Raw genomic sequence first — 83,793 nt, 5'->3', positions numbered from 1 at the left:
TAAGCTCTTCAGCGCCGATGGTAGTCGGGGGTTTCCCCCTGTGAGAGTAGGACGCCGCCAAGCTTTTATCTTAAATTATATCATCGCGGGGTGGAGCAGTTCGGTAGCTCGTCGGGCTCATAACCCGAAGGTCGCAGGTTCAAATCCTGCCCCCGCAACCAAATTGTTTATGAAATAAGGAGTGCCCAAAGGGTGCAACTCAAAATAATTCATTATATAAATATGGTCCGGTAGTTCAGTTGGTTAGAATGCCTGCCTGTCACGCAGGAGGTCGCGGGTTCGAGTCCCGTCCGGACCGCCATTATTGTAAACGAAACGATCATGTTTTCGTTTTTTTTGTGTTTTCTTTTACCGTATTTTCTGCTTGGTGTTATAGCCAAGCTTTCTTTGTATCGGCAATATCTTGGATATTCCAGCAAAATTCGATACACTAAGAAGAGCATATAGACATAAGCAGGTTGAAAAGGGGGTTTTGGTTCATGGACGAATTTGATTTGATACATAGCATTACTCCGCGAACCATTCACCATTTTTCCGTTAATGTAGGAATAGGTGATGATGCAGCGCTCTACACTGCAAAACATGGCGCTCAGGAAATTGTTTGTGTTGATACTATGGTAGAAGATGTGCACTTTAAATTACACTATTCCTCACCTGAAGATATCGGGTATAAGGCGTTAGCCGTTAATATAAGCGATATTGCCGCGATGGGAGGCATTCCTAAATTTTATTTGGTATCACTTGCGATACCTTCAAAATGGACGAAGTCTGAAATCAAGGCAATGTATGAAGGAATGAATGAACTGGCGAAACTATATCATATGGATCTGATTGGCGGCGATACAGTTTCTACCGCTGACAAATTAGTCGTTACAGTCACTGTGATCGGTGAAGTTGAAAAGGGACAGGCTTGTTTGCGCAGCTTGGCAAAACCGGATGATATTGTGTTTGTAACCGGTGAAATCGGTTCTTCTGCAGCAGGACTTTCTTTATTGCTGGGAGAGACTCATCCTCAAAGCGCATTTGTGGAAACGGATTACTTTATCCACAGGCATAAACGGCCTGAGCCAAGAGTAAGCGTCGGAAGATTATGCTCCAGTTTTAAACGGGCAGCTTTAAATGATATTAGTGACGGATTAGCTAGTGAACTTAATGAGATTGCAGAAGCCAGCTGTGTCTCAATTGAAATTGATGAAGGCATGCTTCCAGTCCATTCTGACTTACATAAGCTTGATCCTGCTTGGAAAGAATGGGTTTTGTTTGGCGGTGAGGATTTTGAGCTGACGGGGACGGTTTCGAAGGCTGATTGGAAAGTGTTGAAGCAGGAGTGTGAAACGCGTCAACTGTCCATTACAAAGATTGGCCATGTCAGAGAAAAAACAGAATCAAACGTAATCCTCAAAACAGATAAAACATCAATGACCTTAGAGAAAAAAGGATATAATCATTTTAAATAAGACAGGTGACTCGTGTGAAGCAATTAAAGTGGAGAACTGAAAATCCTGAAGAAACAAAGGCAATTGCAAAGCTGACGGCATCGTTTGCTAAACCGGGAGATGTCCTGACATTAGAGGGCGATTTAGGAGCCGGAAAAACGACTTTTACGAAAGGTTTTGCGGAAGGACTTGGCATTACACGTGTTGTAAACAGTCCGACTTTTACAATTATAAAAGAATATAACGATGGCGCGCTCCCTCTTTATCATATGGATGTGTATAGAATGGAAGACGAAAGTGAAGATTTGGGGCTTGATGAATATTTTCACGGACAAGGTGTCTGTCTCGTTGAATGGGCCCATTTAATCGAAGAACAGCTGCCGCAGGAGCGACTGCAAATTGTCATCAAAAGAGCTGGTGGCGATGAGCGGGAAATGACCTTTACTGCTGTCGGTGATCGGTATGAAATGCTTTGTGAGGAGATAAGTAGACATGACAATATTAGCAATTGATACTTCAAATTATACGTTGGGCATTGCGCTGCTTCGAGAAGATACTGTCATCGCAGAACACATTACATATTTGAAAAAGAACCATTCTGTAAGAGCGATGCCTGCTGTTCATTCATTGCTGAATGATTGTGATATGACGCCGCAGGATCTTTCTAAAATAGTCGTTGCAAAAGGACCTGGTTCATACACAGGAGTAAGAATCGGTGTGACACTCGCCAAAACCCTTGCCTGGTCTTTAGACATTCCGATTGCTGCTGTATCAAGCCTTGAGGCGCTTGCGGCAAATGGACGGCATTTTGACGGTCTGATCAGCCCTATTTTTGATGCAAGACGGGGACAGGTGTATACAGGTCTGTATGAATACAAAAACGGGCTTTTGGAGCAAGTGGTTTCAGATCAAAATGTGATGCTGGCCGAATGGCTGGAGATGCTAAAAGAAAAGGATCGACCTGTTTTGTTTTTAGGTCATGATACGTCTATTCACAAGCAGATGATAGAGGATATGCTTGGGGCAAAAGGGGTTATTGGGACAGCTGCTCAGCATAACCCGCGTCCTTCAGAATTGGCTTTTCTAGGTGCGGAAAAGAACGCAGCTGATGTTCATGGGCTTATCCCGGATTACTTGCGGCTGGCAGAAGCTGAAGCGAAATGGATTGAAAGTCAAAAGTAGGGTGATAGGATGAAAACTAAAGCAGCAGTCAGAAACATGCAGCTTAATGATATTGATCACGTATACGAAATCGAAGCATCCTCCTTTACGTCTCCTTGGACAAAGGATTCGTTTTATCATGAGCTGCAGGAAAATCCGTATGCTCATTATCTTGTGATTGAAAAGGACGGCCATGTCGCGGGATATTGCGGGATTTGGATTGTGATGGATGACGCACAAATAACAAATATAGCAATAAAACCGGCGTATCGCGGCCAGTCTTTAGGAGAAACGCTTTTTCGCTCAGCGGTTGAACTGTGCAAGGAAAAAGACGCAAGACGGCTTTCACTTGAAGTGAGGGTTTCAAATCATCCTGCTCAAGGCTTATATAAGAAATTCGGGATGCAGCCCGGCGGAATTAGAAAGAACTATTATACTGATAACGGGGAAGATGCGTTAATTATGTGGGTGACGATAAATGAGTGAGCAAAAAGAGATTTACGTATTAGGAATAGAAACAAGCTGTGATGAAACAGCAGCGGCTATCGTGAAAAACGGGAAAGAAATCATTTCGAACGTAGTAGCTTCTCAAATTGAAAGCCATAAACGGTTTGGAGGCGTAGTTCCGGAAATTGCTTCAAGACATCATGTTGAGCAAATCACGTTGGTCATAGAAGAAGCTTTTCGGAAAGCCGGCATGACGTATAGTGATATTGATGCAATTGCAGTAACGGAAGGTCCGGGACTGGTAGGAGCGCTTCTTATCGGAGTGAATGCTGCTAAAGCATTAAGCTTTGCGCATCAGATTCCGTTAGTTGGCGTCCATCATATAGCCGGTCATATATACGCGAACCGTCTTGTAGAAGAGATCGTGTTTCCGGCACTGGCGTTGGTCGTTTCTGGAGGCCATACAGAATTGGTTTATATGAGGGAACACGGGTCATTTGAAGTCATTGGGGAAACTCTGGATGATGCTGCAGGAGAAGCTTACGACAAAGTGGCGCGGACGATGGGATTGCCATATCCGGGTGGACCGCAAATTGACAAGCTTGCTGAGAAAGGGAATGACAATATTCCGCTTCCTCGCGCATGGCTCGAAGAAGGCTCTTACAATTTCAGCTTCAGCGGGTTGAAGTCTGCGGTGATCAATACGCTTCATAATGCGTCTCAAAAAGGACAAGAGATTGCTCCGGAAGATTTGTCTGCCAGTTTCCAAAATAGCGTGATTGATGTTTTAGTGACAAAAACGGCACGTGCGGCAAAGGAATATGGTGTCAAACAGGTCCTTTTAGCCGGAGGAGTAGCGGCAAACAGAGGCCTCAGAGCTGCATTAGAAAAGGAATTTGCCCAGCATGAAGGAATTGCGCTTGTCATTCCTCCGTTAGCGTTATGCACGGATAATGCTGCAATGATCGCTGCTGCTGGTACTATTGCTTTTGAAAAGGGAATTCGCGGTGCATATGATATGAATGGCCAGCCCGGCCTTGAATTGACTTCTTATCAAAGTCTCACGACCTAATGGCGTGGGGCTTTTCATTTGTTATTAACAGATAATTCTCAATTTATCCACATGTCTGTGAGTAAGTATAGAAATATAGATGGATAAAGGGGTGGAGACATTCTTAATATAGTGGATAAATTCAGAATATTTTGTGGGGAATGTGTATAAAACGCTTACTTTTTTTATAAGATTATTTTCTGTGGATAAAAAGCACCTCTAAAAAGAGGTGCTTGACTTTTTCTAATCTTCTTCTGTGGATAGTTCTTCCCATTCAGACAAAAGAGATTCCAGCTCCTGATTGAGCTTCTCGTTGTCCGCATGGATGGTTTGTACCTTTTCATGATCTTGATAGACTTCCGGATCACATAGCAATTCATCGTTGTGACTGATGTTTTCTTCAATGGTTTGAACAGCGGCTTCAATTTCTTCAATCCGTCGGAGCCGTTGGCGTTCTTTCTTTTTCCATTCTTTTTCTTCTTCATATGAACGTTTTGAGTCAGACTTCACCGCAGCTGGTGTTTTTTCGACTTCCTCTTGCTGATTCATTTTCTCCAGCTCAAGCTGCTCTGATTTTTTCTCCGTATAATAATCGTAATCTCCCAAATACTCCTCTATATGGTTTGGGGAAAGCTCCAATACTCTTGTGGCGATTCTGTTAATAAAATATCTGTCATGTGAGACAAATAACAGTGTGCCTGGATAATCAATCAGCGCGTTTTCGAGAACTTCTTTGCTGTCCAAGTCCAGATGGTTGGTCGGTTCATCGAGGATGAGAAAATTGGCTTTTTGCAGCATCAGCTTAGCAAGGGCCAGTCTTGCTTTCTCACCTCCGCTGAGTGAATGGACTGGTTTCAGTACATCATCTCCGGAGAATAAGAAATTTCCGAGACACGTTCTGATGTCTTTCTCCGGAAGACCAGGGTACTCATCCCACAGCTCATCAAGAACACGTTTAGAGGAAGTCAGCTCGGCCTGTTCTTGATCATAATAACCGACACTGACATTTGAGCCCAATGAGATCGTTCCTTGATCTGGTTTTAGGGCGTCTATTAATGTTTTCAGCAATGTCGATTTTCCAATTCCGTTAGGCCCGACAAGCGCCGCGCTTTCTCCTCTTGTCAGCATGAACGACACTTCTGTTAAAAGCGGCGGCTGGTTTTCATAGCTGATTGTGAGATCCTGAACACGCAGGACTTCATTTCCGCTCTGTTTTGTAATATCAAAGTGAAAGTTTGCCGATTTTTCATCGCCAAGCGGTTTTGACATGACGTCCATTCGCTCCAGCTGTTTTCTGCGGCTTTGCGCCCTTTTGGTGGTAGAGGCTCTGGCCAGATTTCGGTCTACGAAGTCCTGAAGCTTGGCGATTTCATCTTGCTGCTTTTCATACATTTTAATATCTTTCTCATACTGCGCAGCTTTTTGGTCGAGATAAGCGCTGTAGTTGCCGTGATACTTTTTGCTTTCCGCTCTTGATACCTCGTATACTTGGTTTACCACTTTGTCCAAAAAGTAGCGGTCATGCGAAACGATGAGAATGGCGCCTGAATAGCCCTGCAAATAATGTTCAAGCCAGGTTAGCGTATCAATATCCAGATGGTTCGTTGGCTCATCGAGAATAAGCAAATCAGGCTGTGTTAAAAGCAACTTACCTAAGGCGAGCCTTGTTTTCTGACCTCCGCTGAGGCTTTGCACCTGTGTTGAATCGTCAAAATGGCTGAAGCCGAGGCCGTGCAGGACCGATCTGACATCTGCTTCATATTGATAGCCGCCTTGATCTCTGAATTCCTGCTGAAGCCGATCATAGGTTTTCATGATGCTTTCCAGTTCACTCGGGTCAGCTGCCGCCATTTTTTCTTCTATAGTCCGCATTTCCTTTTCCATTGCTTTTAAGTGGTCAAAAACAGTCAGCAGCTCTTCTTTTATGGTAAGCTTAGAATCCAAGCCCGTATGCTGGGCAAGATACCCCATTGTAATATCTTTCGGTTTAATAATTTCGCCCTTTTCATACGAAAGCTGGCCTGCGATAATTTTAAGCAGCGTGGACTTTCCCGCGCCGTTTCTACCTACAATGGCGACGCGATCGCGATTTCTGACTTCCAGCTTTATATTGTTTAAAATAGTATCAGCGCCAAATGATTTGGACAGCTGATTAATTTGTAAGATCATCATATTATTTCACCTCTGCTATAATAAGTTAAGTGTAGCTTATGAATCAGGAGTCAGCAAACAATACATTGGCCGAATAAGACATAGAGAAAGAAATAGTGTATGATTTGTTTAAGGAGAGTTTGAATATGAATGGATTTTCTCATTTTAATGAACAGGGCAGAGCCCAGATGGTGGATATCAGCGAAAAATCTTCGACTGTCCGTACTGCGGCAGCTGTTTCAAGCGTACACATGAAGAATGAAGTGTACGAGAAAATACAAAGTCACGATATCGGCAAAGGAGATGTACTGGCTGTTGCCCAGGTGGCAGGCATTATGGCCGCAAAGCAAACGTCTAACATCATTCCAATGTGTCATCCGCTTTCATTGAGCGGGGTAGATATATCGTTTGACTGGAAAATAAAAGAAACAGAAGTTATACTTCATATAAAAGCACAGGTCAAAACGAAAGGGAGTACAGGTGTGGAAATGGAAGCGCTCACTTCTGCATCGGTGTGCGCTCTTACCGTTTACGATATGTGCAAGGCCATTGATAAGGGGATGGTCATCGGCCCTACTTTCTTGCTGGAGAAGACGGGCGGGAAAAATGGTGACTTTAAAAGGGAACTATCCGAGTATAATTTGGAGGACCAAAAATGAATAAGGATCAATCAAAAATTCCGCAGGCGACGGCAAAAAGGCTGCCGCTTTACTATCGCTTTTTAAAGAATCTGCATGCGTCAGGAAAACAGCGTGTTTCATCCGCTGAGCTCAGTGATGCCGTAAAGGTTGATTCTGCCACGATTCGCAGGGATTTTTCCTATTTTGGAGCTCTTGGCAAAAAAGGATATGGTTATAATGTGGATTATTTGCTGTCATTTTTCCGGAAAACGCTTGATCAGGATGAGATGACAGATGTGATCTTGATTGGTGTCGGGAACTTGGGAACGGCATTTCTTCATTATAATTTCACAAAAAATAATAACACAAAAATTTCTATGGCTTTTGATGTAAATGAGAGTAAAATAGGAACTGAGATAGGCGGCGTGCCCGTCTATAACCTTGATGACCTTGAACAACACGTAAAAGATGAATCAGTCGCCATTCTTACAGTGCCAGCCTTTGCCGCTCAATCGATTACAGACAGATTGGTCGCGTTAGGAATCAAAGGAATTCTTAATTTTACGCCGGCCCGTTTGAATGTGCCGGAACACATTCGAATTCATCATATAGATTTAGCTGTTGAGCTTCAGTCACTGGTGTATTTCTTGAAGCATTATTCAGTTTTAGAGGAAATCGAATAGAGGGAAAGGAGGAGCCCAAATATGCCGATCGGTCCTGGAAGCCTTGCTGTTATCGCAATCGTCGCTCTGATTATCTTCGGTCCTAAAAAGCTGCCTGAATTGGGGAAAGCTGCGGGAGACACACTTCGTGAATTCAAAAACGCTACTAAAGGATTAACGAGTGACGAAGAGGAAAAAAAGAAAGAAGATCAGTAAGTTAGGATGACACGAATGAAAGTGAATCAAATGTCGCTGCTGGAGCACATTGCTGAGCTTAGAAAACGGCTGCTGATTGTGGCGCTGGCGTTTGTCGTTTTCTTCATCGCTGGATTCTTTTTAGCGAAGCCGATTATTGTGTATCTGCAAGAAACAGATGAAGCGAAGCAGCTTACGCTAAATGCGTTTAACCTGACAGACCCGCTTTATGTGTTTATGCAGTTTGCGTTTATCATCGGCATTGTCCTGACCTCGCCGGTTATTCTTTATCAGCTTTGGGCGTTTGTGAGCCCGGGCCTCTATGAGAAAGAGCGCAAAGTGACGCTCAGCTACATTCCGATCTCTATTTTGCTGTTTTTAGCGGGCTTATCTTTTTCATATTATATTTTATTTCCTTTTGTTGTTGATTTTATGAAGCGGATCTCTCAGGATTTGAATGTCAATCAGGTGATCGGAATTAATGAGTATTTTCATTTTCTTCTGCAGCTGACGATCCCGTTTGGACTGCTGTTCCAAATGCCGGTCATCCTCATGTTTTTGACCAGGCTTGGAATTGTGACACCGATGTTCTTAGCGAAAATCAGAAAGTATGCGTATTTTACGCTGCTTGTGATCGCTGCCCTGATTACTCCGCCTGAGCTTTTGTCTCATATGATGGTGACTGTACCGCTTTTGATTTTATATGAAATCAGTATTCTTATATCGAAGGCCGCATATCGTAAGGCACAGAAAAGCAGTGCTGCCGATCAGGACGTGTCTTCGGGACAATAACAAAAAATCCATTTCTCATGAGAGAAATGGATTTTCTTTATTTCTGGTTCTTTTTGATTTTAAAAGAAAAGGCGAACATCTTAAAAGAAATGCTGATGTTGTAAGCGGCGAACACCATCAGCAGGATGGAGTAAAATGACCACATGCTGCCTGGCGAGCTTGCGGCAAGATAAGTAAAGATGCACCCTACGGCAAAGTAGATCATTCCCCAAACTACCGGGTTTCTCATAAAAATAATCCTCCAATAATCAATTGCATTTGTGTACTCTGCTGTTCAAGGTATTTCTGAACAGGCTCAAGCTGCATGATGACGACAAATGTATTCATCATTAAATGGGCAAGAATCGGCACCCATATCCGTTTTGTTCTTGCATACAAGAAGGCGAAGGTAAACCCCATTGCTGTATAAAGAAGAAGATGCTTCAAATCAGCGTGCACAATCCCGAAAATAACCGAGCTGAGCAGTCCTGCAAAAAAGAAATTTGTTTTTTCGTATAGCGCACCGAAAATGATTTTTCTGAAGATGATTTCTTCCAATATAGGCCCGACGACAGAAGAAACGATAATCATAAACGGGACTGCCTGAATGACTTTCAGAATGGCTTGTGTATTTTCTGATTCTCTTCCGATGCCAAATACATAATATTCAATAGAGCCCGCAATTCCTTGAGAGAAGAGGGCAATGAAAAAACCGGCTATCGCCCACAGAATAGAAAGTCCGACTGAGTCCCTCTGTCCGTTTCGCAGTGTTTCTTTCGGAACAGTTCTCAGAATGAGCAGAACGACAACGAGACAGGCGATAAAGCTGATAACGGACCATAATCCTTGCGCGTGCAGCAAATTCTCTTTTGTCGGCTGTCCTTCGCCATACCCGAATTTAAATAACAAGGGAATGGCGATTATGGAGGAAAACTGCATAATGACATATGTCAAAATAATAAACCAATACTGTTTTCGCAAATGATATGTACTCCTTTGTTAAGTGGGTTTCGTTTATCTACAGCTATTGTAACATAATCGAATCATGGGTGAAAAAGCTAACGGATAAAGGAGCTGAAAAGAATCATGTAAGCGTGAAAATTTTTTTATCTTATCACTTGAAATTGGAAGTGAGATTCTTTATTATAATAATTGTGTTAGCACTCTTTAGTGCCGAGTGCTAAAATTACATATTCATACTATTGAGGAGGTTATTACATTGTTAAAGCCATTAGGTGATCGCGTTGTCATTGAACTCGTAGAATCTGAAGAAAAAACTGCCAGCGGAATTGTGTTGCCGGATTCTGCAAAAGAAAAACCGCAAGAAGGCAAAATCGTGGCAGCTGGTTCAGGTCGCGTGTTAGAAAGCGGAGAGCGCGTTGCTTTAGAAGTAAAAGAGGGCGACCGCATTATCTTCTCAAAATACGCAGGTACTGAAGTGAAATACGAAGGTACTGAATACTTAATCTTACGTGAAAGCGACATTTTAGCTGTTATCGGCTAATTTTCTTAAATAAACAATACTTAAAACTTTTGAGGAGGTCTTGTAAACATGGCAAAAGAAATTAAGTTTAGTGAAGAAGCTCGCCGCGCAATGCTTCGCGGTGTCGATGCACTTGCTGATGCTGTAAAAGTAACTTTAGGACCAAAAGGACGCAACGTGGTTCTAGAGAAAAAATTCGGTTCTCCGTTAATCACAAATGACGGTGTAACAATCGCAAAAGAAATCGAGCTTGAAGATGCGTTTGAAAACATGGGTGCGAAGCTTGTGGCTGAAGTAGCCAGCAAAACAAACGACGTTGCCGGTGACGGTACTACAACTGCGACAGTTCTTGCGCAAGCAATGATCCGTGAAGGCCTGAAAAACGTAACAGCAGGAGCTAACCCTGTAGGCGTGCGTAAAGGTATGGAACAAGCTGTAACCGTTGCGATCGAAAACTTAAAAGAAATTTCTAAGCCAATCGAAGGCAAAGAGTCTATCGCTCAGGTTGCTGCGATCTCTGCTGCTGATGAGGAAGTCGGAAGCCTTATCGCTGAAGCAATGGAGCGCGTAGGAAACGACGGCGTTATCACAATCGAAGAGTCTAAAGGCTTCACAACTGAGCTTGAAGTTGTAGAAGGTATGCAATTCGACCGCGGATATGCGTCTCCTTACATGGTAACTGACTCTGATAAGATGGAAGCGGTTCTTGACAATCCTTACATCTTAATCACAGACAAAAAAATCACAAACATTCAAGAAATCCTTCCTGTGCTTGAGCAGGTTGTTCAGCAAGGCAAACCATTGCTTCTGATCGCTGAGGATGTTGAAGGCGAAGCACTTGCAACACTTGTTGTGAACAAACTTCGCGGCACATTCAACGCAGTTGCCGTTAAAGCTCCTGGCTTCGGTGACCGCCGTAAAGCAATGCTTGAAGACATCGCTGTCCTTACTGGCGGAGAAGTCATCACAGAAGATCTTGGCCTTGACCTGAAATCTACTCAAATCACACAATTGGGACGCGCTTCTAAAGTTGTCGTTACAAAAGAAAACACAACAATCGTGGAAGGCGCTGGCGAAACAGACAAAATTTCTGCCCGAGTGACTCAAATCCGCGCTCAAGTGGAAGAAACAACTTCTGAATTCGACAAAGAAAAATTACAAGAGCGTCTTGCGAAACTTGCTGGCGGCGTAGCTGTCATCAAAGTCGGCGCTGCGACTGAAACTGAGCTGAAAGAGCGTAAACTTCGTATCGAAGACGCCCTGAACTCAACTCGTGCAGCTGTTGAAGAAGGTATCGTATCCGGCGGTGGTACAGCGCTTGTCAACGTATATAACAAAGTCGCTGCAGTTGAAGCTGAAGGCGATGCGCAAACAGGTATCAACATCGTGCTTCGCGCGCTTGAAGAGCCGATCCGTCAAATCGCACACAACGCTGGTCTTGAAGGATCTGTCATCGTTGAGCGCCTCAAAAACGAAGAAATCGGCGTAGGCTTCAACGCTGCAACTGGCGAATGGGTAAACATGATCGAAAAAGGTATCGTTGACCCAACAAAAGTTACACGCTCAGCTCTTCAAAACGCTGCGTCTGTAGCGGCTATGTTGTTAACAACTGAAGCTGTTGTCGCTGACAAGCCAGAAGAAAACGCTGGCGGCGCAGGAATGCCTGATATGGGCGGCATGGGCGGTATGGGCGGCATGATGTAATCAAACGGCAAGAACCCTTGATATACCAAGGGTTTGACCGTTTTTTATCACCCGTGCAGCTGGAAAAATAACAAAAAGATAACATTCATTGAGGATGCTTCCAAAAGTCTACTGGACTTTAGAAGAAGCATCCTTTTTTATTTATAAGGTGAGAAGTAGGTATATATTTTATTGTTGACTCCGCTTACCTTTTTCAAGAATTGCATGTATTAATTCAAAAGGTCTTAATTTTTCATTTATAAGTATTTTAATGCATAAAAAGCCTATTGATGAAGTTTGCCATATTATGATGAAACCCTTCTCAACTGAGAAGGGTTTTCTTGTCATACGCTTGCCACCTAGACATGAATACTATAAAAGAGGTGACTATAATGGATGAAATGATTCAGAAAGTACAACTCTGGGTAAATGCTGCTTACTCTGGAAAGCCTGGCTTCGTTCCAGCACCTGAAAATGGGAAAACTGGTTGGTCCACGATGTATGCTTTAACTAGGGCTTTGCAAATTGAACTTGGAATCTCTACACCCGCTGATAATTTTGGACCAGGAACTGAAGTAGCGTACAAATCATGGGGAGAAATGGAAATTGGGCGTATTCCTACTGATGACAAAGGAAAAAGAATTGTGCTAATTCTTCAAGGAGCAATGTATTGTAAAGGTTACAATCCAACTGGATTTACAGGAACTTTTGGAGAAGGGACTAAAGCTGCAGTAATTAAATTACAAACTGATGCGGGACTGCCTATTCGTGACGGGAAAGTTTATTCCTATATATTTAAAGCATTTTTAACTATGGATGCTTATGTGCTCACATCTGGTGGTAATTCTAGAATTAGAGAAATGCAAAGAGATCTTAATTCAAAATATTACAAAACATCTGGAGTCCAACCATGTGATGGTTACTACCAAAGAGGGACTAATAAAGCTTTAATATACGGTATTCAAACAGAAGAGGGAATTGCTCCCTCTCTACAAACGGGATCAATAGGGCCTTCTACGACCAACCTTTTACCAACTCTGAGCATAGGAAGTACTAATGCAAACTTTGTTAAGCTCCTTCAATATGCATTATATGTAAATGATTTCAATCCAGGAGAATTCAATGGACAGTACAGTACACTATTAAAAAATGTAGTTAGTGAATTCCAACAGTTTGTTAAGTTGCCATCCGATGGAGTTACAGGAAAACAAACTTGGCTTTCTTTGTTGCAGAGTAAAGGAGATCCTAATCGCAAGGGTACAGCTTGTGATTGTATAACAGAAGTTACGCCTGCTAGAGCTAAAGCTTTAAAAAATGCAGGCTATGAAACAATTGGTCGTTATCTTGTAGACATTCCAGGAGGATTGGAGAAAAAAATAAAACCTGGCGAATTAAAAACTATTTTTAATGCTGGTTTAACTGTTTTTCCGATATATCAAACTTATGGGAATAATTCAAGTCATTTCAGTGAAGCTCAAGGGAAAAGAGATGCTCAAGATGCTTTTACAGCTGCCAAAAATTATGGATTTGAAAATGGAACAACAATATATTTTGCCGTGGATTTTGACGCTTTAGGAGATGATATAACTAACAAAATTCTTCCACACTTTAAGGGCATTAATGAACAAATGAAATATCTGGGGAATCGTTATAAAGTTGGAATATATGGTGCCCGGAATGTTTGCAGTCAAGTATCGCAGAAAGGTTGGGCAACAACCAGTTTTGTAAGTGATATGTCCACGGGATTTAGTGCAAATTTAGGCTATCCATTGCCAAAAAATTGGGCATTCGATCAAATTTCAACTATTAGTGTTGGTTCAGGAGACAGTAAAATTGAAATAGACAATAATATTAAGTCGGGACTTGATAATGGGGCTTCAAGTCTTGATTTCTCAACTGATCTCAATCAAGAGCTATACAAGCAATTATATGAAATTCAACTTTTAGGCCTTCAATATACAAACAATGATATCAATCAAGCGAATAAGCTTACAACCAACTATTATCGTCGCAAAAGATATGAATCATTAATATGGACATTAACTTCTGGACAATTTGATAAAGGCTTTGAGGAATATGTTATTAGTGCTGTAGGAGAAAATAGTTTTGTCTATGCAACTGATCCCGTTTCAAAATCTGAAGTTATTGATTTTCCTCATCTTATGGCTACATTATCTGCTCTATTGTATGCGAATCTTCCGTTAGTTGGAACTACACAACAAGATTTAGCAGGGTGGGGTGGTGATTTATTTACTGTTGCTGCTGATGTATATAAAAATAGAGATAAGTATAGTGGCGACAATGAAACAAGAACATATAAAGCTGCTTACGACTTGATCGGTACAAAAACATCGGCTGGCAACTTTGATAATTCGGATTTCCTTGGAGATATCGATGCTATTAACATCGCGCAGATCTTATTAAATAATAACACTAAGCCAATTTTAAATGCAGTTCAAGAGTATTATAATAGTCTTGTTTCCTCAAGATATAAGCTATTTTATAAAAATAAATTTAATAGTAATGAAAATAATTTGAGACTGAATGCGAGTAATATTATGATTGGAGATAATCCTGATATTACAGCGGCAAGGGTAGCCCTAAGGGGTTCAATGCAAATGGAAGTCCCTTATTATACGGAAGAAGAGGGAGAAATTATGGCAAATGCATTTGCTGATAAAATACTAGACCTTGTAGCAAGTGAATAGAAAATTTAGAGTAGAGTACCATACATTTCAAAAAATATGGTACTCTATATTTTAAGATCTTAAGAATATACAACAAATTATAAGTTCAATTTTCTTTTTGATTTAATGGAAGGAAAGAAAGGGGAAAACATGAGGAAATATTTAGGGATAGTGTCACTTATCATGCTGTTATTCACATTGTGTTTTCTACCCTATATCCATTGGGCGCTTGGAATTCTAGGGATAGTTGTGGGGGGTATTATAGCATTCAAAGCACCTAAAGGGATTGCTAAGTATCTCTCTATTTTTATCCTGGCACTCTGTATTCTTTTACTCTTATTATTGATCGTAGCAGGCCTTTTGATGGCGGGTTTAGTCGGGAAGTAACGATTATGTATAACCATACTACATTTGGTCAAAACTAAAATTTTAGAAGTATGATAAAGCTATAAAAGATTACTAAAAGTAAGACTAAGCTTTCAAAAACTCAACAGCCCTTTTATTTCTCAATGGAATATCCATTTTGAAAATAGTAGACTTCAAAGACCGGTTTCTTTTTTACAAGAAATTCTTTTCGGCATAAGCTGAATTTGATTTGCCTAAACGGATCGTATACAAAGAGGTTCACTGTTTTAAAAAATTGATTAATACATAAATCTTTTTCATCATAAATAAGTTAAATCCTAATATGGTGAAATGAAGGAATCTGCTGATTTCATTAAATGATATTCACGGATATCTTCATGGTATCTGTTTAGATAGACAGTTCTAAAGATAAATTTATTATAATAGGGCGTAACAGATGGTTTCTTGGATTGAATATCAACGATATAATATTCTGCACCACTCATTATAAACTGGAAGAAATGTACTAGCTTTATGAAAATACAACCAACTTACAAATTCTCCTCACATCCGCCTACTAGAATATAAAGAAGATTACTCACGTTCCCTAAACAAGCAGAGCTAGGCATATGGGAGCTATTTTCTGTTTCTTAAAGCTGAATATAATAATTAAAGGTATCTTTATAAAACAAAAAGGCTTGTGGGGAAATTGTTTCTATACAGGTTGGGTTTACTAAAGATGGGATTTTATTGTTTTAAGTTCCATTTAATTGAATGACTCTAGATATATCGAAAGTATTGCTGTTGATTTCCTCCACATGCTAAGAGAACATTTATGCATGATTTTTTGATACTTATATGTTTCAGGAATTCTTCGCAACTATTTTTTTACAGGTATTTGCAATTTTATTTTGAAAGCAGGTATAAATATATTATTACAACTCAGAAAACACTCTATATTAGGTTCATGTAATATAAGAAACTTATAAATTTTAATTTTTTCAGTAGAGACTTGGGAGTAATGGGAGAAATTAAAATTGTATTTGTCTAGCACTTTGTAATCTTTTATTCGTGTATATGGTTTTATTAGACACCTTGGCAAAGGTTTTATAGATGATGCTTCAAATTTTAAGCTTATTTCAAATAGATTAAAACAAGATTTTTTTCAAAAGAATCTTAATTTACACTAATTTTAATAAATTTCTATCATACTTATTCATTTTTCAGAAGGAAGATATGGAAAAACCTATATTTTTTAGGGGGATATGTTATTATAATTGTAGATTTAAAATATTAAAAAGAAAAGAGGAATTCTAAAGATGAAAAAGTTAGTAATCACCCTGTTTACAGCAGTGCTTTTGGGAGTTGCCATTTTCGCAGGCGGGTCAGAAGCCTTAGCTATGGATTCGAAAGGTACAATCAAATTTAAAACAGATGCTAATACATATACGAAAAGTGCTACTTCCATTGTGGTTACGGGTACTTTGGCTAGGGATTTAGATAATGGCTTTACAGTAATTATATTAAATAATAAAGGTAAAGTATTTGCCAGAAAAGATATTTCGCATAGTATTGGTTCACGTAATTTTCGTGTGAGTTTTTCAACGAAAAATCTTCCTGCAGGTAAGTATGATGTGCAAGTTGGACAGGATTGGGGAGGAAGATATTGGTCAGGTGAACTAAAACATTATATTACAGTACAGCATTAATACGGCTGTATAAGTATTAACCTCTTGTTGTTAAAAAGTTTAACTTTAGAAATTTGTTTTCTGTGAAATATTAATTTTTCAATCAAGGTATCTTAATCAATTTACTGTACTGATAAAGATACCTTTTTATCTTTAAAAACAACAAGGTCATGAGTGTTTTTCAAAGCTCGTACCGCTAGCCGCAATGTATTTGTCTTTTAAATGAGAATATCCATTTGCTCCACCTCACCCCGAATCCCAATCCCCGGCTCCCACGAATCAATCATACGGATCGATTAGCTTCCATTGCATTCGTTTTCTCTCCTGTACGATACAACAGCTGTGCCATTACGTAGTGATAGTAGATCAGTTCAACCTGATTCGCGTTATGTTTGTCATAGAGCATCTGCTCAAAGGCTTGTTCTGCTTTCTCAAACTGACAACATTTCACGTAAGCGACACCCAGATTGAAGTAGGCTTCTATCGTTTTTTCGCCGTCAACGTGGAGTTGATTTCATTTGCCGCTTCGTATAATTGAATAGCTTCTTCATGATGACCTCTCGCAAAGCTTAGATCTCCGCGTACCAGCAGAATCCTGTGTTGAAATGTAGGGGAAATCGGTTGGTCTTCGATTTCATTTAAAATCACTTCTGCTTTTTCCTGTTGCCCGGCTTTTAAAAAACAGCCTTGCTTTGAGTGCATGTCCCCAAACCTTTAGATCATGGGCATCGTGAGCGTCAGATTGTTCAAGAACCTTTAGGGCGTGGCTAACGCATTGCGGACGACGAACCGTTTTTCATTGATTGATTTATCTATTTGTGCTGTGCTCCCGAGCTGGTAGGGATAGTATTTAAGAAATCGCTAAAGCTCAATTCTTTCCAATCAGCGCTGACCCAAATAATGCTGTTGGATGCTGCCAACCTGGAGAATTATTTACACAGGAATAGGCGGCTTCAAGAGCGATTGTGGTTTTCCCATGCCGGCCCAGCCAGTGATTAAACAGACTGGTGACGGAGAAAGCATCCATTGCCGTATCGCTTCCATATCAAAGCTGCGCCCGATAAAGTGTCCGGCCTAGCGTGTCAGTAAGTTATGCGTAATAGGCTGTTCTGTAAGCGCATTCGTTTTATAGCCGGGCATGTCATGAAACAGCCGTTTTACTGTGTTTTCAATTTCATTTTCACTTGGAGCTCCGAATGACCCTTCTTTTCGCAGCGTTTTCGCTTTTTTGAGGCAAGACGTCACCCATACTGGCAAGGCAGGTTTGATGACTGGGATGGTGGTCGTTTCCAGCAGATTGGTCAACCACTCGATAGCGAAGTCAGTCTTGTCGAGAATGATCCATATCACCCCGAACAGTTTTCCATCGTCGACGCCAGGTGCCAGCAGTTGTGCAAATTGTTTTCGGTTTTCAAGTTCAGCAATAAGCCTGCACCTCCAATTAGTACTATTTTATCAATCCAGCGTTTTGGGTATATGAGAAAATAATAAAGTACAGTGCGGCTGTCCTTTATACAGCAGGAAAGGCTTTTGCACGTCTTGAAAAGCAGATAAAATGGGGGCAGTAACAGAGAAAACAAAAATGTATGCACTTACATTTTATTTTCTAAAGAAAGGAATTTGCCAAATGACTCACACAGTACCTCAAAGCATGAAAGCGGCTGTTATGCACAGCACAAGAGAGATCAAAATTGAAACATTGCCTGTGCCTGACATCAATCATGATGAAGTGTTGATTAAGGTGATGGCTGTCGGGATTTGCGGATCGGATCTGCATTACTATACAAACGGCAGAATCGGCAACTATGTGGTGGAAGAACCGTTTATCCTGGGCCATGAATGTGCGGGTGAAATTGCCGCCGTCGGATCGTCTGTCGACCAGTTCAAGGTGGGAGACCGCGTTGCTGTTGAACCTGGTGTCACATGCGGACGCTGTGAGGCGTGCAAGGAAGGGCGCTATAACCTTTGTCCGGATGTGCAGTTTTTGGCTACACCGCCGGTAGATGGCGCATTTGTTCAATATATCAAAATGCGTCAGGACTTCGTTTTTTCGATCCCGGATTCACTATCCTATGAAGATGCGTCTTTGATTGAACCATTTTCTGTCGGCATTCACGCAGCGGCGAGAACAAAGCTTCAGCCCGGATCAACAATTGCAATTATGGGAATGGGACCGGTGGGGTTAATGGCTGTTGCGGCAGCTAAGGCATTTGGGGCAGGCACAATTATCGTGACTGACTTAGAGCCGCTGCGCTTAGAGGCTGCGAAAAAAATGGGCGCGACTCATTTCATCAATATTCGTGAACAGGATGCGCTTGAAGAGATTAAAACGATCACGAATGACAGAGGCGTTGATGTTGCTTGGGAAACAGCGGGGAATCCAGCGGCATTGCAATCCGCACTGGCTTCTGTGCGCCGGGGCGGAAAATTGGCGATTGTCGGTTTGCCTTCGCAAAGCGAGATTCCGCTCAATGTGCCGTTTATTGCGGATAACGAGATTGATATTTACGGGATCTTCCGTTATGCCAATACGTATCCGAAGGGAATCGAATTTCTCGCTTCTGGCATTGTGGACACGAAGCACCTTGTAACGGACCAATATCCGCTGGAGCAGACGCAGGAGGCGATGGAACGGGCGCTTCAATTTAAGAATGAATGTTTAAAAGTGATGGTGTATCCAAATCGCTGATTGAACGGGGAGGATCTTTGCATTCTCCCTCTTGCTTATCAAAAGTGAAAACGGATTCTTGGGGTGGGAAATGATGATGGAAACAGAAAAAGCAACGGCACTGAAGACGAAGCATCATGGCCTGTCCTGGTTTGAGCGAATCGGCTATGGGTTCGGTGATATGTCATATAATATTATCTTTCAGTTTGTAAACGCATACCTGCTATTCTATTATACAGATGTCGGCGGCATTCAGCCTGCGGTCATCGCCACTTTGTTTCTTGTTGTGCGGGTGCTGGATGCTATTTTTGACCCGATTATGGGATTGATTTTAGACAAAACGAACACAAGGTGGGGAAAGGCAAGGCCATATTTGCTGTGGGTGGCATTTCCTTTTGCGTTATTTACGTTTTTATGCTTCACGACGCCTCATTTCGGTGAGACGGGGAATATGGTCTATGCGTACATCACCTATATTCTGCTTGGGATGTCCTTTAGTATGCAAACGATTCCGGTGAACAGCTTAACGGGGCGGATGACGAATTCTGTGGAAGAACGGACGATTCTGACAACAACCAGAATGATTTTGGTTTATATCGGAATTCTGTTATCGATTTCCTGTGCGACACCGCTTGCGGACGCCATCGGCGGGAAAGACCAGGCATTTGGTTTCCAGATGACAGCGCTTATTTATGCGGCGGTGAGCATCGCGTTGAATCTGTTCAGTTTCTTTACTGTGCGGGAGCGGATTCAGCCTGAAAAAAGAAAAAAACAAGGAATGAAAAAAACGTTATCTGTTTTGTTCAGAAATAAGCCTTTGCTTATTTTGGTTTCTTCATTTTTAGCTTTTGCGATCGGGTTTAACATTAAGCTCAGCACGATGGTGTACTATTTTACGTATAATGTGAACCATAAAGAATTTGTGTTTATGGGCACCGTTTTATTTTTCGGAGCAGCGCTGATCAGCAATCTGTTTATTCCTTTCTTTTCTGAGAAGTGGGGCAGAAAACAAGTCATGATCATCACGGCTGCTCTATCGATTATTTCTTATGCAGGCCTGCATTTTACGCCGTATTCTTCGATTACACTCATTTTCGTTTGGCTTTTCGTTTCTGGATTTTTCACGACGCCTTTGAATACCCTTGCTTGGGGAATGGTTGCCGATTGTGTCGATTATGCCGAATGGAAAACCGGAATTCGCGCGGATGGTGTGGTCATTTCGAGCATGAGCTTTATTAATAAGCTGGGTGTGGCGTTAGCCGGGTCATTTTCGGCCATTTATTTAGGAATCGCCGGATATGTCGCGAATGCAGACCAGACAGTTGCGTCATTGAATGCGATTAAAAACATGAATGCTTTGATTCCGGGATTTTTCATTTTGCTTTCTATTATTCTCATCACCTTCTATCCATTAACTGAAAAAAGATATAAGCACATCATCTATGAGCTTGAGAAAAGGTCTGCAAGATAAATAGGTGTAAAATTTTCAATATTCAATATTGTATTTATGGCAGAAAGTAATATACTGAGACTGTAATCCAGAAAAGATAAATGAGTGTGATCATATGCGTAGTCATTCTGTTGTTTGTATTGGAGAACTGTTAATTGATTTCTTTTGTACCGATGTGGATGTCGATTTGACGGAAGGGCGCCATTTTTTGAAAAGTGCCGGCGGGGCTCCGGCGAATGTGGCGGCAGCGATTGCCAAACTGGGCGGAGACGCGGCTTTCAGCGGAAAAGTGGGCAAGGATCCGTTTGGGTATTTTCTGAAGCAAACGTTGGACGCTGTACACGTCGATACTTCTATGCTGGTCATGGATGAGAAAGCGCCTACAACGCTTGCTTTTGTTTCATTAAAACAAAATGGAGAGCGCGATTTTGTTTTTAATCGAGGCGCGGACGCTTTGTTTACGCTGGAGGATATTGACCAGGCAAAATTAAACGAAGCGAAAATCCTTCATTTCGGCTCTGCAACGGCGCTGCTGTCAGATCCGTTTTGTTCAGCCTATTTACGGCTGATGTCGATTGCAAAGGATAAGGGACAGTTTATTTCGTTTGACCCTAACTATCGTGAGGATTTATGGAAGGGAAGGGTTTCAGAGTTTGTAAGTGTCGCAAAAAAAGCGATTGCCTTAAGTGATTTTGTGAAAGTCAGTGACGAGGAGCTTGAGATTATCAGCGGTGTGAAGGATCATGAAAAGGGTGTAGCGATCCTTCATGAGATCGGAGCCAAAATGGTTGCTGTGACACTTGGGAAAAGCGGGACGCTTCTTTCGAATGGGAAGGAGCAAGAAATCATTCCGAGTATTCCAGTTACATCAATTGACTCAACGGGAGCGGGAGACGCTTTTGTCGGCGCCGCTTTATATCAATTGGCAAACACGGACCACATTCAATCTGTTGATGCTGATTTTGCGAAGCTGCGTGAGATTGTGGCGTTTGCCAATAAGGTGGGCGCTCTTGTGTGCACTAAAATTGGGGCGATTGATGCACTGCCCAGTATGGAAGAGATTGAAGTTTATTTGTGACCATCGAGGATGTTTTCTTGAAAGTCTTTGGACTTTGGGAAGCATCCTTTTTTATATTGTGCGTAAATGTTAAATTCGGGTAAAAAGTTATGTATTTTCTATTGGAATGTCACTTTTTATAAAAAAAGTGAAACTTTTAACGATAATAAATAGTATATGTGGTAAGAAGTTTAACGAAATAGCGGAGGTACTACATGATGAGTATAATGACGAGATTCAAAGATATTATGTCGGCGAATATCAATGCTTTGTTAGACAAGGCTGAAAATCCAGAGAAAATGGCAGATCAATATTTAAGAAACATGAACAGCGATTTGTCTAAGGTAAAGGCAGAAACAGCAGCTGTTATGGCTGAGGAGCAAAGGACAAATCGAGAATTACGTGAATGCCAGGCAGACATGGAGAAAATGGAAAGCTATGCGATGAAGGCGCTGCAAGCGGGGAATGAGGGCGATGCGAGAACATTCCTTGAAAGAAAAACATCTTTAGGATCAAAGCTTCCTGAGCTGCAGACGGCGAATCAAATGGCTGCTGCCAATGCCGCGCAAATGAGAAAGATGCATGACAAACTGGTGTCTGACATTGGAGAGCTGGAAGCACGCAAAAATATGATCAAGGCGAAGTGGGCAGTAGCGAAAACGCAAGATAGAATGAACAAGCTGGGCGCTTCTGTTTCGGGTGCCAGCCAATCAATGTCTGCATTCGGCAGAATGGAGGACAAAGTAAATCAGGCACTTGATCAGGCGAATGCAATGGCTGAACTGAACAGCGCTCCGCTGGATGATATTGATGATCTGACTGCTAAATATGATACTGCCGGTTCAAGTCAGGTGGATGATGAACTTGCGGCGTTAAAAGCGAAAATGATGCTCGATAAATAATACATAGGAGGCCGCAGCTTTTCGGCTGCGGCACATTTTATCATAAGATGTGAGAGGGAACGGGTAATGATAATATCTTATAAGTGTCCGAACTGCGGCAGTGATATGGCATTTGACAGTGAATCCGGGTCGTTATCCTGCGGTAGCTGCGGAAGACAGGACAATATTGAAAGCCTTCCGAAAGAAAACATTGCGGCGCGGTTTTCTGATGATGAAGCAAAGGAATATCAATGTGAAAACTGCGGTGCTGTTTTAATGACGGAAGCTGAAACGACAGCGACAACGTGCAGTTTTTGCGGAGGTGCTGCTATACTTGCCGATCGTTTATCAGGACATTTGGCGCCGGCGAAGGTCATTCCATTTACAATCAGTAAACAAGAAGCAGAGCAGGCATTTCGAAAGTGGTGCAAAAAAGGTCTTCTGACACCAAGAGGTTTCATGTCGGCTGATCGTATTAAAAGCATCACCGGCATGTATATTCCATTTTGGATGTTTGATTTAAATAGTGAAGTACAGGTGACAGCGAACTGTACCAGAGTCCATCAATATGAAGAAGGGGATTATATTTGCACGGAAACAGAGCACTTTGAAGCGTTTCGTGATATCAATCTCGATTATTTGAAAATCCCTGTCGATGCCTCTGAAAAAATGAAAGATGAATTAATGGATAAATTGGAGCCTTATTCATACGATGAGCTGAAAGACTTTCAAACGGCATATTTGGCCGGTTATATTGCGGAAAAATACAATTATACAGATGAGGAGCTTTTTCCGAGGGCAAAAGAGAAAGTCAGCAGTTATATAGATTCATACATACATTCTGCTTTTTCCGGATATACGTCAGTCAATGTGAGGGACAAACATATTCACACGAAAAACGTGAACAGCTTTTATGTTCTGCTTCCCGTTTGGATGGTCAGTTACGATTATGAAAGAGCAGAGCATACTTTTGCGATGAACGGGCAAACAGGCAAGGTTGTCGGAAAACCGCCGATCAGTTCAGGAAAAGTGGCGGCGTGGTTTAGCGGAATAGCAGGCGGGACATTTCTTGCGTTGAAGCTCGTCTCATTGATGATGGGAGGCGGATTTTGATGCGGGGATTTTTCGGGAAAGCGATTCTTGTTGTGCTGGCTGTTTTCATCATAATGCCAGTACTGGGAATTGAAGCGGCAAGAGCTTCTGAATCACAGCAGCATGTGTATGACCATGCTCATCTATTATCGAAAGCAGAAATCAAAAAACTCGAATCTCTCTCGGCAGAGCTGGGGGCAAAGAGAGACACTGATTTCATCATTATTACGACAAAAAGCACGAACGGTGAGGATATTGCTGATTATGCCAGCGACTTTTATGATCGTTACGGAAAAGGCAGTACAGCCATACTAACGCTCGATATGGCAAACAGAGAGGTATTCATCACCGGCTACAAAAAAGCTGAAAAGTATTTGGACAACAGCAGGCTAAACAGCATCAGAAATACGATTTCATCTGATTTATCAAATGAAGATTATTTCAAAGCTTTTCAGACATATATTCAGCTTTCTTATAAAGATATGGGCATAAAACCGGGAATCAATCCCGACAACATATTCTTTACATGGTGGTTTCAGCTCATTGTTGCCATCGCAGTCGGAGGCATCGCGGTTTCAATCATGCTTTATCATGCAGGCGGCAAAGTAACGGTTAATGGGAATACATATATGGATCATCGTACGTCCGATGTGATTGATCAATATGACACCTATATCAGAACGACTGTAACGAGAGAAAGAAAACCATCAAATGATAAAGACAGCGGCGGCGATGGCGGGGTTACGAAAGGCGGTACGTCATACAGCGGAAGCCGCGGCAGTTTCTAAAAGTAAGAAATAGAGAAAGGGAGAGGCAAAATGTCGTTTTTCAGAAATCAATTAGCGAATGTGGTTGAGTGGGAAGAATTTAGAGATGACATAATTTTTTATAAATGGAACAATCGTGAAATTAAAAAAGGGAGCCGTTTAATCATTCGTCCCGGACAGGATGCTGTGTTTTTGAGCAATGGCAGGGTTGAAGGGATGTTTCAAGATGACGGTGATTATGATATTGAATCTGAGATTATTCCATTCCTATCAACATTAAAGGGTTTTAAGTTTGGGTTTAATAGCGGCATGCGCGCCGAGGTGCTGTTTGTTAATACGAAGGAATTTACCGTAAGATGGGGAACAAAGCAGGCGATAAATATTCCAGCAGCGGGAATGCCTGGCGGGATGCCGATTCGCGCAAACGGCACATTTAATTTCAAGGTGCAGGACTATATCAGCTTGATTGATAAAATCGCCGGCGTGAAGGATCAATATTTTGTAGAGGATATTAAAACCCGGATCACTTCCATTCTGGATCAGCTTCTTATGAAGTGGATCACTAGAGAAGGGAAAGACATGTTTAATCTCCAAGCCAATGCTTTTGACATTGCGAAGGGGATTCAAGAAGACTTAGATATGCAATTAATCGGCGACGGAATGACGGTCACTGGTTTTCAAATCATGAGCTTTAATTATCCTCAAGAGGTTCAAGATATGATTACAAAGAACGCTTCCTATGGCATGGTTGGGGATGTAAACAGATACCAGCAAATTTCAATGACGGATGGAATGGCGTCCGGAAAGATGAGCGGAGGCGGTACGGCTTCTGATATGGCTGGAATGATGATGGGAATGAATATGGCCAACCAGATGATGAATCAAATGAATCAGAATCAGCAGGCGCAGTCATCAGGATCACAGTCATCTGGCAGCGGAAGCAAACCCAATTTCTGTCCGAACTGCGGCATAAAAACCGGTGAAGCTAATTTTTGCCCGAATTGCGGCCAAAAGCTTGTGTGAGAATGATACAGTGAAAAGTCCGGAGTGGTCAGACACTCGGGACTTTTTTTATGCGTTGTCTATTGTCTGCTCCTGAACAGGCCATTCCTTATTTTTCGGCATGATCAGAATGCCTGAAAGTCCTCGCTGGGCTCGTTTCTAAAGGGAGAAAAGAAGAGGCGTTGCGGGTATTAAAAAAATAAGGGATGAAAAGCGAACGGCAGCTGAGCTGCAAGGTTTCGAAAAAGAAGATCAGCTTGACAAAGCGACGTTTAAAAAGCTGTGGTTTCGTGGGTTTGCCGGATTGTGTTTATTGGAATTGGCTTCTTGGTAAAGCAGGCCGCCGGGCCGATGCTGATGACAGGCTTGATCGGTACGGCGGCGATATTATGGCTAATCGGGATGTTCTCGTTTTTACTCGAAGGATCGCTGGCGCTTCCATATGTGGTCCTGGGTGGTGAACCTTGCAGTCAGTTTCACTTTCCCGATATTGCTGGCCGCAGCGTTTTTTATCTTCGTTGTATTAAGTATTTGCTCAATCCTGTTTGTGAAGACATTTTTGCCGGAAACGAAAAGAATTTTGCTTGAACAGCTGGAGGAAAATTTCCGCATTTATAAACGCGGCGAGACAAAGAAAGAGTCCGGTGCTGAAGCGATTGGATAAGATAAAAAAAGAATCCGCATACGAGCGCGGATTCTTTTTAAGTTCATTAGTTAGGTCTGACAAGGATTTTCACTTGGTTTTTCTCTTTAATAAGAGCCCCGAAGCCTTCCTCAATCAAATCGTCTAACACGATTTTTTTCGTGACGAGTTTGTCAGCTGAGAAATAGCCTTCTTTCATTAATGACAATACAGCAGGGAAGATGTCGCGGTATCCGATAATCCCTTTGACTGAACGTTCTTTGATGACGATATCGTTCGGGTGGATTTCAGCGCCTTTTTCCCAAATGCTGACGATGATTGTTTCACCGGCGATTGCAGTTGATTGGATCGCTTGTCGTAATACCACTGGAACGCCTGTGACTTCGAATGCTACGTCAACACCGCCGCCTGTGCGTTCTTCAATCTCAGCGACGACATCGTCTGTTTTAGATGGATCAACAATGATCGCTCCAAGCTCTTCAGCTTTTTGCTGACGTTCAGGTGAAAGCTCAACAGCGTAAATATCAGTCGCACCAGCCGCCTTCAGCGCTTCAATCACAAGAAGTCCGATCGGGCCGCAGCCAAACACAGCCGCTTTGTCGCCGGCTTTAATTTTGCTTGAACGGACAGCGTATAAAGCAACCGCTGAAGGTTCAACGAGCGCACCTTGTTCGTATGATAATTCATCAGGAAGTTTGAACAACAGCTCTTCATCTACAGAGACGTACTCAGAGAAACCGCCGCCGCCGCCGGCTAAGCCGAGGAATCCCATTTGTTCATCAAGGTTGTATGCGCCTTGGTGGCCGTGTGTTGCAAAAATCGGTTCGACTACGACGCGGTCGCCTGCTTTATAGTTTTGAACGCCTTCGCCAACTTCAACCACTTCACCTGAGAATTCATGGCCCATTGTGACAGGCGCTGTTTCATTGGTTAACGGATGAGGTTTGTCAACCGGAATAAAGATCGGGCCGCCTAAGTACTCATGTAAATCACTGCCGCAGATGCCGCACCATTTGACTTTGATCTTTACTTTTCCCGGCTCCGTTTTTGGCTCTTCGATATTTTCAATACGGATATCCTTTTGGTTATGCCATCTTGCTGCCTTCATGGATTACCACTCCTATATCTTTTTATATGAGTAATTCCGCACTGATCAATATGAACTGTTCACAAAATCGCCATTTTTAAAACCAAAAAAGAAATGAAACTTTTATATAATATAATCTACGTTTTTTTTGAAAAAAGAAACTTTGAAGAAAAAAGAGTCTCGCACACTCTTTTTTCTTTATAAGAGAGTATGAATCGTTTACATAATTATGAATTTGGTTTGAACAATACGGTAATGGTTCGTTCATATTGAATGCGATAACTACTCTATTAACAATTATAACGCTAACACTGCAATTATAATAGGATAATCTTCCATGGTTTATTTTAGAAGAGATCTTTTTTCTGATTTTGTAACATTACTGTAAGGATAATGAAATAAAAAAATCCTGGTTCATCGTGTATAATTTTCCTAGATGTTAACAAACAGGGGGACGAAATGTTGAAGAAAGTCATTTTAGCCGCTTTTATCTTAGTAGGAAGTACTTTGGGCGCTTTGAGTTTTTCATCAGATGCCAGTGCGAAACATGTGAACGGAAATATTACTTGGTATAATGGAGTCGGGAAAAAAGGCTCTTCAGGTAAAAAACTTGGACATTGGGATTGTGCGACAAAACTCGGATTTGATGTTCCTAGAAACGGGACAAAAATCAGAGCTTATGCAAAAGCGAAACCTAAAAAGGTGATTACGGTTTATAAAAATGATGTTGGCAGAATGCCTCATGCAGTCCTGGATGTAAGCCCTAAAGCGTTTAAAGCGCTTGGATACCCATTAAGCAGAGGAAAGGTAGCGGGACATTACAGCTATTAATCTACATATATAATCTGTAAAGCAAGAAGTCATATTCTTGCTTTTTCTATTGGTGGAGATAAAAGATGAAAAATAGAATCGTATTATTGTTAATTGTCGTGATCGCAGCCGCTGCGGCGGGTTTTGCGTTTTATACTGCAAAGGATCAAGGCCATGAGAACGCTGCCGGTGTTTCAGTACATACGGAAAGCGGTGATAAGCTGCTTGTTTCGATTACAAATACTGATCTCCTGACGAAGTATTACGAAAATGACAAGGTGATCCATGAGGAAAAGCTGACCAGCTATCCGGCATTTGCCTTGGATCAGAAGCAGCAGGTGCTTTATTATACGGGCAATAATGATCAAAATGAAATGAGGCTTTTTAAGCTTGATCTAAAGTCTAATCAAAAGACGATGCTTTATAAAGGCGCGGAGAGTGCGGACAGTTTGTTTTTGTCAAAGGACCGTTCAACCATCTATTTCCGTCTAGGGAAAGCGGACGAAAGCAATTTCCGACTCGCAGCCTTTGATCTGAAAACGAAGAAGTATAAAAACCTTTATCCTGCCGTGAAAGATCAGGATGACAGCGTCAGCAGCTTCTTTTATAACAAAAAAACGGATTCATTTGCATTGCTTCATTATTCTGTAGAAGAAGACTACAAGAAAACAGATGAAGCGAACGAAAAGGGGATCGATCCTGAACCGACAACGATTCATTTTGCGGCAGGCCGCCAAACCCAATTTGATGAGCTTAAAAGCCTTGACCGGTTTATCAGCGATATTGCTGTTTCTGATGATGATAAACGTATTTTGTTTACGTCTTATACACAAAAGGGCACGGAGCAAACCGCTTCTATTCAGATGCTGAATGCGGATACGAAAAAGTATGAAACCATCATTTCAAATCAAAAATCCTTTAAGCTGTTAATTGACGCCCAGCCGCAGTTCTCTATGGATGGCAAGAACATTTATTTTCTTGCTGAAGCCAAGGGGGCTAAAAAGCTAAAGGATGAAACAGGGCGTGAAGCCAAGGTGAGGACGATTTATTCCTATAATCTTGAAAATAAGACATATAAAAAAGTGTGGGAAAATCCGAACGGCATCATCAACAGCTTTTCTGTCATCAACTAAAAAAACCACTCGGCATAGGCTGAGTGGTTTTTTAATGGACAAGGAATGATCCGAGCCATTTAAAGAGATGGATCAAAGGTATCGACAAAAACAGAAGTTCAACATAAGAGTTGATTGTAAGATTCAGCTTTTTGAACTGAGCTCTTTTTTTCAGGTCTTTTTGCTGCTGGTTTGTGATCACGTTATCACCTCTTCTTCATCCATATTATACCATAATGGCGAAATGAAAAGCCCGAAACATTTTCCGTTTTGGGCTTCTTTCAAATTTCGGCTTCTTGCGATGAGAAACCTTCATTCTGGATAATTTACGTCTCCGTTCGAGGATTGTTTGCTTGCGGGAGACTGTATTTATTATAGGGAAGAACTAGCTTGTTTTCGTTTGGCTGTTGTTTTGGAGATTCACTAATGAACGAATGCCGTCGACCATTTTGCTTCCGCACAAAGGGCACAATGGCGTATCACTGCTGGCGAAGTTTTTTCGGGTCCAGCCGTTGCAGTCTTCTTTTGTGCATTCCCATGTACTCACATCTTCTTTAGGCAGCGGTTCTTGATTACGTTTGTTATAGTAAGACATAAAGTCACTTCTTCCCTCATGTATTTTACTGCACATTTCTTATTGTCTCATACTTTTGTCTAATCTCCTAATTCCTTTTTCTTTATGACTTTCCAATCAGCTTATCTAAAAAGGAGAGGAGTGTGCTGTTAAAAGCGCACGGTTCTTCTAAAAACGGGCAATGGCTGCTCTTAGAAAAGGTGACAAGCGTCGAATTTGGAATGAGGCCATGCAAGTGTTCTCCAGCAGCAACAGAGAAAAACTTGCGGTCTTCTCCAAAGCACAGCAATGTCGGCACATTGATATTTTGAAGAGTGCCGCGGTAATCAGCAGCCGTTTGGTTAAATAAAATCGTGCTTGAAATCGCAGCCGGCTGTTTGAGGATTTCTGCCAGCATCCATTCTGTTTCTGTCTCAGCAGGCGGTTCTTGGAACATATTATGGATGAAGTTTTTGTAGAATGGCAGCGGATCGGTCTGAATGGCGTACATCGCCGTTTTTAAACCGTCAAAATCAAACGGACCGTGCTCCCAGCCTTCCCATTGATAGTCGGAAGCGGATTGATCAATGATCACTGCGGCTTGTATGTTATCATTCCCAAATTGATTGAAATAATCCCATACCACAAAAGCGCCCATTGACCAGCCGGCAAGCACGGCGCGGTCGAGCTCCAATGCTTTTAGACATTCTCTTACATCACGGGCGTATTGGGAAATGGTGTGTCCGTGCAGCACTTTGTCAGATTCGCCGTGTCCTCTAAGATCGAGACGAATACACTGATAATTGTCGGAAAGTGCTGAAAATTGCTTGTGAAAAAATTGTCCGCTCATCAGTACACCGTGTATAAACAGGATCGGTGTGCCGCTCCCATGCGTTTCATAGTACAGTCGTGTCTGATCTTCTAATGTGATGTATGGCATGTTTCTCCTCCTCTAGTTTCCGTCATGAGAATGATCGGCTGCTGTTGAGCCGATGATGACAGCTGTCGCGGATGCATGCTGTGCTTGGATGGCGGTTTCGATAGCTGTGTATAGTCCGGATTCGATCAGCAGATTTTTCTCCATACGCTCACTGAGATATAGGCTGACAGCAATTTTGAAATTCATTTCCTTTTGCCATTTGAATCGTTTTTCTTGGTTCAGCTCTTGTGTGATGGCCAGAACAGTTTTGATATCAGGCTCTTCCAGAAATGTGAGCAGAGCAAGCTCAGGGTAATGATCAACCTTTGGTTTTTTGTAAGACTCAGTGATGGCTTGAAACAGCTTTCTGCATTGCAAAACAAGCGTTTCCACGTCTTTTTCAGTGTGCAGGGCAAGGATGTGGCTGGTTTGATGTAAGTGCTGGCCTTTGCGAAATCCGCCTGCTGCCAGATGCTGATAGCACGTTTCCGCTTTATCCAGCGCCTGCAAACCTTTTCCGTTCTTGGCGAGCAATACAGCAAGCGGAATATTCTGAGTTGACGTGAGGAAATAATGATTTTTCTTCATTTGCTGATAAACAGCAAGCCCCATGTTCATCTGTTCTTTTTGATTGCTGGCTTCGGATTTGCCGGTGAGTATAATAAGGGCGGAAAGGTACGTGAAAATGTCCCGTTTGTAGCCAAGTCTAATCATCTCGTTGTATCCATCGATGAAAGTCAGAAACGTTTGCTTTGCCTCATGCTGAAAATGAATGTCCAGAATGGAAGCAACAGTAAAACGATGGTGTGAATTGAGTGTTGAGAAGCTGCCGATGTTTGATTTGATATAGCTGCTCAAATCGTAAAAGCGCTGAAAATCAAACTCTCTTTTATTCACAATATATGCAGAAGAAATGAGCATTAATATCTGATCGTGTGCAACTTTCCATTTTAATTTTGATTTTAATTCGGCATAAATGGAAATGTATTGCCTCGTTTTTTCATTCAGGTCGTTTGTCAGCATAAAAAGCAGCTCCTTTTTGCTGTTTTTATGTTATACGAGAAATAGGGCCAAAAGTTTCATATAGAAAAAACTTGCCCGCAAGAGGCAAGTTTGTCGATTATTTATGGGGATCTGTTATATCCATCGGTCTCATCATGTCATAGTCTTCATGCTCGAGAATATGGCAGTGCCATACGTATCGTCCGCTGTACGGCCCGAATGTCACCGCGATTCTCAGGACTTCACCTGCATGCGCTTGAATGGTGTCTTTCCAGCCCTTTTCATTTGGGGGCGGCGGAACAGCCGGCCCAGTAAATGATAATTCCCCGCTTTCTTGATAACGCGCGATATCAAAAGGACGCCGGTCTATCACACGGAAGGAGACCAGGTGCAGGTGAATAGGATGTGTTCCGCGCGTCGGATTGACAATGGACCATATTTCAGTTGTGCCGGCTTTTGGCGCTTCTGTGACAGGGTCGTGCCAGCGCTTGTTATTGAGAAGAAGGACGGGTCTGCCGTATTCATCCTGTGTGCCTGTCAGCTTCAATGTTCTGATGTTTTGTATTCTTTCATTCTGTACTGACGGGTATGAAGCGAGGTACTTTGGCTTTCTGCTTTCATCTTTTTGCGCCAATGGTTTTGTGACTCTGAATTGCATGATATTCGCATCTGTTTCAGGGTTGACGTCACCGCCGCAGCCGGCGCTGTTTGCCAAAATGATCGATTGTCCTTCATAGGCTGTGAAGTCAATGATGATATCGTAACGTTCAGCGGGCGCAAGGCTGAAGGAGTTCAATTTAACAGAGCGCGGGAGAAGCCCTCCGTCTGAACCAATCTGAATAAATGCTCCTCCATTATCGAGTGACAGGTTATAGGTTCTCATATTGGAGGCATTGATGACGCGGAAGCGGTATTTCCTCGGTTCAACCTCCAAATATGGCCATACCTTCCCGTTGACGAGTATGCTTTCTCCGCAAAAAGCCGGAACGATTGAAGGATTAGGCAGTGACGGGGAAGGGTTTTCCGGTCCGCTTGGATAAAACAAAGAGCCATCTTCGTTGATCGTGCGGTCTGTGATCAGAAGCGGCACGTCGTATTCGCCGGAAGGCAGCTTAAAGCGTTTTTCCTTTGGATCGTGGATGATATACGCGCCGGCAAGCCCGGCATACACATTCAGCCTGGTGAGCGCCATGGCGTGATCGTGATACCACAAAATAGCACCGCGCTGCTGATTCGGGTAATGATAAACCTCTCTTTTAAAATAAGGGCCTGTTTGTTCAAAGTCTTTTGAAAACCAAGCCTCCGGATACCCGTCACTATCAGCCGGCGTAACGCCTCCGTGTAAATGAACAACGGTTTTGACTTCCGGCTCTTCATGCTTGGTGTCACTATGATGAATCGTATGGTCGACCGGCAGCAAATGTGTGGAAGGGAGGTTGTTCATCCATTTCACATAGACGTTTTCATTTCTTTTAACCTCAATGGTAGGCCCCGGAAATAGGCCGTTGTAGCCCCACAGCCGGGTCGGGGGGAGGTCGCGGTGAAGCTTATGGGAGCATTCCTCCATGGTGACTTCGTAGTACGTTTTTTCATCAGATTGCTGTACAGGTTTTAGCGTATCTGGGATTGGGAGAGCATCCACAAATTTTTCAAGTGTCATTTTCATCTGTCCTTATCTAAATTTTCCAAATTGGTACTATAGTTAATGACAAGAAGGACGTGATGGTTACAAAAAAATCTGCATGCCCCTGCCTGACCGAAGAAAAAAATACAAAATCCTAAACGGCAGGCCGTTTAGGATTTGATCAGCATTAAGGCAGGATGTCCGGCTGCTGCTGTGTGGTGACTGGCTTAGCAGCTGCTTTCACGCTCTCCTTGCGTTTTCTGAACACAATGTAAGAGATGAGAACAATTCCCGTAATGATGCCTGTCAGCAGCAGTTCATCCCTCATGGAAGAAATAAACGCCATAGATACTAAAATTCCGCAGATGGCGATGATGGTCAAGTAGGTTAGGAACGGGAAGAGCCACATCTTGATCTTCAATGCTTCCGGATTTGTTTTTTCGAGTTTTTTTCGCATTCTCAGCTGAGAAACAGCGATGACAAGATAGACGAGTAAAGCGATTGCGCCTGATGAGTTGACTAAGAATAAAAAAACGGTTTCCGGTGAGAAGTAGTTCATGACGACCGCGATATAAGAGAAAAATGTTCCGGCAACAATAGCTTGAACGGGAACGCCTTTTTTGCTCAATTTCATAAAACGGCGCGGCGCTTCGTTTCTTTCTGCAAGTGAATACAGCATTCTGGATGTGGTGTACAAACCTGAATTCAGGCAAGAGAGTACGGCTGTGAGGACGATAAAGTTCATAATCTGCGCGGCTGCCGGCACCCCAACATGCTCAAGTACAGCGACGAAAGGGCTTTCTAAAATATTTGCTGAATTCCAAGGCAAAAGCGCGACAACAACGGCGATAGAGCCAACGTAAAAGACGATGATGCGCCATACAACGGATCGGGTCGCCTTTGTCACCGATTCGATCGGGTTGGCTGTTTCTCCTGCTGCAATGGCAACAATTTCTGTTCCCATAAAGGAGAAGATGACAACGACAATGCCGAGCAATACGGAGCTGACGCCTTCCGGGAAAAATCCGCCTTTGCCTGTCATATTGGATAAACCGACTGGCTCACTGCCCGGCGCAAAGCCAAAAATAAAAGCAAAACCAACGATGAGAAAAGCGATAATAGTAACAACTTTAATGAGGGAGAACCAATATTCAAACTCACCGAAAGACTTAACGGAGTAGACATTTGTCAAGGTGAGCACGATCGTCAAGATCAAACTTGTCAGCCACAGCGGAATATCATGAAACCAATATTGAATAATGCCGGCACCGGCAATGGCTTCGATGGCGATGACAATGACCCAGAAAAACCAATACAGCCAGCCGATTGTAAATCCTGCCCACGGTCCGATGGCATCGTGAGCGTATTGAGAAAACGACCCGCTCGTCGGGTTTACGGCAGACATTTCACCGAGCATTCTCATGATAAAAATGACCAATAATCCGGCTAACGCGTAAGAAACAATGGCACCGGGCCCGGTCGAGTGAATCACTGAGCCGCTGCCTACAAATAGGCCGGCTCCAATCACGCCCGCGATTGAAATCATGGTCATATGGCGTGTCTTTAATTCCTTTTTTAATCCTGATTGAGACTGGTTCATAAGTTACCTCCTTTAAAAAACATATGTTACTGAATATTATGATAATTTAAACTCTATCATAAATATACAATTTGTCGAAAATTCCTGTAAGAAAATATAACAGTTTATTTCAAATTTGTAGGGTTTGTTTGCGGTGTTTTTAGCAGACATGCTCGGATGAAAAAGAAAAAATGTTCCGGCAACGATTCATATTTATCCTTTGATATCATTTTTAAAATGTTTGATTGCGAGAAGCATTGATATTACTGGGCTTGAAGAGATTTCTGGGATGGGAAATAAATTGGCTTAGAGAAAAAGTGTTCCATCGTCACTAGTTTCCTGTGGCGGGTGAATCATGTTTCTGTAGACCCACTGCGGTTCAGCTTTGTATCATAAAAATAGGAATACGCGAGCGGAGAGGGGGTTTTATGTATGGAGAGATATGATGAACTGAAAAAAGGCGAATCCGGAGCGCTGGTCAGCATTGCCGCGTATCTTGTTTTGTCTGCGATGAAGCTGCTGATCGGCTATCTTTTTCATTCGGAAGCACTTACTGCGGACGGTTTGAATAACACGACTGACATTATTGTTTCGGTGGCTGTGCTGATCGGACTGCGCATCTCTCAAAAGCCTCCTGACGAAGATCATCCATACGGCCACTTTCGGGCGGAAACAATCGCATCGCTTATCGCCTCCTTTATTATGATGGTTGTTGGATTGCAAGTGCTGTTCAGCGCCGGGGAATCTATTTTTTCTGCAAAAGAAGAGACGCCGGATATGATTGCGGCATGGACGGCAGCGGGCGGAGCAGCCCTGATGCTCGCAGTCTACCAGTACAATAAAAGGCTGGCCAAAAAAGTGAATAGCAAAGCGCTCCTTGCTGCGGCGGCTGATAATAAATCAGATGCATTCGTCAGTATCGGCACATTTATCGGAATTACGGCTGCGCAATTCGATCTTGCCTGGATTGATACGGTTACGGCGTTTGTGATCGGTCTTCTCATTTGCAAAACGGCATGGGATATTTTTAAAGAATCATCTCACTCTTTGACAGATGGCTTCGACGTAAAGGACATTTCAGCTTATAAACAGACGATCGAAAGGATCTCAGGTGTGAGCCGATTAAAAGACATTAAAGCGAGATACTTGGGCAGTACTGTCTACGTTGATGTGGTGGTGGAAGTATCAGCCGATTTAAATATTACGGAAAGCCACGATATTGCCAATGAAATTGAGCGGAGAATGAAGGAGGAGCATGCGATTGATTATTCGCATGTTCATATGGAGCCTTTAGAGCACAAATAATTGAGCTTCCTGTCACAGGAAGCTTTTTTGTGTTTTTCCTGTTTTATTGGAAACAATTTGCTAGAATCGTTTTTTTATACAGATCGCTTTTTGTGGTAAAGTTAGGTTACAATATGAAGAATTTTGTAGATGACTAGGAGGAAAAGAATGGCATACCAAGAAGACCTGCATCCTTTGCTGGGGGAAGCAGTTGAACATATTAATAGAGTAATGGTTGGAAAACGAGACATCGCCATACTCAGCTTAGCAGCCATTCTTGCAAAAGGCCATGTGCTGCTTGAGGATGTACCCGGAGTCGGAAAAACAATGATGGTCCGCGCGCTGGCAAAGACAATCGGCGCTGATTTCAAAAGAATCCAATTCACTCCGGATTTGCTGCCATCTGATGTAACAGGCGTCTCCATCTATAATGCGAAAACGATGGAGTTTGAATACCGTCCCGGCCCGATTATGGGAAATATCGTGCTGGCCGATGAAATCAACCGCACCTCTCCGAAGACACAGTCGGCTTTGCTTGAAGCGATGGAAGAGGGAAGCGTAACGGTGGATGGCCATACGATGCCGCTTGCCGCTCCGTTTTTTGTGATGGCAACGCAAAACCCGGTGGAATATGAAGGGACCTATCCTTTGCCGGAAGCACAGCTTGACCGTTTTTTATTCAAACTGCGCATGGGTTATCCGTCCTTTCATGAAGAACTGGAAGTCCTATCTCTTCAGGAAAAAAGCCATCCGATTGAGACGCTTGAGGCCGTTATTGCAAAAGATGACTTCATCCGTTTACAGCGGGAAGTGCAAAATGTCCGCGCTGATGACAGCATAAAAGAATATATTGTTGAAATCGTGCAGAAAACGAGACAGCATGCTTCTGTTCAATTAGGCGTCAGTCCGCGCGGATCAATCGCTCTCATGAAAGCGGCCCAAGCATACGCGCTGCTGCATCACCGCGATTATGTAATTCCGGATGATATTCAATATTTGGCTCCTTTTACGCTTCCGCACCGGATGCTGCTGCGGCCAGAGGCGAAGTTTGAAGGAATCGAGGCAGAAACGATCATACGGGAGATTATGTCAGCTGTGAAGGTGCCGGTTCAAAGGTCGTCGGTTCGCTGATGAATAAGAAACTGCAATGGTTTGGATATGGATGGAAGCTGATTGTATTAACGTTATTAACGGCTGCTGTATTTTCTTACGCGATGTTTCAAGGCGGCTTTGTCAGCTGGTTTTTGTTTTACTCGTTTCTCCCTTTTGTCGTGTATGCCGGACTGCTTGCGTTATACCCGCTTCGCTCTTTTCAAGCATCACGGCAAATGGCTAAAACACAATTGCATGCCGGAGACAGGCTGCACGTTTCTCTTACGCTTACCAGAAAACTGTCGTTTCCCCTGATGTATATGGTGGTTGAAGATTGCCTTGCGGAAGGAATCGAGTCAGCCGCGGCCAAACGGCTCGTTTTTCCTTGGTTTAAACGGAGGATGACGATGTCATATGAACTAGCTCGGGTGCCGCGCGGAGAACATCATTTTCATGCTGTCAGGGTGCGGACCGGAGATATTCTTGGCTTAGTTGAAAAAACAGCTTTTTATGAGCTGGAGGATACCCTGTTTGTTTATCCATCCTTTCAGCGTATTCCTTACCAAGTGAATGAGAGGCATCAGGAAGACGGTGTAAGCGGTTCTTCTCCGATTCATCTGCGCCATTCCTCAGTTGCGGCGAGTGTGCGGAATTATCAGCCGGGAGACCGGTTTGCTGCATTAGACTGGAAAACTTCTGCGCGGCGGAGCCAGCTGATGACGAAGGAATTTGAACCGTCTCGAAGCAAAAATCTGTTTCTTCTCATGGACCGCTTTTCCTGTGAAGCATTCGAAGAGGTCGTTTCTGTGACAGCTTCGATTCTTTATTCTGTTTTAAAAAATGGCGCGGGGACAGGCTTGGCCTCAATCGGAAAGGAAAAAACGGTTTTTCCTATTCAGGAGGGAGAGCAGCATTTTAAGCGCATGCTTCGGCATTTAGCCGTCGCTCATTGTGATGCGCCTGACCCGGTAAGCCATTATGTACGGGAAGAGCTGGGGAAGCCGTCTGTTCGCCAGGCTGACAAAGTGATCGTCACGGGACAGATTACTGAAGATCTACTGAACATGGCAGCAGCCGAAGGAGGCCGGGTTACAGTGATACTGGCAAAAGAGAAAGATGCTGAGCTTTCTCAAGCGGAAAATGTCATGATCGAACGCATGCTTAAACATCAAATCAGAGTTCAGGTCATGAGGGACGGACGAGTTTCGCGTGTTGTTTAGAAAGAGAGGTGACGGTTGCGCATGCCGCACGATGATCAGAAGGGAAGCCGTTTGAGCTTGCTGTTATTTTATTTTCTGGCGTTTTTATTGCTGTGGGAGTGGCTCAGGCCGCTTGACAATTTTACTAATACGAAACATACAGGCTTTTTTATTGTCTTTATCGGCTTGACGTTTCTGCTGACTTTTTTCAGGATGAGGTGGTTTGTCACCGTTCCTTTTTGTGTGTTATTTACGTTGATCTCGATACACATTTTGTTTTATCAAGGTTCTATATTTGACTTGAGCTGGGTCAGTTCTTTTTTGCAGGATGTCTATTTAAATATCACGCTGATTCAATCAGGGCAATGGAATGATATGATTCCTTCGTTTCGGACATTGCTGTTTTTTGTGCTGCTGTGGCTTTTGGTCTATCTCCTTCATTATTGGGTGATTTACCAGAGAAGAATCTTGTTTTTCTTTATGATGACAGTAGCGTATATTACGATTCTTGATACCTTTACGCCATATGATGCCACTTTTGCCGTCATCCGTATTGTGGTGGTCGGCTTCTTTATGCTCGGCCTTTTATACTTAGAACGCATCAAGCTGATAGAAAGAATCATCCTTCCAAAAACATCTGTCCTGAAATGGTTTCTTCCTTTATCTGTATTGGTTTTGGCTGCGGTGGGCTTCGGACTTGCTGCTCCGAAATCAGAGCCGGCTTGGCCTGATCCAGTACCCTTTCTCAAAAAAATCACGAATCAAAATCAGGTGCCGGCTGGAGAAAGCAAAATCGGATACGGAAACCACGATGAATCACTCGGCGGTCCATTTCAGCAGGATCATACACTTGTTTTCACCTGGCAGGGAAAAGAGCGTACCTATTTCCGTGTGGAAACGAAGGATACGTATACAGGAAAAGGCTGGGTTGAAACAGATACAGGCATGTCATATCAGCTTAGCGGAGGAAACGTTGAAAATCTTTGGTTTGACCATAAGGTTGCGACAGAGCGTAAAGTCATTCGTGTGAAAGTTGATGAGCACTACGGGTATAACCATGTGATGTATCCGATCGGCGCAAAAGCCATTCAGCCAAAGCAGGCTGTCTCACTTGAAATGAACGGGAACACGGAACAAATTTCTCCGATCAGTGAACAAGCAGGTGAGGTCAGAAATATGGGAAGCTATACGGTAACGTACAATTCTCCTGTCTACAAACTGGATGAGCTGAGAAAGGTAAAAGTGAGAAACAACAGCGATGAATACACATTCAGCGATCGTTATATGCAGCTGCCAGATTCGCTGCCAGAGCGGGTGAAATCACTCGCAACCAAACTCACTCAGGATCACGATAATATGTTCGATAAGGTGAAAGCGATTGAGGATTATTTAGGATCCAATGCATTCACATATGAAACAGAAAAAGTGACTGTCCCTAAAGATGGTGAGGATTATGTCGATCAATTTCTGTTTGAAACGAAGAGGGGCTATTGTGATAACTTTTCTTCCGCCATGGTGGTGCTCCTGCGTTCAGCCGGCATTCCAGCCCGCTGGGTAAAGGGGTATACATCCGGCCAATATAAAGAAGCCGGAAACAAAAACGGCAGCATCTACAAAGTGACAAATAACAACGCCCATTCCTGGGTAGAGGTATATTTTCCGAAACAGGGCTGGGTCACATTTGAGCCGACGAAAGGGTTTACGAATCCAGCTCAGTTTACTTCTTCTGACACAAAGGATTCTGGCAGTGGCAGCAGCGGCTCACCGGAGAAAACGAAAGAAGAACAGAAAGAAGAGAAAAAACAGCCGGAAAAAAAGGAAAAACAAAAGGAAAAACGGGAGACAGCGGTTTCTAAAAAACCGTCCGCTTCACATACAAACGCCGGGACGGACTGGTATCTGGCGCTCGCAATCCTTGCGGTTCTCCTCGTGGCAGCGGTATTGCTGTATGTTTTCCGTTCGTTATGGATTCCTGTTTTCGCTGTGAGAAAATTGAAGCAGCGCAGTGATCAGCACGTATTTTTTGAAGCGTATGGCGCGCTGTTGAAACAGCTGAAGAGAAGGGGGCTGCCGAAACGAGACAGTGAAACGCTGCGTGATTATGCAAAACGAATCGATGGAAAATACGACTCAAAAGACATGTCAAAGCTGACATTACGCTATGAACGGGCGCTTTACAGAAATGAAGATTCGGCAGTGCTTTGGAATGATTCCAGAGAGTTATGGGAAAATTTAATTAAAAGAAGATGGTCTTGACCGCTTATCGACGTGTTGTTAGAATTAGTGAATATTATCGGAGTCTGGGAGCGAGTTGCCGGACTCCGGCAAACGGCCTTGCCAAAGAGGGCGGAGCGAGCTTCATATCTGTCCTCGTTTTTTCTGTGTCAAAAAACTTAGAGGAGATTAGGTGACAACCATGACAAAGTTAGTGAATGAAATGATTCTTGTCCTTGATTTCGGCAGTCAGTATAACCAGCTGATTACACGCCGTATCCGTGAATTCGGTGTATACAGCGAGCTGCATCCCCATACATTGACGGCTGAAGAAATTAAAGAAATGAATCCAAAAGGAATTATTTTATCCGGCGGTCCAAACAGTGTGTATGATGAAAACTCTTTCCGCTGTGATGAGAAAATCTTCGAACTTGATGTTCCTGTTTTGGGAATTTGCTACGGCATGCAGCTGATGACTCATTACCTTGGCGGTAAAGTGGAAGCGGCAAGCCAGCGCGAATACGGAAAAGCAAACATCCGCATCGAAGGCACACCTGATTTGTTCAAAGATCTTCCGAACGAACAAGTGGTTTGGATGAGCCACGGCGATTTGGTTGTAGAAGTTCCTGAAGGCTTCACTGTTGATGCGACAAGCCATCACTGCCCGAATTCAGCGATGAGCAAAGCGGACAAAAAATGGTACGGCGTTCAGTTCCACCCGGAAGTGCGCCACTCTGAGTACGGCAATGACCTTCTGAAAAACTTTGTATTCAGCGTTTGTGAATGTGAAGGCAAATGGTCAATGGAGAACTTTATTGAAATCGAAATGCAAAAAATCCGTGAAACAGTCGGAGACAAGCAGGTTCTTTGCGCGCTAAGCGGAGGCGTTGATTCCTCTGTTGTGGCTGCTTTGATTCATAAAGCGATCGGCGATCAGCTGACTTGTATCTTTGTAGACCATGGTCTTCTCCGTAAAGGCGAGGCTGAAGGTGTCATGAAAACATTCAGCGAAGGCTTTAACATGAACGTGATTAAAGTAGACGCAAAAGACAGATTCTTAAATAAACTTAAAGGCGTTTCTGATCCTGAGCAAAAACGCAAAATCATCGGCAATGAATTCATTTACGTGTTTGATGATGAAGCGGACAAGCTCAAAGGCATCGACTATCTTGCACAAGGAACGCTTTACACAGATATCATCGAGAGCGGTACAGCAACGGCGCAAACGATCAAATCTCACCACAATGTCGGCGGGCTTCCAGAAGACATGCAGTTTGAACTGATCGAGCCGTTAAACACGCTTTTCAAAGACGAAGTGCGCGCGCTTGGCACAGAGCTCGGCCTTCCGGATGATATCGTATGGCGTCAGCCTTTCCCAGGACCGGGACTCGGAATCCGCGTTCTTGGCGAAGTAACAGAAGAAAAACTGGAAATCGTTCGTGAATCTGATGCGATTCTCCGTGAAGAGGTTGCTAATCATGGATTAGAGCGTGATATCTGGCAATACTTCACTGTTCTCCCTGACATCCGCAGCGTTGGTGTTATGGGTGACGCAAGAACATATGATTACACAATCGGAATCCGCGCCGTCACATCAATCGACGGCATGACATCTGACTGGGCGCGTATCCCGTGGGATGTGCTTGAAGTCATTTCGACACGTATTGTAAACGAAGTGAAGCACATTAACCGCGTGGTGTACGATATTACAAGTAAGCCGCCTGCGACGATTGAGTGGGAGTAATAATAAGATTAAAACCATCTTTTAAGAGATGGTTTTTTTTGTTAATATAAAATTGAAAATAAAGAGAAATTTGGTGAGATATGCATTTAGCTCATTTTACAAAAGCGGATACTGCTCTAGAATATATATTTAAAAATAATTCAATAAAATTCAATAGTTTAAATGGTGTAAATGATCCTAGAGAATCTAAAATATGGCCTTTTAAGTTTTTTTGTTATCAGGATAAAAATAAGGCTCTTTTCGAAGAAGGGTTATTTGAAAGAGCTCATAACTATATTCTGAATAATTTTTTAGTTTGTTGTTTTAGTTATGATAATGCTTTTCCTAATTATCAAGAGTGTGACTTAGACATGAGAATGTGGGCACAGTATGCAGATAATCATAAAGGGCTTTCTATAATTTTTGATCAAAGTAAGATTTACCATTCAATAAAAACTTTTACGGATGGAGATATCTATCACGGGAGAATAGATTATCTATCTTATCCCTATATTAATCAAAAAAACAATTTAACGAAAAGTAATTTTAAAGGATTTATTTATCCTACTGTTGCTATATTGAGTCATCCTTTTTTGAATCCAACATGTACCGATCCTTATATGCTTTGCCTCGAAAAAATAAAAAGTATAGGATTTGAAAAATATATGAATGAGCATATCAAATACTTCTATAATGAATTATTTTTTACAAAAAAAGATTCTTGGAGCGGTGAAAGAGAGTATAGATTTGTTATCCACACTAAAAACAAAGAGAAAGAAATATTTGTTCCTTTAGAAGATTCTGTTAAGGCTGTAATACTAGGTAATGACTTTGAACACTTCGATAAGATATTATATTATGCTAGAAAGTATCATTTTGATCTTTATAAATTAAATTCAAGAGGATGGCATAGCCATTTAATTAAAATAGATATTACTGATCCTTTTAATTACAATGGTGTATCGCTAGATAATACTCTCCCAATTAATTTTAATTATTCAACAGTCTTTACTCAAGGGGTTGGAGAAAAAGGCGATATAAGAACCGTTATGTATGATAAAAATAGCGGTAATTTTTCTTTACTATAACTCTGTGAAAAGTTTTATGTGCTGCATTGTTATTTACAAAAAAACGTTCCTTTTACAAAAAGGGACGTTTTTTTGTTGCTTTTTTGAAACCGTTTCGGCAGTTTTTGTATCTAACAACATAGGAGGTGGATAAGGTGAAGGAAGAAAGATTGATTACAAAGGCGAGAAAAGGAAATACTCGCGCCTTTGAAAAGCTTATGCTGGCACATCAGGATACTTTATATAAAACAGCCTATCTTTATTTGAGAAATAAAGAAGATGCACTTGATGCTGTACAGGAAACGGCTTATAAAGCTTTTATTCATATAGAAAAACTAAAAGAGCCAAAGTATTTTTTAACATGGCTAACCCGAATATTGATCAATTCCATTTTTGCCATGAATAAAAAGAAAGGCGATTTGGTTCCGTTTGAGCAGCAGCATGATACTGGAACCGATCAAGCCAATATAGAGGAATACATGGATTTGCGAAATGCGATTGATTCACTTGATGAACATGTTCAGCTCACGATTCAGCTCTACTATTTTCAAGATTATTCGATTTCAATGATAGCTGAACAAACAGGAATGGCAGAAGGCACGATCAAAACCCATTTACATAGAGCGAGAAAAGCATTGAAACAAGAGCTGGAAAAGGAGGATCAAAACAAATGGACAAACACCAAGTGAAGCAGATATTTGATGACATAGAAGTGCCAAAGAAAGCGCTAAAAAAGGCAATACATCAAGCTGTCGTTCGTGCTGAAAATGACAGTAACAGCAGACGCCGTTTTAAATGGGGACGAAGGATTACTAATGGAATCACTGTTGCTGCTGTCGTATGTATATTGTATTTCACGTCCGGTCTTTTTCTGCCATCTGTAAACAAAGCGATGGGAAGCATACCCATTGTCGGCCAAATTTATAAAGATTTTCAAGATAAAGTTGGCCTATCATTGTTTGAAAGCAATTTGGTCACAGATTTGAATGAAAAGGCTGAATCCAGAGGAATCACCGTTTCTGTAAACAGCTCCTATTACGATGCCGGACAGCTTGTCTATAACTTTACTGTTGATAACCTCCAGTCTGATGAAAAAGAGCTCATGTATGATGTGGACGAAGTGAGTTATAACGACAATTTTTCAATTAACTACGATTCCTTAGTGCTTAAAAAAATAAACAACAAACAATATGCAGGACAATTAAGGATTTATACAAATGGCATTCAAATAAAAAATGGGGAAACCGTACCCTTTGTGATTACTCATATCAATGAAATACAGGGAAATTGGAGGTTCAAACTGCCAATTATCAAAAAGAAAGCGAGTTATTTAGAAAGCTCAAAATCGGTATCCGTTTATCATAATCGTTATCAATTTTCCAATATTCAAGTGGAGAATGGAAGGCTCGGATCTGTCCTTCAATTTACAATAGATTATCAAGGCATAGCAAAAAATGATTCGGTTGAAATTAACGAAGTCAAAGATGATTTAGGAAACACATATGAGATGACAGAGTCAAACATCGAACTTGGGGACCGAAGAAAAATAAACGAGAGAACAGTAAGAGTAAAAGGACAAACACAGTTAGAATCACCAATCAATCCAAAAGCGAAAAAGCTAACATTAATAGCAGATATTAAATCTGAGGCAGAGGGCAGTGAAATTGTTCCGCTAAATGCTGAGATGCCGTTCCATATTTCAAAAACAAACCATCAAAACATAGGAATTGAAATCAATAACATGAAACAAGAAGGAAGAAAAGTATTGGTACAATACCGCTTCACTGGAATTGATACCTCAAGCATGGATGAAAATGATTTAGTGAATATAGGTGAAACGATTGGCCTTGGTGATATGAAAAAAATGAAATCATGGGCTGATCCGTTGGCTTATTATGAAGAAGGTTATTATTTGAAAGCAAATACAGCTAAAGTGAAAAATATGAACACAGCCGAAATGCTATCCACTTTTGAACTGGATGATGCCTATCTTGATAAGTTGTCTTTAAAACATTTTGAGTTTGATAAGTATGGTCTGTATATCGATAAAGGTGTTATAAATGATCTTATTCAACTAAAGCCATTCTCGTTTACTGTACCAGTGCATCAGGTGAAGCAGCCTGGTGAAAAAAAATCATCATAAGTTGGAAAACCGTATGCAGTCATGCATACGGTTTTTACATTTGTTGCTCATTTAGTCAATAGACGAATAAACCAATTTTTTTAACAAGTAATGTTCGTTATTTATATTGTCATTTCAAATTGATGTTGGTACAATAGACACAGAAATCAAATAAGATGAATTCGTATAATCGCGGGGATATGGCCCGCAAGTTTCTACCAAGCTACCGTAAATGGCTTGACTACGTAAACATTTCTTTCGTTTGATATAAATAAAACACGTTTATTTATTCAAACTGAAATCGGTCTGTAGTCAAGCGTCCCAAAATGTATTGGGGCGTTTTTTATTTGGCGATTTCAGGGCAGGATAAATAGCAAAGAGTGAAGGGAGTCAAATAGCTTGAAAACGTATTTTCAGTTTGATGAGCTGGGCACCAGCTATCGCAATGAAATCATTGGCGGATTAACGACTTTTTTATCTATGGCATATATTCTGTTCGTCAATCCAATTACGCTTGCTTTGGAGAGCGTGAAAGATTTTCCGGAGGCGCTGAGAATTGACCAGGGCGCGGTCTTTACAGCGACAGCGCTGGCGTCGGCAGCAGGCTGTATCTTAATGGGATTGATCGCGAGGTATCCGATTGCCATCGCGCCCGGTATGGGGCTGAACGCGTTTTTTGCGTTTTCTGTCGTCCTCGGTATGGGCATTTCGTGGCAGGCAGCTTTGTCTGGTGTTTTCATTTCAGGTCTTATTTTCGTTGCTCTTTCGTTAACAGGTTTTCGTGAAAAAATCATCAATGCCATTCCGCCTGAGCTGAAATTGGCAGTCGGCGCGGGGATCGGCCTATTTATTACATTTGTTGGATTGCAGGGATCAGGAATTATCACTGCAAACCCTTCTACACTCGTCACCATCGGAAACATTCACAGCGGTTCTGTGCTGTTAACGATTTTCGGTGTGATTGTAACAGTTATTTTAATGGTGCTCCGCGTAAACGGCGGCGTATTTATCGGAATGCTGCTGACGGCGGTTGCCGGTATGGTCTGCGGGCTGATTCCGGTTCCGACACATATTGTCGGCAGCGTGCCGAGCCTTGCGCCGACGTTCGGACAAGCGTGGATTCACCTGCCGGATATTTTCTCCGTGCAGATGCTGATCGTCATTTTAACGTTCTTGTTTGTCGGATTTTTTGATACAGCGGGCACACTTGTTGCTGTGGCGACTCAGGCTGGTTTAATGAAGGAAAACAAATTGCCGCGTGCGGGCCGTGCGCTTTTAGCCGATTCATCTTCCATTGTGATCGGTGCCGTACTTGGTACGTCTACAACAACTTCTTACGTTGAATCAAGCTCAGGTGTCGCTGCGGGTGCCCGTTCAGGATTTGCGGCGATTGTAACAGGTATTCTCTTTTTACTGGCTACGTTTTTCTCACCGCTTCTATCAGTCGTTACTTCAAATGTAACAGCGCCGGCGCTTATTATTGTCGGTGCGCTGATGGTAGCGCCGCTTGGCAAAATCGCTTGGGATAAGTTCGAGGTGGCCGTTCCCGCTTTCCTTACCATGATCATGATGCCGTTAACGTACAGCATTGCGACTGGGATTGCCATCGGATTTATTTTCTATCCGATTACAATGGTGTGCAAAGGAAAAGCCAAAGAGGTTCATCCGATCATGTACGGATTGTTTGTCGTATTTATCCTGTACTTTATCTTCTTAAAATAAGGAATAAAAACCAGCTGCTGGCAGCTGGTTTTTTTGTTGCGAAAAGTAAAACCATTTCATACGATATACCGTCATGTAGATGTGCCGCCATGATTTACTTAAATGGAAATGACTTGACTGTTCAGGAAGGCTTCGGTACCTTATATAAGAGTTTCCGCCGTATTTTTTTGATAGGAGTTGCTGACATGACGGAAGAAAGAAAAGAAATGTTTGAAGAAGAAATGAACCAGAGTGAAAGAATAGATGCAGATGAAGAACCGCTATCGAGAATGTCCAGAAAGGCGAGCAGGCAAAGCAAGCAAAAGCAAAAGCAGAAACCGCACAAGGAACGCGGTGAATCAGCTGTTAAAGACAAGCTTGCGTCTGTATGGGCAGCCATCAACAGATATTGCGGTTTTGCGTTCTCAATTTTAAAATCACCGGCGAAAACCGTCGTGGCGGATGGTTTTTCTCATTATAAATATGGTCTGATTTCAATGCTTATATTCAGTATGATTTTTTCAATTGGGAACTGGTTCCAATTAAAGGCGAGCTGGAATCGGCCGCTCGGGTTTGGAGAACGCCATCATGCGTTTTATGACGGATTTTTAGTCGTTCTTGTGTATTTGCTGATCTTTTTTGCGGTATTGGTCTTTGCTGTATGGGCCGTCTCCCGTTATATGATAAAGCAGAAGGTGACGTTCAGAGAAGCGGCTGCCGGTTTGGGTTCATTGCTTGTGCCGGTCATTGCTGTTTCAATCCTTTGGCTGATCTTTGCGATCGTGAATGTCCCGATGCTGACAGTTCTGTTTACAGTGCTGATCTTGTTTTCGATCTTTTTCATGATGGCGCTGTATGTGCAGCGTCTGCATCAGGCGGCACACGATGCACCGATTGATTATATCTATTGTGTATTCGCTGTGGTTGCGGTAGCGCTGCTGTTTGCGGCGGTGACTTGGCCGTTTATTTCTGAATATTTCACGGCGTCGCTGATCCCGCTTTAATGAAAAAAACCGGCTGTCCACAGCCGGTTTTTTTCTGTCACATTTTTTACAAATATATCTAAAAAACCCAATTGATTTGTAGGATTAATCCATGTATGATGAGGAAAATGCTGTAAGCGTCCAGTGCACAAACCTTTAGATTTAAGGAGGATGATGGACATGGCTGATTTACTTCGCCAAGCGATTAATCAAAAGAAACAGTTTTTAAAAACCAAATTACTGCTCTCGGAATTTTATCAGGGAAGAGGGGAACAGCTGGCCGATTATACGCTGAGTGAGCTTGAGAAAGAATACAAGTCCCTTCTGAAAGTAAAAAAAGAGATCTGACAATAGATGAGAAGAGGTGAGTCTGCTGTGAAAAGCGGGCTTTTTTGTTTTGGTGTTGAAAAAGTGAGAAAGAGGGTAAACTACTACTGTTCCAACTCATAGAGCGTGCTGAATTATTTTCTTTAGGCTGACGGCTTCAGCTCATTGTAAACGGTCCGTTTCTCTAGTAGAATATGAATGCTTTATGCAAGCTGAAGAGTAGGGGGTAACATAAATGATGCAAACCGTCTTATCAAATGGAGCAGCCATGGTTCTCATCATTCTCATTATTAATATTGTTTATGTATCATTTTTCACAATAAGAATGATATTAACGCTGAAAGGCCAGCGCTATTATGCGGCCGGCATCAGTACGATTGAAATATTGGTGTATGTGATGGGGCTGAGTCTTGTGCTCGATAACTTAGACCAGATTCAAAACGTGATCGCGTATGCGCTCGGTTACGGTCTTGGCGTAATTGTCGGCATGAAAATAGAAGAAAAACTGGCACTTGGCTATATGATGGTCAACGTGATTACGAAGGAGCTTGATGTTGATCTTCCGAAGCAGCTTCGGGAAAAAGGCTACGGCGTGACAAACTGGGTGGCCGGCGGGCTTGAAGGCGACCGCACCGCCCTGCAGATTCTGACACCGAGAAGATATGAGCTCCAGCTGTATGATACGATTAAAACAATAGATCCAAAAGCCTTTATTATTGCGTATGAACCCAAAACAATCCATGGCGGCTTCTGGGTCAAAGCAGTGAAGAAGAGGAGAATTAAAGAATAATGGCAAAACCAAAGAAGAAAAAGTTTGAAGTGACAGAGCAGCAAACCATTGATGCGGTGCTTCAGCAAATGAAAGAAGAAGGATATTTGCCTGTGCGGCGAATGGAAGAGCCTATTTTTATGGAACAAAAGGAAAATGGGTCAATTCAGATTGTTCCGTGCGGGAAAAAAATCGTATTTGAAGGGAAGTTGATCTAAAACACGAACATTAGTAGGAAGAATTTTCGTATCGTTCGATAATATCGTTGACATTATCCATGTCCGTTGTTAAGATAAACATGAAATCAAAACACGACCTCATATAATCTTGGGAATATGGCCCATAAGTTTCTACCCGGCAACCGTAAATTGCCGGACTATGCAGGAAAGTGATCGATAAAACTGACATGGATATATCGCAGAAGCGAACGACTGACGATACATGTACCATGCCCGGTTTGTATTGCTTCCTCATAAGTGCAATGCAGAGCGGGTATTTTTTATTTTCTGAAAACAAAAGCATGAGAAGGTGGGGACAGAATGCAGCCGCTAGTAGGAATCATCATGGGAAGCACTTCCGATTGGGAGACAATGAAAAATGCATGCGACGTACTTGACGAACTTAATGTTCCGTACGAAAAAAAGGTCGTTTCCGCTCACCGGACGCCTGATTTGATGTTTGAATACGCTGAAACGGCCAGAGAAAGAGGCATCAAGGTGATCATCGCCGGTGCCGGAGGAGCGGCTCATCTTCCGGGGATGACGGCGGCGAAAACGACACTGCCGGTCATTGGAGTCCCGGTTCAGTCCAAAGCGCTGAACGGACTGGATTCACTTCTTTCCATCGTCCAAATGCCAGGAGGCGTGCCTGTTGCGACAACAGCCATCGGCAAAGCGGGCGCTGTGAACGCAGGCCTGTTAGCGGCGCAAATTTTGTCAGCTTTTGACGAAGAGCTTGCCCGGAAGCTGGATGAGAGAAGAGAAAATACAAAACAGACGGTGTTAGAAAGCAGTGATCAGCTTGTTTAATCAAATCATCTATCCGGGTGCTGTAATCGGCATTATCGGCGGCGGACAGCTTGGGAAAATGATGGCTGTGTCCGCCAAACAAATGGGGTATAAAGTCGCTGTTGTTGATCCGGTGAAAGATTCGCCGTGCGGGCAGGTTGCGGATATCGAAATTACCGCTCATTACAATGACCGTGAAGCGATTCGGAAATTGGCTGAAATCAGCGATATCATCACGTATGAGTTTGAAAACATCGACTATGACGCGCTGCATTGGCTAAAGGATCATGCGTATCTCCCGCAAGGAAGTGAGCTGCTGCTCATCACCCAAAACCGTGAAACAGAGAAAAAAGCAATTCAAGCAGCGGGCTGTGAAGTCGCACCGTACAGAATCGTCCATACAAAGGATGAACTGAAACAGGCGGTACAGGAGCTCGGGCTTCCAGCAGTGCTGAAAACATGCCGCGGCGGATATGACGGCAAAGGCCAATTTGTGATCAAGGAAGAGACGCAAATGGAGCAGGCTGCCGCTCTTTTAGAACACGGAACTTGCATTCTCGAAAGCTGGGTTTCTTTTAAAATGGAACTGTCGGTTATCGTTGTCAGATCGGTAAACGGTGAAATCTCAACATTTCCGGCAGCTGAAAACATTCACCACAACAATATTCTCTTCCAAAGCATCGTGCCTGCACGGGTGGAGGAAGGAATTCAGAAGAAGGCTGCTGAGCTGGCTGTTAGGCTTGCAGAAGAGCTCAATCTTGTCGGGCCGCTTGCTGTTGAGATGTTCCTGAGAGAAGACGGCGAGCTTTTGGTCAATGAACTGGCGCCAAGACCGCACAATTCAGGGCATTATACGCTCGACCTTTGCGAAACGAGCCAGTTTGAACAGCATATCAGGGCGGTATGCGGCCTCCCGCTCGGGAAAACAGATTTGCTGAAGCCGGGCATGATGGTCAATCTCCTCGGTGATGAAGTAAAGCTTGTGAAGGAAGAGCCGGAGCTTTTAAAAGAAGCGAAGCTATATATATATGGAAAACATGAAATCAAAAAAGGCCGCAAAATGGGGCATATTACATTTATGAAGCAGCCTGAAGACCGCTGGATTCAGGAGATCACAAATAAATGGATGAATAGAGACGGAGGACAAGCAGAATGATTGAACGTTATTCAAGACCTGAAATGTCCGCGATTTGGACGGATGAAAACAGATTTCAAGCGTGGTTAGAGGTGGAAATTCTCGCCTGTGAAGCATGGGCAGAGCTTGGCGTCATTCCAAAAGAAGACGTAAAGGTCATGCGTGAGAACGCGTCATTTGACATCAACCGTATTTTAGAAATCGAACAGGACACGCGCCATGACGTTGTCGCTTTTACACGCGCCGTTTCCGAATCGCTGGGCGAAGAAAGAAAATGGGTGCACTACGGCTTAACGTCAACTGACGTTGTAGACACTGCTCTTTCTTACTTATTAAAACAGGCAAACGATATTCTGCTCAAGGACCTTGAGAGATTTGTTGACATTATAAAAGAAAAAGCGAAAGAGCATAAATACACAGTCATGATGGGGCGCACACACGGTGTACACGCCGAGCCTACAACATTCGGCTTGAAACTTGCGCTTTGGCATGAGGAAATGAAACGGAATCTTGAGCGTTTCAAACAAGCCAAAGAAGGCATCGAGGTTGGGAAGATTTCCGGCGCTGTCGGCACATATGCGAACATTGACCCGTTTGTTGAGCAATATGTATGTGAGAAGCTCGGATTAAAAGCAGCACCGATTTCAACTCAAACCCTTCAGCGTGACCGCCATGCTGACTATATGGCAACACTTGCTTTAATTGCGACCAGCATTGAAAAATTCGCTGTGGAAATCCGCGGACTGCAAAAGAGTGAAACACGCGAAGTTGAGGAATTTTTCGCGAAAGGGCAAAAGGGTTCATCTGCAATGCCGCACAAACGCAACCCGATCGGCTCTGAAAACATGACAGGCATTGCGCGCGTCATCCGCGGCTACATGATGACGGCTTACGAAAATGTTCCATTATGGCATGAACGCGATATTTCTCATTCATCAGCAGAACGGATTATTCTTCCGGATGCGACAATCGCGCTCAACTACATGCTGAACCGCTTCTCCAACATCGTGAAGAACTTAACCGTCTTCCCGGAAAACATGAAGCGCAACATGGACCGCACTCTCGGCCTTATCTACTCTCAGCGCGTACTGCTTGCTTTAATTGACACAGGCCTGACTCGTGAAGAAGCCTATGATACAGTACAGCCAAAAGCAATGGAGGCATGGGAAAAACAAGTGCCGTTCCGTGAGCTTGTGGAAGCGGAAGAGAAAATCACGTCTCGTCTTTCTCCGGAAAAAATTGCTGACTGCTTTGATTACAACTACCATCTGAAAAATGTTGATCTGATCTTTGAACGTTTAGGTTTGGCATAGAAGAAGCTTTTAGGCGGCTTCTTCTTAGCCGCCGCAGTTTGAAAATTCCCAACATTCGGGTTAGGAGGCCTTCCGTGAATATTGTGAAGAATGAACTTTTATACGAAGGAAAAGCAAAAAAAATCTATAAAACCGATGACGAAAACACATTGTATGTCGTGTATAAAGACTCTGCCACTGCCTTCAACGGCGAGAAAAAAGCAGAAATCAGCGGAAAAGGGCGCTTAAATAACGAGATCTCCAGCTTGATTTTCAAACACCTTCACGCTAAAGGCGTTCACAACCACTTTATCGAGCGCATTTCTGAAACAGAGCAGCTTATTAAAAAAGTGACGATTGTGCCGCTTGAAGTCGTCGTCAGAAACGTTGTGGCAGGCAGCATGTCCAAACGTCTCGGCATTCCAGAAGGCACGGAGCTTGAACAGCCGATCATCGAGTTTTATTACAAGGACGACGCGCTGGGTGATCCGCTCATCACAGAAGATCATATTTGGCTTTTGAAAGCGGCCACTCCTGAGCAGGTAGAAACGATCAAGTCTATCACAAAAACAGTAAATGAAGAGCTTCAAAGCATTTTTGACGATTGTCACGTCAGATTAATAGATTTCAAGCTTGAATTCGGTTTAGATGCAGACGGGCAAGTGCTATTGGCAGATGAAATTTCTCCTGACACATGCCGCTTGTGGGATAAAGACACGAACGAAAAGCTGGACAAAGATTTATTCAGACGCAATCTGGGAAGCTTAACCGACGCATACGAAGAGATTTTCAAAAGACTGGGAGGCATTCATCATGTATAAAGTAAAAGTTTATGTCAGCTTAAAAGAAAGTGTGCTAGATCCACAAGGAAGCACTGTCCAGCATGCCTTGCACAGTATGACTTACAACGAAGTGCAGGATGTGCGCATCGGGAAATACATGGAGCTTACCATTGAAAAATCTGACCGCGATCTTGACGTGCTGGTGAAAGAAATGTGCGAAAAACTTCTTGCGAATACAGTGATTGAAGATTACAGATATGAAGTTGAGGAGGTAGTCGCACAGTGAAATTTGCGGTGATTGTGTTACCCGGCTCCAACTGTGATATCGATATGTACCATGCTGTAAAGGATGAGCTCGGCCATGAAGCGGAGTACGTCTGGCATGAGGAAACAAGCCTTGACGGCTTCGACGGCGTGTTAATTCCGGGGGGATTTTCTTACGGCGATTACTTGAGATGCGGTGCTATCGCCCGATTTGCGAATATTATGCCAGCTGTCAAACAGGCGGCGGCTGAAGGAAAACCGGTTCTTGGCGTCTGCAACGGATTCCAGATTTTACAGGAGCTCGGCCTTCTGCCAGGCGCAATGAGACGCAACAAAGATTTGAAGTTCATTTGCCGTCAGGTTGAACTGATTGTGCAGAACGACGAAACCTTATTCACAGCTTCCTACGAAAAGGGCCAATCGATTACAATTCCGGTTGCCCACGGTGAAGGGAATTTCTACTGTGATGATGAAACGCTTGCTTCATTGAAAGAAAACAATCAAATTGCTTTCACATACGGCTCCAATATTAACGGAAGCGTCAGCGGCATTGCCGGTGTCGTGAATGAGCAAGGCAACGTATTAGGCATGATGCCTCACCCTGAGCGCGCGGTCGATGAACTGCTTGGAAGCGCCGACGGTCTTACATTGTTTCAGTCTATCGTGAAAAATTGGAGGGAAACTCATGTCACTACTGCTTGAACCAAGTAAAGAACAAATAAAAGAAGAGAAACTGTATCAGCAAATGGGTGTCAGTGATGATGAGTTTGCATTGATTGAATCCATTCTTGGCAGATTGCCGAACTACACAGAAATCGGAATTTTTTCTGTCATGTGGTCAGAGCATTGCAGCTACAAAAACTCAAAGCCGATTCTGCGTAAATTCCCGACAAGCGGCGAGCGTGTGCTGCAAGGACCGGGGGAAGGCGCCGGAATTGTTGATATCGGTGACAACCAAGCGGTTGTGTTCAAAATTGAATCACATAATCACCCATCAGCTCTCGAACCTTACCAAGGCGCTGCGACTGGCGTAGGCGGCATTATCCGTGACGTTTTCTCAATGGGTGCCCGTCCAATCGCTGTATTGAACTCTCTTCGATTTGGTGAACTGACTTCACCGCGCGTGAAGTACTTGTTTGAAGAAGTAGTAGCGGGTATCGCCGGATACGGCAACTGTATCGGCATCCCGACAGTCGGCGGGGAAGTGCAGTTTGACAGCAGCTATGAAGGAAATCCGCTCGTCAACGCCATGTGCGTCGGTTTAATCAACCATGAAGACATCAAAAAAGGCCAGGCGAAGGGTGTCGGCAACACAGTCATGTACGTGGGAGCGAAAACAGGGCGTGACGGAATCCACGGCGCTACGTTTGCCTCTGAAGAAATGTCTGATTCGTCTGAAGAAAAACGCTCTGCTGTCCAAGTCGGCGATCCGTTTATGGAGAAGCTTTTGCTTGAAGCATGTCTGGAAGTCATCCAATGCGATGCGTTAGTCGGCATTCAGGATATGGGAGCTGCCGGTTTAACAAGCTCAAGTGCGGAAATGGCGAGTAAAGCCGGCTCCGGTATTGAAATGAACCTTGACCTGATTCCTCAGCGTGAAACAGGCATGACTGCATATGAAATGATGCTTTCTGAATCACAGGAACGGATGCTTTTGGTCATCGAGCGCGGACGTGAACAGGAAATCATCGATATTTTTGACAAGTACGATCTTGAAGCGGTTTCTGTCGGACGGGTGACAGATGATAAAATGCTTCGCCTGACACACAAAGGAGAGATTGTGTGCGAGCTGCCTGTTGATGCCTTGGCAGAAGATGCGCCAGTTTACCATAAGCCTTCTCAAGAGCCTGCGTACTACCGCGAGTTTTTAGAGACAGACGTTCCGGCTCCGAAAATTGAGGATGCGAATGAAACACTGAAGGCCCTCCTCCAGCAGCCGACGATCGCAAGCAAAGAGTGGGTTTACGATCAATATGACTACATGGTGCGGACGAATACAGTTGTCGCTCCCGGGTCTGATGCGGGTGTTCTCAGAATCCGCGGAACGAAAAAGGCGCTGGCGATGACGACTGATTGTAACGCGCGTTATCTCTATCTTGATCCTGAAGTCGGCGGGAAAATCGCTGTTGCTGAAGCGGCGCGCAACATCATTTGCTCAGGTGCAGAACCACTTGCAGTCACAGACAACCTTAACTTCGGAAATCCGGAGAAGCCGGAAATCTTCTGGCAGATCGAAAAAGCGGCTGACGGCATCAGCGAGGCGTGCAATGTTCTCAGCACACCGGTTATCGGCGGAAACGTATCGCTTTATAACGAATCAAACGGCACGGCGATCTACCCGACACCTGTTATCGGCATGGTCGGTTTAATTGAAGATACAGCGCACATTACAACACAGCATTTCAAACAAGCGGGAGATCTCGTATACGTGATCGGCGAAACAAAATCTGAGTTTGCCGGAAGCGAGCTGCAAAAAATGACAGAAGGCAGCATTTACGGCAAAGCGCCGCAAATCGATCTTGATGTAGAGCTGTCTCGTCAAAGAGCATTGCTTGATGCGATTAAAAAAGGCTTCGTTCAATCTGCGCATGACGTATCTGAAGGCGGCTTAGGCGTAGCGATTGCAGAAAGTGTCATGACGACGGAAAACCTTGGCGCCAACGTGACTGTTGAAGGGGAAGCGGCGTTATTATTCTCTGAATCTCAATCCCGTTTCGTCGTTTCGGTGAAAAAAGAACACCAAGCAGCGTTTGAAGCAGCGGTGGAAGATGCGGTTCATATCGGTGAGGTAACGGCTGACGGACTTCTGGCGATTCAAAACCAAGACGGACAACAATTGATTCATGCGCAAACGAAAGAGCTTGAGCGCGCATGGAAAGGAGCTATCCCATGCTTGCTGAAATCAAAGGCTTAAATGAAGAGTGCGGCGTATTTGGGATTTGGGGACATGAAGAAGCCCCGCAAATCACGTATTACGGCCTCCACAGCCTCCAGCACAGAGGCCAGGAAGGCGCGGGAATTGTCGCGACGGACGGTGAAAAATTGACGGCGCATAAAGGCCAAGGGCTGATCACTGAAGTGTTCCAAAATGGCGAGCTCAGCAAAGTAAAGGGAAAAGGCGCTATCGGGCACGTTCGTTACGCAACGGCTGGAGGAGGCGGATATGAAAATGTTCAGCCGCTCCTCTTCCGTTCCCAAAACAACGGCAGCTTGGCGCTTGCCCATAACGGTAACCTTGTCAACGCCACTCAGCTGAAGCAGCAGCTTGAAAATCAAGGGAGCATTTTCCAAACCTCTTCGGACACAGAGGTTTTGGCTCACTTGATCAAAAGAAGCGGCCACTTCACGCTGAAGGATCAAATAAAAAACGCGCTTTCCATGCTGAAAGGCGCCTACGCATTCCTGATTATGACCGAAACAGAAATGATCGTCGCGCTTGACCCGAACGGGCTAAGACCGCTGTCAATCGGCATGATGGGCGACGCTTATGTGGTCGCCTCAGAAACATGCGCATTTGACGTCGTCGGCGCAACGTACCTTCGTGAGGTAGAGCCGGGTGAAATGCTGATCATCAATGATGAAGGCATGAAATCAGAGCGTTTTTCCATGAATATCAACCGTTCCATTTGCAGCATGGAGTACATTTATTTCTCCAGACCTGACAGCAACATTGACGGTATTAACGTGCACAGTGCGCGCAAAAACCTTGGCAAAATGCTGGCTCAGGAATCCGCAGTTGAAGCAGACGTCGTAACAGGGGTTCCGGATTCCAGTATTTCTGCGGCGATCGGCTATGCAGAAGCAACAGGCATCCCGTATGAGCTTGGCTTAATCAAAAACCGCTATGTCGGGAGAACATTTATTCAGCCGTCCCAGGCTCTGCGCGAGCAAGGCGTGAGAATGAAGCTGTCTGCGGTGCGCGGGGTTGTGGAAGGCAAACGTGTCGTCATGGTAGATGACTCTATCGTGCGAGGAACAACAAGCCGCCGGATTGTCACGATGCTCAGAGAAGCGGGTGCGACAGAGGTGCATGTGAAAATCAGTTCACCGCCGATCGCTCATCCGTGCTTTTACGGGATTGATACGTCCACACATGAAGAATTAATCGCTTCATCACATTCAGTTGAAGAAATCCGTCAGGAAATCGGAGCAGACACCCTCTCATTTTTGAGTGTGGATGGGCTTCTGAAAGGCATCGGCAGAAAATACGAAGACTCTAATTGCGGACAGTGTCTCGCTTGCTTTACAGGAAAATATCCGACTGAAATTTACCAGGATACAGTGCTTCCTCATGTAAAAGAAGCAGTATTAACCAAATAAAACTTGAAAATGACATAAAGGCAGCGCAGTTCGGCTGCCTTTCTCTTTCTGCCCTCGTTCGGGGAGATATTTTGAAAAGCGCCTTAAAGGAGTGAATAGGATGTCTGAAGCATATAAAAACGCAGGAGTTGACATCGAAGCCGGATATGAAGCTGTAAAACGAATGAAAAAACATGTGGAGCGCACAAAACGGCTTGGCGTTATGGGCAGTCTTGGCGGCTTTGGCGGCATGTTTGACCTGTCTGAGTTACCTTATCAAAAACCCGTTTTAATTTCGGGAACGGACGGTGTCGGCACAAAATTAAAGCTTGCTTTTTCCATGGATAAGCATGACACGATTGGCGTGGACGCTGTTGCAATGTGTGTCAATGACGTGTTGGCACAAGGTGCAGAGCCGCTGTTTTTCCTTGATTATTTAGCGGTCGGCAAAGCTGAACCTGTGAAAATAGAGCAAATCGTACAAGGTGTGGCGGACGGCTGTGAGCAGTCAGGTTCAGCCTTAGTCGGCGGCGAGACGGCTGAAATGCCGGGACTATATACCGCTGATGAATACGATATTGCCGGTTTCTCAGTCGGAGTAGTGGAAAAGGACGAAATCGTGACGGGTGAAAACATCGAGGAGGGCCATCTTTTGATCGGCCTCAGCTCCAGCGGTCTTCACAGCAACGGATTTTCCCTTGTGAGAAAAGTGCTTCTGGACGATGCGGTGCTGGATCTTGATGCAACATACGAACCGTTTGACCGTCCGCTCGGCGAGGAGCTGCTTGAACCGACAAGAATTTACGTGAAGCCGGTGCTTGCTGCGGTGAAAAGCGGAAAAATTGACGGCATGGCGCACGTCACAGGCGGAGGATTTATCGAAAATATCCCGCGCATGCTTCCAGCAGGCTTAAGCGCGGAAATCGATCACGGCTCATGGCCGATCCCGCCGATTTTCTCTTTCCTGCAAGAGTATGGAAAGCTGAAGGAAGAAGACATGTTTAACGTCTTTAATATGGGGATTGGCTTTGTTTTGGCAGTCAAAGAGGAGCATTTGACAGATGTGATCGGCACACTTGAAAGCCATGGCGAAAAAGCCTATTTGATCGGGCGTGTGAAACAGGGCGAAGGCGTCACATTCGGCGGTGCGGCACTTTCATGAAAAAGTTCGCTGTATTTGCATCCGGGAACGGTTCAAACTTCGAAGCCATCGTCACGCGGATGAAAGAGGAGAACTGGGATGCGTCCGTATCGCTTCTCGTTTGCGACAAACCGCAGGCGAAAGTCATCGAACGAGCGGAAGAGCACCAAATTCCATCCTTTGCATTTGAGCCGAAGTCATACGAAAACAAGGCCGCATTTGAGCGGGCGATTATTGAACAGCTTCATCTGCATGACGCTGAAATGATTGTTCTTGCCGGCTATATGAGGCTGATCGGTGATACGCTGCTTCAGGCATACGGAGGAAAAATCATCAATATTCACCCGTCGCTTCTTCCCGCGTTTCCGGGGATCGACGCAGTCGGACAGGCGTATCGCGCGGGTGTGAAGGTTGCAGGGATTACCGTGCATTATGTCGATGAAGGAATGGATACAGGCCCGATCATCGCTCAAAAGGCAATCGAAATTGCTGAAAGCGATACGTTGGAAACAATTGAACAGCAGATTCACAGGCTTGAGCATAAATGGTATCCAAGTGTGATTAAACAGCTATTAGGATTAAATAACAGAGGTGAAAAGGCATGGCCATTAAACGTGCATTAATCAGTGTTTCAGATAAAACAAATCTCGTTCCTTTCGTAAAAGAATTAACAGAGCTTGGCGTTGAAGTCATCTCAACAGGCGGAACGAAAAAGCTTCTTCAAGAAAACGGTGTGAATGTCATCGGAATTTCTGAAGTGACAGGCTTTCCTGAAATTATGGACGGACGGCTGAAAACACTTCATCCGAATATTCATGGCGGCCTTCTGGCGGTACGCGGCAATGAAGAGCATATGGCGCAGATCAATAAACACGGGATTCAGCCGATTGACCTCGTAGTCGTCAACCTTTATCCATTTAAAGAAACGATTTCTAAAGAAGATGTCACATATGAAGAAGCGATTGAAAACATCGACATCGGCGGACCGGGCATGCTGCGTGCGGCATCCAAAAACCATCAAGATGTGACGGTTATCGTCGATCCGGCGGATTACAGCCCAGTGCTGAATCAAATCAAAGAAGAGGGCGGCGTATCACTTCAGAAAAAACGCGAGCTGGCGGCAAAAGTATTCCGTCATACTGCGGCGTATGATGCGCTGATCGCTGACTATCTGACAGATGTTGTCGGTGAAAAAGAACCAGAGCAGTTCACCGTGACATTCGAGAAAAAACAATCGCTTCGCTACGGAGAAAACCCGCATCAGGAAGCGACATTCTATCAAACGGCTCTTCCTGTCAAAGGCTCCATTGCGCAAGCGGAACAGCTCCACGGAAAAGAGCTTTCTTACAACAACATTAAAGACGCGGACGCGGCAGTTCAAATTGTTCGTGAATTCACTGAGCCGGCTGCGGTGGCCGTGAAGCATATGAATCCGTGCGGTGTAGGGACAGGAAAAACGATCGCAGAAGCGTTTGACAAAGCGTTTGAAGCGGATAAAACATCGATCTTCGGCGGCATTATCGCGCTGAACCGTGAAGTGGATAAGGCAACTGCCGAAGTGCTTCACAGCATTTTCTTAGAAATCATCATTGCGCCTTCATTCAGTCAAGAAGCGCTTAACATCCTGACTGCGAAGAAAAATCTTCGTCTGCTGACGCTTGATGTGACTGCTGCCGTTCAAAAGGAAAAACAGCTGACTTCCGTTCAAGGCGGACTGCTCATTCAAGATTTAGATATGCACGGCTTCGATGATGCGGAGATCAGCATCCCGACAAAAAGAGAGCCGAACGAGCAAGAATGGGAAGACTTGAAGCTTGCTTGGAAAGTCGTCAAGCATGTGAAATCAAATGCGATTGTTCTCGCGAAGGACAACATGACAGCCGGTGTGGGAGCGGGCCAAATGAACCGCGTCGGATCGGCAAAAATCGCAATTGAGCAAGCAGGAGAAAAAGCGAAGGGCAGCGCGCTAGGATCTGATGCATTTTTCCCGATGCCGGATACGGTTGAAGAAGCGGCAAAAGCTGGCGTTACGGCTATTATTCAGCCGGGGGGATCTGTGCGCGATGAGGATTCCATCAAAAAAGCGGATGAATACGGTATTGCCATGGTATTCACCGGCATCAGACACTTCAAACATTAAGGGGATGAAAACGACGTGAATGTATTCATTATCGGTAAAGGCGGAAGAGAACATACGCTGGCATGGAAGGCAGCGCAAAGCAGCCTCGTTGAGAATGTATTTGCCGCTCCTGGAAATGACGGCATGGCAGCTTCCGCACAGCTTGTAAACATTGAGGAAAACGACCACGCCGGGCTTGTCTCGTTTGCAAAAGAAAATCAAGTCGGCCTGACCATTGTCGGCCCTGAGGTGCCTTTAATTGAAGGTCTGGTGGATGAGTTCGAAAAAGCGGGTCTGCGTGTGTTTGGTCCGTCAAAAGCCGCTGCCATCATCGAAGGAAGCAAACAGTTTGCTAAGGATTTAATGAAAAAATACGACATTCCGACCGCAGAATACGATACGTTTACGTCCTTTGAAGAAGCAAAGGCATATGTGCAGGAAAAAGGCGCTCCGATTGTCATCAAAGCAGATGGGCTTGCAGCTGGAAAAGGCGTAACGGTTGCCATGACAGAAGAAGAAGCTATCGCATGCCTGCATGATTTTCTTGAGGATGAAAAGTTCGGTGATGCAAGCGCGTCTGTTGTTATTGAAGAATTTCTGTCTGGTGAAGAGTTTTCTCTGATGGCATTTGTCAAAGGGGAAAAAGTGTATCCAATGGTCATTGCCCAGGATCACAAGCGGGCGTTTGACGGAGACAAAGGCCCGAATACAGGCGGCATGGGCGCCTACTCGCCAGTTCCGCAAATTTCGGAAGAAACGGTCCGCCATGCAGTAGAAACCATCGTCAAGCCCGCCGCAAAAGCCATGGTAGAAGAAGGCCGTTCCTTCACTGGCGTTTTGTACGCGGGATTGATGCTCACTAAAAACGGCTCGAAGGTCATCGAGTTTAATGCCCGCTTTGGCGATCCGGAAACACAGGTCGTGGTTCCGCGCATGGAATCTGATCTGGTACAGGTGCTTCTTGATCTTTTAGATGATAAGGAAGTCGACTTGAAATGGAAGGATACCGCGGCAGTGAGTGTTGTTCTTGCTTCAGAGGGATATCCGGAAAGCTACGCGAAAGGCACGCCGATCGGAAGCCTTGCAGCAGAGACTGAGCAGGTTGTGGTCTTCCACGCCGGAACAAAAGCAGAAGGCGGGGAGTTCGTCACAGACGGCGGCCGCGTCGCCAATGTGACGGCTTTTGATGAAACGTTTGAAGCGGCGAGAGACCGAGTGTACAAAGCGGTTGATGAGATCATCAAGCCAGGACTCTTTTTCAGAAAAGACATTGGGGCACGCGCTTTAAAGGCTGCTCAAAAATAAGTGCAAAACCCGCAGATTAAGCTGCGGGTTTTTTGTTATACAAAAGCGGGGTGCTGAGCGGAGGAAGAAAGCACAACAAGTGTGGTCGGTTTGCCATGGGCCATCGAGGCGTCAATAAAATCCTCAAGCGTATGTACCGATTCTGTCACCACTTTTGTCACATAGCTGTACATCCCTGTAATGCGGTGATTTTCAGCAACATCCGGGTGCGCTGTGGCAAAAGCTGCGTAGTGTTTGCAGCTTTTCGGCTCCATCAGGATAAAAGCGGTGACATGCTTGTTTAGTTTTTCGTAACAGATTTTCGCGCTGTACCCGGTAATCACTCCTTTGTCTTCCAGCTTCCGGACCCGTTCCGCCGCGCTTGGCGAGCTGAGTCCGACAAGCTTTCCCAGCTCAACCATCGTTAATCTGCCATTTCGCTGCAAATGCGAGAGAATTTGAAGGTCTGTATCGTCCATTTGTCTGGCTCCTTTACATATTTAGGCGAATGAATGAAAATTCCTTTCATCATAAGGTGATGCTGTTGATTTACCTTCATTGTAGCATATGGGTGCCGTCTTATTTTTCCTATAATAAAGCCATCAATGGGAGAGGAGGCATCATGTTGCCAGAGTTACAGCGTTCGATTACTTGGATACAAGGGACGGCGTTAACGATTGGTGCCGTTTTAGGCTGCGGAATATTAATTCTGCCGTCGGTCACAGCTGACGCAGCCGGTCCCGCTTCTTTATTTGTTTGGGTGTTCATGTCTTTCTTATCTTTTCTTCTTGTCGGCACGCTGGCCCGGCTTGTGAAAATAGCGCCCAGTGCGGGAGGAATTACAGCTTATGTGCAGCTGGCTTTTCAGAAAAAAGCCGGAACGGTTTTGGGCTGGATCATGTTAGGGTCCGTTCCGATCGGCGTTCCCATCATCGCTTTGACTGGCGCGCATTACATCAGTTACATCACAAAGGCTTCCGATTGGCAGATTACTTTGATCGCGGGCTGCATGCTGATTGTCTCAATTTTGCTTCATATGAGAGGCATTCAACTATCCGCGAACATCAGTACACTCGTCATGTGTGTCATCGTATTTCTTCTTGTCGCTTCGGTTGCCGTGTCATTGCCTCATGTCAAAGCAGCAGAATTTCAGCCGTTTCTTCCGCATGGCTGGCCTGCCGCGGGATCTGTTTCTGTGATGATTTTTTTCTCATTTGTAGGCTGGGAAATGATTACCCCATTGGCTGAGGAATTTCATCGTCCTGAAAAAGATGTCCCAATCAGCTTGTTCTTGGGAGCGGCTTGTGTGGCAGGGCTGTACATCCTGCTGTCATTTGTGACGATAGGGACTCATTCTTATGGAGAAAATGGAGAAATCGCATCGCTTGCCATGCTCATATCAAAAGGAGCTGGGGAAAGCGGCGTATATGTAACAGTATGTTTAGCGCTGTTTATCACATTCGTGACTATTCACGCCAATATTGCGGGTTTTTCCAGAATGGTGTACGCATTGGCGAGAGAAGGGCACATTCCCGTCTATTTCGGAAAACTCGGCAAGACAAATCATACGCCTATCCGTGTATTGACAGCGCTGGCCGCAGTGTTTGGTTTAGTGCTGATATCGCATAGCCTGTTTCAAATCGATTTGACGACTCTGTTAAAAGGACCGAGTGCGGCTTTTATCGCATCTTACATATGGACAATGGCAGCAGCGCTGAAGCTGCTGAGCTGGAGAGATTCAGGCTGGTGGCTGGCGCTCGGGGCGTTTGCGGCGTGTGCAGTGATTTACTCATTCAGCGGCTGGGCACTCCTTTATCCGGCAGTACTGGGGGCCGCAGGGTATCTCTATATAAAGAAAAAGCTTGCTCACGAATCGTGAGCAAGCTTTTTTGTTTATCTGTTTTGGTGCTCCTGTTCGTTATGGCTGGAAGCGCTGTTTTGGAACATGTAGGTCACAGGACAGAAGCGCAGGATTCCCGAACCTGCTTTCATTGCCCCCATAAAGATGTAAAAGAGATGCATTCTGCACCAAGGTTTTTTCGTAAACTTTGCGCTGGCGGCTGACATAACCGTCAGTCCGCAGGCGATTCTGAAGACGGCATTGATGAGACTGATGTTTGGCTTCATGGAAATCTGCTCCTTTTCGCTTAAAAGTTTTTTAACTGGACCTTCAAAAATTTGTAACGTTTTTACCGTGCGAGATGAGGAAGGATGTGATACCATGAGTCTAATACATGTAAAGGAGAGTATGTGAATGTCCGAACGAACCTTTAACTGGAAAAACAAAGACATCAGGGCACAGGTTGATGTTGTAGACTCAAAGCTGCTTCCAACGCTCCTTTTACGGAATGCTCTCGTCTTAAATCCATATGTAAAACAATGGCTGAAAAAAAACATTTGGATTTATCAGGACCGCATTGTTTATGTGGGTCATGAACTTCCGAATAGAGCCGAAGAAATTCATACGATTGATTGTGAAGGAAAATACATTGTGCCAGGGTATATCGAACCGCACGCACATCCTTTTCAAATATATAATCCCCAAACGCTGGCGGAATATGTGTCTCAATATGGAACAACGACATTCGTGAATGATAACTTATTTTTGCTTTTACAAAGCGGAAAAAAGAAAGCGCTTACGATTTTGAATGAACTTAAAAAGCAGCCTGTTCAGTATTTTTGGTGGTCACGCTATGACCTCCAAACCGAAGTTCGGAACGAGGATCAGGTTCTTCCGTTTGATGTCAGAAAGCAGTGGATTGAACATCCGGATGTCATTCAAGGCGGTGAAATGACCGGATGGCCCCGTTTGGTGGATGGTGACGATTTAATGCTTCACTGCATGCAAGCTACAAAGAAGCTGCGGAAACGCATTGAAGGCCATTTTCCCGGCGCTTCGGATAAAACGCTTACAAAAATGAAACTGTTCGGAGCTGATTGTGATCATGAAGCAATGACAGGCGAGGATGTGATGAGAAGGCTGGAACTGGGCTACTATGTTTCCCTTCGGAATTCTTCTATTCGCCCTGATATGAGAAAGATCTTGCAGGAGCTGCATGAGAAGGGCTTCCGCTATTATGACCACTTCTTTTACACGACAGACGGCGCGACGCCGAATTTTTATAAAAACGGCATGACAAACGAGCTGATCCGCATCGCGTTAGAAGAAGGAGTTCCGGCAATCGATGCCTACAATATGGCATCGTTTAATATTGCAAAGTATTATCAAATGGATGATTATTTAGGTGTGGCCGGACCGGGAAGACTGGCGTCACTGAACATACTTGAAGATCCGTTAAATCCGAATCCCGTGACCGTGCTGTCAAAAGGGATCATTCTTCGTAAGGACGGCTGTAATATGAAGGCGTTTACAAAAACGGACTGGAACAAAGGCGGTCTTGTCCCGCTGGAGCTTTCATATGATATGACGATGGATGATTTGCAGTTTTCGATGCCGATGGGCGTGAAAATGCGGAATGAGGTGATCATGGAGCCGTATATGATTGAGATCGACAATTCGATGGAACAGCTCTCGTTTGACCATGATGAAAGTTATTTGGCAATGCTTGATAAACATGGGAAATGGCGCGTCAATACGATGATAAAAGGCTTTGCCTCAAGCGTGCAGGGATTTGTGAGCTCCTTTACGACGACAGGCGATATTGTCGCGATCGGAAAAAACAAAGCGGATATGCTGCTCGCTTTCGCTCGCATGAAAGAAATCGGGGGAGGAATCGTTCTAGCGGAAAACGGAAAAATTCTGTATGAACTTCCGCTTGCGCTGTGCGGCTGCGCCGCTTCGGAAGCGTATGAAGACGTGCTTGAGAAGGAACAAAAGCTGAGAGATCTTTTGGCAGATAGAGGCTATCAATTTTGCGATCCCGTCTATACGCTGCTCTTTTTGCAAAGTACACACCTTCCATATATACGCATTACGCCGAGAGGAATCTTCGACGTCATGAAAAAAACTGTACTCTTTCCGTCGATAATGCGTTAAAATATAAAAGAGCGGGGAGCCGACATATGAAAAAATGGTTGACAGTTTACGTGCTGTGTTTCGTGTTTTTTCTGCTTGTATCCTGCCAGCAGAAGGATGCTGTCCCGGAATCTGCAAAGAAGCCGAAAGCTCCTTTGACGGGACTGGAGACTGAACAGAAGGTGACTGAACGCCGGCCTGTTGCTGTTGTGGTGAACAATCACCCGAAGGCGAGGCCGCAATCAGGACTGTCTAAAGCCGACATTGTCATAGAGGCCCTTGCCGAAGGGCAAATTACAAGATTTCTGGCTATTTTCCAAAGCCAGATGCCTGAAACTGTCGGACCTGTGCGGAGCGCGCGGGAATATTTCGTCACTCTCAGCAATGGTTTTGACAGCATATTTGTCCATCACGGCTGGAGTCCCGGCGCCAAAGAGCAGCTTGAATCCGGAGCTGCCGATTATATGAACGGATTGGATTTTGACGGAAGCTTATTTTGGAGAGCTGATTTCAGCAAACCGCCCCACAATTCCTACACGTCTTATGAGTACATAAAAAAGGCGGCGGAGCAAAAGGGATATGAGCTGAAGCGGAAAACAGATCCGCTGCTGTTTCAAACATCAGAAGCAAAACCTGCAAATGAATCTTATAATGTTCGGGTAGATTATGGAACAAAGAACGTTACAAATCTTGTCGAATACAATTATGATAAAAAAGCTGAAGCGTATACAAGAAGCTCTGATGGTGTCATAACGACAGACCGGGAAACCGGAAAGCCGGTTGCAATGCAAAATATTTTCATTGTTGAAGCCAGCCATCGTACTATTGATCAAGATGGAAGGCGGGACATCGACCTGGAATCAGGGGGAAAAGGTCTGTTGTTTCAGCACGGAAACGTCATTGAAACAGACTGGAAACAAGTAAACGGAAGAATTGTGCCGGTGAAAGACGGCAAATGGCTGCCGTTTGTGCCAGGAAAGACTTGGATTAATATCGTGCCTGATCTCGATGCGGCTTCCATTAGTAAAGGAGAAGGTGTGTAACGATGCAAATCGATAAATTACGCGGCAAAGAATTGGACCAGTTATTCAACTCAATCTTATCGCTGAAAGACTTGGAGGAATGTTACCGGTTCTTCGATGATCTTTGCACAATTAACGAAATTCAATCGCTGGCTCAGCGCCTTGAAGTGGCGCGCATGCTTCGCGAAGGAAACACGTACCATAAGATTGAAACAGAAACAGGCGCTTCCACGGCTACGATTTCCCGTGTGAAACGCTGCTTAAATTACGGAAATGACGCTTATGAAATGGCGCTTGACCGTGTGAAGGAAACCGAAACTGAGTCTTCTTCTAAATAAAAAAACCGCCCTGCCGTTCGGCAAGGGCGGTTTTCTTATGAAACAAATTGATGAATGAGTTTGTCGATATCAACGATGCTGCCATCCTCTTTTCGATAGACAACATGCTCTTTGGAAAAGCAGACCGGCGAATGGATCCCGGCTGCGGCTGCGAGGTTAAACAGTCCCTCGCGCAGTGAAATGACGTAGTTGCAAACACGGTGCTGTTTTTCCTCAACGCTCAGTGCTTTTTGCAGTTTTGGATCTGTTGTCGCCACACCCGCCGGACAAGTGTTGGTGTGGCACACGAGCGCGCGGATGCAGCCGACCGAAAACATCATGCCGCGTGCAATGTTAACAAAATCAGCGCCGAGAGCTAATGCGACCGCGATTTTGTCAGGAGTCAGGAGCTTGCCGGAAGCAAAGATTTTCAGGTGGCTGCGCAAGCCGTATTGTCTAAGAAGCGTATCCACAATAGGGAGGGCTGTCATAATCGGAAGGCCGACAGTGTCAGCCAGCTCGTAAAAGGAAGCGCCGGTACCGCCTTCGCTTCCGTCAATCGTGATAAAATCCGGATGCTTTCCGCTTTTCTTCATATAAGAAAAAAGCTCGTGCAATTCGTCTGGATGGCCAGCGACAAGTTTGATTCCGACCGGCTTTTGTCCGACATCTCTAAGTTTCTCAATAAAGTCGAGCATGCTAGGAACGCTTGAAAATTCATGAAAGCGGTTCGGGCTGTCAATCGACTTTCCTGGTTCGACATTCCGAATGTCTGCCACTTCCTCTGATACCTTGGCGCCGTCCACATGGCCGCCGCGGGTTTTAGCTCCTTGCGCCAGCTTCAGCTCAAACGCTTTAATTTGGTCAAGCCTGCTTTTTCTTTTAAACTCCTCCCACGAAAATTCTCCGTTTCTTTTGCGTACGCCAAAAAGGCCCGGCCCGATTTGGCAAATGATATCGGCGCCGCCCTTTACATGATACTCAGATAAACCCCCTTCACCTGTATTCATCCATGTGCCGCCAGCTTGATGAAGCCCTTTTGAGAGTGCCGTAATTGCCCGTTCTCCAAGGGAACCGTAGCTCATGGCAGACTGGCCGACTAATCCTTTCACATAAAAAGGCTTCTCGCATGTATGCCCGCCGATCACCTGTACATCATCAGGGTGGAGGAAAAACGGATCGGCTTTGATGTGTTCGGCGTGTTCCTTGCGTCTGAACAGATTGTCAGCATCAAGGTGATAGATTTGGGTATCAATTTTAGGTGTTTGATTGACACGCAATTCCTCTTTTTGTTTCGGAAACAGGGCGTTACGGATAAAATAGCCCGGTTTGTCAAAATCTCTTACAGATCCAAAGCCCATCATTCTGCTTTTGTATTTGCCCGAGATGACAGTTTGCTCATATTCCTTTCGTGAAAAAGGCTGCTCCTCATTGTCATTGCTGTATAAATACTGTCTGAGCTCAGGTCCGATTTTTTCAAGGATATACCGGAACCTGCCGATGACGGGATAGTTGCGAAGGATTGAGTGCTCCTGCTGTTTTTCATCCTTTATGTAGAGCCAGACAAACAACATGATGGGGATGACAATGATCCCGATGATAAATGCGATGAGTGCAATGATAATCGTTTCCATCAGTCAGTCTCCTTTTTTATGTAACCATTTCCACAGTTGAATGCCTTCCAAACAATAACAGAAGAATCTTTTACCTAGACCTTGAAGCGTTTAAAAGCTTTCGGCAGCTCTCTTTTTTATGAAAAAAGAATCAAAACACCTTTTTCAGTGAATAACGAGATTAACGGCTTTTTCCGTTTTTCCGCGCTATGTGAATTTGTTATAATGTTTAAATGGTAACAAACGAATGGAGGAACGTATGACGTGTACGATGTAACGGAGTGGAAGCATGTCTTTAAGCTTGATCCAAATAAAGATTTGCCTGATGAACAGCTGGAGATTCTTTGTGAATCGGGAACGGATGCGGTCATTATCGGAGGAAGCGATGGTGTGACAGAGGACAATGTCCTGCGGATGATGTCTAAGGTGAGACGGTTTTTGGTGCCGTGTGTCCTTGAGGTGTCAGCGATTGAAGCGATCGTTCCCGGATTTGACTTATATTTTATTCCGAGTGTATTAAATAGTAAAAACGCGGACTGGATTGTCGGCATGCATCAGAAAGCCATGAAGGAATACGGTGAACTGATGTCAATGGAAGAAATCGCGGCGGAAGGGTACTGCATCGCAAATCCGGATTGCAAAGCCGCGGCATTGACTGAAGCAGATGCTGATCTGAGCATTGACGATATTGCCGCGTATGCGCGTGTATCTGAGCTGCTGCAGCTTCCCATTTTTTATTTGGAATACAGCGGCATGCTTGGCGACATAGAAGCCGTGAAGAAAACGAAGGCTGTATTGGAAACCTCCACCCTGTTTTACGGCGGCGGCATCAAGGATGCGGAAACGGCAAAGCAATATGCAGAGCATGCCGACGTGATCGTTGTGGGCAATGCGGTGTATGAAGATTTTGACCGGGCTTTGAAAACAGTAGCGGCTGTAAAAGGCGAGTAGTAAATTGTACGGATTTGGTTTATGATAGAACATATGTTTTGTATAGGCGGGTGAACGAATTTTGAATTATATTAGCAATCAATTACTAAGCGGATTAAACCCCGTTCAGCAGGAAGCTGTCAAAACAACGGACGGGCCTCTTTTGCTGATGGCGGGAGCGGGAAGCGGAAAGACGCGTGTCCTGACACACAGAATCGCTTACTTAATGGCGGAAAAGCATGTGGCGCCGTGGAACATTCTGGCGATCACATTTACAAATAAAGCGGCGCGCGAAATGAAAGAACGTGTGGAAAGCATCCTCGGACCCGGCGCGGACGATATCTGGATTTCCACATTCCACAGCATGTGCGTGCGGATCTTGCGCAGAGATATCGACCGGATCGGGATCAACCGCAATTTCTCCATTCTTGATACGGCTGACCAGCTTTCAGTAATTAAGGGGATTTTGAAGGAGCGCAATATTGATCCGAAGAAGTTTGACCCGAGAAGCATCCTCGGCACGATCAGCAGTGCGAAAAACGAATTGACCGAACCGGAGGAATTCTCTAAAGTTGCCGGCGGCTACTACGATCAGGTCGTCAGCGATGTATACACAGATTACCAGAAGAAGCTTTTGAAAAACCAATCGCTCGATTTCGACGATTTAATTATGACGACGATTAAACTGTTTGACCGTGTGCCGGAAGTGCTTGAATTTTATCAGCGCAAATTCCAGTATATTCACGTCGATGAGTATCAAGATACGAACAGAGCCCAATACATGCTCGTCAAACAGCTTGCGGAACGTTTCCAGAACCTTTGCGTTGTCGGGGACTCCGACCAGTCGATCTATAGATGGCGCGGCGCGGATATCGCCAACATCCTTTCTTTTGAAAAAGATTATCCGAATGCAAGCGTGATTTTGCTTGAACAAAACTACCGTTCAACAAAACGGATTTTGCGGGCGGCTAATGAGGTCATTAAAAACAACTCAAACCGAAAACCGAAAAATTTGTGGACGGAAAACGATGAAGGCATCAAAATTTCCTATTACCGCGGAGATAATGAGTTCGGCGAGGGGCAGTTTGTGGCCGGTAAAATTCATCAGCTTTACAGCACAGGCAAGCGAAAGCTGTCGGATATCGCCATTTTGTACCGGACAAACGCGCAATCCCGTGTGATTGAGGAAACGCTTCTCAAAGCGGGTTTGAACTATAACATTGTCGGCGGCACAAAGTTCTATGACAGAAAAGAAATTAAAGATATTCTCGCGTACCTGCGCCTCGTATCCAATCCGGATGACGATATCAGTTTTACGCGCATTGTTAATGTGCCCAAGCGCGGAGTCGGCGCGACATCACTTGAAAAAATCGCTTCATATGCGGCGATGAACGGCGTGTCCTTTTTCCAAGCGATTCAGCAGGTCGATTTTATCGGTGTCAGTGCCAAGGCGGCCAACGCGCTCGACAGCTTCAGGCAGATGATTGAGAACCTCACCAATATGCAGGATTATTTATCGATTACAGAGCTGACGGAAGAAATTCTTGATAAGACGGAATACAGAGAAATGCTCAAGGCTGAGAAATCAATCGAAGCCCAAAGCCGTTTAGAAAACATTGACGAGTTCCTGTCCGTAACGAAAAACTTTGAACAGAAAAGCGAAGACAAGACACTCGTTGCGTTCCTCACAGATTTGGCGCTGATCGCAGACATCGATCAGCTTGATCAGAAAGAAGAGGAGTCCGGCGGCAAGGATGCAATCACCCTGATGACACTGCACGCCGCAAAAGGACTGGAATTCCCGGTTGTTTTCTTGATGGGGCTTGAAGAAGGTGTCTTCCCGCACAGCCGTTCATTAATGGAGGAAGCGGAAATGGAAGAAGAACGCCGCCTTGCTTACGTTGGGATTACAAGAGCGGAACAGGAGCTTTATCTGACCAACGCCAAAATGCGCACTTTGTTTGGCCGAACAAATATGAACCCGGAATCTCGCTTTATTGCTGAAATACCGGATGATTTATTGGAAAACCTAAATGAGAAAAAAGAAACGAGAGCGCCATCCGCGAGAAAAATGCAGCCGAGACGCGGCCCTGTTTCACGTCCGGTATCGTACGCCAGCAAAACAGGCGGCGACACCTTAAACTGGGCAGTCGGTGATAAAGCGGGTCATAAAAAATGGGGGACAGGAACTGTCGTCAGTGTGAAAGGCGAAGGAGAAGGGACGGAGCTCGATATTGCCTTCCCGAGCCCTGTCGGTGTGAAACGCCTGTTAGCGGCATTTGCCCCTATTGAAAAGCAGTAATTGAAGAGGAAAGGAAGAAACAGATGGACAAAGAAACAGCGAAGCAGCGGGCAGATGAACTGCGCCGCACCATCAACAAGTATAGCTATGAATATTACACCTTAGATGAACCGAGCGTCCCTGATGCTGAATACGACAGATTGATGCAGGAGCTGATTGCGATCGAGGAGGAGCACCCAGACCTCAGAACGCCTGACTCTCCTACGCAGCGTGTCGGCGGTGCCGTGCTTGAAGCGTTTCAGAAAGTCACCCACGGCACGCCAATGCTTAGTCTCGGCAACGCCTTTAATGCTGATGATCTTCGTGATTTCGACCGCCGGGTGCGCCAAGCCGTCGGCGACGATGTGGCGTATAATGTGGAGCTGAAAATAGACGGTCTTGCTGTTTCTCTCCGTTATGAAGACGGCTATTTTGTCAGAGGGGCCACAAGAGGTGACGGCACGACGGGGGAGGATATTACGGAGAATCTGAAGACGATCCGCAGTATCCCCCTCAAAATGAACCGTAAGCTGTCGATCGAAGTGCGCGGAGAGGCGTATATGCCGAAGCGTTCGTTTGAAGCGCTCAATGAGGAACGGATCAGAAATGAAGAAGAACCGTTTGCCAATCCGCGAAATGCAGCCGCTGGCTCACTCAGACAGCTTGATCCGAAAATTGCGGCGAAACGAAACCTCGATATCTTCGTCTACAGTATAGCGGAGCTTGACGAGATGGGTGTGGAGACACAAAGCCAGGGGCTTGATTTTCTCGACGAAATCGGATTTAAAACGAATCAGGAACGAAAGAAATGCGGCAGCATAGAGGAAGTCATTGCGCTGATCGATGAGCTTCAGGCGAAGCGCGCTGACCTCCCGTACGAAATTGACGGCATTGTCATTAAAGTCGATTCTCTTGATCAGCAGGAGGAGCTTGGTTTCACCGCGAAAAGCCCGCGCTGGGCGATCGCGTATAAATTTCCTGCTGAAGAGGTTGTAACAAAGCTTCTCGATATCGAATTAAATGTCGGCAGAACGGGTGTGATTACGCCGACCGCGGTATTGGAGCCGGTAAAAGTTGCCGGCACAACGGTCTCAAGAGCATCCCTTCATAACGAAGATTTAATTAAAGAGAAGGATATTCGGATTTTGGATAAAGTCGTCGTCAAAAAAGCGGGCGATATCATTCCGGAAGTCGTGAATGTCCTTGTTGAACAGCGGACAGGAGAAGAAAAGGAATTCAGCATGCCAACGGAGTGTCCTGAATGCGGCAGTGAGCTCGTCCGCATCGAAGGAGAAGTGGCGCTTCGCTGTATTAATCCGGAATGCCCGGCGCAAATCCGGGAAGGGCTGATCCATTTCGTTTCCCGCAATGCCATGAACATTGACGGGCTCGGCGAGCGAGTCATCACACAGCTGTTTAAGGAAGACCTTGTCCACAATGTGGCGGACTTGTATAAGCTGACGAAGGAACAGGTCATCCAGCTCGAACGCATGGGCGAAAAGTCCACTGAAAACCTGATCAGCTCTATCCAAAAGTCAAAAGAAAATTCGTTAGAGCGTCTGCTGTTCGGTCTTGGCATCCGCTTTATCGGATCAAAGGCAGCCAAAACGCTCGCCATGCATTTTGAAAGCCTTGAAAACCTGAAAAAAGCCTCAAAAGAGGAACTTCTCGCAATCGATGAAATCGGTGAAAAAATGGCTGACGCGGTCATCACTTATTTTCATAAAGAAGAAATGCTTGAACTCCTCGATGAACTTCAAGAGCTGGGCGTAAACACACTCTACAAAGGCCCGAAAAAAGTAAAAACAGAGGACAGCGATTCTTACTTTGCGGGTAAAACCATTGTTCTGACAGGAAAGCTGGAACAACTGTCAAGAAACGATGCCAAAGCGCAAATCGAAGCGCTCGGCGGCAAACTGACCGGCAGCGTCAGCAAAAACACAGACTTGGTCATCGCCGGAGAAGCGGCGGGAAGCAAGCTGACAAAAGCGCAAGAGCTGAACATTGAAGTATGGAATGAAGAACAGTTAATGGGAGAGCTAAAGAAATAAGAGGAGTGTTTTCTATTGAAAAAGACGTTGGTAATGGCGGCAACGGCGGCAGTGTTAATGCTGTCTGCCTGCTCGTCAGGTTTTGGGGGGAATAAGGAGGAGGAGATCACACAAAAGACGGCGAAATCGTCAGAAAAAGCGATTGTCCCGAAATATAACATCTCTGACTCCTATTACAAAATGGTGCTGCCGTTTAAGGCAGGAAAGGCGCGCGGCTTAACAACGGAACAGCTGAATACAAGACTTGACATTGATGAGTTTGAAACAGGGCTGATGCGTCTTGCCCAAGATTCTTTCTCGACTGACGATTATCTGTTCCAAGAAGGGCAATATTTAGATGAAGATACTGTATTAAGCTGGCTGGCACGGAAAAAAACAGGCTCTGATCTGAAAAAAGCCGAAAAAGCAGATAAAAACTTTAAAAATGAAGGCTTGAACCCAGCGCTTCCGAGCTCTGGTTCAACAGAAGAAAAGAACCAAAGCAGCCCGGTTTATTTAGCTTCCATGCTGGAGCACGATTATTTAGTCAGAAAAGACAAGAATTCCATTCAGCTTGGCGGTGTGATGATCGGACTGGCGTTAAACTCCGTGTATTATTATCGCGAAAAAACAGGCGATCCTCAAAAAGAAGTGGAGATTAAAGAAAGCACGCTCCGCCAACAAGGAGAAAAAATTGCACAGGAGGTCATTAACCGCCTCCGTAAAAAAGACAACTTGAAGAATGTGCCGATCACAGTCGCGCTTTATAAACAGGCGTCAAAAACATCGATTGTGCCGGGGAACTTCATCGCCAAAACAGAGGTCAAGGCAGGCTCTGCTGATATCTCAAATTGGGATGACATCAATGAAAAATATGTATTCTATCCGGCGGATACAACCACAGCAGAAAAGTACCCGGATGATTCCGAGGTCTTTAAGCGCTTCAAAAACTCAATTGAAGAATATTTCCCGAACTACACAGGCGTTGTCGGTACAGCGCTGTATGAAAATGATGAAATGAAGAAAATAAAGATTGACATCCCAATGCAATTTTACGGAAAAAGTGAAGTTGTCGCGTTTACCCAGTTCTTAACGGGTGAAGTGATGGACTACTACTCCAAGGGTTCAGTTGATGTCGAAGTTAACATCACCTCCTCAGACGGGCAGGAAGCGGTCATTATCCGCAATGCGGGAGATAAAGAGCCGACTGTTCACATTTATGACTGATAAACAAAGCAACCCTTGTGCCAATATGGCACAAGGGTTTTTTATGTTACAATTAACAGGAAAAGGAAGGTGTTTCCGCTTCTGCTAAAACACAAATCAAGGGGAGGTATGTTGATGCTGGCACTCGTGTGAAAATAGTCGATATCAAAACTATAGTAAGGAAAGGAAGTTAAACGTGCATAAAGAAATCAAAAAAATATTTCATGAAGAACAGGTTTTGGCAGAGGCAGCGGTGAAATACGGTTTCTCAAAAGGGCAGGCGCGTTTTCTGGCTGATGCGGAAAACTATGTTTATGAATGGATGAAAGACAATCAATCTTATATTTTAAAGATTACCCATACCATTCGGAGAACTACTGATTACATTAAGGGAGAGATGGAATGGCTCCGTCACCTGGCGAAAGGCGGACTTTCAGTTGCCAAACCGCTCCCGTCATTGAGCGGAAAAGACGTTGAAGAAGTGCCGGACGGAAACGGCGGGGCCTTTTTAGTGAGAGTGTATGAGAAAGCGCCTGGGCAGAAAGTGGATGAATCGGACTGGAATGAAACGCTATTTTATGAGCTTGGCAAATACACAGGTAAGATGCACAGCCTGACAAAAAGCTACAAACTGACTAATCCCGCTTTTAAAAGACAGGAATGGGATGAAGAGGAGCAATTGAAGCTGAGAAAGTATGTGCCTGAAGATCAGACAAAGGTGTTTCAGCAAGCCGATTCTCTGATGAATGAACTGCGGCGGCTGCCGAAAAGCCGCGACAGCTACGGCTTGGTGCACGCGGACCTTCATCATGGGAATTTCCATTGGGATCATGGCAAAATCACAGCATTTGATTTTGACGATATCGGCTACAATTGGTTCATTAACGATATCAGCATTCTCCTTTACAATGTGCTGTGGTACCCGGTTGTGCCATATGAAGATAAAACTGCGTTTACAGAGGAATTTATGACGCATTTTATGAAAGGGTACTGGGAGGAAAATGATCTTGATCCTGCGTGGCTGAAAAGGATACCTGATTTCCTTCGCCTTCGCCATATGCTGATTTACGGATTGCTGCATCAGATGTTTGACCTTAACACAATTGGAGAAGAGGAAAAAGAAATGCTGGCCGGTTTCAGAAGAGATATAGAGAATCGCACACCGATCACAGCATTTGATTTTTCTGTACTGATGTAGATAAAAAGCCAATGAGATTCATGTCCCATTGGCTTCAGCGTGTCGACAAACCCTTGCATTCGTTGTCAGTCCTGTGCATCGGTGCTCGTCCTTCCTAGACTTCAAGGGTTTTCAATCACGCTGAAAAAAGATGACAAAATCCTAAAACGTAAACCGTTTTAGGATTTTGTCAACAATCTAAGCCAATGGGATTCATATCCCATTGGCTTTTATAATGTATCACATTTTACGCCGACCACGCCTTCGATGTCTTTAATGTCATAGTAGACATCGGTCGTGTACCTGTTTTTATGGACGCGGACCTTCACTTCCATGATTGGAAATTCCTTTTCGCCCAGGTCGTCGATCCGAACGGAGTGTGTTTTGATATCTCTTCTCTTCATTTCTTTTAAAATCTCTGTCATTTTGTCTTTATCAGAGAGCGACATTCTGATGCGGATGTCTTTTTCCTGCAGGCGGTCGGGACCGATTTTTCTGACCGCCCATGGCAGAAATTCCACACTGATCAGGATGAACAGAAGGCTGGCAAATGCTTCTTTATAAAAACCTGCTCCCGTTGCCAGCCCGAGCCCCGCTGCCCCCCAGATCATAGCTGATGTCGTCAGGCCGGAAATGACATCGTTGCTTTTTCGCAGAATGACACCGGCCCCGATAAATCCGACGCCGGAGATGATTTGTGCCGGCAGACGCAGCGGGTCCATCATGATGCGGTAGTATTTAGGGAAATGATATGCCGCATTAATACTGACGATCGTCAGCATGCATGAGCTGACGGCGATAACGATACAGGTTTTTAATCCGAGCGGCTTATTTTTTAATTCACGCTCAAGCCCGATGACCATGCCAATCAAAGTGGCAATGCCCAGTTTTAATAAAATATCAGGATCAATATACCAGCTCAACAGCAAATTCTCCCTTCTCTAAGATGTTTTTAAATAAATATGATTCTCTCACAGTATTTATAGCAAAACAAGAGCACAAAAGCCACCAAGCGGCGCTTGATGGCTTTTTGTTTACCTTTTGCGTTTTAACAGCTTTTCCATAACCCCGAATAACCGGTAAGAAGCTTTTGCGGGACGTTTTGTGATCATACTGACAATGATGCCGGCGATCATGCTGAGGATAAACCCAGGAATGATTTCGTACACGCCGGTTGATTTTGCCAGCCCGGTTGTAATCCAGATCAACACGGTCGCAGCCCCGACAATCATCGCAGCGAGCGCGCCCCATTCGTTCATCCGCTTCCAATACAGGCTGAGCAGAATCGCAGGCCCGAAAGCTGAACCAAAGCCGGCCCAGGCATATCCGACCAAATCAAGAATGGAGCTGCTCGGATTCAAGGATAAGAGAATCGCAATAATGGCGATCACTAGTACAGACAGACGCCCGATCATGACCAACTCCTTATCGGAAGCTTTTCGTCTGAAAAACGTCCGGTACACATCCTCTGTCACAGCACTTGCTGTGACTAAGAGCTGTGAGGAGATGGAACTCATAATCGCAGCTAAAATAGCTGACAATAAAAATCCTGTAATTAAAGGGTGGAACAAGATTTTAGAGAAGATAATGAATATCATCTCCGGATCTTTTACAGCAACTCCGAATTTATGGGCATAAGCAACACCGACCAAACCTGTCAAGACAGAACCGAGAACTGAAATGATCATCCAGCTCATGCCGATTCGGCGCGCAGGCTTTAAATCTTTAATGTTTTTAATGGCCATAAATCGGACGATAATATGAGGCTGCCCGTAGTAGCCCAAGCCCCAGGCTAAATAGGAAATAATGCTAATGACGCTCGCGCCTTTAAAGAGATCCAATAAATGTGGGTTAACAGCGCCAATTTCATGGAAAGTCGGAGCAACGCCGCCCACGTGGGTAAAAGCAACGATCGGCACAAGCACTAGTGCTGCAAACATGATCGCACCCTGCACAAAGTCAGTCAGACTGACAGCAAGGAAACCGCCAAACAATGTGTATAACACGACAACAGCCGTAGTCAAAAGCAAGCCTAATTTGTAATCCGCGCCAAAGGCAGATTCAAACAGCCGTCCGCCCGATACCATACCGGAAGAGGTATACAATGTGAAAAAGATCATGATAACCAAAGCGGATACGATTTTCAGCAGTGATGAAGAATGCTGGAAACGTTTATCAAAGAAATCAGGAATCGTAATCGCATCATCCGCCGCTTCCGTATAAGCACGCAGCCTTGGAGCCAGCAGCAAGTAGTTTGAATACGCTCCGATTGTAAGACCTAAAGCAAGCCATAAGGTAGAAAGCCCTGTCGCAAACATCGCGCCGGGAACACCCATCAGCATCCATCCGCTCATATCCGCCGCGCCGGCAGATAAAGCAGTGACAAACGGTCCGAGGCCTCTTCCTCCAAGCATGTAATCGTTGATGTCAGTCGTTTTCTTAAATGCATACCAACCGATTAACAGCATGGCAATAAAATAAATTCCTAACGATATAATAATTTCAATACTCACGTTTTACCCTCTCTTCATTTCTAATAATGTTGCATCACCTCTCAAATTGATGGTGCCAGTTAAGCAGTCTGGCTCAGTGCAAAACAAAAGAAATTCTTTTGCAGGTGCACTTGGTAACTTAACCTAACAAAGTATTCCCAGCCATTCAAGCGATGAAACCTGGGTGATCAGCAAGAAATACCGGCGTGAACCTAGAAGGGAATAAAGAATAAAACGCTTTCAAAAATAATTAAAGTAAAAATTTTCAGAAAAATATTTCGTTTCTCCTTTGTCTCTTTTTAGTATAAAATATATAGGGTATTGTTTCGAAAACACAGGCTCGCCCTAAGGCGTTTTGTTGCTTTAAAGGGCTTGTTTTTGATATGATCAGTATTATATGACTTAACGGAGAAATATGTGGAGGTGGATCATATGTCACGAATTTCAATAGAAGAAGTAAAGCACGTTGCGCACCTTGCGAGACTTGCAATTACTGACGAAGAAGCAAAAATGTTCACTGAACAGCTTGACAGCATCATTTCATTTGCCGAGGAGCTGAATGAGGTTAACACAGACAATGTGGAGCCTACAACTCACGTGCTGAAAATGAAAAATGTCATGAGAGAAGATGAAGCGGGTAAAGGCCTTCCGGTTGAGGATGTCATGAAAAATGCGCCTGACCATAAAGACGGCTATATTCGTGTGCCATCAATTCTGGACTAAAGGAGGGACACAAGGAATGTCATTATTTGATCACAAAATCACAGAATTAAAACAGCTCATACATAAAAAAGAGATTAAGATTTCTGATCTTGTTGACGAGTCTTATAAACGCATCCAAGCGGTGGATGATAAGGTACAAGCCTTTTTGGCATTAGATGAAGAAAAAGCGCGCGCGTACGCGAAGGAGCTTGACGAGGCGGTTGACAGCCGTACTGAGCACGGTCTTCTCTTCGGTATGCCGATCGGCGTAAAAGATAATATCGTAACAAAAGGGCTGCGTACAACGTGCTCCAGCAAAATTCTCGAAAACTTCGATCCGATCTACGATGCTACAGTCGTTCAGCGCCTCCAAGACGCTGAAGCGATCACAATCGGAAAATTGAACATGGACGAATTCGCCATGGGATCATCTACCGAGAACTCAGCTTACAAGCTGACGAAAAACCCTTGGAACCTCGATACAGTTCCCGGCGGTTCAAGCGGCGGTTCAGCTGCTGCGGTTGCTGCGGGAGAAGTTCCGTTTTCACTTGGATCTGACACAGGCGGCTCCATCCGTCAGCCTGCATCTTTCTGCGGGGTGGTCGGATTAAAGCCTACATACGGACGCGTGTCTCGTTACGGGCTGGTCGCATTTGCGTCTTCATTAGACCAAATCGGACCGATTACTCGTACGGTTGAGGACAACGCATTCTTGCTTCAAGCGATTTCCGGCGTAGATAAAATGGACTCCACGAGCGCAAATGTGGATGTGCCTGATTTTCTTTCTTCATTAACTGGCGATATCAAAGGATTGAAAATCGCTGTTCCGAAAGAATACCTTGGTGAAGGTGTCGGCAAAGAAGCGAGAGAATCTGTTCTTGCCGCGCTGAAAGTGCTTGAAGGCCTCGGCGCTACATGGGAAGAAGTGTCTCTTCCACATAGTAAATACGCGCTTGCGACGTATTACCTGCTGTCTTCATCTGAAGCGTCAGCGAACCTTGCGCGCTTTGACGGCATTCGCTACGGCTACCGCACAGACAACGCGGACAACCTGATCGACCTTTATAAGCAAACACGTTCAGAAGGCTTCGGCGATGAAGTCAAACGCCGCATCATGCTCGGAACGTTCGCTTTAAGCTCAGGCTACTACGATGCGTACTACAAAAAAGCGCAAAAAGTGCGTACGTTGATTAAGAAAGACTTCGAAGACGTATTTGAGAAATATGATGTTATTGTCGGACCGACTACACCGACACCTGCGTTTAAAATCGGTGAAAACACGAAAGATCCGCTCACAATGTACGCAAACGATATCTTAACGATTCCGGTCAACCTTGCGGGCGTACCTGGAATCAGCGTGCCATGCGGATTAGCAGACGGACTTCCGCTCGGACTGCAAATCATCGGAAAACACTTTGATGAAAGCACTGTATACCGCGTTGCTCATGCATTTGAACAAGCGACAGACCATCATAAAGCAAAACCTGAATTGTAAGGGGTGAAAAAAATTGAACTTTGAAACGGTAATCGGACTTGAAGTCCACGTCGAGTTAAAAACAAAATCAAAAATTTTCTCAAGCTCTCCAACGCCATTCGGCGCGGAGGCGAACACGCAGACAAGCGTCATTGACCTCGGATACCCGGGCGTTCTGCCTGTTCTGAACAAAGAAGCTGTTGAATTCGCAATGAAAGCCGCTATGGCGCTTAACTGTGAGATCGCAACGGATACGAAATTTGACCGCAAAAACTATTTCTATCCGGACAACCCGAAAGCGTATCAGATTTCTCAATTTGATAAGCCAATCGGCGAAAATGGCTGGATCGAAATTGAAGTCGGCGGAAAAACAAAACGCATCGGCATCACGCGTCTTCATCTTGAAGAAGATGCCGGAAAGCTGACGCACACAGGCGATGGCTATTCTCTTGTTGACTTCAACCGTCAGGGAACGCCGCTTGTTGAGATCGTATCTGAGCCGGATATCCGCACGCCGGAAGAAGCGTACGCGTATCTTGAAAAGCTGAAATCCATCATCCAATATACAGGCGTTTCTGACTGTAAGATGGAAGAAGGTTCACTTCGCTGTGACGCCAATATCTCTCTTCGCCCGATCGGCCAAGAGGAATTCGGCACAAAAACAGAATTGAAAAACTTGAACTCCTTTGCGTTTGTTCAAAAAGGCCTTGAGCACGAAGAAAAACGCCAGGAGCAGGTTCTTCTCTCCGGCGGCGTTATCCAGCAGGAAACGCGCCGTTACGACGAAGCAACGAAGAAAACCATTCTCATGCGTGTCAAAGAGGGGTCTGACGACTATCGTTACTTCCCTGAGCCAGACCTTGTCGAACTCTACATTGATGACGAATGGAAGGAACGCGTAAAAGCAAGCATTCCTGAGCTTCCGGACGAGCGCCGCAAGCGTTATATCGAAGAGCTTGGCTTGCCTGCATACGATGCGATGGTTCTGACGCTGACAAAAGAAATGGCTGATTTCTTCGAAGAAACCGTACAAAAAGGCGCTGAAGCGAAACAAGCGTCCAACTGGCTGATGGGTGAAGTGTCAGCTTACCTAAACGCTGAGCAAAAAGAGCTTGCCGACGTTGCCCTGACACCTGAAGGCCTTGCCGGCATGATCAAACTGATCGAAAAAGGAACTATTTCTTCCAAGATCGCGAAGAAAGTGTTTAAAGAACTGATTGAAAAAGGCGGCGACGCTGAGAAGATTGTGAAAGAGAAAGGCCTCGTGCAGATTTCTGACGAAGGCGTGCTTCTGAAGCTTGTCACAGAGGCGCTTGACAACAATCCTCAATCAATCGAAGACTTTAAAAACGGGAAAGACCGCGCGATCGGTTTCCTTGTCGGACAGATTATGAAAGCGTCCAAAGGACAAGCCAACCCGCCAATGGTCAACAAAATCCTGCTTGAAGAAATTAAAAAACGCTAATCAAAAAAGCAGCCCGCAGGGGCTGCTTTTTTTGGTCATATCGAGATAAATATAGAAATGGAAGCCCGAAGCTTTTCAACTTCTTCGTCATTGCTTCCGGTCAAATTGGAGAGCATGCCTTTAATAATCGGCTTGCGCGGTTTATCCTGAGCGAGTTCTTCCGCGATAACATCGAGTGACACGGTGATATCCTCGGGCAGCGCGCTGTGTTCTTTTATGTTCTGAATGCTCTCAAGCAATTGGTCTTTCCCCGCAGGCATCGGATTGAAAATGTCTTTTGGCACGATCGGATTGAGGGCTGTACGGCTCAGCCCCTGTACAAGATCATCCAGTCTCTCGACGATAAAGGATGAAATTTCTTCTGCATCAATAGTAAGCTCACTGTTAAATACCATCACATTCATATACGAATGCACAATGCCTCTTGTCATAATAGACAAATCTGCGACGTACCGCTCGATTTTTTCGCCATAAGATGCCAGCAAGGCATTGCGGTACAGCTTATCCGTCTCCGTGGTTACTTTGTAAAAGTATTGCTTGATTTCTTGATTTTCCGGAATGATATTTTCGGTAAGCAAAAGAACGATAAAATCTTTATGATCACGAAAATCTTCAAACTGAGCGCCAATTTGCTTTTTCAGCACTTCCTTAGGCGGCTTCCCGGCGAGATCTTCTTCT

At 44.3% G+C, this 83,793-nt stretch carries 74 protein-coding genes, 2 tRNA genes, 3 pseudogenes and 2 riboswitches (1 of these 81 cut by a window edge); of the genes and pseudogenes, 62 read left to right on the top strand and 17 right to left on the bottom strand.

The genetic code is table 11. From position 1 onward, the window contains the following. The first annotated feature begins 84 nt into the window (after positions 1-84). The 7 genes from V756_RS0118020 to tsaD all read left to right on the top strand — a co-directional run bounded on the left by V756_RS0118020 (position 85) and on the right by tsaD (position 4,116). Positions 85-161 (top strand) — tRNA-Met (locus V756_RS0118020). A 63-nt stretch (positions 162-224) separates the two neighbouring features. Beyond that, a tRNA-Asp gene (locus V756_RS0118015) sits at positions 225-301 on the top strand. Positions 302-479: 178 nt separating this feature from the next. Further along, positions 480-1,457 carry a thiamine-phosphate kinase gene (thiL, locus tag V756_RS0118010; protein WP_024715896.1) on the top strand — a complete coding sequence of 326 codons (978 nt, stop codon included), beginning with the start codon at positions 480-482 and terminating at the stop codon, positions 1,455-1,457. Between the two features lie 14 nt (positions 1,458-1,471). After that, positions 1,472-1,948 carry a tRNA (adenosine(37)-N6)-threonylcarbamoyltransferase complex ATPase subunit type 1 TsaE gene (gene tsaE, locus V756_RS0118005; protein WP_024715895.1) on the top strand — a complete coding sequence of 159 codons (477 nt, stop codon included), beginning with the start codon at positions 1,472-1,474 and terminating at the stop codon, positions 1,946-1,948. Continuing rightward, positions 1,929-2,618, top strand: a complete 690-nt coding sequence (gene tsaB / locus V756_RS0118000; RefSeq protein WP_024715894.1) for a tRNA (adenosine(37)-N6)-threonylcarbamoyltransferase complex dimerization subunit type 1 TsaB — start codon at positions 1,929-1,931, stop codon at positions 2,616-2,618. Before tsaE ends, tsaB begins: the two co-directional genes overlap by 20 nt. 9 nt (positions 2,619-2,627) lie before the next feature. Next, on the top strand, positions 2,628-3,083 hold the full coding sequence (gene rimI, locus V756_RS0117995; protein WP_024715893.1) for a ribosomal protein S18-alanine N-acetyltransferase: 456 nt from the start codon (positions 2,628-2,630) through the stop codon (positions 3,081-3,083). Further along, positions 3,076-4,116, top strand: coding sequence for a tRNA (adenosine(37)-N6)-threonylcarbamoyltransferase complex transferase subunit TsaD (gene tsaD, locus V756_RS0117990; RefSeq protein ID WP_024715892.1), 1,041 nt, complete (start codon positions 3,076-3,078; stop codon positions 4,114-4,116). The genes rimI and tsaD overlap by 8 nt, the downstream gene beginning before the upstream one ends. 222 nt (positions 4,117-4,338) lie before the next feature. On the opposite strand, the gene V756_RS0117985 is transcribed toward tsaD, so the two are convergent. Further along, positions 4,339-6,267, bottom strand: coding sequence for an ABC-F family ATP-binding cassette domain-containing protein (locus V756_RS0117985; RefSeq protein WP_024715891.1), 1,929 nt, complete (start codon positions 6,265-6,267; stop codon positions 4,339-4,341). Between the two features lie 125 nt (positions 6,268-6,392). Here V756_RS0117985 and moaC point away from each other — a divergent pair, with 125 nt between their 5' ends. The 4 genes from moaC to tatC are packed head-to-tail and all read left to right on the top strand — an operon-like array spanning position 6,393 to position 8,515. Beyond that, entirely contained in the window at positions 6,393-6,905 is a 513-nt protein-coding gene (moaC, locus tag V756_RS0117980) for a cyclic pyranopterin monophosphate synthase MoaC (protein WP_024715890.1), read from the top strand. After that, positions 6,902-7,549 (top strand): redox-sensing transcriptional repressor Rex, encoded by a 648-nt coding sequence (locus tag V756_RS0117975; RefSeq protein WP_024715889.1) that lies wholly within the window; start codon positions 6,902-6,904, stop codon positions 7,547-7,549. Before moaC ends, V756_RS0117975 begins: the two co-directional genes overlap by 4 nt. Positions 7,550-7,570: 21 nt before the next feature. Next, entirely contained in the window at positions 7,571-7,744 is a 174-nt protein-coding gene (gene tatAY / locus V756_RS0117970) for a sec-independent protein translocase protein TatAY (RefSeq protein WP_003234072.1), read from the top strand. Between the two features lie 6 nt (positions 7,745-7,750). Further along, on the top strand, positions 7,751-8,515 hold the full coding sequence (gene tatC / locus V756_RS0117965) for a twin-arginine translocase subunit TatC (protein ID WP_015252680.1): 765 nt from the start codon (positions 7,751-7,753) through the stop codon (positions 8,513-8,515). 37 nt (positions 8,516-8,552) lie between these two features. Here tatC and V756_RS0117960 read toward each other — a convergent pair whose 3' ends face one another. Together V756_RS0117960 and V756_RS0117955 are read right to left on the bottom strand one after the other, a co-directional pair. After that, positions 8,553-8,744: a YdiK family protein gene (locus V756_RS0117960; protein WP_003225680.1), complete on the bottom strand. Its 192-nt coding sequence runs from the start codon at positions 8,742-8,744 to the stop codon at positions 8,553-8,555. Further along, a complete protein-coding gene (locus tag V756_RS0117955) occupies positions 8,741-9,475 on the bottom strand; it encodes a CPBP family intramembrane glutamic endopeptidase (RefSeq protein ID WP_024715888.1) in 735 nt (244 codons plus the stop codon). Before V756_RS0117955 ends, V756_RS0117960 begins: the two co-directional genes overlap by 4 nt. A 238-nt stretch (positions 9,476-9,713) precedes the next feature. Here V756_RS0117955 and groES point away from each other — a divergent pair, with 238 nt between their 5' ends. The 4 genes from groES to V756_RS0117925 all read left to right on the top strand — a co-directional run bounded on the left by groES (position 9,714) and on the right by V756_RS0117925 (position 16,401). Beyond that, positions 9,714-9,998 carry a co-chaperone GroES gene (groES, locus tag V756_RS0117950; protein WP_003155970.1) on the top strand — a complete coding sequence of 95 codons (285 nt, stop codon included), beginning with the start codon at positions 9,714-9,716 and terminating at the stop codon, positions 9,996-9,998. Between the two features lie 48 nt (positions 9,999-10,046). Then, positions 10,047-11,681 carry a chaperonin GroEL gene (gene groL / locus V756_RS0117945; protein ID WP_024715887.1) on the top strand — a complete coding sequence of 545 codons (1,635 nt, stop codon included), beginning with the start codon at positions 10,047-10,049 and terminating at the stop codon, positions 11,679-11,681. Between the two features lie 371 nt (positions 11,682-12,052). Further along, on the top strand, positions 12,053-14,368 hold the full coding sequence (locus tag V756_RS0117935) for a glycoside hydrolase domain-containing protein (protein ID WP_024715886.1): 2,316 nt from the start codon (positions 12,053-12,055) through the stop codon (positions 14,366-14,368). A gap of 1,643 nt (positions 14,369-16,011) precedes the next feature. Further along, positions 16,012-16,401 carry a hypothetical protein gene (locus V756_RS0117925; RefSeq protein WP_024715884.1) on the top strand — a complete coding sequence of 130 codons (390 nt, stop codon included), beginning with the start codon at positions 16,012-16,014 and terminating at the stop codon, positions 16,399-16,401. Positions 16,402-16,598: 197 nt separating this feature from the next. Here the strand turns inward: V756_RS0117925 and V756_RS1000000123695 are convergent. Further along, a pseudogene (locus tag V756_RS1000000123695) lies at positions 16,599-17,805 on the bottom strand (tetratricopeptide repeat protein). 202 nt (positions 17,806-18,007) lie between these two features. On the opposite strand from V756_RS1000000123695, the gene gutB reads away from it, so the two are divergent. From gutB to V756_RS1000000123690, 8 genes and pseudogenes are all read left to right on the top strand, one after another. Further along, positions 18,008-19,069 (top strand): sorbitol dehydrogenase, encoded by a 1,062-nt coding sequence (gutB, locus tag V756_RS0117900; RefSeq protein ID WP_024715881.1) that lies wholly within the window; start codon positions 18,008-18,010, stop codon positions 19,067-19,069. Positions 19,070-19,142: 73 nt separating this feature from the next. Continuing rightward, entirely contained in the window at positions 19,143-20,519 is a 1,377-nt protein-coding gene (locus V756_RS0117895; RefSeq protein ID WP_032682154.1) for an MFS transporter, read from the top strand. Positions 20,520-20,613: 94 nt separating this feature from the next. Next, a complete protein-coding gene (locus V756_RS0117890; protein WP_024715879.1) occupies positions 20,614-21,576 on the top strand; it encodes a carbohydrate kinase family protein in 963 nt (320 codons plus the stop codon). Between the two features lie 197 nt (positions 21,577-21,773). Beyond that, complete coding sequence (locus V756_RS0117885) at positions 21,774-22,457, top strand: PspA/IM30 family protein (protein WP_024715878.1); 684 nt, start codon at positions 21,774-21,776, stop codon at positions 22,455-22,457. Positions 22,458-22,523: 66 nt separating this feature from the next. Next, positions 22,524-23,549, top strand: coding sequence for a TFIIB-type zinc ribbon-containing protein (locus tag V756_RS0117880; RefSeq protein ID WP_024715877.1), 1,026 nt, complete (start codon positions 22,524-22,526; stop codon positions 23,547-23,549). Further along, positions 23,549-24,316 (top strand): TPM domain-containing protein, encoded by a 768-nt coding sequence (locus V756_RS0117875; RefSeq protein WP_024715876.1) that lies wholly within the window; start codon positions 23,549-23,551, stop codon positions 24,314-24,316. The genes V756_RS0117880 and V756_RS0117875 overlap by 1 nt, the downstream gene beginning before the upstream one ends. A 30-nt stretch (positions 24,317-24,346) precedes the next feature. After that, positions 24,347-25,318 carry an SPFH domain-containing protein gene (locus V756_RS0117870; protein WP_024715875.1) on the top strand — a complete coding sequence of 324 codons (972 nt, stop codon included), beginning with the start codon at positions 24,347-24,349 and terminating at the stop codon, positions 25,316-25,318. Between the two features lie 88 nt (positions 25,319-25,406). Beyond that, positions 25,407-25,961, top strand: a pseudogene (locus tag V756_RS1000000123690) (MFS transporter); the annotation flags it as partial. 46 nt (positions 25,962-26,007) lie between these two features. On the opposite strand, the gene bdhA reads toward V756_RS1000000123690, so the two are convergent. After that, positions 26,008-27,048, bottom strand: coding sequence for a (R,R)-butanediol dehydrogenase (bdhA, locus tag V756_RS0117855; protein ID WP_024715872.1), 1,041 nt, complete (start codon positions 27,046-27,048; stop codon positions 26,008-26,010). 438 nt (positions 27,049-27,486) lie between these two features. Between bdhA and walM the strand changes: the two genes are divergently transcribed. Next, positions 27,487-27,858 (top strand): cell wall metabolism protein WalM, encoded by a 372-nt coding sequence (gene walM, locus V756_RS0117850; protein ID WP_081719912.1) that lies wholly within the window; start codon positions 27,487-27,489, stop codon positions 27,856-27,858. A gap of 65 nt (positions 27,859-27,923) precedes the next feature. Beyond that, on the top strand, positions 27,924-28,970 hold the full coding sequence (locus V756_RS0117845; RefSeq protein ID WP_024715870.1) for a TolB-like translocation protein: 1,047 nt from the start codon (positions 27,924-27,926) through the stop codon (positions 28,968-28,970). A gap of 31 nt (positions 28,971-29,001) precedes the next feature. On the opposite strand, the gene V756_RS0117840 is transcribed toward V756_RS0117845, so the two are convergent. From V756_RS0117840 to gabP, 6 genes are all read right to left on the bottom strand, one after another. Further along, positions 29,002-29,151, bottom strand: a complete 150-nt coding sequence (locus V756_RS0117840) for a hypothetical protein (protein ID WP_024715869.1) — start codon at positions 29,149-29,151, stop codon at positions 29,002-29,004. A 183-nt stretch (positions 29,152-29,334) separates the two neighbouring features. Further along, complete coding sequence (locus tag V756_RS0117830) at positions 29,335-29,544, bottom strand: cold-shock protein (RefSeq protein ID WP_003234008.1); 210 nt, start codon at positions 29,542-29,544, stop codon at positions 29,335-29,337. 82 nt (positions 29,545-29,626) lie between these two features. Next, positions 29,627-30,442 (bottom strand): alpha/beta fold hydrolase, encoded by an 816-nt coding sequence (locus V756_RS0117825; RefSeq protein WP_024715868.1) that lies wholly within the window; start codon positions 30,440-30,442, stop codon positions 29,627-29,629. A gap of 12 nt (positions 30,443-30,454) precedes the next feature. After that, positions 30,455-31,444, bottom strand: coding sequence for a DUF4003 family protein (locus tag V756_RS0117820; RefSeq protein WP_024715867.1), 990 nt, complete (start codon positions 31,442-31,444; stop codon positions 30,455-30,457). Between the two features lie 97 nt (positions 31,445-31,541). Beyond that, positions 31,542-33,083 (bottom strand): outer spore coat copper-dependent laccase CotA, encoded by a 1,542-nt coding sequence (gene cotA, locus V756_RS0117815; protein ID WP_024715866.1) that lies wholly within the window; start codon positions 33,081-33,083, stop codon positions 31,542-31,544. A 151-nt stretch (positions 33,084-33,234) separates the two neighbouring features. After that, positions 33,235-34,647 carry a GABA permease gene (gabP, locus tag V756_RS0117810; protein WP_024715865.1) on the bottom strand — a complete coding sequence of 471 codons (1,413 nt, stop codon included), beginning with the start codon at positions 34,645-34,647 and terminating at the stop codon, positions 33,235-33,237. A 411-nt stretch (positions 34,648-35,058) separates the two neighbouring features. Here gabP and mneS point away from each other — a divergent pair, with 411 nt between their 5' ends. The 25 genes from mneS (at position 35,059) to purD (ending at position 62,451) form a co-directional block, all read left to right on the top strand. Then, positions 35,059-35,931, top strand: coding sequence for a manganese transporter MneS (mneS, locus tag V756_RS0117800; protein ID WP_024715864.1), 873 nt, complete (start codon positions 35,059-35,061; stop codon positions 35,929-35,931). A gap of 147 nt (positions 35,932-36,078) precedes the next feature. Then, entirely contained in the window at positions 36,079-37,041 is a 963-nt protein-coding gene (locus V756_RS0117795) for an AAA family ATPase (RefSeq protein WP_024715863.1), read from the top strand. After that, positions 37,041-38,222 (top strand): DUF58 domain-containing protein, encoded by a 1,182-nt coding sequence (locus V756_RS0117790; protein ID WP_024715862.1) that lies wholly within the window; start codon positions 37,041-37,043, stop codon positions 38,220-38,222. The genes V756_RS0117795 and V756_RS0117790 overlap by 1 nt, the downstream gene beginning before the upstream one ends. Before the next feature lie 21 nt (positions 38,223-38,243). Continuing rightward, positions 38,244-40,457: a DUF4129 domain-containing transglutaminase family protein gene (locus tag V756_RS0117785; protein WP_024715861.1), complete on the top strand. Its 2,214-nt coding sequence runs from the start codon at positions 38,244-38,246 to the stop codon at positions 40,455-40,457. 160 nt (positions 40,458-40,617) lie between these two features. Next, on the top strand, positions 40,618-42,159 hold the full coding sequence (guaA, locus tag V756_RS0117780; RefSeq protein WP_024715860.1) for a glutamine-hydrolyzing GMP synthase: 1,542 nt from the start codon (positions 40,618-40,620) through the stop codon (positions 42,157-42,159). 80 nt (positions 42,160-42,239) lie between these two features. Next, complete coding sequence (locus V756_RS0117775) at positions 42,240-43,226, top strand: DUF2971 domain-containing protein (RefSeq protein ID WP_024715859.1); 987 nt, start codon at positions 42,240-42,242, stop codon at positions 43,224-43,226. 134 nt (positions 43,227-43,360) lie between these two features. Next, on the top strand, positions 43,361-43,894 hold the full coding sequence (locus V756_RS0117770; protein ID WP_024715858.1) for a sigma-70 family RNA polymerase sigma factor: 534 nt from the start codon (positions 43,361-43,363) through the stop codon (positions 43,892-43,894). Next, on the top strand, positions 43,876-45,348 hold the full coding sequence (locus V756_RS0117765) for a DUF4179 domain-containing protein (RefSeq protein ID WP_024715857.1): 1,473 nt from the start codon (positions 43,876-43,878) through the stop codon (positions 45,346-45,348). Before V756_RS0117770 ends, V756_RS0117765 begins: the two co-directional genes overlap by 19 nt. 141 nt (positions 45,349-45,489) lie before the next feature. Continuing rightward, a riboswitch (purine riboswitch) is annotated at positions 45,490-45,591 on the top strand. A gap of 135 nt (positions 45,592-45,726) precedes the next feature. Further along, positions 45,727-47,049: a hypoxanthine/guanine permease PbuG gene (gene pbuG / locus V756_RS0117760; protein ID WP_024715856.1), complete on the top strand. Its 1,323-nt coding sequence runs from the start codon at positions 45,727-45,729 to the stop codon at positions 47,047-47,049. Between the two features lie 185 nt (positions 47,050-47,234). Then, positions 47,235-48,032: a DUF6574 domain-containing protein gene (locus V756_RS0117755; RefSeq protein ID WP_024715855.1), complete on the top strand. Its 798-nt coding sequence runs from the start codon at positions 47,235-47,237 to the stop codon at positions 48,030-48,032. A 159-nt stretch (positions 48,033-48,191) separates the two neighbouring features. Beyond that, positions 48,192-48,359 (top strand): Fur-regulated basic protein FbpA, encoded by a 168-nt coding sequence (locus V756_RS01000000122715; protein WP_032682149.1) that lies wholly within the window; start codon positions 48,192-48,194, stop codon positions 48,357-48,359. Positions 48,360-48,573: 214 nt separating this feature from the next. Continuing rightward, on the top strand, positions 48,574-49,128 hold the full coding sequence (locus V756_RS0117740) for a DUF2179 domain-containing protein (RefSeq protein WP_024715854.1): 555 nt from the start codon (positions 48,574-48,576) through the stop codon (positions 49,126-49,128). Then, entirely contained in the window at positions 49,128-49,325 is a 198-nt protein-coding gene (locus V756_RS0117735) for an NETI motif-containing protein (RefSeq protein ID WP_024715853.1), read from the top strand. The genes V756_RS0117740 and V756_RS0117735 overlap by 1 nt, the downstream gene beginning before the upstream one ends. A gap of 79 nt (positions 49,326-49,404) precedes the next feature. Next, a riboswitch (purine riboswitch) is annotated at positions 49,405-49,506 on the top strand. Positions 49,507-49,646: 140 nt separating this feature from the next. Then, a complete protein-coding gene (gene purE, locus V756_RS0117730; protein ID WP_024715852.1) occupies positions 49,647-50,135 on the top strand; it encodes a 5-(carboxyamino)imidazole ribonucleotide mutase in 489 nt (162 codons plus the stop codon). Further along, positions 50,128-51,270 carry a 5-(carboxyamino)imidazole ribonucleotide synthase gene (gene purK / locus V756_RS0117725; RefSeq protein WP_024715851.1) on the top strand — a complete coding sequence of 381 codons (1,143 nt, stop codon included), beginning with the start codon at positions 50,128-50,130 and terminating at the stop codon, positions 51,268-51,270. Before purE ends, purK begins: the two co-directional genes overlap by 8 nt. Then, positions 51,267-52,562, top strand: a complete 1,296-nt coding sequence (gene purB / locus V756_RS0117720) for an adenylosuccinate lyase (RefSeq protein WP_024715850.1) — start codon at positions 51,267-51,269, stop codon at positions 52,560-52,562. The genes purK and purB overlap by 4 nt, the downstream gene beginning before the upstream one ends. A 74-nt stretch (positions 52,563-52,636) precedes the next feature. Continuing rightward, the gene (gene purC, locus V756_RS0117715) at positions 52,637-53,362 is read left to right on the top strand and encodes a phosphoribosylaminoimidazolesuccinocarboxamide synthase (protein ID WP_024715849.1); all 726 of its coding nucleotides are present in this window, start codon (positions 52,637-52,639) and stop codon (positions 53,360-53,362) included. Next, complete coding sequence (gene purS / locus V756_RS0117710) at positions 53,355-53,609, top strand: phosphoribosylformylglycinamidine synthase subunit PurS (RefSeq protein WP_024715848.1); 255 nt, start codon at positions 53,355-53,357, stop codon at positions 53,607-53,609. The genes purC and purS overlap by 8 nt, the downstream gene beginning before the upstream one ends. Further along, positions 53,606-54,289 carry a phosphoribosylformylglycinamidine synthase subunit PurQ gene (purQ, locus tag V756_RS0117705; protein WP_024715847.1) on the top strand — a complete coding sequence of 228 codons (684 nt, stop codon included), beginning with the start codon at positions 53,606-53,608 and terminating at the stop codon, positions 54,287-54,289. The genes purS and purQ overlap by 4 nt, the downstream gene beginning before the upstream one ends. After that, a complete protein-coding gene (gene purL / locus V756_RS0117700) occupies positions 54,273-56,501 on the top strand; it encodes a phosphoribosylformylglycinamidine synthase subunit PurL (protein ID WP_024715846.1) in 2,229 nt (742 codons plus the stop codon). Before purQ ends, purL begins: the two co-directional genes overlap by 17 nt. Next, positions 56,477-57,907, top strand: a complete 1,431-nt coding sequence (purF, locus tag V756_RS0117695) for an amidophosphoribosyltransferase (protein WP_024715845.1) — start codon at positions 56,477-56,479, stop codon at positions 57,905-57,907. Before purL ends, purF begins: the two co-directional genes overlap by 25 nt. Positions 57,908-58,007: 100 nt before the next feature. After that, complete coding sequence (purM, locus tag V756_RS0117690; protein WP_024715844.1) at positions 58,008-59,048, top strand: phosphoribosylformylglycinamidine cyclo-ligase; 1,041 nt, start codon at positions 58,008-58,010, stop codon at positions 59,046-59,048. After that, on the top strand, positions 59,045-59,650 hold the full coding sequence (purN, locus tag V756_RS0117685; protein WP_024715843.1) for a phosphoribosylglycinamide formyltransferase: 606 nt from the start codon (positions 59,045-59,047) through the stop codon (positions 59,648-59,650). Before purM ends, purN begins: the two co-directional genes overlap by 4 nt. Next, positions 59,629-61,167 carry a bifunctional phosphoribosylaminoimidazolecarboxamide formyltransferase/IMP cyclohydrolase gene (gene purH / locus V756_RS0117680; protein ID WP_024715842.1) on the top strand — a complete coding sequence of 513 codons (1,539 nt, stop codon included), beginning with the start codon at positions 59,629-59,631 and terminating at the stop codon, positions 61,165-61,167. Before purN ends, purH begins: the two co-directional genes overlap by 22 nt. 15 nt (positions 61,168-61,182) lie before the next feature. Beyond that, entirely contained in the window at positions 61,183-62,451 is a 1,269-nt protein-coding gene (gene purD / locus V756_RS0117675; RefSeq protein WP_024715841.1) for a phosphoribosylamine--glycine ligase, read from the top strand. Between the two features lie 35 nt (positions 62,452-62,486). Here purD and V756_RS0117670 read toward each other — a convergent pair whose 3' ends face one another. Continuing rightward, positions 62,487-62,909, bottom strand: coding sequence for an Lrp/AsnC family transcriptional regulator (locus V756_RS0117670; RefSeq protein WP_024715840.1), 423 nt, complete (start codon positions 62,907-62,909; stop codon positions 62,487-62,489). Between the two features lie 143 nt (positions 62,910-63,052). Here V756_RS0117670 and V756_RS0117665 point away from each other — a divergent pair, with 143 nt between their 5' ends. Beyond that, on the top strand, positions 63,053-64,309 hold the full coding sequence (locus V756_RS0117665; protein ID WP_024715839.1) for an APC family permease: 1,257 nt from the start codon (positions 63,053-63,055) through the stop codon (positions 64,307-64,309). Between the two features lie 14 nt (positions 64,310-64,323). Here V756_RS0117665 and V756_RS0117660 read toward each other — a convergent pair whose 3' ends face one another. Further along, positions 64,324-64,557 (bottom strand): YgaP family membrane protein, encoded by a 234-nt coding sequence (locus V756_RS0117660; RefSeq protein WP_024715838.1) that lies wholly within the window; start codon positions 64,555-64,557, stop codon positions 64,324-64,326. Between the two features lie 127 nt (positions 64,558-64,684). On the opposite strand from V756_RS0117660, the gene V756_RS0117655 reads away from it, so the two are divergent. From V756_RS0117655 to V756_RS0117645, 3 genes are read left to right on the top strand one after another with little or no spacing between them, the layout of a single operon-like run. Continuing rightward, positions 64,685-66,427, top strand: coding sequence for an adenine deaminase (locus tag V756_RS0117655; protein WP_024715837.1), 1,743 nt, complete (start codon positions 64,685-64,687; stop codon positions 66,425-66,427). A gap of 26 nt (positions 66,428-66,453) precedes the next feature. After that, positions 66,454-67,449 (top strand): DUF3048 domain-containing protein, encoded by a 996-nt coding sequence (locus V756_RS0117650; RefSeq protein ID WP_024715836.1) that lies wholly within the window; start codon positions 66,454-66,456, stop codon positions 67,447-67,449. Positions 67,450-67,451: 2 nt separating this feature from the next. After that, positions 67,452-67,766, top strand: coding sequence for a YerC/YecD family TrpR-related protein (locus tag V756_RS0117645; RefSeq protein ID WP_003219429.1), 315 nt, complete (start codon positions 67,452-67,454; stop codon positions 67,764-67,766). A 35-nt stretch (positions 67,767-67,801) separates the two neighbouring features. Here V756_RS0117645 and V756_RS0117640 read toward each other — a convergent pair whose 3' ends face one another. Continuing rightward, complete coding sequence (locus V756_RS0117640; protein WP_024715835.1) at positions 67,802-69,379, bottom strand: FMN-binding glutamate synthase family protein; 1,578 nt, start codon at positions 69,377-69,379, stop codon at positions 67,802-67,804. 243 nt (positions 69,380-69,622) lie between these two features. On the opposite strand from V756_RS0117640, the gene pcrB reads away from it, so the two are divergent. The 5 genes from pcrB (at position 69,623) to V756_RS0117610 (ending at position 77,003) form a co-directional block, all read left to right on the top strand. After that, the gene (gene pcrB / locus V756_RS0117630; protein ID WP_024715834.1) at positions 69,623-70,309 is read left to right on the top strand and encodes a heptaprenylglyceryl phosphate synthase; all 687 of its coding nucleotides are present in this window, start codon (positions 69,623-69,625) and stop codon (positions 70,307-70,309) included. A gap of 61 nt (positions 70,310-70,370) precedes the next feature. Continuing rightward, complete coding sequence (gene pcrA / locus V756_RS0117625) at positions 70,371-72,590, top strand: DNA helicase PcrA (protein WP_024715833.1); 2,220 nt, start codon at positions 70,371-70,373, stop codon at positions 72,588-72,590. Positions 72,591-72,613: 23 nt separating this feature from the next. Beyond that, on the top strand, positions 72,614-74,620 hold the full coding sequence (ligA, locus tag V756_RS0117620) for an NAD-dependent DNA ligase LigA (protein ID WP_024715832.1): 2,007 nt from the start codon (positions 72,614-72,616) through the stop codon (positions 74,618-74,620). Positions 74,621-74,635: 15 nt separating this feature from the next. Then, on the top strand, positions 74,636-75,826 hold the full coding sequence (locus V756_RS0117615; protein ID WP_024715831.1) for a CamS family sex pheromone protein: 1,191 nt from the start codon (positions 74,636-74,638) through the stop codon (positions 75,824-75,826). A gap of 175 nt (positions 75,827-76,001) precedes the next feature. Then, positions 76,002-77,003: a phosphotransferase enzyme family protein gene (locus V756_RS0117610; RefSeq protein ID WP_024715830.1), complete on the top strand. Its 1,002-nt coding sequence runs from the start codon at positions 76,002-76,004 to the stop codon at positions 77,001-77,003. Between the two features lie 209 nt (positions 77,004-77,212). On the opposite strand, the gene V756_RS0117605 is transcribed toward V756_RS0117610, so the two are convergent. Both V756_RS0117605 and opuE read right to left on the bottom strand, forming a co-directional pair. Then, positions 77,213-77,911, bottom strand: coding sequence for an MgtC/SapB family protein (locus tag V756_RS0117605; RefSeq protein WP_079996296.1), 699 nt, complete (start codon positions 77,909-77,911; stop codon positions 77,213-77,215). A gap of 105 nt (positions 77,912-78,016) precedes the next feature. Next, positions 78,017-79,495, bottom strand: a complete 1,479-nt coding sequence (gene opuE / locus V756_RS0117600) for a proline transporter OpuE (RefSeq protein WP_024715829.1) — start codon at positions 79,493-79,495, stop codon at positions 78,017-78,019. A gap of 411 nt (positions 79,496-79,906) precedes the next feature. Between opuE and gatC the strand changes: the two genes are divergently transcribed. The 3 genes from gatC to gatB are packed head-to-tail and all read left to right on the top strand — an operon-like array spanning position 79,907 to position 83,115. After that, positions 79,907-80,197 carry an Asp-tRNA(Asn)/Glu-tRNA(Gln) amidotransferase subunit GatC gene (gatC, locus tag V756_RS0117595; protein WP_024715828.1) on the top strand — a complete coding sequence of 97 codons (291 nt, stop codon included), beginning with the start codon at positions 79,907-79,909 and terminating at the stop codon, positions 80,195-80,197. Between the two features lie 16 nt (positions 80,198-80,213). After that, complete coding sequence (gene gatA / locus V756_RS0117590) at positions 80,214-81,671, top strand: Asp-tRNA(Asn)/Glu-tRNA(Gln) amidotransferase subunit GatA (RefSeq protein WP_024715827.1); 1,458 nt, start codon at positions 80,214-80,216, stop codon at positions 81,669-81,671. A gap of 13 nt (positions 81,672-81,684) precedes the next feature. After that, positions 81,685-83,115, top strand: coding sequence for an Asp-tRNA(Asn)/Glu-tRNA(Gln) amidotransferase subunit GatB (gene gatB, locus V756_RS0117585; RefSeq protein WP_003219444.1), 1,431 nt, complete (start codon positions 81,685-81,687; stop codon positions 83,113-83,115). Here the strand turns inward: gatB and V756_RS0117580 are convergent. Further along, a pseudogene (locus V756_RS0117580) lies at positions 83,102-83,793 on the bottom strand (TetR/AcrR family transcriptional regulator) (it continues 206 nt past the right edge of the window). The gene gatB and the pseudogene V756_RS0117580 sit on opposite strands and share 14 nt — an antisense overlap.

The sequence above is a fragment of the Bacillus tequilensis KCTC 13622 genome (assembly GCF_000507145.1).
Taxonomy (GTDB): domain Bacteria; phylum Bacillota; class Bacilli; order Bacillales; family Bacillaceae; genus Bacillus; species Bacillus tequilensis.
The sequence above is the reverse complement of the archived record's forward strand: the minus strand, read 5'-3'. Positions and strand labels throughout refer to the sequence as shown.

Coding starts and splice junctions, on each gene's coding strand:
- thiL (WP_024715896.1), top strand. CDS start 480: ATGGACGAATTTGATTTGATACATAGCATTACTCCGCGAACCATTCAC.
- tsaB (WP_024715894.1), top strand. CDS start 1,929: ATGACAATATTAGCAATTGATACTTCAAATTATACGTTGGGCATTGCG.
- rimI (WP_024715893.1), top strand. CDS start 2,628: ATGAAAACTAAAGCAGCAGTCAGAAACATGCAGCTTAATGATATTGAT.
- tsaD (WP_024715892.1), top strand. CDS start 3,076: ATGAGTGAGCAAAAAGAGATTTACGTATTAGGAATAGAAACAAGCTGT.
- V756_RS0117985 (WP_024715891.1), bottom strand. CDS start 6,267: ATGATGATCTTACAAATTAATCAGCTGTCCAAATCATTTGGCGCTGAT.
- moaC (WP_024715890.1), top strand. CDS start 6,393: ATGAATGGATTTTCTCATTTTAATGAACAGGGCAGAGCCCAGATGGTG.
- V756_RS0117975 (WP_024715889.1), top strand. CDS start 6,902: ATGAATAAGGATCAATCAAAAATTCCGCAGGCGACGGCAAAAAGGCTG.
- tatAY (WP_003234072.1), top strand. CDS start 7,571: ATGCCGATCGGTCCTGGAAGCCTTGCTGTTATCGCAATCGTCGCTCTG.
- tatC (WP_015252680.1), top strand. CDS start 7,751: ATGACACGAATGAAAGTGAATCAAATGTCGCTGCTGGAGCACATTGCT.
- V756_RS0117960 (WP_003225680.1), bottom strand. CDS start 8,744: ATGAGAAACCCGGTAGTTTGGGGAATGATCTACTTTGCCGTAGGGTGC.
- groL (WP_024715887.1), top strand. CDS start 10,047: ATGGCAAAAGAAATTAAGTTTAGTGAAGAAGCTCGCCGCGCAATGCTT.
- V756_RS0117935 (WP_024715886.1), top strand. CDS start 12,053: ATGGATGAAATGATTCAGAAAGTACAACTCTGGGTAAATGCTGCTTAC.
- V756_RS0117925 (WP_024715884.1), top strand. CDS start 16,012: ATGAAAAAGTTAGTAATCACCCTGTTTACAGCAGTGCTTTTGGGAGTT.
- gutB (WP_024715881.1), top strand. CDS start 18,008: ATGACTCACACAGTACCTCAAAGCATGAAAGCGGCTGTTATGCACAGC.
- V756_RS0117895 (WP_032682154.1), top strand. CDS start 19,143: ATGATGGAAACAGAAAAAGCAACGGCACTGAAGACGAAGCATCATGGC.
- V756_RS0117890 (WP_024715879.1), top strand. CDS start 20,614: ATGCGTAGTCATTCTGTTGTTTGTATTGGAGAACTGTTAATTGATTTC.
- V756_RS0117885 (WP_024715878.1), top strand. CDS start 21,774: ATGAGTATAATGACGAGATTCAAAGATATTATGTCGGCGAATATCAAT.
- V756_RS0117880 (WP_024715877.1), top strand. CDS start 22,524: ATGATAATATCTTATAAGTGTCCGAACTGCGGCAGTGATATGGCATTT.
- V756_RS0117875 (WP_024715876.1), top strand. CDS start 23,549: ATGCGGGGATTTTTCGGGAAAGCGATTCTTGTTGTGCTGGCTGTTTTC.
- V756_RS0117870 (WP_024715875.1), top strand. CDS start 24,347: ATGTCGTTTTTCAGAAATCAATTAGCGAATGTGGTTGAGTGGGAAGAA.
- bdhA (WP_024715872.1), bottom strand. CDS start 27,048: ATGAAGGCAGCAAGATGGCATAACCAAAAGGATATCCGTATTGAAAAT.
- walM (WP_081719912.1), top strand. CDS start 27,487: ATGTTGAAGAAAGTCATTTTAGCCGCTTTTATCTTAGTAGGAAGTACT.
- V756_RS0117845 (WP_024715870.1), top strand. CDS start 27,924: ATGAAAAATAGAATCGTATTATTGTTAATTGTCGTGATCGCAGCCGCT.
- V756_RS0117830 (WP_003234008.1), bottom strand. CDS start 29,544: ATGTCTTACTATAACAAACGTAATCAAGAACCGCTGCCTAAAGAAGAT.
- V756_RS0117825 (WP_024715868.1), bottom strand. CDS start 30,442: ATGCCATACATCACATTAGAAGATCAGACACGACTGTACTATGAAACG.
- V756_RS0117820 (WP_024715867.1), bottom strand. CDS start 31,444: ATGCTGACAAACGACCTGAATGAAAAAACGAGGCAATACATTTCCATT.
- cotA (WP_024715866.1), bottom strand. CDS start 33,083: ATGACACTTGAAAAATTTGTGGATGCTCTCCCAATCCCAGATACGCTA.
- gabP (WP_024715865.1), bottom strand. CDS start 34,647: ATGAACCAGTCTCAATCAGGATTAAAAAAGGAATTAAAGACACGCCAT.
- mneS (WP_024715864.1), top strand. CDS start 35,059: ATGGAGAGATATGATGAACTGAAAAAAGGCGAATCCGGAGCGCTGGTC.
- V756_RS0117795 (WP_024715863.1), top strand. CDS start 36,079: ATGGCATACCAAGAAGACCTGCATCCTTTGCTGGGGGAAGCAGTTGAA.
- V756_RS0117790 (WP_024715862.1), top strand. CDS start 37,041: ATGAATAAGAAACTGCAATGGTTTGGATATGGATGGAAGCTGATTGTA.
- V756_RS0117785 (WP_024715861.1), top strand. CDS start 38,244: ATGCCGCACGATGATCAGAAGGGAAGCCGTTTGAGCTTGCTGTTATTT.
- guaA (WP_024715860.1), top strand. CDS start 40,618: ATGACAAAGTTAGTGAATGAAATGATTCTTGTCCTTGATTTCGGCAGT.
- V756_RS0117775 (WP_024715859.1), top strand. CDS start 42,240: ATGCATTTAGCTCATTTTACAAAAGCGGATACTGCTCTAGAATATATA.
- V756_RS0117765 (WP_024715857.1), top strand. CDS start 43,876: ATGGACAAACACCAAGTGAAGCAGATATTTGATGACATAGAAGTGCCA.
- V756_RS0117755 (WP_024715855.1), top strand. CDS start 47,235: ATGACGGAAGAAAGAAAAGAAATGTTTGAAGAAGAAATGAACCAGAGT.
- V756_RS01000000122715 (WP_032682149.1), top strand. CDS start 48,192: ATGGCTGATTTACTTCGCCAAGCGATTAATCAAAAGAAACAGTTTTTA.
- V756_RS0117740 (WP_024715854.1), top strand. CDS start 48,574: ATGATGCAAACCGTCTTATCAAATGGAGCAGCCATGGTTCTCATCATT.
- V756_RS0117735 (WP_024715853.1), top strand. CDS start 49,128: ATGGCAAAACCAAAGAAGAAAAAGTTTGAAGTGACAGAGCAGCAAACC.
- purE (WP_024715852.1), top strand. CDS start 49,647: ATGCAGCCGCTAGTAGGAATCATCATGGGAAGCACTTCCGATTGGGAG.
- purB (WP_024715850.1), top strand. CDS start 51,267: ATGATTGAACGTTATTCAAGACCTGAAATGTCCGCGATTTGGACGGAT.
- purS (WP_024715848.1), top strand. CDS start 53,355: ATGTATAAAGTAAAAGTTTATGTCAGCTTAAAAGAAAGTGTGCTAGAT.
- purL (WP_024715846.1), top strand. CDS start 54,273: ATGTCACTACTGCTTGAACCAAGTAAAGAACAAATAAAAGAAGAGAAA.
- purF (WP_024715845.1), top strand. CDS start 56,477: ATGCTTGCTGAAATCAAAGGCTTAAATGAAGAGTGCGGCGTATTTGGG.
- purM (WP_024715844.1), top strand. CDS start 58,008: ATGTCTGAAGCATATAAAAACGCAGGAGTTGACATCGAAGCCGGATAT.
- purN (WP_024715843.1), top strand. CDS start 59,045: ATGAAAAAGTTCGCTGTATTTGCATCCGGGAACGGTTCAAACTTCGAA.
- purH (WP_024715842.1), top strand. CDS start 59,629: ATGGCCATTAAACGTGCATTAATCAGTGTTTCAGATAAAACAAATCTC.
- V756_RS0117670 (WP_024715840.1), bottom strand. CDS start 62,909: ATGGACGATACAGACCTTCAAATTCTCTCGCATTTGCAGCGAAATGGC.
- V756_RS0117665 (WP_024715839.1), top strand. CDS start 63,053: ATGTTGCCAGAGTTACAGCGTTCGATTACTTGGATACAAGGGACGGCG.
- V756_RS0117660 (WP_024715838.1), bottom strand. CDS start 64,557: ATGAAGCCAAACATCAGTCTCATCAATGCCGTCTTCAGAATCGCCTGC.
- V756_RS0117655 (WP_024715837.1), top strand. CDS start 64,685: ATGTCCGAACGAACCTTTAACTGGAAAAACAAAGACATCAGGGCACAG.
- V756_RS0117650 (WP_024715836.1), top strand. CDS start 66,454: ATGAAAAAATGGTTGACAGTTTACGTGCTGTGTTTCGTGTTTTTTCTG.
- V756_RS0117645 (WP_003219429.1), top strand. CDS start 67,452: ATGCAAATCGATAAATTACGCGGCAAAGAATTGGACCAGTTATTCAAC.
- V756_RS0117640 (WP_024715835.1), bottom strand. CDS start 69,379: ATGGAAACGATTATCATTGCACTCATCGCATTTATCATCGGGATCATT.
- ligA (WP_024715832.1), top strand. CDS start 72,614: ATGGACAAAGAAACAGCGAAGCAGCGGGCAGATGAACTGCGCCGCACC.
- gatC (WP_024715828.1), top strand. CDS start 79,907: ATGTCACGAATTTCAATAGAAGAAGTAAAGCACGTTGCGCACCTTGCG.
- gatA (WP_024715827.1), top strand. CDS start 80,214: ATGTCATTATTTGATCACAAAATCACAGAATTAAAACAGCTCATACAT.